Here is a 115,343-nt window from a genome sequence, read left to right on the forward strand (position 1 = left end):
GCCAGCGGAACAGCTCGCCAAAACCGGGAATTTCCTTGTCCTGCACCTGCGCCAGCGCTTCGGGGGTTACGTCCCGTCCGGTCACGCCGGTGCCGCCGGTGGTGATGATGCAGTCGACTTGCGGATCGTCGATCCATGCATGAAGGCGCGCCACGATGGTGGCGCGCTCGTCCTGCTCGATATGGCGAGCGGCGAGGATATGGCCGGCCGCCGCGATCCGTTCGACCAGAGTGTCGCCGGAACGATCCTCCGCCAACGTTCGGCTATCGGAAACAGTCAGGACAGCAATGCGGACCGGCAGGAAGGGCCGGCTTTCATCGATGGACATCAATCGCTGCCGCCCGCTGCGATCAGGCTTTTCCCGTCAACGCGCGTCAGGCGAACCAGCCGGCTTCCCTTGGTGCCGGGGAATGTGGGCCAAAGGCCCTGCGCCATGCCGGTCAGGCACTCCGCCTTGCCCTGCGCCTGGATCTGATACATCCAGTAATTACGCATGACGATGTTCACATAGGCGCGCGTTTCATAATAGGGCAGGGATTCCATGAATAGTAGCGGATCGCCATTGTCCTTCACCTGGACATTCCAGCGCTGCACGGGCAGAGGCCCGGCATTATAGGCGGCCATGACCTTGGGCAGAAGGCCGCCGGTCGCGCTCATGTCGCGCAAGGTTTCCAGATAGCGTTGGCCATATTCCATGTTGGTGGACGGCACGAACAACTGCGCGGGGGAGGATAACCCCATGTCGCTGCCCGTCCCCGGCCGGACCTGCATCAAGCCACGCGCGCCCGCGGAACTGACGGCATCCGCGCGAAAGCCGGATTCCTGAAGTGTGTGGGCAAAGACCAGCGAAGGATCGACGCGCCAGCCGCCATCGGGCTTCCAGTCGGGGGCGGGGAAGCGCGCGAAGCTTTCCGGCTGCTTTCCGGCGGGGCCATTATGGGCAAGCCACAACTGCGTCGCGGGAAGATTGAGGGCGCTAGCCAGACGGAGCAGCGCATCATATTGCGTGGTGCCACCCAGTTTGGCCTGATAGCGCAAGGCTTCATCGGCCTTGTCGGACTGGCCGATGGCCGCAAAGACGATCGCTGCGCGGACATTGGGATTGGCCTTCAACTGCTGCCATTCCGCTTCGCCGAAGCGAACGCCCATCGCCGCGCCGCCCAGCGGTAAGCCCAGCGTCTCGCGGGCAAGAAGGCCATAGAAGGTTTCGTCCGAACGAGCCGCGACCTTGAGCAAATTTTCGACTTTTTCGGGCTGCCCGCATATCATATAGGCCCGCGCGGCCCAATAGGCGCCCGCCGCGCGCATATCGGCATTGCCCGACAGGGCCGCCACATTCGCAAAAGCAGGTGCGGCGGCGATGCAGTCATTCTGACGCCATGCGGCAAGGCCCGTCGTCCAATGCGCCTGCACCGTCCAGTCGCCGCCCGACCGAACTTCCAGCGCCTTTGCGGCCATGCGCCGGGCGTTCCCGTCGTCGCTTTCGATATAATAGGCCCATGCAACGCGTTGGCGCACTTCGGTCAGCCCTTCGGGCGTCAGGCCCGCTTCGCCGGTGGTGAGCAGTCCTTCCGCTCCGGCCGGATCGTCATTATTGATGAAGGGCTGGATGCGGCTGGCGAGGCTTTGCGCCAGCAGATCGGTCTTGGTCGCGCGCACATATTCGCGGCGCGGTGCGGAGCCCAGCCAGACCAGCTTCTGGACTTGAGGCAGATCCGGTAGAATGGTCGCGCCACGTTTCTGGGCCAGGCGGGAAAGCTGATCCGCGCGCGGCAGCCATGACGCCTTGTTCAGCAGGTCGAGAAGGTCGAACAGTTCGGTGCGTGGCGAGCCCTTCGCCAGGTAGAGTTCGGCAAGCGCCATGGAACGCATCGGGTCCTGCTGGTCGAGAGTCAGGATCATTGCTTTTGCGTCGATCCATTTCTGGTCCTGAAGCGAGGCGAAAATGGCGCGGTATCGTCCCTTGTCGCCGTCGCTCAATCGAAGCGGGGTGGAATTTATCGGAAGGGCGGCAACCATGGCCGCCGTTTCGGCTTTTACGGGCAGAACCGTCGCGGCGCCCAGCATCAGAAGGGCCAGGCGGGAGAGGCAGGTGGTGGCGCGAATCACGAACGGCTTTCCTTGATAAGACTTTGCAGAGCGCGCCAACATTCCGCCTTGGCCGCTGGCTGGCCGAGCAGCAGTCGCGGATGAAATGTGGCAATTGCGGGCAGAGTGCCGCCATCATGGTTAAAGAAACGTAAACTATTTGCGCTGTCGCTTGCATCCGGCGGCAAAAGGGCACGGGCTGTCCGATCGCCCAGCAGCAACAGTCGCTCCGGGGCGGCAAGCGCGACATGCGCGCGCATCCGTCTGGCGGCGAAGTCAATGTCGCCAGCTTCCACCATGCCGCCGGGAGGGCGCGCGGCGAAGAGCGAGGCGATATAGACATCCGGGCGGCTCATGCCGATGGCTTGCAACATCGCTTCGAGCAGCGTTCCGGCGCGATCCGCAAGCAGGCTGTTCGCGTTCATGTCTGCCGGATCGGGCATATCGGTGACGATCATGAGCGGTGCGGATTGCGGTCCCGCAGGCATGATCGGCGGGGCCGCCCACCGGCGTTCGGGCTGCGTGGCTTCGCTTGCCAGCCAGTCGTGAAATGCCGCGAGCGTCGCCGGCATGGCCGGAACCGGGGCGGCGACGGTGGGCTTTGTGATGGTGACGGGCGCTGGGCGCAGCCAGTGAACGGGAGCTTCGCTCACCGCGCAATCGACCCCCGCTGCCGCCCACCATTCAAGATAGGCATCGGCCGCTGCCGACAAGTTAATCTGCAATGCACCCCGCATAGTTCTTCTAGGGCCAGAGGTTGACGGCGTGGTCAAGAATCTTCATCGCGCTTAATGTCAGAATGTTGGAGTAATGCGGCGACCGGATGAGGGAGGGAAGCCTGCCGGTGTGCCTAATGGAGGGATTATGAGCGAACGGGAATCGATGCCCTATGACATCGTCATCGTCGGTGGCGGGCCTGCCGGCCTGTCTGCCGCGATCCGGCTGAAGCAGTTGGCGAACGATGCGGGCCAGGAACTGGCGGTATGCGTGCTGGAAAAGGGATCGGAAATAGGCGCCCATATCCTGTCCGGCGCGGTCGTCGATCCCAAGGCGCTTGATGAGCTTTTGCCCGAATGGCGGGGTCAGGGTTGCCCGCTGGCCGAAGTGCCGGTGACGGATAACCAGCACTGGTTCCTCACCAAGGGCGGCAAGATGGCGATGCCGCACATCATGACCCCGGGCTGGATGCACAATAAGGGCACTTATACCGGATCGCTGGGCAATCTGTGCCGCTGGCTGGCGGAGCAGGCCGAAGGACTGGGCGTGGAAATCTTCCCCGGCTTCGCGGCGGCAGAAATCCTCTATAATGAGGATGGGTCGGTGAAAGGCGTCGCGACCGGTGACATGGGCATCGATCGTGAAGGCAATCGCAAGTCCGATTATCAGCCGGGTCTGGAACTGCACGCCAAATATACCTTCTTTGCCGAAGGCGCGCGCGGTCATTTGACCAAGATATTGAAGCGTCAGTTCGACCTCGACGCCGACAGCCAGCCGCAGGTCTATGGCCTGGGCATGAAGGAATTGTGGGACATCGACCCCGCCAAGCACAAGCCGGGCCTGGTCATTCACACACAAGGCTGGCCGCTGACGGACGCCTATGGTGGCGGTTTCCTCTACCATCAGGCCAATGGGCAGGTGGCGTTGGGTTTCGTGGTCGGCCTTGGCTACCGCAATCCCTATCTCTATCCGTTCGAGGAATTTCAGCGCTGGAAGCAGCATCCGGAAATCCGCAAATATCTGGAAGGCGGTCGCCGCGTCTCCTATGGCGCGCGCGCGATCAATGAAGGCGGCTGGCAGTCGATTCCGAAGCTGGTATTCCCTGGCGGCGCGTTGATCGGCTGCACGGCGGGCTTCGTAAACGTGCCGCGTATCAAGGGCACCCATACCGCGATGAAGTCGGGCATGCTGGCCGCCGAAGCCGCGTTCGAGGCGATCCAGAACGAACGCGCCCGCGACGTGCTGCACGATTATGAGGACCGCCTTCGGACAAGCTGGATCGCGAAGGAACTGCAACTGGTCAAGAATGCCGAGCCGCTTCTGTCTAAGTTCGGCAACACCATTGGCACGTTGCTGGCGGGCATCGACATGTGGATGCGAACGCTCAAAATCGGCTTGCCTTTCACGATGAAGCACAAGCCGGACAATGAGAAAATCTGGCCCAAGGATTCGTGCCGGAAGATCGATTATCCCAAGCCGGATGGCGTGATCAGCTTCGATCGCCTTTCTTCGGTGTTCCTGTCGAACACCAATCATGAGGAAGATCAGCCGGTTCACTTGCAGCTGAAGGATCCCTCGATCCCGATCAGCTACAACCTGCCCATTTATGACGAACCGGCACAGCGTTATTGTCCTGCTGGCGTTTATGAGGTGGTCGGGCTGGACGAAGGCAATCCTCGTTTCCAGATCAACGCGCAGAATTGCGTCCATTGCAAGACTTGCGACATCAAGGACCCGACCCAGAACATCAACTGGGTCGTGCCGGAAGGCGGCGGAGGGCCGAACTATCCCAACATGTAAGCGCATCATCGCTTTGGGACTGTTGGCGCTGCCGATGACCGCACAGGCATCGGTGGCACCGGACAGCGCATTTCATGCCTATGCGCGCGCGCGGCTTGCCGATGGGGATGGCGCGTCGCCGCTGGCGGTCGAGAATTACCGGCTGGCGCTGGACGAAGATCCGGGGAGCCCGGCCATCGCGCGGCGATCTTATCTGCAGGCGCTGGAAAGCGGCGATCTTCCTCTGGCGTTGCGGTCCGCTCGGTTGCTGGACGCAGAAGGCCTTCTGCCGCGCGATGGCACTTTGTTGCATATTGGCGATGCGCTCAATCGCAAGGATTGGGCGGCAGCCCGGACGTGGACCGACCGAATGGCGGAAGAGGGCAATTTCGCCTTCCTCGCACCCCTTGTGCGAAGCTGGATTAGGCTTGGTGAGGGGAATTACGACCCGCCCATCCTTGTTGCGAAAGACCGCGCCGACATCCTCGCGCGGCGCTATATGGATGAGCAGATTGCCTTGCAGGCGCTGGCGCGGAAGGATGTTCAGGCCGCTCTTCCCGCAATCCGGGCCGCTCTTGCCACCCGGACCAGCGATCAAGATGCGTTGCGCCTGACTTTTGCCGCCCAATTGGCAAGTCAGCGAGCTGCTACACAGGCTCTTGAGCTTCTGCCCGACGATCGAGCCAATTTCGCTCTGGCACGATCGGATATTGAGCAGGGCAGGAGCAGGAAACTACGCCGGGAAGGCGCGCCACTTACGCCCGCGCAAGGTTTTGGGCGGCTGCTGACGCGGCTCGCGGTTGACGCGGCAGCGATGGACGGCGGCGAAGTTCTGTCGATTCGACTAGCGCGTATCGCGACCTTTGCGGATCCAGGCGCGGAAAGCCGGATCGTGATGGCGCGCCTGTTGACCGAGAATGAAAATCCCGCGCTGGGCCTTGCCGAAGCGCGCAAGATTCCCGTGGACAGCTATTATGGTGCGTTGGCGGAAGCGGAACTGATCGACGCATTGGATGGGGCAGGGCAGGACGAAGGCGCCATTGCCCTGGCGCGGTCGCAGGCCGCGGCACCGAATGCCGAGGCGGAGCGTTTCGTGCGCCTGGGCAGCTTGCTGGCGGGCGCCAAGGATTTTAGCGGAGCCGCGCAAGCATTCCGCGCCGCGCAAGCCCGCTATCCGGCCGATGCCATGCCCTGGACGCTGCTTCTGTTCGAGGGCAGTGCGCTCGAGCAGGGCAAGCAATGGGATGAAGCGCGGGCGGTATTGGAACGCGCGGCGAAAATCGAACCGAATGAGCCGATGATATTGAATTATCTTGGCTACGCGCAGATCGAGCGGCGTCAGAATGTGGACGAGGCGCTGGCGTTATTGAAAAAGGCCAGCACCCTGAAACCCGACGATCCATCGATCACGGACTCGCTGGGGTGGGCCCAATTCATTGCGGGCAATGTGGAGGCGGCGGTCCCGGTGCTGGAGAAGGCAGCGGCCAGCGCGCCGGGCGATGCGACCATCAATGAGCATCTGGGGGATGCATTATGGGCGGCCGGGCGGCGTTATGAGGCGCGCTATGCATGGAAGGCCGCGGCCACATTCGCCGATGGAGTCGTGGCTGAACGGCTGAAAGCAAAGGCGAAAGAAGGTATGAAGCCCGAATATGCCGCCCCCTGAGTTTGAAATGATTCAAAATATCAATATCGATATGCAAGCTACTGAAATTGCTTATGCCAAGATCAATCTGGCGCTGCATGTCCGTAGCCGCCGGCCGGACGGCTATCATGCACTGGAAAGTCTTTTTGTCTTCGCGCAGGATGGAGATCGCTTGGACGGTAGGGTCACGGAAAGTGGAGCCGTCACGCTCCACACGGACGGGCCATTCGGAACGGAGATTACCGAAGACGCGGACAATCTTGTCGTGAAGGCAGCAGCGGCTCTTCGCAGCTATTTGGGCGAATCCCGCGGAGCGGCCCTGCGTTTGACCAAGAATCTGCCAGTGGCATCGGGCATAGGAGGAGGCTCTGCGGATACCGCGGCGACGCTGCGGCTGCTGATGCGGCTGTGGGATGCGAAGATTGAACGGGCCAAGCTGGAAGAACTGGCTTTGACAATCGGCTCCGACGTTCCCGCCTGTCTGGCCAGTACGACCCGGCTCGTCCGTGGACGTGGTGAATTGCTGGAAGATCATGATCTGCCGGAATTGGCGGGTGCGCCGCTATTGCTGGTCAATCCGGGGGTGGCGCTGTCGACAGGACGTGTATTCGCGGGCTGGGATGGAATGGATCGCGGTGCGTTGGTTGCGGATAACCTGAAGGAACTTTGCGTGGGTGGACGCAATGACCTTGAGCCAGCCGCAAGGCGTGAAGCGCCGGTGATCGCGGACGTCCTCACGCGGTTGGCGCAATGCCAAGGGCAGTTTCTTTCCCGCATGTCGGGATCGGGCGCGACCTGTTTCGCCCTGTTTGAAACGGAAGATACCATGCGCGCGGCTGCACAGGCGTTGCGTGCGGAGTATCCTATATGGTGGATCATGGAAACGCGGATCAGAACGGCATGACCGAAGCCTTTACACAGATCGACGGCGGCGATCTCAACATTCTCATCGTCGCGGATCATGCATCGGCCCATGTGCCCCGCGACATCGATCTGGGCATCGATCCGGTCTTGCTTAGGGAACATATCGCCGTCGATATCGGCGTGGCCGAAGTCAGCGCGGCAATCGCGCGGCAATTGGGCTGCACGGCTATTCTGGGGGGCGTGTCCCGCCTGGTGATAGATCTCAATCGCGAGGATGATGCGCCGGGCCTGTTGCCGGTAATGAGCGATGGTCATGCAATTCCCGGCAATCGCGATGCGGACGTGATGGAGCGGATGATCCGGTTCCATCATCCCTATCATCATCATCTGAGCCGGTTGCTGAACCGCATGACGTCGCCGTTCATTCTGTCGGTGCATAGCTTCACACCCCGTCTTGCCAGCGATCCGGAGCAACAGCGGCCATGGGAGATCGGCGTGCTCTATAACGAAGATGATCGTGCTGCACGGATCGCCATCCCACTGTTGAAGGCTGTGGGCCTGAAGGTGGGCGATCAGCAGCCCTATTCGGGTCAACTGCTCAACGCGACGATGAATCGGCATGCGGAAGCCAATGGCATTCCCTATCTCGGTGTCGAAATGCGGCAGGATCTGGTGCGTGACGAAGCCGGTCAGCGGCGCTTTGTGGAAATATTAGGTCAAATTTCACTGAATTGTCATAATATACTTGCGTGAATCACTCCTTTTTGGAAAGAGGCGCGCGCAACAAGGGTAAGTTTTATGTCTCATACATTCGATAAATCGAAGCTGCCGAGCCGTTATGTCTCCGTTGGTCCGGAACGCGCACCCCATCGCAGCTATTATTACGCGATGGGCCTGACGGAGGAGGAGATCGCTCGTCCCTTCGTCGGCATCGCGTCGGCAGGCAACGATAGCGCGCCCTGCAACACGACACTCGACGCGCAGGCCGACTGGTGCCGCAAGGGCGTGAATGAAGCGGGTGGGATGCCACGGCGTTTCAACACCATCACCGTTACCGATGGCATCGCCATGGGGCACCAGGGCATGAAAAGCTCGCTGGTGAGCCGGGAGGTGATTGCGGATTCAGTCGAGCTTTCCGTGCGTGGCCATTGCTATGACGCGCTTGTGACCTTTGCCGGTTGCGACAAGTCGCTGCCTGGCATGATGATGGCGATGCTGCGCCTCAACGTGCCGTCGATCTTCGTCTATGGTGGCTCGATCTTGCCCGGTCGTTATCAGGAGCGCGACCTGACCGTTATCGACGTGTTCGAAGCGGTCGGACGCTATGCAGCCGGGAATTGCCCGCTTTCCGAAGTGACCGCCATCGAAAAGGCCGCCTGTCCCGGCCATGGCGCATGCGGCGGTCAATATACGGCCAACACTATGGCTTGCGTGGGTGAAGCCATCGGCCTGTCATTGCCGAACAGCAACATGGCGCCTGCTCCTTATAAATCGCGTGAGGAAATCGCCGTGGCTGCCGGCCGTCAGGTGATGGAATTGCTGGCGCAGAATATCCGTCCGCGCGACATTTGCACGCGCGATGCTTTTGAAAACGCCGCGCGCATCGTGGCGGCGACCGGCGGCTCGACCAATGGCGCGCTGCATCTGCCCGCCATGGCCAGCGAATGCGGTATCGACTTCGACCTGTTCGATGTGGCGGAAATTTTCAAGACGACGCCCTATATCGCCGATCTGAAGCCCGGCGGCCGCTATGTCGCCAAGGACATGCATGAGGCAGGCGGCATCTACATGCTGATGAAGACATTGCATGCCGAAGGGTTGCTGCATGGCGACTGCCTGACCGTCACCGGTAAGACGCTGGCGGAGAATATCGATGAGGTGACGTGGAATCCTGAACAGAAGGTCATTTATGACGCCAAGACCCCGATCACGCCGACGGGTGGCGTGGTTGGCCTGAAAGGTTCGCTGGCGCCCAATGGCGCGATCGTGAAGGTGGCGGGGATGCACCGCCTGCAATTCAGTGGTCCGGCTCTGGTATTCGAGCGGGAAGAAGATGCCTTCGCTGCCGTCGAAACGGGCGCGATCAAAGAAGGCTCCGTCATCGTCATTCGTTACGAAGGCCCCAAGGGCGGTCCCGGCATGCGTGAAATGCTGGCGACGACAGCCGCGCTTTATGGCCAAGGGCTTGGCGAGAAGGTGGCGCTTATCACCGACGGGCGTTTTTCTGGCGGCACGCGGGGTTTCTGCATTGGCCATGTCGGGCCGGAAGCAGCCGAATGCGGGCCGATCGCTCTGGTCGAAAATGGCGACATCATCGCAATCGATGCGGAGGCTGGCACCATTGACCTCCAGGTGGACGAAGCCATTCTGGCCGAGCGCCGCAAGAACTGGCAGCCACGCCAGAATGATTATCAGTCCGGTGCATTGTGGCGCTATGCACAGAATGTGGGTCCGGCCTACAAGGGAGCGGTAACGCATCCCGGAGCAAAGGCCGAAACCCATGTCTATGCGGATATTTGATGGATTGATCGGGGCGGGGCTTCTGTGCCTCGCCCTTGCAGCCTGTAAGCAGGCGCCGGACGCCGGACTGTCGGCGAATGATGGCGACCGGATCGAATGTGCCTTTGGTGCGAAAGCGGAATGGGCGCGTGACTGCGTGGCGGAACGCCAGGGTGATATGCTGACGCTGCGACATGCCGATGGCGGGTTTCGCCGTTTCACCATCGTCAAGGACGGGCGCGGCCTTGTCCCCGCCGATGGTGCGGAACAGGCAAAGGTTGATATCGTGGGCGATCGCCAGATCGAATTGACGATTGGCGACGCGCGCTACCGTATCCCCGCTACCATTGCGGGAGCACCCCGCTGACCATGGCTACGCCTGTCCTGACGGCCGCCGGGATGCGGGCGGCGGAGCAGGCGGTCATCGCTTCGGGTGTGCCCGAATATGAGTTGATGGAGCGCGCGGGCGCTGCCGCTGCCGAGATCATCTGGCGGGCGGGAGGATTGCGTGACACGCTGGTGCTGTGCGGGCCCGGCAATAATGGCGGCGATGGCTTTGTCATCGCGCGGCTTCTGCGCGCGCGGGGCGTGCCGGTGCGTGTTGCGGCGCTGGGGGACAGCAGGACATCGTCCGCTATTCAGGCTCGCGCGGCGTGGGCGGGACCGGTGGAAGCGTTCAACGACGCGGAGCCCGCCGCGCAACTGGTGGATGCCCTGTTCGGCACGGGCTTGGCGCGTGAACTGGATGATGGGATTGCCGCGCAACTCCATGACCTCGTCAGCATGGCGAGCCACAGCTACGCCATCGATCTGCCTAGCGGCGTGGAAACCGATAGCGGCGCGCTGCTCTCACCCGTTCCGCATTTTGGTATGGGCATCGCGCTGGGCGCGTTGAAACCCGCTCATTTGCTTTTTCCAGCGGCGGACAGGATGACGCGGCTGGTCTGCGCGGATATCGGCATTGCGGCCAACTCTTCCATCTGTCGGCTGGCGCCGCCATCTGTTTATGCTCCCGGCACAGAAGCGCATAAATATAGCCGTGGTCTTGTGGCGGTCGTCGGGGGCGAGATGGCGGGCGCGAGCCTGCTCGCCAGCCATGCAGCGGCCCGTTCCGGCGCGGGCATGGTACGCAGGATCGCCGCCGACGCATATATCGGCGGACCTGATGCCATCGTCACTGATTTTGCGAAAACCGCGACAGAGGTGGAGCATTCTCTCCAGGACAAGCGGTTGGCGGTGGTTCTGGTCGGGCCTGGACTGGGACGAAATAAAGATGCCCAAGCACGTCTGGATGTGGTTCTGAAAAGCGGTCATCCGCTGGTTCTGGATGCGGATGCGCTCAATATATTGGGGGAAATAGGCATCGCTCATTTGCCCCAGCAAGCGATTCTGACGCCCCATGAAGCGGAGTTTACCCGGTTGTTTGGCCAATTGCCCGGTAGCAAGATTGATCGGGCATTGGATGCGGCGCGCCGATCACGCTGCGTGGTGGTGTATAAAGGTGCCGGCACTGTCATTGCCGCACCGGACGGACGCGCTGCCGTTGCAAGCCATGGTTCATCCTGGCTCTCCACGGCGGGGACGGGTGATGTTCTGGCGGGCATCGTCGCGAGCAGGCTGGCCGTCATGCGAGACGGATTCCAAGCCGCATGCGAGGCTGTCTGGCTGCATGGCGAAGCCGCTCGCCGAGCGGGCGCGGCCTTCATCGCGGACGATTTGATCGAACGGCTCCCAGAGGCTATTGCCAGCCGCCTGTGACCCAAGACAACGACCTTATCATCCGCATCGCCGCGAAGGGCGATGGCGTGACCGCCGATGGCCGCCATGTGCCGCTTGCCGCACCGGGAGATCGTATGGAGGCGGGCGGCGGTGTTCAGTTCGGCCCGCATCATGTCGACCCGCTTTGCCGTCATTTCCCTGTTTGCGGCGGATGCGAACTCCAACATATCGACGATGAAAGCTATGCGGATTTCGTCGCGGCGCGGATCATGGGGGCATTGGCGGGGCAAGGCGTTGATGCGCTCAAAGTCCTGCCTCCGCATATTTCGCCACCCCGGACTCGCCGCAGGGCTTCCTTGCGCGCCGCGTGTCAGGGCAAGAAGGTTGCGATCGGCTTTGCGGAGGCGGGAAGCCATCGCCTGATCAATCTGTCGATGTGTGAAGTGCTGGACCCGCGCCTGTTTGGACTTCTGGAGCCGCTTCGGCCGCTATTGGCGCGCATCCTGCCCGACCGGAGGTCCGCTCATGTGCGTATGTCGATGACGGATCAGGGCGTCGATCTGCTTCTGGAAGGCGTGACGATCGAAGGCCTCGCCGCAGACGAGGCTTTGCGGGATTTTGCTGCCGCGCAGGGGCTTGCACGATTGACGGTCGATGAAGGTCATGGAGCCGAAACGCGCTGGGAGCCGGAACCTGTGACCGTCAGCTTTGGCGGCGTAGCGGTCGGTTTTCCGCCTTTCGCCTTTCTTCAAGCGACTCCCGATGGAGAAGCCGCGCTGGTCGAAGCAGCACGCTCCGCCCTGCCCCCGCAAGGGGCTGTGGCTGATCTTTTCTGCGGCCTTGGCACCTTTGCTCTGGCTGTGGGGGAGGGGCGCCCGGTTTACGCGGCGGAAGCGGCCCGCGATTTGATCCTGTCGCTCAAGGCCGCTGCGGGCAGGAGCCAGAGAAGGCTGGCGGCCGACCATCGCGATCTGTTTCGGCGGCCACTGACGCCGCAGGAACTCGACCGTTTTGCCGCCGTCATCATTGATCCCCCCCGTGCAGGCGCTCGGGAACAGGTGTTGCAAATCGCTGCATCCAACGTTGTATCGGTCGCTTATATCTCCTGTAATCCCGCCAGCTTCGCGCGCGACGCCGCCCTTATGGTTGCAGGCGGCTATGTGCTGGAAAGCGTGAGACCAGTCGGTCAGTTCCGTTGGTCGACCCATGTTGAACTGGCGGGCATTTTTCGCCGTCTTTGAAATGTCCCTCGCCACCGGGGAAGCGACGAGGGACAGGCACCCTCTCCAAGGGGGGAGCGGCCCCCCGTTTAACCGAGCTTGATGACAGTTGCGCGACGGCGCGCCGGAACGGGATCGGCGTAAAGGCTGGCCATCGGCTCATCCTCCACTTCGATGACGGCTTCCGAGGTAAAGCCGTTGAAACCGGTCCGCATCGCCGCGCCATAGGCGCCCAGCATCCCGATTTCGATATAGTCGCCCGCAGCCACGTCTTCGGGCAGCAGGAACGGGCCGGCCATATGATCCATGTCGTCGCAGGTCGGGCCGTAGAAGGAGAATCCGGTCAGTTCCTCATCGCTTTCCTCGTCGCGCAGTAACGCTACGGGGAAGCGCCAGCCGATATGCGCCGCATCGAACAGCGCGCCATAGGCGCCGTCGTTGATGTACAGTTCCTTGCCGCGCCGGCGTTCCACACGCACGATGACGGAACTATATTCGGCGGACAGGGCGCGGCCCGGCTCACACCATAGTTCTGCGGAATAGCTGATCGGCAGGCTTTCGAAGCCGCGATGGATCGCATCGAAATAGGCTTCCAGCGCAGGGGGTTCCATGCCCGGATAGACCGAAGGGAAACCGCCGCCCACATCGATGATGTCGACCGTGACGGACGCCTCGACGATGGCTGCGCGCACGCGTTCGATGGCGTCGCTATACGCTTGCGGGCTCATCGCCTGGCTGCCGACATGGAAGCAGATGCCAAGCGCATCGGCCGCCTGACGGGTGGCCATCAGAAGTTCGCTCGTTTCCGAGAGTTCCGCGCCGAATTTGGATGCAAGGCTCAGCTCGGAATGTTCCGACGACACGCGCAGACGCACGCACAGTTCCAGATCGGTGGCATCGCTGGTTGCGCGCATGATTTTTTCTAGCTCGTCCATCGTATCGAGCGAGAAGGTACGCACCCCATGAACATGATAGGCTTCGGCGATTGCTTCCTCGGCCTTGACCGGGTGCATGAAGCAGAGCTTCGCCTGACCGTTCAGCGTTTCGGCGACAAGGCGCACTTCCGCGATGGAGGCCACGTCGAAATGCGTGATCCCCGAAGCAAACAGCGTACGGATCAGATCGGGAGACGGATTCGCCTTGACCGCGTAAAGCGAGCGCCCCGGAAACTTCTCTGTAAAGAAGCGGGCGGCCCGGGCTGCTGCCTGGGGACGAATAAGCGTTACCGGTGCTGCCGGTTTGAGGGCGCTTGCTACCCCCAGCGCGCTATGGTGCTTGTGCAACTCAAGGGACCTCCAGTGGTGTCGTGGCAATCAAGCTGCCTTGCGGTGGAAGTCCCATGGGGCAGCGGAAGGGCGATATATGCCGAGGCTTCCCCCCTGTAAAGCGCATGCGTGAATTTTATTGCGCGGAAGGCTGTGAAACGTGCTTCAGGAAAGACGGCTCTTGAAGTCTTCATAAGAAAATCGGCGGATTTCCTTGAGTTCGTTGGTTTCAGAGTTCCAGAGCCAGATGGCGGGCAGGGGCACGCCGTTGAAGCTGTTGGTCTTGACCATCGAATAATGCGCCTGGTCGAGAAAGGCGATGCGCCGCCCCGGAGTCGCGCCGCCGGGGACTCGATAGTCGCCGATGATGTCGCCCGCGAGGCAGGAGGGACCGCCGAGTCTGGTGGCGGGGCCGTTCATTGCCTCGTGGAGCATGGCGGGGCGATAGGGGGCTTCGATCACGTCAGGCATGTGGCAGGTCGCGGAAATGTCGGTGATGGCGACGGGCATCCCGTTGTCGATGACGTCGAGCACTTCGCCGATGAGAATGCCGGCGTCGAGGGCCACCGCCTCGCCAGGCTCTATATAAAGCTCCAGACCCGTTTTTTCACGGATGTCGCGCAGGAATGCGATCAGCGCGTCCCGCTGATAATCGGTGCGGGTGATGTGGTGGCCTCCGCCGAAATTCAGCCATTTGAGGTTGCCGATATGGGGAAGGATCCGCGATCCTATGGCTGCCCAGGTGCGTTCCAGCGGCAGGAAATCCTGTTCGCACAGGGAGTGGAAATGGAGGCCGCAGACGCCCTCCAGATGCTCCGCCCTGAGCTGGTCGATGGGGAAGCCGAGGCGGCTGTGCGGCTGGCAGGGGTCGTATTTGGCGACCTCTCCTTCCGCGTGGAGCGGGTTGACGCGCAGGCCGATGTCGAATTGCAGTCCCTCGGCCCTGGCTGCATCGATGATTGGGCGGAAGCGAGCGATCTGGCCGGGGCTGTTGAAGATCACATGATCCGAAAGGCGCAGGATTTCCGGGAGATCCTCCGCCTTGTAGGCGGCGCAATAGGTGGCGACTTCACCGCCATATTCTTCGCGGCCGAGGCGCGCTTCATAAAGGCCGGACGCGCATACGCCATCCAGATATTCCGCGACGACACTGCCCAGCGACCACATGGAGAAAGCCTTGAGCGCACCCAGAACCTTGATCCCCGCGCGCTCGCCAATGTCGGCGAGGATCGACAGGTTGCGACGGATCGCAGCCTCGTCCACCACGAAGGCGGGCGAGGGAACGCGGTTCAGGTCGAAATGCGCGAAGGCAGCGGGATCGCCGGCTTTTGTGTCCATCTTTGTCCGATTCCGTTCGCGTCGAGCCTGTGGAACGCGCTTTTTCGATAAGAAAGTAGAGGGCTTCGACAGGCTCAGCCCGAACGGCTTCGAGTTGATTTAGAAGTCCAGCGGCGCGTCCAGTTCCTTCACCTGCCAGGGCAAGCCGTGCTGGTTCAGCATGTCCATGAATGGGTCGGGATCGAACTGTTCGATGTTGAACACCCCCTCACCCTTCCAGGAGCCCGTCAGCATCATCGCCGCGCCGATCATCGCGGGCACGCCGGTAGTGTAGCTGACTGCCTGGTTGCCGGTTTCGGCATAGGCATCCTCATGATCGCAGACATTATAGACATAGACGGTCTTGGGCTTCCCGTCCTTCTCGCCGGTCGCGATGTCGCCGATGTTGGTCTTGCCCTTGGTGGTGGAGCCCAGGCTCGACGGTTCGGGCAGGACGGCTTTGAGGAACTGGAGCGGGATAATCTCCTTGCCTTCATAGATCACCGGGTCGATGCGGGTCATGCCGACATTCTGGAGCACTTCGAGATGCTTCAAATAGGCGTCACCGAAAGTCATCCAGAAGCGGATGCGCTTGATTTCCGGGTAGAATTTGGCGAGGGATTCCAGTTCCTCATGATACATGAGGTACATGTTCTTCTCACCCACCTGATCGAAGTCGAACGCCTGCTTGTGGCTGAGTGCGGGGCCTTCGACCCATTTGCCGCCCTCCCAATGGCGCGAGGGGGCGGTAACTTCGCGGATGTTGATTTCCGGGTTGAAGTTGGTCGCGAAGTGCTGGCCATGGTCGCCGCCATTGCAGTCGAGAATGTCGAGCGTGTCGATCCGGTCGAGCAGATGCTTCCTGATGTAGGAGGCAAAGACGCTGGTGACGCCGGGGTCGAAGCCCGAACCCAGCAGCGCCATGATCCCGGCTTCCTTGAAGCGGTCCTGATAGGCCCATTGCCAGCCATATTCGAATTTGGGCGTGTCGCGCGGTTCGTAATTGGCGGTGTCGAGATAATCCACCCTGGTCGCGAGGCAGGCATCCATGATGTTGAGGTCCTGATAGGGCAGGGCCAGATTGACGACCAGCTTGGGCTGGACCTTTTCGATGAGGGCGATGGTGGCGGCGACATCATCGGCGTCGACCTGCGCCACATCGATGGTGACGCCGGTGCGGGCCTTGACCGATTCGGCGACCTTCTCACAACTCACGATGCGGCGGCTGGCCAGGGTGATATGCGAGAATATCTCCGGGTTCATCGCCATCTTGTGAACCGCGACAGACCCGACGCCGCCCGCGCCAATGACCAGAACCTTGCTCAATTTCGTCTCCATGACCTGACCGCGCGTGGCACGCGAAAGCGCCCATATAGGGGCTGTGCATGACAGCGCAAAGTCAGTCTGTGGGATGGGTGCGCGGATCATGGTATGGCGGGGCAAGGAGGAGAGCGAATGGCCAACCCCATGTCTTCCGAACCGCGGCTGTTAAGCGGCGGCAATCCACAAATCCCCAAAGGGGACGGCGATGCGCCGGTGCAGGCCTATATCGCCGCCATGCCGGGCTGGAAAAGCGAAGCGGGGCGTTGGCTGGACGATCTGATCGTTCGCGCCGTGCCTAATGCGCGCAAGGCGGTGAAGTGGAACTCGCCCTTCTACGGTGTGGAGGGGAATGGGTGGTTCCTGAGCTATCATTGCATGACGCGCTACATCAAGCTGGCCTTCTTCAGCGGCGCGGGGCTCGATCCTCTGCCGCCCGTGACGTCGAAGAACGCCGATACGCGTTATGTGCATATCTTCGAGGACGAGCGGCCGGATGAGGCGCTTATGGTAAGCTGGATCAGGCAGGCGGCGGGCCTGCCGGGGTGGATGAGCTAGGGCGTACCGTCAGAAACTGGCGCCGTCGACCCTGTTGATTTTCAGCGTATCGATGTCGACCTCCGGTACGCAGCACAGGTTGATGGCGCGTATCGGGCCGTCGAGGGACTTGCCTTCAGCGAAGGACTGCGTGCCGCAGATGGCGCAGAAGCGGTGCGTGATGTTGTGCTTGTAGAATTGATAGTCGGTCAGCTTGTCCGCGCCGCTGTCGAGCGTGAACTGGTCGGCGGGCACGAAGGTGAGGACGAAACCCTTGCGGCTGCAATGGGAGCAATTGCAACTCATCGCTTCGCTGGGCGCGTCGGCGGCGATGGTGAAGGTGACAGCGCCGCAGTGGCAGCTTCCGGTGTAGGGCATGGTGGGCTCCTTAGTAGGTGGGATCGTCCGCCCCGGAACGATGAACTCGTGGAGCGTGTCGAGCAGCCGGTCGATCTCGCTGCCGCTAGCGGGATAGCGGAACATGGGGAGGGCGAAGCTCGCCTCCGTCACGAAGATGTCGCAGGGCACCGGCTCGAAGGGGAGGCAGGTCGGATCGGCGTTGAGCCCAGAACATGTCCGGCGGGGACATAACGGATCGTGACGCCGCCCAGCCGGAATGGCTCGCTATAACCGACGGCCGTGTCCCAAGCCGTGCCATGGCGAAGCGCCATGATGGCGAGCGTTTCGCGGGTGGCCCAGACATGGCCGCGCCCCCCTCCGCGCACATGATGGGCGTGACCGTGCGTGACGGACGCTCTTTCCCGAGGGACGGAAGGATCGATCTATGCACCGGCAGGGCGCACATAGATGCCGGTTGGCCAAGGTTCGATCCAGTGGGACATGAGCCAAGAAGATGGGGAATGGCCCATCGGTTCCACAGGGGTTTCACGGAACCGCAATCCCCGCGTCATTTCGCTGACATGCCGCTGTCCTAGGGCGCGCTCAGACCCCGCTTGGGAACGGAAAGGCGCAACATGACATCATCGGCGCATCAACGAGTGACAAAGGCCGCGCACCGGCACCGCCATCTTTCAAGGCAGGGATTGCTGGAGCGGGCATTTACCTTCGCCTTTCGCGGGCTGGTCTATGCCCAGATATGGGAAGATCCGATCGTGGATATGGAGGCGCTGGAGATTATGCCGGACAGCCATGTCGTCACCATCGCGTCGGGCGGCTGCAATGTGTTGAGCTATCTGACGGCCAATCCGGCGAAGATTACGGCGGTTGACCTCAATACCGCGCATATCGCCCTCAACAGGTTGAAGCTAACGGCGGCGAGAACATTGCCGGATCATGCCAGCTTCCACCGCTTCTTCGCGCAGGCCGACAGCAGGGATAATGTCACGGCCTACCGCCAGTTTGTTGCGCCGCATCTGGATGAAGCGACGCGCCGTTACTGGGAGGGGCGCGACATCATGGGGCGGCGGCGGATCGGCGGTTTTGCGCGGGGCATATATAAGCACGGCCTGCTTGGCCGGTTCATTGGCGCGGCGCATCTGCTGGCGCGCCTGCACGGCGTCGATCCACGGCGGATGCTGGACGCGCAATCGCGGGACGAGCAGCGCGCGATTTTCGAAGCCGAGCTGGCTCCGGTATTCGACAGGGCTTTCATCCGCTGGCTTACCAATCAGCCTGCCTCGCTCTTTGGCCTTGGCATTCCGCCCGCGCAGTTCGAGGCGTTGGCCGGGGAGGAGCGGATGAACGGCGTTCTCAAGGCGCGGCTGGAAAAGCTGGCCTGCGACTTCGACCTGAAGGATAATTATTTCGCGGTGCAGGCGTTCGGACGAGGATATGCCGGGGGTGAAGGGGCGCTGCCGCCTTATCTTCAGGCCGCGAACCATGGGTCGATGGTCGAGCGCGTCGACCGGGTCGATGTGCGGCATGTGAACTTCACCGACTTCCTCGCCAGCCAGCCGGCGGCATCGGTTGACCGATATGTGCTGCTGGATGCACAGGATTGGATGAACAACGACCAGTTGAACGCGCTCTGGGCGCAGATCGCCCGGACGGCGCGGCCCGGTGCGCGCGTCCTGTTCCGCACGGCGGGTGAGGCGAGTATCCTGCCGGGCCGCGTCAGCGAAGCCATCCTCTCTCATTGGTCCTATCGCACTCAATCGTCGCAAGGCTATACGGCGCGCGACCGGTCGGCCATTTACGGCGGCGTGCATCTCTATTGCCTCAAGGGAGACGATACGTGAGCGGGTCGCACGATCGGCTGATGGACAGCGTCTATCGGCGTCAACGGCATATCTATGATCTCAGCCGCAAATATTATCTGCTGGGGCGCGATAGCCTGATCGCCGATCTTGCGCCGCCGGCGGGAGGCGCGGTACTGGAAATCGGCTGCGGCACGGGGCGGAACCTGATCGCGGTTGGCAAGACCTGGCCGAAAGCCCGTCTTTATGGCGTCGATATTTCCGAAGCGATGCTGCAAACCGCGCGCGGTTCCGTGGTCAGGGCGAACATGGCAAGCCGGGTCGTGCTGGCGCAGGGCGATGCCTGCTCCTTCGATGCGGAGGCGCTGTTTGGCCGCGCGACGTTTGAGCGGGTGTTCATCAGCTACGCCCTGTCGATGATTCCCGATTGGCGTAAGGCGTTGGCCCACGCAGCGCGTCATGTCGCGCCCGGCGGACGGCTGGAGATCGTCGATTTCGGTCAGCAGGAAGGGTTGCCGAGCGTCTGGCGGCGCGGGCTGTTCGGGTGGCTGGCGCGCTTTCATGTGTCGCCCCGCGCGGAGCTGCCGACCGCGATCAGGGCATTGGCCGCGGACAGTGGCGGTTTTCCGCACAGCCGGACACTTTATCGCGGCTATGCGGTCAGGGGCGGGCTTATCCGGGTTTGAAGAGGTTCCAGGCGGTTTCCCGACTTCGCTCGAAACGAACGGCTGTCCGCTTGATCCTCAGGCGGCCTTGCGGAATTCCAGTTCCAGACGATCCCAAATTTCGACCAGCGCATTCACCAGATCGCGCATCATGCCTTCATCATGCGTCGGGCCGGGCGTGAAGCGCAGGCGCTCGGTGCCGCGCGGCACGGTCGGATAATTGATCGGCTGCACATAGGCGCCATATTCGGCGAGCAATATGTCGCTGATCCGCTTGGCCTTGACCGGATCGCCGACCATCAGCGGCACGATATGCGTGACCGACGGCATGACCGGCAGGCCCGCGTCGCGCATCATCTGCTTGAGCTTCGCCGCGGCGGCCTGCTGTCCTTCGCGCTCCTCGCTCGATTGCTTGAGGTGGCGCACGCTCGCCAGCACACCCGCGACCAGAACCGGCGACAGGGACGTGGTGAAGATGAAGCCGGGCGCATAGCTGCGGATGACGTCGACGATCATCTGGTCGGCGGCGATATAGCCGCCCATGACGCCGAACGCCTTGCCCAGCGTGCCTTCGATGATGGTCAGGCGGTTCGCGACTTCATCCCGTTCGGAAATGCCGCCGCCGCGCGCACCATACATGCCGACCGCATGAACTTCGTCCAGATAGGTGAGCGCATTGAATTCGTCCGCGAGGTCACAGATCGCCGCGATAGGCGCGATGTCGCCGTCCATCGAATAGACGCTTTCGAACGCGATCAGCTTGGGCACGTCGGGATCTTCCGCCGTCAGCAGTTCGCGTAGATGATCGACGTCGTTATGACGGAAAACGCGCTTTTCGCAGCCTGAATTGCGGATGCCTGCAATCATGGATGCGTGGTTCAATTCATCCGAGAAGATGATGCAGCCCGGCAGCAGCTTGGCGAGCGTGGACAGCGTCGCTTCATTCGACACGTAGCCGGAGGTGAAGATCAGCGCGCCTTCCTTGCCGTGCAGATCGGCCAGCTCGGCTTCAAGGTCGATATGATAATGGGTGTTGCCACCGATATTGCGGGTGCCGCCTGATCCCGCGCCGACATCGTGCAGCGCTTCTTCCATCGCGGCGACGACCTTGGGATGCTGTCCCATGGAGAGATAATCGTTGGAGCACCAGACGGTGATCGGCTTCGGACCGTTATGGCCATGGAAGCAGCGGGCATTGGGAAAGGCGCCCCTGTTACGCAGGATGTCGATGAAAACCCGGTAGCGGCCCTCTTCATGGAGCCGGTCGATTGCCTGCGCGAAAATATGCTTGTAGTTCACGAAAAGCCCTATCCCTTTGGCTCGCATCCTCTCGTTGCGCGCATTTAACCGGTCCGAGCCGTCATTACCAGCGATAACCGTTCGCAAGTATAGTCGGAAAAACCGATCATCGAAATCGGACTTTTTGTCCTAGAGGGCATCGATCCGTTCAAGACCATATTGGCGCAGCGCATCCTGCAAGGCGTGAACATCGCCGTCCACCTGCGTGAACACCGCCGTGCCGGGCGAGGGTGCGGCGGGCCAGGGCTGTTCCTGCGTCAGATAAGCGATTCGCCGGGCGATGCCCTCACCGCCGTGCACGAAAAGCAGCGGACGGGGCGCTGCGACGGCAAGCTCTGCCTCCACGAGAGGAAAATGCGTGCATGCCAGCACGACGACATCCATCCGATCGCCGCCGGGTTGGTCCAGCAAACCGGACAGCGCGTCGCGGGCGATGGTGGGATCGAGCGGCTCGCCCCGCAATTTCGCTTCGGCAAGCTGCACCAGCGCCGCAGAGCCGTGACGCAGCACCAGGCAATCACTTCCGTGTTCCGCCGCCAGTCGGTCGACATAGGGCTGCCGCACGGTCGCATCCGTGCCGAGCACGCCAAACACCCGGCTTCTCGATAACAGGGCGGCGGGTTTGATCGCGGGCACGGTGCCGACGACCTGAATATCCAGTGCGGCGCGCACGGCTGACAGGGCGATGGTGGAAGCCGTGTTGCAGGCGATCACCGCCAGACGGGGGCGGTAGCGTTCCACCAGCCGCCCAAGCAGCGCGGGGACACGCGCGGCGATTTCCGCCTCGCTCTTGGTGCCATAGGGGAAACCAGCGCTGTCGGCGGCATAGATGACCGGCGCAGTCGGAAGCAGCTCTCTGGCCGGGCCGAGGATGGACAGTCCGCCGACGCCGGAATCGAAGAACAACAAGGGGGCGGTGGATGCGACCTTCATGGATGCCCGTATCTCGCCGCCCGCTGGCTGGCTGTCAACCGGGGAGGAAGGCGGGCGGCGGCAACCTTCGTCATTGCCGGATGCGACGGGAACGCTATGGTCGCGCTCGCAACTCCTGTTCGGTGAGATCATGACAGTTCCCTGGCTCCTTCCTGCTCTCGTCCTGTTGATCGGTTATCTTCTGGGTTCGATCCCCTTTGGCCTGCTGCTGACGAAAGCGACCGGCGCGGGCGATCTGCGGCAGATCGGATCAGGGAATATCGGGGCGACCAATGTGCTGCGGACCGGGCACAAGGGACTGGCGGCGGCGACGCTGCTGCTCGACCTTGCCAAAGGCGCAGCGGCGGTGCTGATCGGCGAATCGCTGGTCGGTGGGGGCGGCGCGATAGCGGGGGCGATGGCCTTTATCGGGCATTGCTATCCGGTGTGGCTGCGCTTTGCAGGCGGTAAGGGCGTCGCGACCATGATGGGCGTGGTGACAGCGCTTTACTGGCCCGCGGGCATCGTGTTTGCGCTGGTGTGGCTGGCCGCGCTGCTGGGCACGCGATGGTCTTCGGTGGGCGGAATGACGGCGGCAGTCAGCGCGCCTATTGCGGTGGGGGCGATGGGGCGCTTCGATCTGTTGCCCGTCACGCTGGCGCTGGCGTTGATCGTGCTGTGGCGGCATCGCGCCAATATCTCGCGCCTCGCAAGCGGGACGGAACCGAAGATCGGGGCGTCCAAAGGGTGAGCGAACAGGAACGGTTTGACCGTCTGCGCCTGATCCGTTCGCCCCGGATTGGCCCGGTCAGCTTTCGCCAGCTTATGGCGCGGTTTGGAACGGCGGGTGAAGCGTTGCGCGCGGTGCCCGATCTCGCGGCGCGTGGCGGCGGCAAGGGACAGGTCGCCGATACGCGGACTGTGGAGGCGGAAATCGCCCGGAGCCGTTCTCTGGGTGCACGCTATCTGCTGATGGGCGATGCCGATTATCCCACTCTGCTGGACCAGATGGAGGGCGCGCCGCCCGCCCTGATCGTGAAGGGGGATGTAAGCTTGGCCGTGCGGCAATGTGTCGCGATAGTGGGGGCGCGTAACGCTTCGGCGGCGGCTTGCCGGTTCGCCCGGACGCTGGCCCAGGAACTGGGGCAGGCGGGCGCGGTGGTCGTTTCGGGGCTGGCGCGGGGCATCGATACGGCCGCGCATCAGGGATCGATAGCGAGCGGGACGATCGGGGTGATCGCCAGCGGCATTGACATCGGTTTCCCTCCGGAAAACGCCATGCTTCAGGAACAGGTGGCGCAGGACGGCCTGCTCGTCACCGAGCATCCGCCCGGCACCCAGCCGCTCGCCCGTCATTTTCCGGCGCGCAATCGCATCATCGCCGGGCTGGCGGCGGGAACCGTGGTGGTGGAGGCGGCGCCGAAATCGGGATCGCTCATCACCGCGCGACTGGCGGGAGAGGCGGGGAGGGAGGTCATGGCCGTGCCTGGATCGCCGCTCGATCCGCGTGCACAGGGCTGCAACCAACTGATCCGCGAGGGCGCGATCCTGATCCAGAATGCGGCTGATGTGATGGAAGCCATCGGCTCCCTCGACCCGCGCATGGTGCGGCAGGCGCGGATGGATTTTCTTGCCGAGCCGGCAAGCAGCGATGTCACGGAACAAGAGCGTGCCGCCATCGTCATCCTGTTGGGACCAGCGCCCGCGCCCGTGGATGAGATTGTGCGGCTTTGCGGTCTTGCTCCCTCTGTGGTGCAGACCGTGCTTCTGGAGCTGGAACTGGCCGATCGTCTGGACCGTCATGCAGGCGGCCGCGTCAGCCTTCGGTGATGGCGGGGGAAGAAAGACTTGCTGGCGTTTGAGCAACTTGCCACTTAATCACTCCACCGCTTGACGGCAGCCGTCGGCGCCTTCCAGACTCGCGCGTATACGTGAGGAACTCCAGAACCGGGGCCATAATGCAGCTAGTTATCGTCGAATCGCCCGCCAAGGCGAAGACCATCGAGAAATATCTGGGCGGCGATTTCCATGTGCTCGCCAGCTATGGCCATATTCGCGACCTGCCCGCGAAGGACGGGTCGGTGGACCCGGAAGCCGGCTTTGCGATGAGCTGGGAAAATTATGGCGATAAGGGCAAGCAGCTCAAGGCCATCACGGATCAAGCCAAGAAAGCCGACCGCCTGATCCTGGCCACCGACCCCGATCGCGAGGGTGAGGCGATAAGCTGGCATGTGCAGGAAGTGCTGCGCGCCAAGAAGGCGCTTCCCGCGAAGGTCGACCGCGTCACCTTCAACGCCATCACCAAGCAGGCGGTGACGGATGCCATGGCGCATCCCCGCGCCTTGGACGAGGATCTGATCGACGCCTACCGAGCGCGGCGGGCGCTGGACTATCTGGTGGGGTTCACGCTGTCGCCGGTGCTCTGGCGCAAGCTGCCCGGCGCGAAATCGGCGGGGCGGGTGCAGTCGGTGGCGCTGCGGTTGGTGGTGGAGCGTGAGCGCGAAATCGAAACCTTCACGGCTCAAGAATATTGGTCCGTCGCGGCGGAGATGGAGCAGGGCGGGCAGGGTTTCACGGCGCGACTGGTGCGCTGGCGCGGCGAAAAGATCGAGCGCCTGACCATCGGCAAGGAAGGCGACGCCATGGCCGCGAAGGCGGATGTGGAGGCGGGACGCTTCACCGTTGAGAAGGTCGAGACGAAGCCGCTCACCCGCAATCCTCCGGCGCCCTTCACCACATCGACGTTGCAGCAGGAAGCGGCGCGCAAGCTGGGCTTTTCCGCCAGCCACACGATGCGGATCGCGCAGCAGCTTTATGAGGACGGCGCGATCACCTATATGCGGACCGACGGCGTGCAGATGGACGGCAGCGCCATTTCCGCAGCGCGCAAGGCGATAGCGCAACGCTATGACGGCGGTTATCTGCCGGAGAAGCCGCGCCAGTATCAGACTAAGGCCAAGAACGCGCAGGAAGCGCATGAAGCCATCCGCCCGACCGAATTCGGCCGCGACAAGGTGGGTTCGGGCGATCATGCGCGGCTCTACGACCTGATCTTCAAGCGGGCCTTGGCGAGTCAGATGGCGTCGGCGCGGATGGAACGCACGACCGTCGATATGGTGGACGGCACGGGGCAACATGCGTTGCGCGCCACGGGGCAGGTGGTGATCTTCCCCGGCTTCCTCGCGCTCTATGAGGAAGGCCGCGACGACAGCGAAGATGAGGACGGCAAGCTGCTGCCGCGCATGGCGACGGGCGATGCCCCGGCGAAGAAAAAGGTGATGGCGGAACAGCATTTCACCCAGCCGCCGCCACGCTATTCCGAAGCGAGTCTGGTCAAGAAGCTGGAGGAGTTGGGGATTGGGCGTCCGTCCACCTATGCCTCGACGCTTCAGGTGCTCAAGGACCGCGATTATGTGCGTGTCGAGAAGAACCGCTTCTTTGCGGAGGAAAGCGGGCGGCTGGTGACGGCGTTCCTGGAGCGCTTCTTCGAACGCTATGTGTCCTATGATTTCACGGCGGGCCTTGAGGACGAACTGGACGAGATTTCCGGTGGGCGCGCCCAGTGGCAGGCGGTGCTGGAAGCCTTCTGGCGCGACTTCAAGCCCAAGACCGCTGAGGTCATGGAGCAGAAGCCGTCCGACATCACGGCGGAGCTGGACAAGTTCCTCGAACCCATGCTGTTCCCCCCGAAGGCGGACGGCAGCAATCCGCGTGCCTGCCCGATGTGCGATGACGGGCAATTGTCGCTGCGTGGTGGGCGATTCGGGGCGTTCATCGCCTGCTCCAACTATCCCGAATGCAAATATACGCGGAAATTCGGGCAACCCGGCGGCGCCAATGGCGGCGAGGACACGGGGCCGGAAGTGCTGGGTCAGCATCCCGAAACAGGGCAGGATATCGTCCGCAAATCCGGCCGCTTTGGGCCTTATATTGAAATGGGCGAGGGGAAGGAGGCCAAACGCGGCTCCATTCCCAAGGATCTGCCGGATGGCGAACTGACGCTGGAGTGGGCCGTGAAACTGCTCAGCCTGCCGCGCGAGATCGGTCTGCATCCTGAAACCGGCAAACCCATTGTCGCCAATATCGGGCGCTTTGGGCCTTATCTGCTGCATGACGGCAAATATGGCCGCCTGTCCTCCACCGCCGAGATTTTCGAGGTCGGCATGAACAGTGCGGTAGCGAAGCTGGCCGATGCCGCCAATCGCGGCGGGCGTTCGGCGGGCGGACGGGAACCGCTCAAGGTGCTGGGCAAGCATCCCCGCACCGAGGCGGAGATCAAGCTGATGGCGGGGCGCTATGGCCCCTATGTCACCGACGGCACCACCAACGCGACCCTGCCCAAGACCATCGAGCAGGATGCGCTGACGCTGGAAGAAGCGGCGCAGTTGATCGACACGCGCGCGGCGGCGGCTCCGGCGAAAAAGGGGAAGAAGGCCGCTCCCAAAAAGGCTGCGGCCAAGAAGGCACCCGCCAAGAAGGCACCTGCAAAGAAAGCTGCGACGAAAAAGGCGACTGCAGCGGAGTGATCCGCTTCAGCGCCGCTGCTGATTTCAGCCGAACGTTCGCGATTGGTTACGATCGCGAGCCAATTGTCAGGCGGCGAGGCGGACCTGATTGCGGCCAGCCGTCTTTGCCGCATACATGGCCAGGTCGGCCGCATGGAGACATTCCTCAAGGGACTGGCCTGCCCGATAGGGGGATAATCCGATACTGACGGTTGCGCGCAACATGCCACCGGATGGCGCTTCGACGCCCAGGGCCTGAATCCCCGCGCGCACCAGCTCGGCTCTGTTCGTGGCGCTCATGACATCATGCGCCGTCAGGCAGAGAGCAAATTCCTCACCGCCCAAGCGGCCTGCGAGGTTCCCGGGCCGCAGGACGCTGCGAATGACATGGCCAACGATCTGGAGAATCGCATCGCCTGTCTGATGTCCATGGGTATCGTTGAACTCCTTGAAATGATCGATGTCGATCACAAGAAGCCAGACCTGATCTTCCTTTAACATCGCTTCGGCCCGTTCCAGAAAAGCCGAGCGGGATAGCAATCCGGTAAGGTCGTCGACATCCGCCTTGCGTTGGAGATGGGCGACCATCTGCTCGAGTTCCTTGCGGAGCCGCTGATTCTTTTCCCAGCTTTCGAGCAGCAGGACATAGAAAGGATATGACATGATGCCCGCAAACATCATGCTCAGAATATAAATGGGCAGGGGGATGTCCATGCCCGACAGATGGGACGTGATTCGCATTATCACGAACATGCTCAGCATCGATCCCATGCTGAAATAAAGGGTTTTGACTCTGACGCCCATGGGCGCGCCCTACAATATGAAGGTAAATGAGTAATTTCCGTGGCTTGGAAAATTCACTCCACCCAATCGAGCCCGATGTCCCGGTAAATGCCGCGATCTTCCTCCCAATCTTCCTTGACCTTGACGTGGAGGTAGAGATGAACGCGGCATCCCAGCAGCGCGGACAATTCAGCGCGCGCCTTGGACCCTATTTCCTTGAGCCGCTGCCCGCCCTTGCCCAGAACAATGGCGCGTTGGGTGGGACGGCCGACGAGTATCTGTTGGTGGATTTCCACCGATCCATCCTCCCGCTCAGAATATTTCTCCGTATCCACGGCCGCGGCATAGGGCAGTTCGGCGTGCAACTGATGATAGAGCTGCTCACGCGTGATTTCGGCAGCCAGCATACGGTCGGTGGCGTCGGAAACCTGATCCTCCGGGAAATGCCACGGCCCTTCCGGCATCGCGGCGGCAAAGGCTGATTTGAGTTCGGGCAGGCCGTCGCCGGTCGATGCGCTGACGAAGAAAATCTCTTCGAAACCCAGAATGTCATTGAGCTTCTGCGTGTGGACCAGCAACTTGTCCTTGGCGGCGATGTCGACCTTGTTGAGGATCAGCCATTTGCGTTCCGACCGGCCCGATAGCGCTTCGATGATCGGCTCGACCTTTGGCCCGAGGCCCGCCTTGCCGTCCACGATCAGCGCGATCAGGTCCGCACCCTGCGCGCCGCCCCATGCCGCCTGCACCATGGCGCGGTCCAGCCGCCGCCTGGGCTGGAAGATGCCGGGCGTGTCGACCAGCACGATCTGTGCGTCGCCCTCTATCGCGACGCCCATGACGCGGGTCCGCGTGGTCTGCGCCTTGGGACTGGTGATCGCCACCTTCTGCCCCACCAGCGCGTTGACTAGCGTGGACTTGCCCGCATTGGGAGCGCCCACAATGGCGATCACGCCGCAGCGCTGGTTAGTGAGATCAACCGTCAATCAAAACTCCATTCCGGCGCATTGTGTCGCACCCGTTCCTGCTTAATTCAAAAAATCCGGTGGGGACAGGTTTTCAGCCTGCCAGCTTATCCAGCAGCGCTTTGGCCGCCGCCGTTTCCGCTTCCTGCTTCGATCCGCCCGTGGCGCTGGCCTCGCCCGCGCCCTTGATCGAAACCATGACGGTAAAGCGCAGGGCGTGATGCGGGCCGGAGCGATCGGTCATCACATATTCGGGCGGCTTGCGTCGGTTGGCGGCCGCCCACTCCTGAAGCGCGGATTTGGGATGGCGGGGCGCGCTGGTTTGCGTATCGACCCGGTCGGCCCACAGCCGCCGCACCAGCGCCCGCGCTTCGTCGAGCCCGCCTTCCAGATAGAGCGCGCCGATCAGCGCCTCCATCACGTCGCCCAGCACATTGTCGCTGTCGTGCGCGCCGTCGTCCCGCGCCTGCTTGCCCAGCACGAGGTGGGTGGACACGCCCGCTCCACGCGCGATTTCGGCACAGGTTTCCCCGGACACCAGCGCGTTGAACCGGCGGGACAGCTTCCCTTCCGGCTCATCTGAAAAGCGGTCATAGAGCCATTCCGAAACCAGCAGCCCCAGCACCCGGTCGCCCAGAAACTCCAGCCGCTCATAATTGGCGGCGTTGGCGCTGCCGTGGGTCAGCGCCTGCTGAAACCGCGCCACGTCGCGCGGCGCGCGCCCGATCAGGGCATTCAGCCAGGTCGCTGTATCAGGCTTGGTCAAAAACCTTCCCCGATCCGGCTCCACCGCGCGGCTGTGAACCAGGTCCATGGCAGGAACCAGTTGGCGCTGCCATCTGTCGAAAAGACAGAGATCATCGCCTTGCCCACCAGATTTTCTTCCGGAACAAGGCCGATGCCGCCACCTTCCACCGCCGGGAAGCGGCTGTCGGCGCTACGGTCACGATTGTCGCCCATCATGAAGAGATGGCCTTCCGGCACGACCACCGTGTCGCGGTCATCCGCCGCGCCGTCCGGCACGAGGTCCAGCACATTATAGCTTTTCCCGTTGGGCAGCGTTTCGCGATATTGGGGATAGCGGCACTGGCGTCCGCCGCCGGGCGCGGCTTCTTCAAACTTCGGGCGATAGCAGGGGGAGGGGCTGCCCTCCTTCGCGGCGGCATCGATCATATTCGGGGTGACGGGGATCACCAGGTCCGCCACTTTCTGCTTGGGAATGGCCTGACCATTCAGGTAAACGGTGCCCCCGCGCACGGAAATCATGTCGCCGGGCAGGCCGATGACGCGCTTGATATAGTCATTCTTCTGGCTGGGCGGCGCCTTGAACACCACCACGTCGCCCCGTTCCGGCGTCGAGGCGAAGATGCGGCCGGGGATCAGTGGCACACCGAAAGGCAGGGAATAGCGCGAATAGCCATAGGGCCATTTTGCCACCAGCAGATAGTCGCCGATCAGCAGCCGCGGCTGCATGGATTCCGACGGAATGTTGAACGGCGAAACGATGAAGCTCCGCAGGACAAAGACGAACACCGCCAGCTTTGCGAGAAACCAGAGGAAATCCCGCGTTTCCGATTTTGCGTTCATGCTCGTTCGATTTGTCCCTTAGTGACGCCGACAAAGCGGCCTGTCGCGGCTTTTGCGGGCTTGGATGAGCCGCGTCAAGCGCAGGCGCCGATGCAAATAGTCCTGTCATTGGTTAAAGAGGAAAAGAATCGACAAGTGCAGCGTCGGTATCCACCAACGTCACAAGAGGATTTCCCCATGCCGTCCCCTGCACAGGCTGCCATAGCGCGCCTTCCGCAAGCCGACCTCAAATCCATCTTCACGGCCGATCCCGACCGGCTGTCCCGTTTCGTCCTGACGCAGGGGCCGATCCGTTTCGACTGGTCGAAGACGCATCTGACGGACGATCTGATGGACGCTTATCTGACCCTGGCGCAGGAACGGGATTTTACCGGCTGGCGCGAGGCGCTGTTCGCGGGCAAGCCTGTCAACAATAGCGAAGGCCGTGCCGCCGAGCATCCCGCCGAACGAGGCGAAGGCAATGCCGACAGCGTGGCGCGAGCGCGGATGTTCCATGCCCGGATGCGTGCGCTGATTGACGCCGTCGAGGCTGAGGCTCTGGGACCGATCCGCCATATATTGCACATCGGCATTGGTGGGTCTGCATTGGGGCCGGACCTGATTGTGGATGCGCTGGGCGGTGACGGGTTGCGTTATGACGTCGCCATCGTTTCCAATGTCGACGGCACCGCGATGGAACAGGCGATCAACCGTTTCGATCCGCACACGACCTTGATCGCGATCGCATCAAAGACGTTCACTACCACAGAAACCATGTTGAATGCGGCGAGCGCGATCAATTGGATGGTGGAAGCGGGCGTGGACGACCCCTATGGCCGGGTCGTGGCGCTGACCGCTTCGCCGGATAAGGCAATGGAATGGGGCGTTGACGAAACGCGTGTATTGCCCTTTTCCGAAAGCGTGGGCGGACGCTATTCGCTCTGGTCGTCCATCGGTTTCCCGGCGGCGCTGGCGCTGGGATGGGATGCGTTCGAAAGCCTGTTGGAGGGTGCGGCCGCCATGGACCGCCACTTCCGCCTTTCCCCCCCGCGTGAGAACGCGCCGCTGATCGCGGCCTTCGCCGACCAATATTATACGCGGATAATGGGCTGCCAGACCCGCGCGCTGTTTGCCTATGACGAGCGGCTGAAGCTGCTCCCTTCCTATCTCCAGCAGCTTGAGATGGAGAGCAACGGCAAGAGCGTCACGCGCGATGGCGATCCGGTGGATGGTCCTACCGCGCCGATCACCTGGGGCGGGGTGGGCACGGACGCGCAACATGCCGTTTTCCAGCTTCTCCATCAGGGCACGGTATTGGCGCCGGTCGAATTCGTCGCCTCGATCGATCCGGGCCATGCGCTCGACCCGGCGCATCACCGGGCCCTGCTCGTCAATTGCTTCGCGCAGGGGGCGGCATTGCTGCGCGGGCGCGACAATCCCGGCGATCCCGCGCGGGCCTATCCGGGCAATCGTCCTTCCACGACGATCCTGCTCGATGATGTGACGCCGGAAGCTTTGGGCGCGCTGATCGCCTTCTATGAACATCGCACCTTCGCCAATGCCGTGCTGATGGGTATCAATCCCTTCGACCAGTTCGGCGTTGAACTGGGCAAGGAAATCGCCAGATTCATTGAGGCGGACGGCCCTAAGGGTTTCGATCCGTCCACGATGGCGTTGATCGACATTGCGCTGGGTGGGGGCTGAGTCCCGCGCAAAAACCCGTTTGTAACTCCGCCGGAGTGCCGCCATATGCGCGACATACCCAGCGGAGGCTTGCATGAGTGACTATGACTTCGACCTTTTCGTCATCGGCGCGGGATCGGGCGGTGTGCGGGCCTCGCGGGTGGCTTCCGCCCATGGCGCTAAGGTCGCGGTGGCGGAGGAATATCGGGTCGGAGGCACCTGCGTCATTCGCGGTTGCGTGCCCAAGAAGCTACTCGTCTATGGCGCGCATTTCGCCGAGGATCTGAAGGATGCCCGGCGCTTCGGCTGGAACGTGCCCGACTGCGCCTTCAAATGGCCGGTGCTGCGTGACAATGTGCTGGCTGATGTGGATCGGCTGGAGGGCCTCTACAAGAACACGCTCGACAGCCATCATGTCGAATTGATCCCCGAGCGCGCCACCATCACCGGACCGCATTCCGTGAAGCTGGCGAGCGGGCGCGAAGTCACTGCGAAATATATTCTGATCGCCACCGGCGCATGGCCTGTCGTCCCCGAAATCGAAGGTGCCGAACATGGCCTCACATCGAACGACATGTTTTATCTGGAGGAATGCCCCAAGCGTCTCGTCATTGTCGGCGGCGGCTATATCGCCAATGAGTTTGCGGGCATTTTCAATCAGTTCGGTAGTCAGGTGACGCTGGTCAACCGCTCATCCACTCTGTTGCGCGGTTATGACGAGAGCGTTCGCGACCGGCTGATGCAGATTTCCACGACCAAGGGCATCCAGTTCCGCTTCAATGCCCAGTTGGAGAAGATCGAAAAGAAGGGTGACGGCACGCTCAGCGTCCATTTCAAGGAGGGCGATGCGGTCCCTTGTGACGCCCTGTTGTTCGCGGTGGGACGACGGCCCCATACGGACGGCCTTGGGTTGGAAGCCGCCAGCGTCGCAGTCGACGACAAGGGCGCGATCAAGGTCGACGAATATAGCCGCACCAGTTGCGAGAGCATCTATGCGGTGGGCGATGTAACCGACCGGCTGCAACTCACGCCCGTGGCCATCCGTGAGGGGCATGCCTTTGCCGATACCGTCTTTGGCGATAACCCCCGCACGGTCGATTATGGCTGCGTGCCTTCAGCCGTGTTCAGTGATCCGCCGCTAGCGGGCGTGGGGTTGACCGAGGCGCAGGCGAAGAACAAGCTGGGCACGGTCAAGATCTATACGTCGGACTTCCGCCCTATGAAGAATGTGCTTGCGGGCCGGGAGGAGCGGGCGCTTTACAAGATGGTGGTGGATGCCACTACTAATCGAGTGGTCGGCCTGCATATGATCGGTCCCGATGCCCCGGAAATCCTGCAAGCTGCTGCCATCGCGGTCAAGGCGGGTCTCACCAAGCAGCAGTTTGACGACACGGTCGCGCTGCACCCCAGCATGGCCGAGGAACTGGTGCTGCTGAAATAGGGCTATTGCGCCGTGAAGGTCACGACCAGCGCATCTCGCCAAGCGGGGTGCTCCGGATCGACCGGGTGGATTTCCGTGACGCCGTGCAGGATGCGGTGATCGTCGATCAGCACGGCATCGCCCGGCAAGGTCAGCGTAAATTCGCCCAGCGCGGTCCCGTCCGGCGCGCCGATGCGGGTCACGCCTTCACGGACATTGCGGCGATCGATCAGCATCACGAAGACCCAATCCACCCCGTCCCGATGCAGGCCTTCGGGCGTCGGCCTGCCGGCCTCGTTCCTGCCCGTCTCGATCCGGAACTGGTGCGCTTCAACATGCCATGATTGCGTGGCGTGATCCGCGAAAGTCCGGGCGCACAAGGCAAAGACCGCTTGCATCACGTCATTGCTCGCGGTTGCATCCGTTACCGGTTCGAACCAGCGCTGCACGTCCCCATTCAGCGGATTGTAGTCGCGGCTCTGGAAATGCGGCTGATGCGGCTTGCGGGTGAAAATTCCGTCCTTGCAGCGGAAGGCCGCGTGACGGCGGCGGCGGTAGCGTCCTCCATCCGCCATATAGAGATCGGGGCCCAGATCGTTCCAGCTTTCCGCGAAGCTCGCCCACATATCCGACCCGACGTTCAGGAGCGCGAGCGTCCCTGCGTTATCCAGCCGCGCATAACCATGCTCGACGAGTTCATCGCGCAGCACGACAAGGGAGGGAGCGGGGATGGCCTCATATGTCACTGCATCGACCCTAGAAAAGCTGGCATCCCCCGGACAGGGCCAGTTGAATCAAACTGGCTCATCCGATCCAGTAGGGCACGATCTGCCGGTTGTCGGGGTCGACATGAATTGGCCGGTCCGCGGGCGGGAAGGCGCGCTGGTCGCAGCTTTGGCGCGGGCACAGGCGGCAGGTGATGCCGATGGGCGTCGCCGAACCCTCATCCTCAAGCTGCAAGCCGTCCGCATAGACGAAGTTTGCCGCATGGGCGACTTCGCACCCCAGCACCACGGCATAGCGGCGCGGCGTGCGGGCGTAGCTGCCCGAAGGCTTCACCAGTCCCTTCGCCATGGACACATAGCGCACTCCGTCAGGCGTTTCGCCAAGCTGCACATTGATCCGGTCGGGGATGGCGACCGCCTCATGCACGTTCCACAGGGGGCAAGCGCCACCGAAGCGCGCGAATTGCAACCGGGTGGCGCTGTGCCGCTTGGTGATATTGCCCGCCATGTCGACCCTACAGAAGAAGAAGGGGATGCCGCGCAGCCCCGGCCTCTGCAAGGTGGACAGTCGGTGACAGGCCTGTTCGAAACTCACGCCGAAACGTCGCGCCAGCCGGTCGATGTCATGCCGGCTCTCTCGCGCAGCCTCTCGAAACGGGGCGTAGGGCATCAGCAGCGCGCCTGCCGCATAATTGCCCAGGCCAATGGAAAGCAGCCGATCCGCCCCTGCGACGGACAGGGCGGCTTTCGCCACGATGTCCGCGATCAGCGTCTGTCCCTCCAGCATCATCAACTGATGTCCCAGCATGAACTTGCGGCTTTCGGTGGGCAGGGCGGCGTTGATGAACAGGCGCCGCTGACTGGCATTATAGGTGCGGAGCGCGGAATCCGGCGTATCGGCGATCAGCGTTTCGATGCCGTGCCGCCGCGCCAGCGCCTCCACCAGCATCCCTTCGTCCAGCGCCTGCCCGGCGGTGAAGCTCGCCGCCATATCCTCCGCCAGGCAATCGAGCGGATGGACGTAATTCCCCGCTTCATGGAACCAGTCGCGCGCCGCTTCCCATGGCAGGCGAGCCTGTACGGCATGATCGTTGGCGATCGCCTCCTCGATCATGTTGATCCGCTCATTGGCGCGCATATGCGCGTTGTAGAGGTCTACATAGCGGGCCGCGAATTCGGGGAATTGGAGATGGAGCTTCTCGATCCGTTCCGGTTCCAGCGACGCGCCCGGCAGTTCAGGATGCCCCAGAGCAAAAGTGAACGCGCCCAGAAGCTGTTCCTCCTCCCGGCTGTCGAAACTCGCCCAGTCGGTGGGGAAGGCGCTGGCCAGCGCGGCTTTTACCTTGGCGGTCAGGGGGCGGTCGTCATTTTCAAGCTGGCTGAGATAAGATACGGAAATCCCAAGCGCCTGCGCCATGGCCGCCTGATCCATGCGATGATCGATCCGAAGCTGGCGGAGCCTCTGACCGGCGAAAATACGATTGCCGCGTGCCATGTCGTTTTGCTTAGTTTGCAAAACCGTGATTTGCAAATTGGCAAATTTGCATTTGCGAAAAGCGCCAAAGGCTGGAAAGGGGCAGGGATACCCGTCCGTACCGACTGGAGAGATGTCTTATTATGTCCAAGCTCGCCATCATCGAACAGCTTGAAGCGAAGCGCGAAGCAGCCCGTTTGGGCGGTGGCCAGCGCCGCATCGACGCTCAGCACGCCAAGGGCAAGCTGACCGCGCGCGAAAGGCTGGAGGTCCTGCTGGACGAAGACAGTTTTGAAGAACTCGACATGTATGTCGAACATAACTGCGTAGATTTCGGCATGGATGAACAGCACATCCCCGGCGACGGCGTCGTCACCGGCTCCGGAACGATCAATGGCCGTCTGGTCTTTGTTTTCTCGCAGGATTTTACCGTTTATGGCGGTGCCCTGTCGGAGCGCCATGCAACCAAGATCTGCAAGATCATGGACATGGCGATGAAGGTCGGCGCGCCGGTCATCGGTCTCAATGATTCCGGCGGCGCCCGTATTCAGGAAGGCGTTGCCAGCCTTGCGGGCTATGCCGAGGTGTTTCAGCGCAATGTGCTGGCGTCGGGCGTCGTGCCGCAGATCAGCGTCATCATGGGGCCCTGTGCGGGTGGCGCGGTTTACTCGCCGGCGATGACCGATTTCATCTTCATGGTGAAGGATTCGAGCTTCATGTTCGTGACCGGCCCCGATGTGGTCAAGACCGTCACAAACGAAGTCGTCACACAGGAAGAACTGGGCGGCGCCGTCACCCACACCACCAAGTCTGGCGTGGCCGACGTGGCGTTCGAAAACGACATCGAGGCGCTGCTGTCCGTTCGCGATTTCGTGGACTTCCTCCCCGCCTCCAACCGCGAGCCAGTGCCGGAGCGTCCCAGCGCCGATCCATGGGACCGGATCGAAGAAAGTCTCGACACCCTAGTTCCCGCGAACGCCAATCAGCCCTACGACATGCATGAGCTGATCCGGAAGGTCGTTGACGAAGGTGATTTCTTCGAAGTGCAGCCTGCCCATGCGGGCAATATCCTTTGCGGATTCGGCCGGGTCGAAGGCAAGACTGTCGGCATCGTTGCCAATCAGCCGATGGTGCTGGCGGGCGTGCTGGACATTAACAGTTCCAAAAAGGCTGCCCGTTTCGTCCGCTTCTGCGATGCGTTCGAGATTCCGATCATCACGCTGGTCGACGTGCCGGGCTTCCTGCCGGGCACCGCGCAGGAGCATAACGGCATCATCAAGCATGGCGCGAAGCTGCTCTTCGCCTATGCCGAAGCCACCGTGCCCAAGATCACGATCATCACGCGCAAGGCCTATGGCGGCGCCTATGACGTCATGTCCTCCAAACATCTGCGTGGCGACCTCAACTATGCCTGGCCGACCGCCGAGATCGCGGTGATGGGCGCGAAGGGCGCGGTCGAGATCATCTTCCGCGGTAAGACGGCGGAGGAAATCGCTGAGCGCACCAAGGAATATGAAGACCGCTTCGCCAATCCCTTCGTGGCGGCAAGCAAGGGCTTCATCGACGAGGTGATCCAGCCTCACTCTACGCGCAAGCGCATTGCGCTGGGCCTTCGCAAGCTCCGCAACAAGAGCCTGGAGAACCCCTGGAAGAAGCACGACAATATTCCGCTCTGACATGTTGCTCAGGTGACGGCTTGCTAAGCAAATAAGGTATTGGCCATGGATGATCGGGACATTTTCATTGTCGGCGCGGCGCGCACGGCGATCGGCGATTTCGGAGGGGCGCTCAAGGATGTGCAGCCCGACGAACTGGGCCGTATCGTTGCGGTCGCCGCTATGGAACGGGCGGCCATTGAGCCTTCTGATGTTCAGCATGTCGTCATCGGGCAGGTGATCCAGAGTGGCCCGCGTGACGCCTATATTGCGCGCGTCATCGGTGTGAACGCGGGTATTCCCGTTGAAGCGCCTGCGCTGACGCTCAATCGCTTGTGCGGATCGGGATTGCAGGCGATCATTTCCGCCGCGCAAACGCTGAAGCTGGGTGAGGCCGACATCGCCCTTGCCGGCGGCACGGAGAGCATGAGCAATTCCCCGCATGTGGTGAAGGCCGCCCGCTTCGGCACCAAGATGGGCGACATCAAAATGATCGACGCCATGCTGGAGGTGCTTTCGGACCCGTTCGAGCATTTCCACATGGGCGTCACCGCCGAGAATGTGGCTGAGAAATATCAGATTTCCCGCGCCGCACAGGATGCGCTTGCGGTCGAAGGGCATAGCCGTGCCGCAAGAGCCATTGCGGAAGGCCGCTTCAAGGAGCAGATCGTGCCGGTGGAAGTGAAGAGCCGCAAGGGCGTCGTCACTTTCGATACGGACGAACATGTCCGCGCCGATGCGAGCCTGGAGCAGATGGCGAAGCTCAAGCCTGCTTTCCGGAAGGAGGGCGGCACCGTGACACCCGGCAACGCATCTGGCATCAATGATGGCGCGGGCGCCGTTGTGGTGGCAAGCGGCAAGGCGGTGGCGGAAAAGGGCTTGAAGCCGCTTGCGCGGATCCTGGGATGGGGCCATGCGGGCGTCGATCCGCGGATCATGGGCGTCGGGCCGATCAAGGCGGTTCCCATCGCTCTGGAGCGGGCGGGCGTTACGCTCGACCAGATCGACGTGATCGAAGCCAATGAGGCTTTTGCCGCGCAGGCCTGCGCCGTGGCCAGTGAACTCGGCTTCGATCCGGAAAAGGTCAATCCCAATGGCAGCGGCATTGCGCTAGGGCATCCGGTCGGCGCGACCGGCGCGATCCTGACGGTCAAGACGGCCTATGAACTGAAGCGCACGGGCGGTAGATATGGTTTGATCACCATGTGCATCGGCGGCGGTCAGGGGATCGCCATGGTTATCGAGAATGTGGCATGAAACTCGGACGGCTTAACCATATCGGCATTGCGACCCCCTCGCTGGAGGCCAGCATCGCTTATTATCGCGACGTGATGGGCGCGACGAAGATCCACGAACCTTTCGACCTGCCCGCGCAGGGCGTGAAGGTCTGCTTCGTGGATACGCCGGGCGAGGACGGCACCAACGGCACACAGATCGAATTGATCGAACCGTTGGGCGAAAACAGCCCCATTCATGGCTTCATCGCGAAGAACCCGGCGGGCGGTCAGCATCATATGTGCTACGAGGTGCCCGATATTCTTGAAGCGAAGAAGTGGTTCGAGGGTCTGGGCAAGAAGGTGCTGGGCGAACCCCGCATCGGCGCGCATGGCACGCTGATCTTCTTCGTCCATCCCAAGGATATGAACGGTGTCCTGACTGAAATCATGGAAACGCCGAAAGAAGCGCACTGAACGAATGAACGTCTCGACTGCACTCGGGACGAACGGAGATTGAAGTGACCGACAAGCCGACGCTGGATCAATGGACCGCCGCCGCGACCAAGGAAGTGAAGGGCAAGGACCTCACCTGGCACACGCCGGAGGGAATTGACGTCAAGCCGCTCTATACGGCCGAAGATATCAAGACCGATCCCGGCTTGCCCGGTTTCGCACCGTTCACGCGCGGCGTGAAGGCAAGCATGTATGCGGGCCGTCCCTGGACCATCCGCCAATATGCGGGCTTTTCCACGGCCGAGGAATCCAACGCCTTCTATCGCCGCAATCTGGCGGCCGGACAGAAGGGGCTTTCGGTCGCCTTCGATCTTGCCACCCATCGCGGCTATGACAGCGACCATCCGCGCGTCGTCGGCGACGTGGGCAAGGCAGGCGTGGCCATCGACAGCGTCGAAGACATGAAGATCCTGTTCGATGGCATTCCACTCGACCAGATGTCGGTCTCCATGACCATGAACGGCGCGGTCATTCCGATCCTCTCCTTCTTCATCGTTGCGGGCGAGGAGCAGGGCGTCGAGCGCAAGCTGCTCGATGGAACCATTCAGAACGACATTCTGAAGGAGTTCATGGTCCGCAACACCTATATCTATCCGCCCGAGCCGTCGATGCGGATCATCTCCGACATTTTCGGCTATACCAGCCGCGAAATGCCGAAATTCAACAGCATTTCCATCTCCGGCTATCATATGCAGGAAGCCGGTGCGACGCAGGTGCAGGAACTGGCCTTCACCATCGCGGACGGCATGGAATATGTGAAATATGGCGTGGCGTCGGGCCTCGACATCGATAAGTTCGCGGGACGGCTGAGCTTCTTCTTCGCCATCGGCATGAACTTCTTCATGGAAGTGGCGAAGCTGCGCGCAGCGCGTGTCCTCTGGCATCGGGCCATGACGAAGCTGGGCGCGCAGGATGAACGCTCCAAGATGCTCCGCACCCACTGCCAGACCAGCGGCGTATCGCTGACCGAGCAGGACCCCTATAACAACGTCATGCGGACGACCATCGAAGCGATGGCCGCGATGCTGGGCGGCACGCAGTCGCTCCACACCAACGCGCTGGACGAAGCCATCGCGCTTCCCACCGATTTTTCGGCGCGCATCGCCCGTAATACGCAGATCATCATCCAGGAAGAGACGGGCATGTGCAATGTCGTCGATCCGTTGGGTGGCAGCTATTATGTCGAGGCACTGACGCAGGAACTGGTCGACCGCGCGCAGGAGATCATCGACCGCGTCCAGAGCGAAGGCGGCATGGCAAAGGCGGTCGCGGCAGGCTGGCCCAAGGCGATGATCGAGGAAGCCGCAGCCGCCCGCCAGGCCCGCGTGGACCGGGGTGAGGACGTGATCGTGGGCGTCAACAAATATCGCCTTGCCAATGAAGACCTGCTTGAAACGCTGGAGGTCGACAACACCAAGGTTCGCGAAGCGCAGATCGCCCGCATCAACAAGATGAAGGCGGAGCGCGACGAAGCGAAGTGTCAGGCGGCTCTGGACGCCCTTCGTAAGGGCGCTGCCGGTCCGGCCAGCATTGAGAACAACCTGCTCGCGCTGGCGGTGGAATGCGCCCGTGCCCGCGCGACGCTGGGCGAGATCAGCTCCGCCATGGAGGAAAGTTTCGACCGCTACGGCACCGTGCCGACGCCGGTGAAGGGTGTCTATGCCGCGCCTTACCAGGACGACAGCCGCTGGAAACAGGTTCTTGACGGTGTGCAGGCCGTCGAGCGGCGCCTTGGTCGTAAGCCGAAGATCCTTATCGCCAAGATGGGGCAGGACGGTCACGACCGGGGCGCCAACGTCATCGCGTCCGCTTTTGGGGACATGGGCTTCGACGTCGTTTCGGGACCGCTGTTCCAGACGCCGGAGGAAACCGTTGTGCTGGCGCTGGACAGCAGCGTCGATGTGGTCGGCGCATCGTCGCTTGCCGCCGGGCACAAGACGCTGATCCCCGAACTCATCCGACAGCTTCGCGAAGCCGGGCGCAGCGACATCAAGGTGATCGCGGGCGGGGTCATTCCGCCGCAGGATTATGACTTCCTTCGTGACGCGGGCGTTCAGGGCATTTATGGCCCAGGCTCCAACGTCGTGGAATGCGCCGCCGATGTGCTGCGTCTTCTCGGCCACAACATGCCCCCGGCGGGGCTGGAGGAAGCTGCTTGAGCCAGATCACGCCCCGCACCGACTGGACGCGCGAGGAAATCGCCGCGCTGTTCGACCTGCCTTTCAACGACCTGATGTTCGAAGCGCAGTCGATCCATCGCGCGAATTTCCCGCGCAACGAAGTGCAGCTTTCGACCTTGCTGTCGATCAAAACCGGCGGTTGCCCCGAAGATTGCGGCTATTGCAGCCAATCGACCGAAGCGGAAAGCGGCCTCAAGGCCACCAAGCTGATGGACGTGCAGACGGTGCTTCAGGCGGCGGCGCAGGCCAAGGATCATGGTTCGGGCCGTTTCTGCATGGGCGCGGCATGGCGCAATCCCAAGGAACGGGACATGCCCAAGCTGGTCGAGATGGTACAGGGCGTCCGTGCGATGGGCATGGAAACCTGCATGACTCTCGGGATGTTGAGCGAAGGGCAGGCCAAGCAGCTCGCCGATGCGGGCCTCGATTATTACAATCATAATATCGACACCTCGCCGGAGAATTACGCCAACGTCATCACCACCCGGACCTTCGAGGATCGGATCGAGACGCTGGAAAATGTGCGTTCGGCGGGTATCAATGTCTGCTGCGGCGGCATTGTGGGCATGGGCGAGGCGCGGAGCGACCGCGTCGGCTTCCTACATGCGCTCGCCACCATGCCGCACCCGGAAAGCGTGCCGGTCAACGCGCTGGTGCCGGTTGCTGGCACGGTGCTGGGCGATATGCTCAAGGATACGCCGCTCGCCAAGATTGACGAAGTGGAATTTGTCCGCACCGTTGCAGTGGCCCGGATTGTCATGCCGCAATCCATGGTGCGTCTGAGCGCCGGCCGTGAAAGCATGAGCGAAGCGTGTCAGGCGCTGTGCTTCATGGCGGGTGCGAACAGTATTTTTACTGGCGACAAGCTTTTGACGGCGGCCAATGCGGGCGATGATCAGGATGCGGCGCTGCTGGCCAAGCTTGGCATGACCGCGATGCAGGCGCAGCCGCACGGGCATCTGGAAGCGGCGGAATAACTCTCGCAAATCGAAAATCGGCTTTCCGTAGCGGAGGGACGCAGTTCGATTTGTTTCAGCCCGCAAGGGCAACAGATATTGACTGGGGTAAGGATAAAGATGGCAATCACCAAGATCCTGATCGCGAACCGTGGCGAAATCGCATGTCGCGTGATCCGCACCGCGCAGAAGATGGGTATCAAGACCGTGGCGGTCTATTCCGATGCCGATGCGCGTTCACCCCATGTGTTGATGGCGGATGAGGCCGTTCATCTCGGCCCGCCGCCCGCCGCTCAGTCCTACCTGCTGGCGGACAAGATCATCGAGGCGTGCAAGGCGACGGGCGCTGACGCCGTCCACCCCGGTTACGGCTTCCTTTCGGAGCGAGAAAGCTTCCGCAAGGCGCTCGACGAAGCAGGCATCATCTTCGTTGGCCCCCCGGCCAACGCGATCGCCGCGATGGGCGACAAGATCGAATCCAAGAAGCTGGCCATGGAAGCGGGCGTCAATGTCGTCCCCGGCTATGTCGGCGTGATCGAGGATACCGAACATGCGGTGAAGATCTCTAATGAGATCGGCTATCCGGTGATGATGAAGGCATCGGCTGGCGGCGGCGGTAAGGGCATGCGCCTTGCCTATAGCGAACAGGATGTTCGCGAAGGCTTCGAGGCGACGAAGCGCGAAGGGCTGAACAGCTTTGGCGATGACCGCGTTTTCATCGAGAAGTTCATCGAAAGCCCGCGCCACATCGAAATTCAGGTCCTTGGCGATCAGCACGGCAACATCGTTTATCTGAACGAGCGCGAATGTTCCATCCAGCGTCGCCACCAGAAGGTGGTCGAAGAAGCGCCGTCGCCCTTCGTCAGCCCGGAAATGCGGAAGAAGATGGGTGAACAATGTGTCGCCCTGGCGCGCGCGGTCGGCTATTTCAGCGCAGGCACGGTGGAACTGATCGTGTCGGGCGCGGACAAGACGGGCGATGGCTTCTACTTCCTGGAAATGAACACCCGCCTTCAGGTCGAGCATCCCGTCACGGAAGAAATCACTGGCCTCGATCTCGTCGAACAGATGATCCGCGTCGCGAATGGCGAGAAGCTGGCTTTCACGCAGGCGGACGTGAAGATCAATGGCTGGTCGGTTGAGAATCGCGTTTATGCCGAAGATCCCTATCGTGGCTTCCTTCCCTCCACCGGCCGCCTCATCCGCTATAATCCGCCCGAAACCGGCGATGGCGTGCGCGTCGATGATGGTGTGCAGGAGGGCGGCGAAGTCAGCATGTTCTACGATCCGATGATCGCCAAGCTCATCACCTGGGCGCCGACCCGCCTTGAAGCGATCGACAAGCAGATCGCGGCGTTGGACCGCTTCGAACTCGAAGGGCCGGGCCATAATATCGACTTCCTGTCCGCCCTGATGCAGCATGAGCGGTTCCGCTCCGGCGATATCACAACGGGCTTTATCGCGCAGGAATATCCTGATGGCTTCACCGGGGCTCCGGCGTCGGAGGAACTGCTTCGCAAGCTGGCCGCCATCGGCGCTTTCGCCGCCATGGCGCAGGCCGACCGTGCGCGGCGCATCGACGGCCAACTCGGCAAGAAGCTGAAGGCGCCGACCGGATGGCAGGTGACGATCGGGGCTGGAGAAGAAGGCACGATCCACGATGTCGTCATCATGGGCGACGATGTGACGGTCGATGGCGTGTCGCTGGACATGAGCCTTGAATATACACCGGGCGATCGCCTGATCGAGGCGGAGTTCGGGGATGAGCAGCTCGCCGTGAAGATCGCGCCCGTTCGCGCCGGATTCGTGCTGACCGCGCATGGCGCGAGCCACAAGCTGCGTATCCTGCCCGTTCATGCCGCTCCCTATGCGAAGCATATGATCGAGAAGATCCCGCCGGACCTTTCGAAATATCTGATTTGCCCGATGCCGGGCCTTCTGGTTGCGCTGAATGTGCAGGAAGGCGACAAGGTTGAGATCGGCCAGCCGCTAGCAGTGATCGAGGCGATGAAGATGGAAAATATCCTGCGCGCGCAAAAGGCGGGCACAGTGAAAAGCGTGTCGGCGGCGCAGGGCGAAAGCCTGCCGGTGGATGCGATCATTCTGGAACTTGAATAACGGTTGTTCCTGCCGGGCATGGATGAAGGGTGGTCTTGTCGTCGCTCTTACCTGCCCGGCATCAATTTTATCTGATTGGGGTTCGGGACCGGAAGGTGATTGGCCTCTGGCACCCAATGATCTAATTGCAGGTCATGCATCTCTCACATGATCCTGCAGCGCCCGCTGCAGATATGATTGTCTTCGAAGATTTTCTGAAGGTGGATATTCGGATCGGCACCATTCTGTCGGCCGAACCCTTTCCCGAAGCGCGCAAGCCCGCTTATAAGCTGCTGATCGACTTTGGACCCGCCATCGGTCGCAAAAAATCCAGCGCCCAGATTACGGACAATTATGATCTGGCGGATTTGCAGGGCCGTCAGGTCGCCGCGGTGGTGAATTTTCCCCCGCGTCAAATCGGCAAATTCATGTCGGAGGTTCTGACATTGGGATTTGCTGACTCGACCGGCTCCGTAACGCTTTTCGCGCCCGACAAGAGAGTTCCCGACGGTTCTCGGCTTTTTTGACGAAAATCGATCTATTGCGGCAATGGTATCGCATGGCCTGCAATTTCGCTTGCCGTCTTGCGACGGTCGGTTATCCAATGGCCGAAAGTGGGGCAATCGGAGGGGTATATGGGCGCTGTCGGCGGCGATTATGTCATGGACGCGAAACGCGACCGGACAATCATCACGGCATCCGCACTGGGCACCATCTTCGAATGGTATGATTTCTATATTTACGGCGTTCTGGCGCCTATCATCGGCCGAACTTTTTTTCCGACTGATAACCCCACCGTCGAGTTGCTTTATTCCCTGGCCGGTTTCGCCATCGGCTTTGGCTTTCGCCCATTGGGAGCCGTCCTGTTCGGCTATTTGGGGGACCGCTTGGGCAGAAAATATACCTTTCTTGCAACGATTATCCTGATGGGCGCTGCGACGGCGGGCGTCGGATTGACGCCATCGGCCGCCACGATCGGGATTGCCGCTCCGATCATTCTCATCCTTCTCCGCATAGCGCAGGGACTGGCGCTCGGAGGAGAATATGGTGGTGCAGCCATTTATGTCGCCGAACATGCGCCTGCCGGCAAACGGGGTTTTTACACCAGCTTCATTCAGGCGGGCGTGATTGGCGGTTTCATTCTTTCGCTGGTGGTGGTGGTCGGCACGCAGTGGATCGTCGGCAAGGCGGTGTGGGACGATTGGGGATGGCGATTGCCGTTCCTGTTTTCCCTCGCCCTGCTCGGCGTTTCCATATGGATGCGGTTGAAACTGCGGGAAAGCCCGGTATTCGTCGCGATGAAGGCGGCGGGCGAACAATCCGCCAACCCGCTGAAAGAGGCGTTCACCTATCCGGGAAACCGCCGCAGGATGTTCGTGGCGATGCTCGGCATCGCGGCGGGTTTCACCGTCATCGCCTATACGGTGATGTTCCAGGTGCTCTATTTCCTCCAGAACAGTCTGCATGTCGCGCCCGGCATCGCGCAATTGCTGGTGGGGGGCAGCGCTTTTGCCGGAATGGCGGCATTTATCTTTTTCGGCTGGCTGTCCGATCGGGTGGGCCGGAAGAAACCGATCATTATCGGTTATGCGCTCACGCTCGTGCTGCTTTACCCTATCTATCAGTTCATGGGCCAGCAGGCGAACCCCGCTCTGGCGCAGGCGGCCGAACGGGCGCCGGTGGTTGTTACAGGATCGGATTGTCGCTTCGACCCCTTTGCCAAAGTCCAGCCTACCGATTGCGGCAAGCTGCTCGATCACCTTTCCAAGCGGGGCGTGCCCTATGAAAGCCGGGATGACCGGCAACTGGGTGTGACGGTGGGGGATGAACGGGCCACCGATTTGAGTCCCGCCGGATTGGACACGCTTTTCCACAACCAAGGCTACGCGTTCGACACGGTTACGCCCGGTTGGGGAAGGTCGCTGCTGATCTTCCTGCCGCTGGTCGTGCTTTGGGTCGTTAGCGGAATGACCTATGGCCCGGTGGCGGCTCTGCTGTCGGAGTATTTCCCGGCGCGCATCCGCTATAGCTCCTTTTCGATCCCCTATCATATCGGCACAGGTTATTTTGGCGGATTTCTGCCATTGGTCAGCCAATATAGCGTGGCTCGGACGGGAGACCCCTATGCGGGCTTATGGTATCCGATCGCGGTGGTCGCCGCCGCGCTGATCATCTGCCTCTTCTGGTTGCCGGAAACGCGTGGCACGAAACTCGACGCCTGAACACTCGACCCGGCAGCGCGATACGTCTATCGGCTGAGCCATGCGTTCCTTTCCCGCTCCGCTCCGCTTGCGCCTCGATAGCGATGCGCTGGTTTCGAACTGGCAATGGCTCGCAGGGCAGGGCGGCGCGGCTGCCTGCGGCGCGGCGGTCAAGGCGGATGGCTATGGGCTGGGCGCTCGGGAGGTCGTGCGCCGGCTGACGGCCGTAGGCTGCCGCGATTTCTTCGTATCGAACTGGCATGAAGCGGAGCATCTTGAGCCTCTGCTGGAACAGGGGATCAACCTGTCTGTCCTTCACGGCGTGCGCGAGGAGGATATGGCCTATGCCCTGATGTCGCGGGCCATGCCTGTATTATGCTCGCCTATCCAGATCGAACGGTGGAAAGCCGCGGGCAGGGGCGAATGTCACCTGATGGTCGATACGGGCATGAGCCGTCTGGGGGTCGATTGGCGGAGTGATGTTGCCACATTGGTGGAGGGCTTGTCGGTCGACACGCTTTTTAGCCATCTGGCTTCGGCGGATGAAGATTCGCCGCTGAACGAAAGCCAGCTTGAACGCTTCGCCGTGATCAAGAACAAGGTGGATGCCCGGCGATATAGTCTGGCCAACAGCGCCGGTATCTGCCTTGGCCGGGATTATGCTTTCGATCTGACGCGTCCGGGAATTTCCCTCTATGGCGGCATAGCGCGTGAACGGGCCGCCGGTCATATCCGTCAGGTTGCGTTCCCCCAGGCGCAGGTGCTGCAATGCCGCCGCGTTGTAGCTGGCGACACCGTTGGATATAATGCAACCTTCCGTGCGCCCGCCGATATGGACGTAGCGATATTGAACCTTGGCTATGCGGACGGATATTTGCGGGGTTTTTCCGGCTGTGGTTCCGTGACCGTCGACGGCGAAAGCCTGCCGCTCATCGGGCGGGTATCAATGGACCTGCTGGCCGTGGATGTGACCGGACAAGCGGACATCTGCGAAGGGCAATGGCTGGACATCGATTATGATCTGCCGCGTGCCGCCGCTGTGTCCGGCCTGTCGCAATATGAACTTCTGACCGGCCTCGGGAATCGCTTCGATCGAATCTGGGTATGAAAGGATGGCCGTCGATCAATGGATCAACGGCCATCCTGACAGCGGATTCAGCGTTCGATGCACATGGAAACGCCCATGCCGCCGCCGACGCACAATGTCGCCAGTCCTTTTTTGGCATCGCGCTTCTGCATTTCATAAAGCAGGGTAGTGAGCACGCGCGCGCCGGATGCTCCGATCGGATGGCCGATGGCAATGGCGCCGCCGTTGACGTTTACCTTTTCCGGATCCCAGCCCAGTTCCTGTCCCACGGCCAGGGATTGAGCGGCAAAAGCTTCATTGGCTTCGATCAGATCCAGGTCGCCCAGTGACCAGCCAGCCTTTTCCAACGCGATGCGGGTGGCGGGAGCGGGGCCTATGCCCATGATCGCCGGATCCACGCCGCAGGTGGCGAAGGAGGCGATACGTCCCAATATCGGCGCGTTGCGCTTTGCCGCTTCGGCCCCGGTCATGATGACCAGCGCGGCGGCGCCGTCATTGATGCCGCTGGCGTTGCCGGCGGTGACGGTGCCGTCCTTCTTGAAGGCGGGCCTCAACGCCTGCATGGCTGCCAGCGTGGCGCCGGTGCGGATATATTCATCGCTATCGACCACCGTATCGCCCTTGCGGCCCTTGATCGTCACAGGCACGATTTCGTCCTTGAAGCGACCAGCCGCGCGTGCAGCCTCCGCCTTGTTCTGGCTGGCAACGGCGAACTGATCCTGTGCTTCACGAGAAATCTGGAATTTTTCCGCCAGATTCTCAGCAGTCACGCCCATATGATAGTTGTGAAACGCATCGGTCAGGCCGTCCAGGATCATGGTGTCGACCAATGACAGCGCGCCCATCTTGACCCCACCGCGCAGATTTTGCGCGTGGGGCGCCATGGACATATTCTCCTGACCGCCTGCGATCATGATACGGGCGTCGCCCGCCTTGATCGCTTGTGCAGCAAGCGCCACGGAACGCAGGCCGGAACCGCAGAGCTGATTGATGCCGATAGCCGTTCGCTCAACGGGAATACCCGCATTGACGGCGGCCTGCCGGGCCGGATTTTGCCCTTGGGCCGCGGTCAGAACCTGGCCCAATATGATTTCGTCCACTTCTTCGGGCGAAAGGCCTGCCTGCGCCAAAGCGGCGACGATCGCCGTTCTGCCCAGTTCATGCGCCGGGGTGTTGGCATAAGCGCCCAGGAAGCTGCCGACGGCGGTTCGCTTGGCTGCGGTGATGACGATGTCTGACACGGTTCACATCCTCGATGCTGGAGAAATTTTCGTGCCGCCCATATCATCATCCACCATGGCCGGAAAGCCATTGGGATAAAGGATTCCAGAGGAGTTCGGGCGCTTGGCGCCCCACAATCATTCCCACATGCCCCATCTGCAGCATTTCGCTTTGGGCGAGCCGCGGCGATGCGGCTGCCGGGACGATACGGTCCGTTGCGGAACAAATGGAAAGATTGGGGCAAGTCAGGGATTCGAGCTTCACGGCCCGGTCCCGGATCATCCAGTTTCCCAATCCGCTCATATTGCCTTCATAGAATGTTTCGAAAAGGTCGCGGCCCGCGGCGAAGGTCAGGGGCGCGCCTCCGTTCGCCCAGTCTTCCACGGAGAGGAACGCGCGTTCATCGTCCGTTCCAGCGGTAATATCGGCGAACGCCGCAAATTTGCGAATGGTTCGGGCGGGATCGAGGGCCCAAAAACCAGACTGAAGAACCTCCATAGGGACATAGCCAAGGCGCTCACATGTCGTCTTCGCCCCATTCCACAGGCCGATGATCAGGTCGAGATCGGCTGCTGGAAAGCCATCGAAATGCCAGGGTGCGGCTATGGTCGCGACGGCCCGGACGGGATGCAGCATCGCAGCGCCGAGAACCAGACTGCCGCCCAGGCAATAGCCGACCAGAATGGGAGGGAGAGGAAGCGACGCCAGCATCGGTACCAGGCGTTCGGCGACATGGCTATCAAGGCCGAGCATGGAATCCCCCGCGGCGGGTGTTCCCCAATCGACCAGATAGGCGTCATGTCCTTGTGCGGCCATGTGGCGCAGCATCGATCGGCTTTCGGACAGATCGAGCACGGTCGGGGGATTGATGAGCGAAGGCACGAAAACGACTGGAGGACGCCCACTTGCCGTGCCGTAGTGCAGCAATCGGGCATTTCCTGATGCCGCAACGACGGGGGCAGCGGACGGCGGCGTGGACCTTTCTGCGGATTGATATTTTCGCAGGCCTTGAAAAGCGCGACGGCGCAATTCGGGATCATCTTCGGTTTCGCGCCATAAAATATCGAGGAAAAGTGGCAGTGGGCGGGGGCCATGTTGCGGCGCGGCATGAGCTTGTGCTAATGCGGAATGAACAGGAGTGGGAGAGATTTCCATGGCGAAGTCCAAGACGATAAACGAATCCGAACCGGTGATTATCAAGAAGTACGCGAACCGGCGGCTCTATAATACGGAAACGTCGAGCTATATCACGCTGGATCTGTTGTCGCAGATGACTCGTGAGGGGCGCGAGTTCGTAGTCGTCGATGCCAAGTCCGGCGAGGACATCACGCATAATGTCCTGACCCAGATCATCATGGAGGAGGAGCAGCGGGGCAAGAACATGCTGCCCGTCAACTTTCTGCGTCAATTGATCTCCATGTATGGCGATTCCATGCAATCCATGGTGCCGCAATATCTGGAAGCGTCCATGGAAGCGTTCCGAAAGAACCAGCAGCAATTTCAGGAAGCGATGAAAGGGGCGTTCGGCGGTGGTCCCTTTGCTGAAATCGCCAAGCGGAACATGCAGATGTTCGAAGTGGCGGCCAATGCCTTTGGAAAGGGCGGGGCGGCGCCATCGGCCAAATCTTTCCAATCCGACGAAAGCAAGGATGACGAGATCGCAGACCTCAAGGCGCAGCTTGCGGCCCTCAACGCGAAGATCGACAAGCTGAGCTAAAGTTCCGCTGCTACGCTTCGGGGGTCGACAGAAACGGCGGGCTTGCCCTATGGCGCGCCATCATTTGCACTCAGATAGCCAAGGTCGATCCCGTGAAGCACGCCCTTTCCGTTACCCGTGAACAGGATTTCGCCGCCTGGTATCAGGCGGTCGTCTCCGAAGCCGACATGGCGGAGGAAAGCGGCGTTCGCGGTTGCATGGTCATCCGTCCGTGGGGCTATGGCATCTGGGAACGCATCCAGAAGCTTCTGGATGAGCGCATCAAGGCGACGGGCCACGAAAACTGCTATTTTCCGCTCTTCATTCCGCTTTCCTATTTTGAGAAGGAAGCGGAGCATGTGGACGGTTTCGCCAAGGAAATGGCGGTCGTCACCCATCACCGTCTGATCCAGAAGGACGGTAAGATGGTGCCGGACCCCGAAGCGAAGCTGGAAGAACCGCTGGTGGTGCGTCCGACCTCCGAAACGGTGATCGGCGCGGCTTTTTCCCGCTGGGTGCAAAGCTGGCGCGATCTGCCCGTGCTCATCAACCAGTGGGCCAATGTCGTGCGCTGGGAAATGCGAACCCGCATGTTTTTGCGGACCAGCGAGTTTCTCTGGCAGGAAGGGCATACCGCCCATGCCACTGTCGAAGAAGCGATGGACGAGACGATGAAGATGCTGGAAGTCTATCGCAGCTTCGCCGAAGAGTGCGTCGCACTCCCCGTCATTGCGGGGGAAAAGCCGGAAAATGAACGTTTTCCAGGCGCGGTCGCGACCTATTCCATCGAAGCGATGATGCAGGACGGAAAAGCGCTTCAGGCCGGAACGTCGCATTTTCTGGGCACGACTTTCAGCCAGGCGCAGAACATCAAATTCCAGAATGCCGAAGGGCAGCAGGAACTGGCCCAGACGACGAGCTGGGGCATGTCCACCCGCATGATCGGCGGGCTCATCATGGTGCATGGCGATGATGACGGCCTGCGCGTGCCTCCACGGGTGGCGCCCTATCAGATCGTCGTGGTGCCGATGCTGCGCGATACGGAAGAGGATGCGGCCATTCTCGATTATTGCGCGGCTCTGGTCAGCGAACTCAACGAACAGGACGTGTTTCGTGAACCCGTCCGCGCATTGCTGGACAGGCGACCCGCCAAGGCGGCCAACAAGCGTTGGGGCTGGGTGAAGAAGGGGGCTCCGATCGTAATAGAGGTCGGTGGTCGTGACGTCGCCGGTGGAAATGTGTCGGTCTTGCGCCGCGACAGGCTTTATCGGGAAGATGGGAAGCTCGACAGCCAGATTGTTGCGAAGAACGATTTCCTCACGCAGGCGACGGCAATGCTGGAAGGCATTCAGCAGGCGCTGTTTGCCGACGCGAATGCCCGATTGCACGGCAATATCGATAAAAGCATCGCTTCGCTGGAGGATCTGAAGGCCCTTTTTGCAGTCAGTTCCAAGCCAGGATGGGCATTGGTGCAATGGAGCAAGCCGACCGGCGCAGCACTTGATAAAGTCGTCGAGTGGCTGAAGGGCGAGAAGCTGACTCTGCGTAATGTGCCGATGGATGCCGAAGCGGCCGATGGCGTCTGTATCTTTACCGGCCAGCCTGCGGTGCAGCGGGTTCTGGTCGGGCGTTCCTATTAACCGGTTTTAGCTCGGCCGGTGGCGAGGAATGTGTCGCCGATTGCAAAACTGCGCGATTTCAGAAACGCCATTGGATGATGGCGGCCAAAACCCAGAGTATCGCGCAGGCCCGCAGATAAACCTTCAGGGCATGATCGATGTCGAGAGGGGCGGCTCGCTCGTCGCCGTCGCCGATCCATGGCTTGTCATGCGAAATGCCATCATAGCTTAGCGGTCCGGCCAGTCTCAGCCCCAGTGCCCCCGCCATGGCGGCTTCGGTCCAGCCTGCATTGGGGGATGCATGTTTGCCTGCATCACGCAGCATGATCCGCCACCCGCCACCGCCAGCCATGCAAATCAGCGCGCCTGCTATTCGGGCGGGGACGAAATTCACAAGATCGTCGGTTCGCGCGGCGGCCCCGCCAAAGGCGTGCCATTTTTCTTCCTTATGACCGATCAGGCTGTCGGCGGTGTTGATCGCCTTATATGCCCAGATGCCCGGCAGGCCCCCGACAAGCAGCCAGAATAGCGGCGCCGCTATCCCGTCGCAGAAACTTTCCGACAGGCTTTCTATCGCGGCGCGGGCGATGGCCGGTTCATCCAGCGCCTGCGTGTCCCTTCCCACGATCATCGAAACCGCGCGCCGCGCCTTTTCGGCATCGCCTTTTTCAAGATAGCGGGCGACCGGGTGAACATGTTCGAACAGGCTTCGTTGCGCCAGAGCGGGCCATGCCAGAAGTGCAATGGCGAGCCAGCCGTAAGAACCAAGCCAGTGAGATGCGAGATACTCCAGCAGCAGACCGCCGCCGATCACAATGACCAGCAATATGGCCAAAGTCCCGATGCCAGCTAGGCGGCGTGCTCCATTGCTCCATTGGGGGCGGTTCCATCGGCGTTCGCACGCGCTTATGATCCGGGCGAAGATGCCGATGGGATGACCGATCCGGACATAAAGGGCGCGTGGCCAACCGAGCGCCGCATCAAGGGCAAGGGCGGCGATGGCGACCGGATCAGTCAAGGAGAAGCGCCCTTTGCAGGCGGCTCAGCGCCTCGTTCGATTCCGGCAGCCCGATCCTGAGCCAGCGCGGATTATGATCGAAGGGCCGCGTCAGGATCGCCCGCTGTGCAAGGCGCTCAAATAATGCCATCGCATCGTCCGTCGCGATCAGCGTGAAAAGAGGACATGCGCCCATCGGCCGATAGCCGCAGCCGATCAATATTTCGTCCAGCCGCAGCCTTTCGCGGCGCAGGCGATTCCGCGTTGCGGCAATCCACTCATGATCGGCATAAGCGGCCGCGCCAATGGCGATGGCTGCCGCGGAAATGGGCCACGCACCAAGCTTTCGTCGCATCTGATCGACGATGGCTTCGGGCCCTAGCAGGAACCCCAGCCGTAGGCCTGCCAGCCCAAAGAATTTGCCGAAGGATCGAAAGATCAGCAATCGACGATGGTCGGCAATGTCGGGGGCCAGACTGTGCGTCGGATCGCTGTCGGCGAAGGCTTCGTCGACGATCAGCCATCCCTCTTCTGCGCGATTGTCTGCAAGGGCGAGCAGCGCATCGCGCGTCCAGTGGCGCCCATCAGGATTGTTGGGATTGGCAAGGATGAGGACGCCGCTTTCGGGATTGGACGGTGAGGCCGACGAAACGGCGGACGATACTGGAAACATCTCTTCATGCGTGCGGTAGGTGGGGGCGAGATATTGCGCTTCCGGGCCGAGCAGGCTGCTCACGATACGCAGGCCCGTTTCGGTTCCGGGAAGCGCGCAAAGATGCCTGGGGTCCACGCCGAAATAGAGTGCGGCGGTTCTTTCCATCTCCCGCAGGTTGGCTTCGCAAGGAAGGCGGCGCCAATCGATCTCCATATCGTCCGGAACTGGCCATGCATGGGGATTGATGCCGGTCGACAGATCGATCCATGGCTGGCGACCTTCGCCGAACCGCGCTCGCGCCGCGGCCAGGCCGCCGCCATGCCATGTCCATCGATTCTTCATGACAGTTTCGATCCCACGATCAGGGTCATCAGAAGCGCGGTTTCAATCAATTCGATGCCGGCGCCATGGCCATCGCCGGAAATACCTCCGATCTGGCGCTTGATCCAGCAACCCCAGAGCGGGATGAAGACGGCGCCGGCGAGCAGGACGGGGAAGCGAAGGGATGCCAACAGCGCCACGCTTGACCATGCGAATATATCGAACGGGCGAATGGCTCCGCGAAATCGGGATGCCAGGCCCTCGTGAAGGGGAGGCAACCAAGTCGTCCAGATCAGGGGCCCGATGCGGGCGATGAAGGGAATGCAGATAAGTGTCATCAAGTTAATGACGCTAGCTTGCTGCAAAAGAGCGTGGATCAGCACCAGTTTGCTCAGCAGCAAAAGGCCTATGGCGATGACGCCGAAACTGCCGATATGAGGATCGCCCAGGACCGCCAGCATCCTGTCGCGATCTCCATGCGCCGCGCCACGCGCATCGACGATGTCGGCCAGTCCATCCAGATGGAGCCCGCCCGTCACCATGGTCCACAGAAGCAATCCGGAAAGCGCCCCGATCCATGGATCGATCAGGCTGCCTGCCCAAGCGCCCAGCGCGAGGATCGAACCCAATAGCAGGCCAACTGCGGGGAACCACCGCATGGCCGATGCGAATTCATTCGGCGTGACAGCGATGTGGGGTGCGGGCAGCCTCGTCAGGAATTGCACCGCGATGATGAGGCTTTTCAAGACTGCAATCCTGCAAGTCGGGGGAGGCAGCGGCCCTGTTTCCCCATATGTTGTGACGGGATGATGATCGGGCTTCTGGATTTCATCGTGAACCTTCCGCAGCAGAAGACGTCCCTGCGGCGGACAGGGCGGGCTTTTCGGCCACGACATGTCCGCCACCTGGCGGTCTGGACTGTCGCTACGCGGGGGTGATCCCGTTCGCCCGGCACACCCTGTCCGCACGAAGAACGACAGCGGCGGGCCGGTCTCCTGGCTTGCGGGTCAGGGCCGGATGCGCCGCCTTCTCAGAATCCTGTGATCCCAATGGCTAGTGGCGCGCGGCTATCCGCTCACAGTTGCAGGGGCAGCTGAGGTTCCTCACCTCATTCCCGTATATCCCTTTTGGGGAACCTGTCGCGCGGCGCGAAATAGGAAAGTTAGGCTCCCGCGTCAATCGAGGCTCTCGCTCGAGAACCGACCCCTTGTTATCCAGCCGGGGCGGCGCGCTTGAGATCGACCGTGCGGAAGCCCAGATGCGACGCGGCGGAAAGCTCGTCCTGCGCGTGGCGGGCAGCGGGGCGGTAGCGGGCGCAATAATTGGGCGCACACAGAAAGGAACCGCCCTTTATGACCCGAACGCGGGCGTCGGGCTGGTCGGAGTCGAAGCTGGGATTTCCCGGCGCGCCTTCACCAATCAGCACGGGTTGATGGCTCGGCAGATACCAGCTTTGCGTCCATTCCCATGCATTGCCGATCATATCCCGCAGGCCGAAACCGTTGGCCCGGTAGCATCCGACCGGCGCGAGGCCGCGATGCCCGTCGAGGCCGGTGTTGGAGGCCGGAAATTCGCCCTGCCAGCTATTGGCGGCTTCGGGGCCGGGCTGTTCCCATCCGCTTGACTGTCCGCCATTGGCCGCGCGTTCGAACTGCTCTTCGGTGGGAAGCGAGCGTCCCGCCCAGCGGGCATAGGCGATTGCATCGGCATAGGCGACCTGCACCACCGGATAGTCGTTCCGTCCGGCAAGGTCACTTCCCGGTCCTTCGGGATGCCTCCAGTCGGCGCCTTTGACAATCCGCCACCATTGCTGGGGCGCGACCGGCCGTTCGCCCGGGCCGGGCGGTTGGAAGACAATAGAATCCCCCAACCCCTCGGCGACGGTTCGATAGCCCGTTTCCAGAACGAAGCGGGCGAATTGGGCGTTGGTGACTTCGTGCCGGTCGATCCAGAAACCGGGCACGTTCGCTTCATAGGCGGGGCGTTCCTCTGGGTAGCCCCGGTCATCCCCGATCTGCGCCTTGCCCGCTGGCACCCACGCCATGTCGTCGCTCTGGGTAGCGCACTGCGTGCCATAGGCTGGCTGGTCGATGGCCGCTGTCGAAAGGGGCAGCAGCGCCAATAAGGCGGCCGGGCCAAGTCTATGCGCGATACTCATGGTTGATAGATCCGTTGATCGGGCAGGATAACGCCGACATCCTTCGCATAGGCATCCCAGGCCGCGATCAGTTGCCGTTTGCGGTCGGGATGTTCCAGCGACAGGTCATGCGTTTCACCGGGATCTTCGGCCAGATTGAACAGCCGCCACTCTCCATCGCCGATGTCGGTGATTTTCCAGTCGCCCTGCCGCAGCGCGCGCGAGCCGAACAGTTCGGTCCCGATGCTGTCGCCCGGCGCATAGACCCGGTCGGCCGTTTCGCTCAGATAGGGCACCCAGCTCTTGCCGCGTATCGGCTCCACCTGCCGTCCGGCGAAGCTGCCCTGTGGATCGGGAACATGGGCAAGGTTCAGAAAGGTGGGCACCACATCCGCGACAGAGAGGAAAGCGTTGGCGATGCCCTGGCGCTTGAACCCCTTGTAGTTGATGAACGAAACCGTGCGCGTGCCGCCTTCCGCGGCATAGGCTTTCACCAGCCAGGAGGGCGCTGTTCCCGCCTGCGCCCAGCCGGGACCGTAGCCGACATAGCTGGTCGCCGCGCCGCGATTGTCGAAGCTGTTATCGGCTCCGGCCGCCAGCTTGCCGATCCCCGCCATTTCCGTCGCGGTCAGGTCCATCCCTTCCGCGCCATTGTCCGCCAGGAACAGGATGACGGTATTGTCATACTGGCCGGTGCGTTTCAGCTCCGCGATGACCCGTCCGACATTCTGGTCCAGCCGGTCGACCATCGCCGCATAGATTTCCATATCGCGCGATGCCACGCGCTTCTGCTCGGCCGTCAGGGAATCCCATCCGCCTTTACGCAGCACAGGCTCATGCGCGGCCACTGCCGGATCTAGCAGACCCAACTCTGCTTGCCGCTTCAACCGTTGCGCGCGCAGCACTTCGAAGCCTGCATCATAACGGCCGCGATATTTGGCGATGTCTTCCTTGGGCGCCTGCAATGGCCAGTGCGGTGCGGTGAACGCAAGATAGGCGAAGAACGGCTTTTTCCCTTCCGTGCCCTTACCGCTGGTCTTCAGTTCCTCAATGAGCTTGGTCGCGAAATAGTCGGATGAATAGAAGCCGTCGGGCAGAGCGCTCAGCACCTTGCCGTCCTGGGTATAGGTATATCCCTTGGCGGGATCGGTTGATATTCCCCGGCCGAAATGATTATGGCCGCCCTGCAACAGTGCGAAGCTGTGCTGGAAACCGCGGGCGTGCGGGTCTTGTCCCGGCGTCACGCCCAGATGCCACTTGCCTGACAACAAGGTGCGGTAGCCGTTCGCCGACAGAAGCTCGGCGAGGGAGGCCACCTGCGGCCGCAAATAGCCCTCATGGCCCGGCTGGCCCTTCTGGTTGGGTGCCAGCAACTCGGCCATCGATCCGAGACCGGCGCGATGGTTGTCGGTGCCCGACAGCAGCATGGAACGCGTCGGCGAACAGGTCGGCGCGGTATGGAAACCGGTCAGCCGCAGCCCGGACGTCGCGATCGCATCCAGGTTCGGCGTCGCTATCTCACCCCCGAATGCTCCGATGTCGGAATAGCCGAGGTCATCGGCGACTATGACGAGGAAATTGGGCCGGCTGGAATTTTCCGCGGCGGCGGGTTGCGTCGCGACGATGGCGGCCAGCGCGGCGAGCAAGAGGCGAACGGACATGCGCTCTCCATTACAAAGGGTGGACCATTACAACGGGTGGACCATTGGAAAAAAGGCGGGCCGCGCCAGATGATGGGAGCGCGGCCCAGTGTATGGCCGGAGGGAGATACTATCCGGCGATGAGGAGGATCTTATTCGGCCGGCACCAGTTCGGGCTGCTGCTCCTTTTTCGTGGTGCGGCTGCGGTTGCCGTCGATCGCCACCGGCACGTCGCCGTTCACGGTAGCGCGGCGCAGGTGCCGGCGCTGGACGCCGAAGTCGGCGATGGCGCGGTGCTGGGTGGCGCGATTGTCCCAGATGGCGACGTCGCCCGCGCGCCAGCGCCAGCGTACCGTGTTCTCCGGCTTGGTGATGTGGTCTTGAAGGATGGAGAATAGCCGCTGCGAATCCGCGCTGTTGAGGCCGGCGAACTGCTTGACGAAATGGCCGAGCAGCAAGGTGCGCTCGCCCGATACCGGATGGACGCGAACAACCGGGTGTTGGGTTTCATAAACGGTCGAAGCGAAAACCTTGCTATATTCCTCCTGCCGCTGCTGGTCCTTGGCGCTCAGCGCATGGGCATAGTCATATTTGTTCGAATGAACCGCCCACAGACCGTCCACCAGCGTCTTGAGCGCTTCGGGCAAATCTTCATAAGCGGTGGCGGTGTTGGCCCACAGCGTATCGCCGCCAGCTTCGGGCACATGAAGCGCGCGGAGGATCGACGCCTTGGGATAGGCATCGACGAAGGTCACGTCCGTATGCCAGCTCGAGGCGGCATAGCCTTCCTTGGAATCCAGTTCGAGCAGATAGCGTGAACCTTCGGCCACCGGCACGGTGGGATGTGCGACCGGATCACCCAGCAGCGCGGCGAATTCTTCATGTCGTTGATCGGTGAGCGCGTCCTGATCGCGGAAGAAGATGACTTTGTGGCGAACCAGCGCGGCTTCGACGGCGGCGACGGTGGCCGGATCGAGGTCACCGGACAGGGCGATGCCCCTGACTTCAGCGCCGATCCGGCCCGCCACGGGCACGATGTCAAGCGGGCTTGCCGCATCGGCGGCGTTGATGAAATTGTTGATATGGGCAGTCATGTCACAATCCTCCTTCGGTCTTGGTCTCTTGGCATTCGGGGGTCATTCGGCGGGCGCCATGGCTTTGTCGCGTTCATCGAGCGCGCGTCGAATTCGGCTGTGCTCGGCCTCGTCCAGAGAAAAGCCCCGGATGAGCCAGGCGGAAATCAGGTGGGCGGCAGCGGGGCCGAGCGCGAACACGTAGAGCAGGCCCCGCAGCGCGCTGGCGCTGTTGTCCGCGCCTGTCGGGTCGAAGCCCAGCCAACCGACGAGCGGCAGGGCGATGCCGATGGCGGCGGCGGTGCCCGCTTTTTCGGACAGGCTGAAGGCCGAGAAGAACAGCGCGGCGCGATCGACGCCCGTTTTCAGGCGGTGCTGATCGGCCACGTCGGCAACCATCGACCGCAGCATCAGATTGCCCGATCCCTGGGCCAGACCCTGCACGATGGTGAGCGTTAGCAGGAGCGGAAGGTCGCCCGGCTGCACCAGCAGCAGGCCGATATTGACCGCCGCCTGCACCAGTTCTCCGGCGATGGCCGCGCGATGCTTGCCGATGCGGAAGCCGATCTTCATCCAGATCGGACCGGCTGCGATGCCGAACACGAACTGGAGAAGGAACAGGCCGCTCGCCCAATGGGGCAGGCCCATGTAGATCGCGACGAAGAACACGAAGAGGGCGCCGCGCACACTCTGGCCCGCGCGCACCGCGAAATCGGAGGCAAGTACGCGCAGCAGCAGCTTCTCGCTCGCCAATACTTCCAGCGTGCGGAGCAGGGACTGGCGGGGTGTCCGCTGCGTTTCGTCGGGAATTTGCCTCTCGCCAAAGGCGCGGAAGGTGAGGGGGAGCGCCAGCAGCAGGCTGATCAGGATGACCGTGCCCATGGCCGCTAGCTTCAGGCCACCGTCCAAGGGCCGGAACTGATCGACGATGGTCGGCAGGACGAGCACCAGGAGCAGGGCCGCGGAGCCGTTGACGGCCTGAAATGTCACGACGCGGGTTCGTTCGTGATAGGCGCGGGAAATCTCGCCCGACCAGGCGAGATAGGGAATCTGAATCATCGACGCGCCGAGGTAGAAGGCGAACAGGGCGGCCGCGAGATAGGCCGGAGCGATCGGGCTGGCGGGGAAGAACAGCGCAACCGCCGCAATCGCATAGATAGCGGCGCCCGCGGCGATCCAGGGCCGTCGCCGGCCGAACCGGCTGCGGGTGCGATCGCTCAGTGTTCCGATCAGGGGATCGGCAACCGCGCCCCAGACCCGCTCCGCCAGGAAGATCGCGCCTATGACGCCCAGCGAAAGCCCGAAATTCTGTGCATAGATCGCTGGCAGATAGACGGCGAGCGGCATCTGCGCGGCATAGATCGGCACCGCGAGCGACGCGAAACCGGCCAGCCGCCAACTGTCGAGCCCGCCCCCGGCCTTTTGCCGGGGGCTGTCGGATAAAGAGGAACGGGGCAGGACGGTCGCCATGGTTCACCTCATAATTTCGTGCGGACGGTGACGCCGATCGTGCGCGGATCGCCGATCGTGCCGGTGACAAGACCAAAGGCGCCGGGGGACAGGGCTTGGAAATAATCCTTGTCGGTAAGGTTTCGCGCCCAGAGCGATATGTCCCAGAGGCCATCATCGACGCGCAGGCCGATGCGCGCGTTCAACAGGCCATAGCCGGGGACGTCGGCATAGCGGCTGTCGGTCGACGATGTGTTGAAGCCCGACCGATGAGAGAAGTCGGCATGGCCGTAAATCTCGACGCGCCTGCCTTCCCATTCGGTGAGCGGCCGGGAGAGGTCGAGGCCCAGCGTATAAGTGAATTTGGGAACGCCGCCGAGTTGCACCCCGGTCAGATCCTGGGTCGGCCCCGACGTGGGATCTCCGGGGGTCACGACGGGGTTGTTCTCCTGCTTGTTGGGCGCATTGGCGTAGCCGCGATAGGTGGCCTCCACATAGGAACCTGCGGCCGAAAAGGTGATCCACTTGGCGGGCGCGTAGCTGAGGTCGGCTTCGACGCCCCGCGAGCGCACCTTGGGGATGTTGGAGATATATTGAATGACAGGCCCGGACGCCGGGATCACGGTGATGGCGGTCTGATAATCACTGACCTCAGTCCAGAAACCCGCCGCGTTGATGGTCAGGCTGCGGTCGAGGAATTGGCTTTTTAGGCCGATCTCGAAATTGTCGACCTTTTCCGGCTTCACCTCAGCCGTGGCGCCCGGTGGCAGGGTTGTAAGGTTCAGGCCGCCCGACTTGTTGCCCCGCGAGTAGGAGCCATAGAGCATCACATCGTCCGTAATCTTCCAGCTCAGCGTTGCGAGGCCCGAAACACTGTTGTCAGTCAGGTTGACGGAATAGTTGGTGACGGGGTTGAATCGGGTGCGTAGGGCGCGGGCAGCTGCCGCCTGAGCATCGGTCAGCCCGGAAAGATCGTCTCCGGCATACCAATATTGATCATATTCTCCGTCCTTCTTTTCGTAGGTATAGCGCAGACCGCCGGTAAGGCTCAGCCGGTCGCTGATATTCCAGTTCGCCTGCCCGAACAGCGCATAGCTTTTGGTTCGCGGCGTGGAGGTCGAGCGCGCCTCGAACCCGTTCAGGGCCGCTTCGGCGATAACCGGATCGGTGGCGCCAGCCACCCCGGGCGGCGGGAAGTTCCAGTTGGCGGCCGCCGATCCGTAGGCCGACGCGCCATAGCCGCGGACGATCTGCCAGAAATAATAGGCGCCCACGACCCAGTCGATCGTGTTCTTGCCTGTCGAGGCGAGGCGGATTTCCTGGCTGAACTGGCGCTGGCGGTTCGCCTGCTGCGCCTTGGTTATAACCGGCAGGCTGGTGGAATCGCCGTCATTGGCCGGGTCCCAGTCCCACCAGCGATAGGCGGTGATGGATGTCAGCGCGACCGGGCCCAGGTCCCAATCGATCTGGCCCGACACGCCATAACCCTTCATGAAGGCCTGATAATGCCCATCGGAATCGCCGCGTCGGGCAAAGGGATCGGCAGGCAGCGGCGTATAGCCAGCCCGGGCCGCGCGTTGCAGGAAATTGTTGGGAACGGCCACGCCGCTGTCGTAGGATGAGAAATAGGCGACCGGGATGTTGAGCGCGAAATGCTGCTTCTGGTGCGAATAGTCTCCGATGATCTTGATGGAGAGGTCTTCGGACGGTGTGACAAGCAATTGGCCCCGGACCGAGAAATTATCGTAGTCCTGCGCTTTGGACCCATCATAAATATTGGTGAGGAAGCCGTCGCGATGCGTGTCGGCGACACTGAGGCGGAAAGCGACCTTGTCCGCTATGATCGGCGCGGAAACTGACCCCTTGACCTGATGATAGCCATAGGTGCCCAGCGTTGCCTCGCCGAAAAATTCGGGATCGAAGGTCGGAGCCTTTGTCGTGATATTGATCGCGCCGGCGGTGGTGTTCTTGCCGAACAGTGTGCCCTGCGGTCCCCGCAGCACTTCGATCTGCGCCAGATCGACCAGATCGAACTGCGATTGGCCGGGCCGCCCGTAATAGACATTGTCGACATAGAAGCCGACGCCATTTTCGAGGCCGTCATTGGTAAGCGCGACGTTCGAACCAAGGCCTCGTATGTTCACATTGGTATTGCGCGGGTTGAAGCTGAACACCTGAAGGCTGGGCACGAGCTGCTGGACTTGACCGAGCGTGAAATTACCCGTGTTCGCCAGGGTTTCGCTGCTGACGACACTCAGCGCGATAGGCACATCCTGTGCGTCTTCGTCACGATGGCGGGCGGTCACGACGATCTCTCCAGCGGCATCGGCGGCAAGCGCATCGACGAGGGCCGGGGCGTTATCGGCGGCCGATTCAGCCCATGCGGGCGCTGCGGCGAGCAAGCCCGCAAAGGCCGCGCCCGTTAGCAGTACTTGCCGGACCGCGACGGAATTTCCCTTTGTTTTAGTATGTTGGATCACTGTTTTTCCCTGAGATTTTGTCATGTTATGGGCACGCCGAAAACCGCCGCCGCAGCTCGCTCAAAAAGCGCGGAGCAAGGACAAGCCGTCCGGTGATCGGCCGGGTGCCGTTGGGCATGAGAAAGACTTCGCTCAGCGCCGCGGCGCCTTGCGATTGTTCATGCGGACATGGTGCGCCCTGCGTCGCGGTCAGGCCGTGACGTGGAATGGCTTGTTTTGAGGAACAGGCGGCGGCCTTTCGGGGCCGTGCGCCATGCTTCCGTTAACCGCTACGCCCGCCTGTCGGCGTGGCTGCGTTTCCCATTTGATTTAAGAGTTTGTGCATCGTCATTTCCCCAACTGGAACGGGGGGAACACGATCCCTGGCGTGGTCGCCTTAGCATCGTGCGCTTTAGCCGTTGTTGACGCGGAGCAAGCTGCATCCCTTCAAAAGCCGCGGGCCGATGCTCGGCGAACCGGATCGCGGCGGCCAACCGCGTCCTCATGAGCTATCTCTACTTATGACATAGAGATTAAACGGGTCAATCCAACTTTTGCTATGTCGTGTCCAATTTGCGCTTGTCCGTGAAGAAGCGCCGCATTCCGGTGGGAGAGACGGTTACCGATCCTCATCAAGGCCAAGGAACGCCCCGACGATCTCGGCTCCTCTCACGCAAGCGCCCTGCCAGTCGCCGAACGCCTCCCTAACGGCAGCCTTCTGGCTCTCGATCTGCTCCGCCTGCCCGGCAACCGCCCGATCCACCGCAGAAATGACATCTGCCACATGGTTCGTCACCGCGCCAAGTCGCCATCCCGCATAGCGGGGATCGTCGGCCCAATCGACCTGATGGCTGTTGAGGAAGGTGGCGGGCCGCGGCTTGTAAAGGAACTCGTATAGCTGGCTGGATACATCGCCCAGATAGATGTCGGAGGCTTGCACATAGCTCATATCGACCATGTTACGGGAATGGAGGTCGACGATGATCCGGCCGGGAACGGCCAGCGCTTTCCAATCCGCGATTTCCCGCGCGGACAGTTGTTCGCTAATGCGGATATGAGGCGCCACGATCAGATTATATCTGTCCTGTCGGGCAAATATCTCGATCACTTCGCGGGCATCATGCCAGGAGGAAATCCGCGGATCGAAATGCGGGTTGTAAAGCACGATTGGGCGTTGATCGGAGAACAGGCGAGGCCGTTCCCTTCCACGCAACTGCGCGAGGTAATCGAGCTTCACATAGCCGCATTGCCGCAGGCGCTCCGGCTCTATGTTTTGCTGCCTGATCGCGCGATCGATATCCTTCTCGCCGGGCACGACGATAAGGTCGAAGCTCTTCAGTCGATGCTCGGAACGGGGCGCCCGGTCCCCTGCGCCATGCCGGAAATGAATGAGGGGGGTGTCGGCCATTCCCATTTTGCGAAGGTGGGTGGAGGTCCGTTCGGGAACGACAATGGCGCGAACATCGCGATGGCGCCGTGCAATCCCGAACAGCAACGGCAATTTCTCGATGGAGGGCCGGTGCAGCCAGCGGCCTATCGCTCCGCTCCATCGGGGCGGCGACGATGCTGCAATCGCCATCGACCAGGCTCGCATCGAACGGCGTACCTCTGCCAGCATCTCACCTGTTTCCTGATCGCGATAGAGGCAAGTGACCTGTACGTCGGGATAGAGTCGCGCCATGGCCGCCGCGACTGGCGCGAGATGGAGAGGCTGATGCATTCCCCCGATGAAGAGGAAGAGAATTTCCCCATGGCGGGCGGGGGCCGGCTCAAAGCGATCATCGCCGGAATCATATGAAAAGACATGCTTCATGTTCACGTATCGCACCGCCGCCCAGTGCTATGGCAGCATGGTCACCTCCTGTTTCTGAGGTGCTTACGGATGCGCGGACGCAAAAATTCCGGGGCCTGGAAAAAATTCCACCTGCCCGGCGAGCGCTGCCGCCGAAAAGAGGTTTTGAAGGCTGCATCCACCAAACGGACTTCGAGTCAGGCTGCCGCTGCGCGCCTGCCGATCATTTCAGCTATCGTGTTTGAAAAGCCCGAAAATGGTGAGCCCTGCTGGGTTCGAACCAGCGACCTACTGATTAAAAGTCAGTTGCTCTACCGACTGAGCTAAGGGCCCCCGAATGAGGTTGGCCCGCACTAGTGAGGCTGATGCGGATGGTCAACCTCTTGCCGCATCTTTTGTCTTTGCTTTCAGGAGGCGGGCGCGAAGCTGCCGGATGGTAAAGCCCGACAGAGGATCACGCCATTTTGGAACGACGCTCAAGAGAGGCTTCAGAACGAAGTCCCGGTCCCGGAAGGCGGGATGGGGAATGGAGAGGGACGGGCTCTCCCAGCGGCCCCCTGACCATAGGATGATGTCGATGTCCATGGACCGCGCGCCCCATCGGCGGAATCGGCGGCGGCCCAATGCGCGTTCGATCTTCTGCAATTCCCGCAGCAGTTCTTCGGGTGACAAAGCGGTTTCCAGCAGCAGGGCGGCATTGGTGAAAACACGGCGCGACGGCCCGAGCGGGGGTGTCGTGAAAAAGGGGGAGACAAGCTGCGTTCGCCCGATGTCCGCGAGCCGCTCCATCGCGTTAGAGAGAAGCTGCGCGGGAGGGCGATTCCCCGACAATGGCCGATTGGACCCTAGGGAAAGCGCATAGGAATGAAGATGGCTTGTGCCCGGCATCTCTAAACGCCTATCTGCTTCCCAAGATGCTGGAAAGCCCTCTCCCCCAAAGCGAACCGCTTCATGATTGTCCACGCTGTCCCCGGCTCGTGGAGTTGCGGGAGGCTTGCCGCGCGGAACATCCGGATTGGTGGAATGCGCCGGTGCCTGCCTTTGGCGATCCCGATGCGCGAATCGCGATCATTGGCCTTGCGCCCGGAAAGCATGGAGCCAACCGCACGGGGCGCCCCTTTACAGGCGATTATGCAGGGGATCTTCTGTTCGCCACGCTGGCGAAATTTGGCCTGGCTGAGGGCCATTATATGGCGCGGCCGGATGACGGGCTGGTTCTGCGTGACATCATCATCATCAATTCGGTCAAATGCCTTCCTCCCCAGAACAAACCGCTCCCGGTTGAAATCCACAATTGCCGTCCCTTTTTGGCGGAGGGCGTGGCAGCCTTGCCAAAGGCGCGCACCTTCATCGCGCTGGGCCAGATCGCCCATCAGTCGGCGGTGAAAATCTTGGGAGGCAAATTGCCAAAGGCGCGTTTTGGGCATCTGGCCGAACATAGAATGCCCGATGGCCGTATTCTGATCGATAGCTATCATTGCTCCCGATATAATCAGAATACGGGGCGGCTCACCGCCGAGATGTTCGAAGCGGTGTTCGCGCGGGCGGTGGAATTGGCCCGTAACTGACGTTCAGATATCCTGGGCTATGCGGGCGTAAAGTTCCGGGCGGCGGTCCCGGAAAAACCCCATGCCCGCCCGATGCTTGCGTGCTCGCTCCAGATCGAGCGTGGCGACCAGCGCGCCACTATCCCGCGCCCCGGCTTCCGCGGCGAAATCGCCCCATTCATCCGTGATGAAACTATGACCGTAAAATGTCTGCCCATCTTCCTCGCCGATCCGGTTGGCGGCGATGACGGGCATGCAATTGCTGACGGCGTGGCCGATCATCGCGCGCCGCCACATGCGGCTGGTGTCGAGATCGGCATCATAGGGCTCCGAGCCGATAGCGGTGGGATAGAACAGCATCTCCGCGCCCATCAGCGCCATCACCCGCGCCGTTTCGGGATACCATTGGTCCCAGCATATCCCGATGCCGATGGTGCCATAGCGCGTCTCCCACACCTTGAATCCGCTATTGCCGGGGCGGAAATAATATTTCTCCTCATATCCCGGCCCGTCGGGAATATGGCTCTTGCGATAGACGCCCATGACCTCTCCCTGATCGTCGATCATGGCAAGGCTGTTGTAATAATGCTGCCCATCCCGTTCAAAGAAACTGGTTGGGATATAGACACCGCATGCCTTCGCCACCTTCCGCATTTCCTGCACGGCGGGATGGCTATTGAGCGGCTGTGCATTCGCGAAGAGGGCTTCGTCCTCGACCTTGCAGAAATAGGGGCCTTCGAACAATTCGGGCGGCAGGACGATCTTCGCGCCGCGCGCCGCAGCCTTGCCCACATGCGCGGCGACCATGTCGATATTGTTCGCCATGTCGTCGGAAAAGGCGAGCTGAAGCGCGGCAACGGTAAGCTGTGTCAATGTCTTGCTCCGTCAGAAATGCGGATATGCGGCTTCGATCAGGCCGACGGCATCTGTTGGCTGGTGCAGTGAAAACTGCCGCCGCCTGACAATATGGCGTCGCTGGGCAGGCCGACAATATCCCGGCCCGGAAAGAAGGGGCGCAGCGCATCCAGCGCCGCCTGATCGTTTGCGCTGGCATAGATGGGCACGATGACGGCGGCGTTGCCGATGTAGAAATTCATATAGCTCGCCGGAATGGCCTCCCCATCCACTGTGATCCGGCCGGGGGAGGGGATGGGGGCGATTTCCACGCCATGCGCCTGGGCCCGCGCTTTGGCATCGGCATATATGGCGGCGTTGGGATCGTCCTGGCCATAGGGCTCCGGCAGTGCCAGCACGCCCGACGCGACGAAGCGCGCCAGATTGTCCACATGTCCGTCCGTGTGATCGTTTTTCAGGCCATCGCCCAGCCACAACATATCCGACAGGCCCAGCGAGCCGGCCAGCAGCGTTTCGATCTTACCCCGGTCAAGGTCCGGGTTGCGATTGGGGTTGAGCAGGCATTGCTCGGTGGTTACGAAAAGGCCGCTGCCGTCGGTGTCGATCGCGCCGCCCTCTAACACCCAATGTTGCGTGTCGGTGGGCCAATCGGTCGTGGCGGCCAGCCGCGCACCGATATCCTCGTCGCCGTCCATCTGATATTTGCCGCCCCAGCCGTTGAAGCCGAAATCGACCAGCGCGCGGACGTGTCCGTTGGACACGGCAATCGGCGCCGTGTCGCGCAGCCACACATCGCCCAGCTTCTGCACGATGATGGTGACGCCCGGATGGACCAGCTTCCGGGCGAAGTCAGCATCGGCCTCATCGGCGACGACCAGCCGGACTTCCTCGCCGCGTCCGTCCGCGTGAACGGCATTGGCGAAGTCGGCGATCTGCCGCCGCGCTCCGTCGAAAGCGCCGGGCCATTCGGCGGGATTGGTCGGAAAGCCGATCCATACCCAGTCATGTGGCGCCCATTCGGCAGGCATTCGGAAGCTCATCACTGTCCTTTCGGGGGAATTGTCGGCGGCCCCTTAGCAGCAGCAGCGGAAAAGGGGGAGCGTCATTTCACGGGACGCTCCCCCTGATGCTTATTGCCCGGCGCGGCTTTTGTCGCGGATGGCGCGGAACTCGTCACCTGCCACCCAATTGGGCCAGTCCGCTGTATTGGCGAGCGCCCGGCCGACATCGAAGTAGAGCTGAAGGTCGGCTTCCACGCCGCTCCAGTCCCAATGGGGATCATATTCATCCTTGGGACCGTGATAGCGATGTTCGGTATAATCCTCCGCCGCGGCCATGCCCGCAGCCGTCCCGCCCTTCACCAGATCCTCGCCGCCTTCAAAATAGAGCATCGGGACGCCATGCTTGGCAAAGCTGAAATGGTCGGAACGATAATAGAAGCCCTTTTCCGGCGTCGGCTCGACGGTGGCAACCCGGCCTTGTGTCGCCAATGCTCGGTTCAGATAGGCGTCGAGGTCCGACTTGCCCTTGCCGATCACGACCACATTCTTCGCCGGTCCCGCCATGCTGAGCGCGTCCATGTTGACGCCGCCAACCGTCTTCCCAAGCGGAAAGACGGGGTGATCGCCATAATAGGCCGACCCCAGCAGCCCCGATTCCTCCCCCGTCACGGCCAGGAATACCTGACTGCGATCGGTCGGCCCTGCTTTCACATTCGCCTCCGCCAACGCTACAAGCGCCGCCGTGCCGGTCGCATTGTCGACCGCGCCATTGCAGATGTCGTCACCGTCCGGCGCGGCCTGACAGCGGCCCAGATGGTCCCAATGCGCGCTGTAGAGCACATATTCATCGGGCCGCGTCTTGCCGGGCAGCAGGGCGACGACATTCTTCGACATATGCTTGCGAAGGTCATTGTCGAAGGAGAGGGACGCCTTGACGCCCTTCAGGGGAACTGCCTTGAAGCCCGGTTTCTTCGCCTGCGCCATCAGCGTATCGAGATCAAGGCCAGCACTGGTCATCAAAGCAACCGCCTTGTCCTTCTGTATCCAGCCGATCGCGGCGGACTGGTCGGCGTTGCCGTTCGCGTTGTCGGCGACTTGCTGCGCGCCGGTCCAGCTCGACTGCACGACATTCCAGCCGTAGGCCGCGGGCACTGTATCATGGACGATGATCGCCGCTGTGGCGCCCTGTCGCGCGGCCTCCTCGAACTTGTAGGTCCAGCGGCCATAATAGGTCATGGCTCGGCCGTTGAACGGTCCATCCAGCCCTGTCATCTCATAGTCGGGATCATTGACCAGAATGATGACGGTCTTTCCCTTCACATCCAGCCCGGCATAATCGTTCCAGCCCTTCTCCGGGGCGTTGATGCCATAACCGACGAACACGACCGGACTATCCTTCACCTCGACATGCGGCTGGGTCGTGCGATAGGTGGCGACCACCATTTCGGGGCCATAGGCGGCCGAAACGGCGCTGTTGCCGCCAGTGAAGGACAGCGCCGACACATTCTTCGCCGAAATCTCGACCAGCGGCACATCCTGGAACCAACTGCCCTTGTTGCCGGGTTGGAGACCAAGCTTCCCGAATGCGTCTGACAGCAGAGCCAGCGTTTTTTCCTCGCCCACCGTGCCGGGGGCGCGGCCCTCGAACGCATCGGAGGATAATTCCTTCACCAGCCGCTTCATGGTGTCGAGGGACGGCTGCGCCGCCGCCTTCCCGGTTTTTGCGGGTGTCGCGGCGTGGCCGGGTGGGCTGATCGAAAGGGAGGGAAGGGCAAGGACTGCGACCAAAGCCGCCAGAGAGCAACGCATGACAAAACCCTCGCAAGATTGTGATAGGTGCGTGATGCCAGCCGTTGCCATGACGCGCAAGATTGTTGCGCGAAAAAGAAAGGGCGACCCAAAGGCCGCCCTTCCATGAATTTGAACTGTCGGGAAACCGATCAGCGCGAATAGAATTCGACGACCAGATTGGGTTCCATCTTCACCGGATAGGGCACCTCGTCCAGCGTTGGAACGCGGACATAGCTGACCTTGGCGGCGCCGTCAGGGGCGACATAGTCGGGAATGTCGCGCTCGGGCAGGCTCTGCGCTTCCAGAACCAGCGCCATTTCCTGCGCCTTCTTGCCCAGAGTGATTTCGTCGCCCGGCTTCACCAGACGCGACGCGATGTTGCACTTCACGCCGTTCACATAGATGTGGCCGTGCGAAACGATCTGGCGGGCCGAGAAGATGGTCGGCGCGAACTTGGCGCGATAGACGACCGCGTCCAGGCGGCGCTCCAGCAGGCCGATCAGGTTCTGGCCGGTGTCGCCCTTCATGCGGGCGGCTTCGATATAGTTCTTCTTGAACTGCTTTTCGGTGATGTCGCCGTAATAGCCCTTCAGCTTCTGCTTGGCGCGCAGCTGAATGCCATAGTCGGACATCTTGCCTTTGCGACGCTGGCCGTGCTGGCCGGGGCCATATTCACGCTTGTTGACCGGGCTCTTCGGGCGACCCCAGATGTTCTCGCCCATGCGGCGGTCGAGCTTGTACTTGGCGCTGGTGCGCTTCGTCATAGATAATTCCTTACAATCGCTAACAACGTTATTCCCGGTCGTCGCCTGCTTGCCTCAAAAAAGGGGCAGGGCCACCGCTTCACCGGGATGCGGGACCAATCGCGAAGGCGCGCCTATGAAGAAGGGGGCGGATGATGTCAACCCTCGACAGGGCGCCGCTCTGGGCTTAGGCAGCCTGCCCATGAACCCCGAAAGCTATACGACCATGGCGCAGGTCCGCGCCGGCGTGGATGAAATCGACCGGCAGATCGTGGCGCTGCTTGCCCAGCGCTTCGCCCATATGCGCGCCGCCGCCCGGATCAAGCCGGAACGCGGGCACGTCCGCGACGAAGAACGCAAGGCGCTGGTCATCGCCAACGCCCGCGACGAAGCGGAAAGACTGGGCGCGCCCGGCGATGCGGTTGCGGCGCTGTGGGATCAGCTTGTCGAAGCTTCCATCGCTTATGAGATGGACGAGTTCGACCGCCTGAAAGGCTAACGCTCCCGTGGATTGCCGAGCGCGGACAGTACGCCGCGCAGGGTCCGCACCTCCAGATGGTTCCAGCCTGGCTTGGTGAGCAGGTTCCGCAGCGTCCGCTTGGTCGCGGGCGCACGGTCGGGCGGGAAGAAATAGCCCGCCTTGTCGAGCAGTGCTTCAAACTGCGCGATCATCCCTTCAAGCTCCATCTGCGGAGCCGGTTCGCCCAGATCGACCACGGTCGGCTGCTCCAGCGCAGCCTGCTTCGACCATTCATAGGCGCATAATATCACGGCCTGCGCCAGATTGAGCGACCCGAACTCCGGATTGATCGGCACGGTCAGGATCTTGCGGGCCAACGCCACGTCCTCCGTTTCCAGCCCCGAACGCTCCGGTCCGAAGACATAGGCGCAGCGCCCCTGCGCGGCATGAATTTCCCGCGCCGCTTCCTCTGGCGTCACGACCGGCTTGGTCACGCCGCGCTTGCGGACCGTCGTCGCATAGACATGCGCGCAATCGGATACGGCGTCGGCCAGATTTTCGAAAACCATGGCCTTGTCGAGCACGATGTCCGCGCCCGCCGCCGAAGGCCCCGCATCGGGATTGGGCCAGCCGTCACGCGGAGATACCAGCCGCATCTCCGTCAAACCAAAGTTCAGCATGGCCCGCGCCGCCTTGCCGATATTCTCGCCTAGCTGCGGACGGACAAGGACGATGACGGGGGAGGCCGCAGGGCTATTTTCAGTGTGCTTGTCATTGCTTTCCTCCGTTCGCCCTGAGCGAAGTCGAAGGGCGCTGCTGAGCGCTGGCGAAGTATGTGAAACGGCCGCCTTCTTCAATTTTTCCCAGTTCCCTGCAATCAACGCCTCCTTCTTCTTGCGCGACCAGCTCTTGATCTGGAGTTCGCTGGCAAGCGCTTCGGCGCGAGTTTCAAATTGTGCGGACCACAAAATTTCTACGGGACGGCGGTCCAACGTATAACCCTTGATCTCGCCGGATTGGTGCTGACCCAGACGCTTTTCGAGATCATCGGTGTGGCCCGTATAATAGGAACCGTCCGAACATCGCAGGATATAGGCGTAAAATCCCATTGCGGTTCAACAGTCTCGCTTCGCTCGACCTTGCCCTTCGACTCCGCTCAGGGTGAACGGAAAGAGTGTAGATGTCGTCACCTCACTCACTCCCGACTTCCTTCACGGTACTGGCAAAATCCTCGAAATCCCGCGCGTCGGTGAAGTCCTTATAGACGCTGGCGAAACGGATATAGGCCACGCTGTCGAGCCGTTTCAGCCCCTGCATGACCATCTCGCCGATGGAGCGGGCGGGGATTTCGCTGTCGCCGCTGGTTTCCAACTGGCGCTGAATGCCGGAAATCAGCTTTTCCAGACGGCTTGGGTCAATCGGCCTTTTGCGGCAGGCGATGTCGATGGATCGCGCCAGCTTGTCGCGGTCGAACGCTTCCTTGCGCCCCTCGCTCTTCATCACCCAGATGTCGCGCAACTGTATCCGCTCGAAGGTTGTGAAGCGCGCGCCGCAAGCTTCGCACTGCCGCCGACGGCGAATGGCGTTGCCATCCTCCGTGGGGCGGCTGTCCTTTACCTGACTGTCTTCATGCGAGCAGAAAGGGCAACGCATTCACAAACTCCGTTCGTTTCGCGCTTGTCGAAAAACGCTTGGCGCTTGCCGCGTCTCGGCCTGTCCTGACCGCCTGCCTTTGCAGGCAGTCGAAGGGTTTGACACGAATGCTCCTGGGTTAATCCGCATAGATCGGGAAGCGGGCGGTGAGCGCCGAAACGCGCTCGCGCACATTGGCCTCGACTGCCGCATCGCCAGCCTCTCCCTTGTCGCGCAGCCCTTCGAGCACATCGGCGATCATGTCGCCGATCGCCTCGAACTCCGCCACGCCGAACCCGCGCGTCGTGCCCGCGGGCGAACCCACGCGGATGCCGCTCGTCTTGGTCGGGGGCAGGGGATCACCCGGCACGCCATTCTTGTTGCAGGTGATGAAGCTGCGCTCCAGCGCTTCGTCCGCGTCCTTGCCTGAAATGCCGTAGGGCCGCAGGTCGATCAGCGCCAGATGTGTATCCGTGCCGCCCGAAACCACGGCCAGCCCACGCTGTTCCAGCTTACCGGCCAGCGCCTTGGCGTTGGTGACGATGGCCTGGGCGTATGTCTTGAACTCAGGCCGCAACGCTTCGCCGAAAGCCACAGCCTTCGCCGCGATGACATGCATCAGCGGACCGCCCTGCAAGCCGGGGAATACCGCCGAATTGATCTTCTTCGCGATGGCTTCGTCATCGGTCAGGATCATGCCGCCGCGCGGCCCGCGCAGCGTCTTGTGCGTAGTGGTGGTGACGACATGGGCATGGCCGAAGGGCGTTGGATGCGCGCCGCCCGCCACCAGACCGGCGAAGTGCGCCATGTCCACCATGAACAGCGCGCCTACCTTGTCCGCGATGGCCCGGAACCGGGCGAAGTCGATATGGCGCGGATAGGCGCTGCCTCCCGCGATGATGATTGTCGGCTTGCTTTCCACCGCCATCGCTTCGACCACGTCATAGTCGATCAGGTGTGTGTCCTCACGCACGCCATATTGCACGGCATTATACCATTTGCCTGACATGGCGGGCTTTGCGCCGTGGGTCAGATGGCCGCCCGCGTCCAGCGACAGCCCCATGATCGTGTCGCCCGGCTTGGTCAGCGCCAGCATCACCGCGCCATTGGCCTGCGCGCCCGAATGGGGCTGCACATTGACGAAACCGCAGTTGAAAAGCTGCTTCGCGCGGTCGATTGCAAGCTGCTCCACCTCATCCGAAGGGGCGCAACCCTGATAGTAGCGCTTGCCCGGATAGCCTTCCGCATACTTGTTGGTGAATACCGATCCTTGCGCTTCCAGCACCGCCTTGCTGACGATATTTTCCGATGCGATCAGCTCTATCTGGTTCTGTTCGCGCTTCAGTTCGTGGGTGACGCCCGCGAATACCGCCGGATCGGCATTGGCCAGGCTGCGCGTGAAATAGCCTTCCGAACGGATGTCGGACAGGTCAGGCTGGGTGAGGGTTGCTGTGCTCATCTCAAGTCCTTTCAGAGCGCGGGCTGGGACAGTTTATCGACGCGGCCGGCATGGCGCCCGCCGCCGAAATCGGTAGTCAGAAAAGCGGTGACGCAGGCCTTTGCCATGTCGACGCCGGTCAGGCGCGCGCCCATGGCGAGGACATTGGCGTCATTATGCTCGCGCGCCAGGGCTGCGGAAAGCGGTTCCCCGACCAGCGCGCAGCGACAGGCGGGATTGCGGTTGACCGCGATGGAAATGCCGATGCCGGAGCCGCAAAGCGCGATGCCCCGCTCGGCAGAGCCGGATGCCACGGCCGACGCCAGCTTGTAGCCATAGTCGGGATAGTCGACCCGGTCGGCGGTCGCAGGGCCAAGGTCGTCCACCTGATGCCCCTCGGCGCGCAGCCATTCCGCGAGTTCCGCCTTCAGATCGACAGCGGCATGATCGGAAGCAATGGCGATTTTCATCGGATATATCCCTTCACCGCTCGGGTGATTCGTTTCACGCGCCTCTTAGGCGGAGCGGCGGCGGATTGCCACAGTCCACCGCCATGCTTATGGCCCTTTCCATGGCAGGCACGATTTTATCCATTTTGATGCTGGCGGGGGTTCTCCTGACCAGCGGAGGCATCTACGCCATCGTGAAGAAGCGCGACCGGAAGCGGGGCGTGCTGATGATTGTCGCGGGCATCGTCATGTTCGCCAATGTCGCGATCTCCGCCATTCCGGGACCGGATCTGCCCGGTCTGGAAAATGCCAGCCGCTGATCCGGCTGGCGCGGCCAATAGAAAAAGGGGCCACCCGACGGCAGCCCCTTCACATTCTGGCCAGTGCGGGTCTCAGCGAATGGGCGAATCCGGCGACAAGCGCATGTCCAGATAATTGTCGACCGACTTCATGAGCTGATCCAGTTCATGCTCGAAAAAATGGTTCGCGCCACGGATTTCGTCATGATGAATGGTGATGCCCTTCTGGGTCCGCAGCTTGTCGACCAGCTTCTGCACGGCGCTGGCGGTCACTACTTCGTCCGCCGTTCCCTGCACGATGATGCCGGAAGCGGGGCAGGGGGCCAGGAACGAGAAGTCATACATATTGGCCGGCGGCGCGACCGAGATGAAGCCGCGAATCTCCGGCCGCCGCATCAGCAACTGCATCCCGATCCACGCGCCGAAGGAAAAGCCCGCGATCCAGGTCGTCTGCGCCTCGGGATGGAAGCTCTGCACCCAATCGAGCGCCGCGGCGGCGTCGGACAGTTCGCCGATGCCATTGTCGAACGTGCCCTGGCTGCGGCCCACGCCACGGAAATTGAAGCGCAGGACGGCAAAGCCCCGCTTCACGAACGTCTTGTAGAGCGCCTGCGTGATGCGGTCGTTCATCGTGCCGCCGCCCTGCGGGTGGGGATGCAGGATCATCGCGACAGGCGCGCGGGGGCGGGGCGGAGGGCTGAAACGACCCTCAAGGCGACCTTCGGGTCCGGGGAAAATTACGTCGGGCATGGCACCTGTTATCGTTATGGCCGCCGGGCGGCTGATGGATGCGTGGGACGCGGACAAGCCTTTGCTGGCGCTGCGCCGCAGACAGCCTATATAGAGGGCGCGACCATTTCCGCAATCAATGAGTATCCCCCTTGGCCGCCGACCGTCTCTATCTGGATCATGCCGCAACCACGCCAATGCTGGCGGAGGCGAAAGCCGCGATGATCGAAGGGCTGGAGCGATGGGCCAATCCGTCCAGTCCCCATGGCGACGGCCGCGCCGCCCGCGCCGCACTGGAGGATGCGCGGCGGCGGATCGCGGGCGCGCTCGGCTGGGATGGCCACGTCATCTTCACCTCCGGCGCCAGCGAAGCGATCGCCATCGGCCTGACCCGGGCAAAGGCAAAGTGCGTTCTCACGTCCCCCGTCGAACATGATGCCGTGCTGCGCGTGACGCCGCTGGCGGAACGGATGGCGGTGGATGCCAATGGCATCGTTGACACGGCCTCCCTGCCTCCTGGGCTTGTCGAAGGGCGATCCAGCCCGATCCTCGCCATCCAGCACGTCAATAATGAAACCGGCGTGATCCAGCCGCTCGACCGGATCGGGCGCGATACCGGTCTGCTCTTCGTCGATTGCGCGCAAAGCGCGGGCAAGCTGCCCCTGCCAGATGCTGACATGATCGCGATCAGCGCGCATAAATTCGGTGGGCCTCCGGGCATGGGCGCATTGCTGATCCGCGATCTGGCGTTGCTGGAGCCAAGCGGCGGGCAGGAACAGGGCTACAGGGCGGGAACGGAAAACCTCCCCGGCATCCTCGCCATGGCTGCCGCGCTGGAGGCGCGCGGCGACTGGCTCCCTGCCGCGAGGCAATTGCGCGCCCGGCTGGATGCCGGGATCGAGGGGGCGGGAGGGCAAGTCATCGCCCGCAACGCCTCGCGCATCGCCTCCATCGCCAGCTACCGGATGCCCGGTCTGTCGGCCCGCGCTCAGCTTATCCAGTTCGACCTTGCAGGCATTTCGGTGTCTGCGGGCAGCGCCTGCTCCTCCGGTTCGCTCAAGACCAGCCACGTCTTGCGCGCCATGGACTATGACGAAACGGCGGCGGGTGAGGTGGTCCGCGTCAGCTTCGGCCCCACCACCGGGGAGGCAGACATAGACCGCTTCCTCATGCAATGGACCGCCATGGCGGAGCGTGCGCGGTCATGACCATCTATCTCGATTATCAGGCCACAACCCCACCCGCGCCCGAAGTCTTTGACGTCATGGCGCCGTTATTGCGCGACCAGTTCGCAAACCCCCACAGCGCTCATCGCCTCGGCCGCGCCGCTGCCGCGCAGATAGATGTCGCTCGCGAGGAGGTGATGCGATTACTCCCACCCGATGGCCGCCTGCTCTTCACCTCCGGCGCGACTGAAGCGCTGAACATGGCCATTCAGGGCATAGGGGCCGGCCGCATTGTCACCATCGCGACGGAACATGCCGCGGTGCTGGATACGGTCGATGCTCTGGCGCGGGACGGGCGTGAGGTCACGGTCCTGCCGGTGGGACCGGGCGGTCTGGTCGATATGGACGCCGCGAGGCAGGCGATCGCGCCCGGCGTCGCGCTGGTCGCGGCGATGCTGGTCAATAATGAGATTGGCGTCGTTCAGCCCGTCGAGGTCCTCGCGGAACTTGCCCACGCCGCCGGAGCCCTGTTCCTGTGCGACGCCGTGCAAGGCTATGGCCGCGTCCCCATCCCTCCATCCTGCGACATGATCGCTATCAGCGGCCACAAGATCCACGGCCCCAAGGGGATCGGCGCGCTCTGGATCAGGGACGGCATGACCCTCCGCCCGCTCATCCACGGGGGTAGGCAGGAAGGGGGATTGCGATCCGGGACACTCTCTCCCGCGCTTTGCGCTGGCCTCGGCATGGCGGCCCGGTTGATGCGGGAACGTGCCGACACGGATCGCGCCCATGTCGAATCGCTTTGGCAACGGGCGCGGACGCTGTTCAGCAACTGGGCGCTCAACGGCGACGCCGACCGGCGCTATCATGGCAATCTCAACCTGCGGCGTGATGGAATCGATGGCTCGCGCCTGTTGTCCGATTGCCGCAATGTCGCTTTTTCGCTCGGCAGCGCTTGCGCGAGCGGGTCGGGTCGGCCTAGCCATGTGCTGCGCTCGCTCGGTCTTTCGGACAGGCAGGCGCGGGGATCGGTGCGGATCGGCTTTGGCCGTTATACGACACAGGCCGAATTGGAGGATGCTGCACAGGTGATCAATAAGGCGGCGGGCATGCAAGGCGCGCCGCGATAAGGGAGCGTCGCACCTATGACCAGGGTAACCTTCATCAGCGCCGATGGCGAAAGCAGGCAGGAGGTTGACGCGCCCGCCGGCTCGGTCCTTCTGAACGTCGCGCAGGCGGCCGGGCAGCCGCTTGAAGGCACTTGCGAAGGGCAAATGGCCTGCTCCACCTGTCATGTGATCGTCGACGCCGCCGATTTTTCCAGACTCCCCCGGGCGACGGAGGAGGAGGAGGACATGCTTGACCTTGCCGCTTCCGCGACGCGCACCAGCCGGCTTTCCTGCCAGATCGTGCTGGATGCGGCGCTGGAAAGCCTGACTGTCCGTATTCCGCCCGAAACCTACAACATGCAGGGTATGTGAGAATTGCCATGAAACATCCGATGCGCCTTGCGTTGCTGACGGCTTGCGCGTTGCTCGCCGCCGCTCCCTCTCTTGCACAGGACAGCGAACGACCTTCGCTGATGCCGCCTGCGCCGCGTTATGTGATTCCCGAATCCGCGCTGAAAACCGTCCGCAATCCCAAGATGATCGAGGAGGAAACGGGCGGCCGCCTGGGCGTTGCGTTGGTCGACAGTTCGGGCGCGCTCATCCTTGGCTTCAACCGTGACGATCGCTTCGCCATGTGCTCGACCTTCAAGGCGCCCTTGGCAGCCGCCATCCTGTTGGGCGCGGAAGGCGGCAAGTTCGGACTGGAAGGACAGGTGTCCCTCACGAAGGACGACCTTCTTTCCCATGCTCCGGTCGTGAAGCAGAATCTGAAACGCGGCCGCCTGTCGATGGAGGAACTGGCGGCGGCGGCCGTGGAAGTCAGCGACAACAGCGCCGCCAATCTGCTGCTGCCCATGATCGGTGGGCCAGAGGGGCTGACGGCCTTCTTCCGCGCCCATGGCGACAGCCTTTCGCGTCTCGACCGCAAGGAACCGGACCTCAATGAGAATGAAGCGGGCGATCCTCGCGACACGACCAGCCCGGCGGCGATGGCGGGACTGATGGCGCGCCTGCTGTTCAAGGACATGAAACCGGAAAGCGCCGAGAAACTGCGGAGCTGGCTCGACCAGAGCAAGACCGGCGATCATCGGATAAAGGCGGGCCTGCCGGAAGGATGGACATCGGGCAGCAAGACCGGAAGCTGCGGCACGGCCTATAATGACGTGGCGCTCGTCAAATCGCCCACGGGCGCGGAATATCTGCTGGCGATATACCTCGACCGTCCGACCGTGGATGAAGCGAAGGCCGAAGCCGCGATTGCCGAAACGGCTGCGTCCGCGCTGGATTTCGTCGCGCAGGCCAAGCGCAGCGGGCCGGAATGACCGCGCCGCCTTCTTTCCACCCCTTGCCATACCCGGCGCACTTCGCCATATGCCGCGCCGGGAGTCGGGCGGACGTGATCGTCGCCAACCTGGTCAGGTCCTGACGGAAGCAGCCACAACGATTTCGTCACGGGTCGTTCCGGCTCCCACCCTCCTCCATGGTCGTGCGATCATAATCCCAAGAGGCTTTTGCGGCTTCGACAGTATCGTTCCAAGCCGCTAGATTGCGCCCCATGTCCGATTCCCCCCAGCCCTATCGCGTTCTTGCGCGCAAATACCGCCCGCGCAGTTTCCATGAGCTGATCGGGCAGGACGCCATGGTTCAGACGCTAGGCAACGCCATCAAGCGTGGGCGACTGGCTCATGCCTTCCTGATGACGGGCGTGCGCGGGGTGGGCAAGACGTCGACCGCGCGCCTCATCGCCAAGGCGCTGAACTGCATCGGCCCGGACGGGCAGGGCGGTCCCACCATCGATCCCTGCGGCGTCTGCGAACCCTGCAAGGCGATTGCCGAAGGGCGCCACATCGACGTCATCGAAATGGACGCCGCCAGCCATACCGGCGTCGACGACGTGCGCGAGATCATCGAGGCCGTGCGTTATTCCGCCGTCTCCGCGCGCTACAAGGTCTACATCATCGACGAAGTCCACATGCTCTCGAAGAACGCGTTCAACGCGCTCCTCAAGACGCTGGAGGAACCGCCGGCCCATGTGAAATTCCTCTTCGCCACGACCGAAGTGAACAAGGTGCCGGTGACGGTCCTCTCGCGCTGCCAGCGGTTCGACCTGCGCCGCATTCCGGCCGATCTGCTCGCCAGCCACTTCACCCATGTGGTGGAGGCGGAAGAAGTCGCGGCCGAACCCGATGCGCTGGCTCTGATCGCGCAGGCGGCGGAAGGCTCCGCCCGCGATGGCCTGTCGATCCTGGATCAAGCCATAGCCCACGCCGAAATGGGTGATGGCGCACCGCTCGTCACCGCCGCGCAGGTGCGCGAGATGTTGGGCCTTTCCGATCGCGGCTCCGTGCGCCGCCTTCTGGGCCTTTTGCTGGAGGGGGAAACCGCGCCGCTGCTCGCTGCCGCCCGCGATCAATATGCTCTGGGTGTCGAGCCGCTCTCGCTCATGCGCGGACTGCTGGAACTGGTCCACGCCGTCACGTTGGTCAAGGCGGGGCGCGACATCGCCAGCCCCGGCCAGTCTGTCGAGGAACGGGAAGCCATTGCCGAATGGGCCTCGCAACTCGGTTTCGCGCCGCTCCATCGCCTGTGGCAGCTTCTGCTCAAAGGGCATGACGAGGTGGCAAGCGCCATCCTCCCCATCGAAAGCTGCGAAATGGCATTGCTGCGCGTGATGCACGCCGCCACGATGCCGGACCCCGGCGAAATCGCGCGGATGTTGCGCGAGGGTGGGCCGGTGGCGACCAACGGGCCCGCCGCATCCCTGGAATCCTCATCCGGTTCTTCGACAAAGCTACCCGCCAGCTTCGACGATCTGATCGAAGCCTTCTGGCAGCACGGCAAAGGTCAGTTGGCGCAAGAGCTTCACGATTGCGTCGGCCTTGTCCGTTATGCCGCGCCCGAACTCGACTACAAGGCCACGCCAGCCCTCTCATCCGACTTCACCGCCCGCCTGACGCCCGCCTTGCGCGAAGTCACGGGCGTCGCATGGCGTGTCGCGCAAAGCGATGGACCGGCTGCACCCACCTTGCTGGAGCAGGAACAACGCAAGGCGGCGGAAGAACGCGCCGTCATTCTGGAAACCCCGGTGGTAAAGGCCGCAATGGCGGCCTTCCCCGATGCCGAGCTGGATGAAAAGCTCGAACAATGGAGTGCATGAGGCATGAAGGATCTCAACGAAATATTGGGCATGGCCAATCGCGTGCAGGAAGAATTGCAGCGCGCGCAGGAAAATCTCGACAAGATTGAGGTAGAAGGCGCGGCGGGCGGCGGCCTGGTCAAGGTGCGCGCATCCGCCAAAGGCCGCATTGTCGGCGTGTCGATCGACGAAAGCCTGCTTTCCCCCTCCGAAAAGCAGATGCTTGAGGATCTCGTCACGGCCGCCTTCAACGACGCGCGCAAGAAGGCGGACGAGGTCAGCTCTTCTGAAATGGCGAAGATGACCAGCGGCCTTTCGCTTCCTCCGGGTTTCAAACTACCGTTTTGAAACGAAAACGATGGTCCCTGTTCGACGTTAACTATGTTGTCCCCATCAGGGGCGATTGATTGGTGCGATAGTCGTCCCCATAAAGACGATGAATCGCATATGGATCTGGAAAGCAGATCCCGGAGAATGAATGACTACGAACTATCCGCTTCTGCCCCTGCGTGACATCGTCGTTTTTCCGCAGATGATCGTTCCGCTGTTTGTTGGACGCGACAAGAGCGTGGCCGCGCTCGAAGCGGCGATGGAAGGCGACAAGGAGATATTCCTCGTTTCCCAGCTTGACCCGGCGGAGGATGATCCGGGCAGGGATTCCCTTTATGACACGGGCGTCGTGGCCGTGGTGCTGCAGCTTCTCAAGCTGCCCGATGGCACCGTTCGCGTGCTGGTGGAAGGCAAGCATCGCGCCCAGCTTCAATCCATGGATTCGGTTGACGGTTATCTGACCGCTACCATCCTTCCTGTGGAGGAAGCGGCGGCGGAAGGGCCGGAAGCGGCAGCCCTGATGCGTTCGGTCGCCGAACAATTCGAAAATTATGCGAAGCTCAACAAGAAGCTTCCCGCTGAAACCCCGGTCCAGCTTCGCGAGATCGAGGATGCGGGCCGTCTGGCCGATGCGGTCGCTGCCAATATCAACGTCAAGGTGTCTGACAAGCAATCGCTGCTGGTCGAGGCTGATCCGGTCAAGCGTCTCGAAATGGTGTTCGCCTTCATGGAAGGCGAGCTTGGCGTGCTTCAGGTTGAAAAGAAAATTCGCGGCCGCGTGAAGCGGCAGATGGAGAAGACCCAGCGCGAATATTATCTCAATGAGCAATTGAAAGCGATTCAGCGCGAACTGGGCAACGGCGAAGGTGAGGAAGGCGACGAACTTGCCGAACTCGCGGAAAAGATCGCCAAGACCAAGCTGAGCAAGGAAGCGCGGACCAAGGCCAGTGCCGAGTTGAAGAAGCTCAAGGCGATGCAGCCCATGTCGGCGGAGGCCACGGTCGTCCGTAATTATCTGGATGTGCTGCTGGGCCTGCCTTGGGGCAAGAAGGGCAAGGTCAAGACCGACCTCAAGCGCGCGCAGGCGATCCTGGATGAAGATCATTTCGCGCTGGAGAAGGTCAAGGACCGGATCATCGAATATCTCGCGGTGCAGGCGCGCACCAACAAGCTCAAAGGCCCGATCCTGTGCCTCGTCGGCCCGCCGGGCGTGGGCAAGACGTCGCTCGGCCGTTCCATCGCCAAGGCGACGGGCCGCGAGTTCGTGCGCCAGTCGCTGGGCGGCGTACGGGACGAGGCCGAAATTCGCGGCCACCGCCGCACCTACATCGGCTCGCTGCCGGGCAAGGTGGTGACGAATCTTAAGAAGGCGGGCACGATGAACCCGCTGTTCCTGCTCGACGAGATCGACAAGCTGGGGCAGGATTTCCGGGGCGATCCCGCGTCCGCCCTGCTGGAAGTGCTTGACCCGGAACAGAACAGCAAGTTCCAGGATCACTATCTGGAGATCGACGTCGATCTTTCAGACGTGATGTTCGTGACGACCGCCAACTCCTTGAATTTGCCTCAACCTTTGCTCGACCGCATGGAGATCATCCGGCTGGAAGGCTATACCGAGGATGAGAAGGTGGAGATCGCCCAGCGTCACCTGCTGTCCAAGCAGATCGACGCGCACGGTCTCAAGGAAGGTGAGTTCGAAGTCACCGAAGATGCGGTTCGCGATCTGATCCGCTACTATACCCGCGAGGCGGGTGTCCGCACGCTGGAGCGTGAAATTGCCCGTCTCGCCCGCAAGGCGCTGCGGAAGATATTGGAGGGCGCTTATGGCAAGATCGTCATAACGCCTGAAAATCTTGCCGATTATGCGGGTGTTCGCAAATTCCGTCATGGCGTGGGTGAGGAAGAGCATCAGATCGGGGCTGTCACCGGCCTTGCCTGGACTGAAGTGGGCGGCGAACTGCTGACGATTGAGGCGGTGACTGTATCCGGCAAGGGCTTGATCAGAACCACGGGCAAGCTTGGCGATGTCATGAACGAATCGGTTCAGGCGGCTTTTTCTTATGTGAAGGCGCGCGCGCCCGGCTATGGGATCAAGCCCAGCATCTTCAATCGCAAGGACATTCACATCCATCTGCCCGAAGGGGCGGTGCCGAAGGACGGTCCGTCCGCGGGCATTGGCATGGTTACCTGCATCGTCAGCACATTGACGGGCATCCCGGTGCACAAGGACGTGGCGATGACCGGCGAAGTCACGCTGCGCGGCCGGGTGCTGCCGATCGGCGGACTGAAGGAAAAGCTGCTGGCCGCATTGCGCGGGGGCATCAAGACCGTGCTGATTCCGCAGGAAAATGAGAAGGACCTGGCGGAAATCCCGGCCAATATCCGTGAAGGACTCGAAATCGTGCCGGTAAGCCATGTGGATGAGGTGTTGGCCCGCGCGCTGGTGTCGCTTCCCGAAGCGATTACATGGACCGAAGAGGATGACCTTGCCGCTCAACCGCCCGCGACTTCGGGCCGGGATGGAGATGCTGGGCTTCGGCACTGACAGGGGCATTCAAGGGGAATTGGCGGCAATGGGCACTGATTTTTATGCTTTTTTGTCCTGAAATGGGCAAAAATGCGGCGAACCAGAGTAGTTTGTCGCTTTCCCTTTGACAGGCGCTGAAAGCTGGGCCTTATTGCCGCGCCATACGCCGCGATTCCTAAGTCACCAAACAGCTATAAGGGGGTTCCCAAGGCATGAACAAGCAGGATCTTATCAGTGCGGTTGCCGAAAGCAGCGGTCTTAGCAAGAACGACGCCAGCAAGGCTGTCGAAGGCGTATTTGATGCTATCACAGGTGCACTGAAGAAGGGCGACGAAGTGCGCCTGGTCGGCTTTGGCACTTTTTCCGTTTCGCAACGCAAGGCTTCGACCGGCCGTAATCCGCGCACTGGCGAGACCATGACCATCAAGGCATCTGCTCAGCCCAAGTTCAAGGCGGGCAAGGGCCTGAAGGACGCGGTCAACTGACGATCGGGGCGTTTCCCTTGGGAAGCGTCCAAGTCTTATATATTGCCGGCGTCGCGGTCGGAAGCATTTCAGGAGAGTGAGTTCGCGCCCGAATTTCCGGATGCGAACATATGCCGAAAGTGGAAAGGGGAGGGGCATGATGCCGGCCTCCCTTTTCTTTCATCCAGGCGGATTTGTTCGCTTGACGAGGGGGAATGGGCCGCATATGTGCCGCTCTCTCGACGCCGTAAGGCGCTGTGGCGATCGTAGCTCAGTTGGTTAGAGCGCCGGTTTGTGGTACCGGAGGTCGCGGGTTCGGATCCCGTCGATCGCCCCATTTTCTCCCGGACTCCTGTGATAAGGGACTTCGCATCCGGCGCTCCGCCTCTTATAGCGCAACGCATGGACGATGCGCGCGACAAGGGCCTGACCCTCAATCCCAAATATGACGATAACGGCCTCATCACGGCGGTGGTGACGGATGTGGCCACAGGCGATGTGCTCATGGTCGCGCACATGAACGCGCAGGCTCTGGCGCTCACCATCGAAACGGGCCTGGCCCATTTCTGGTCCCGCAGCCGCCAGTCGCTATGGAAGAAGGGGGAAACGTCCGGCAACATGTTGCAGGTCTGCGATCTCCGCATCGACTGCGATCAGGACGCGGTATGGATCAAGGCCACGCCCGCCGGTCCCACCTGCCATACAGGCGCGCGCACCTGCTTTTTCCGCCGCATAAGCGCGGAGGGGCTCAGCAGGGTCGATGCGGCGGACTAGCCTGATCCTGCTACTCTTGCTGGCGGCCTGCCAGCAGGCGGCTGGACCGGATCAGGCGGGGGGCGGAGCGGACACTCCTTCCGCCTCTGGTCTGGAACGGGCTGCCATCGAATCCGGGGTCGTCGCCGATGTCGGCAAGATATCCCCCGTCGGCCTGTTTCAACAGCGGCATGAAGCGGGGCGCGACATGCTCTGCATTGTGCCAGGCCGCAACGGAACCCTGCATTTCGGGCTGGAGGCCATTTTCGGCGCCGAACAGAGCTGCCACGGACAGGGCGCGGCCCGCAGGGCGGGCGACAAGCTGGTCCTCAGCTTCGGCGGGCGCGACCAATGCATCATCGTGGCGCAATATGATGGCGATCAGATCGCCTTGCCGGGCGTCGTCGACATGAAATGCGCCGACCTTTGCGAGGGTCGCGGCTCGCTGGAAGGCGTGAGCTTTCCCCGGATAGCAGGACAGGCTGGGCCCGCCTTTGCTGCCCGGGACCGCGCGGGCGAATCGCTCTGCGCGCCGGACTGAGCGAAGCCTGTTCCGAAAGCGTCAGGCCGGGTCGGCGTGGCTGGTGTCCAGCATCCGTCCGTTGGTGATGATCGCCATGTCGCCTAATTTAGTCGCTCCGAACAGCTTCTTCGCAAAGGGCGTGGGGACGCCGATGCAGCCATGGGTCGCATTGCCCCACTGCACGTCGCTGCCGTGGATCGCCACTCCGTCATTGGTGAGCCGCAGCATATAGGGCATCGGCGCGTCATAGAGGTTCGACACATGGTCCGCGTCTTTTTCCGTGATTGGAAAGGCGCCGAGCGGGCTGGGCTTGTCATCCGCGCCGTAAAGAATGACCGCCGCCCCGATTTCATAGCCGCCGCGGAACACGGACAGGGTCTGCGCCTTGAGGTCGATAGTGATGATGACCGGGCCGGTGGTCGGCGCGCCGCTTTCGTCCCAGACATAATCGCCATGTCGGAAAGGCCCGTCGATCTTGAGCACGCGCTTCACGACAAGTGCATGGGGATCGACGGTCATCGGCTGGGATCGTGAGCGTTCGGCGGGTTTCGTTCCGGCAAGGGCGACGGCAGCCGTCTTCTTTTCTTCGGGCGAGACTTCCGCCGTCTTTCCCTCAGTCGCCGCCGGACGGTCGATTTTGCTCGCGACCAGCAGGCCCGCAGCGCCCAATCCGGCCCCGATCGCCAGCTTCGGCCCGAAGCCCTTCACCAGTCCCGTCAGGAAACCTGCCATGATCCGCTAACCCGTTCCATTCCGTTGCCGCGCTGTAATGTGACGGGAAAAGGTTAAGGTCAGCCTTCCCGCGCTACTTCCGCCGCCGCAATGGCGGTCAGGTTCAATATCCCGCGTGAGGTGACGCCCGGCGTCAACACATGGATCGGCTGGGAAAGGCCCATCAGCATCGGTCCCACCGTGGGCGAACTGGAAGAGGCCGACAGCGCCGTCAGCGCGATGTTCGCCGAATCCAGGTTGGGCATGACCAGCAGGTTCGCTGGCCCTTCGAACCGCGAATCGGGGACCAGCCGGTCGCGCAACGCCTGACTGAGCGCCGCATCCGCATGCATTTCGCCATCCACGGCCAGATCGGGCGCGGCTTCACGCACCAGCTTCAGTGCCGCCCGCATCTTGCGCGCACTGGGGCTGTGCGAAGCCCCAAAATTGGAATGAGAGAGCAACGCCACCCGCGGTTTCAATCCGAAATAGCGCAGCTCCGTCGCCGCCAGCAACGTCATCTCTGCGATCTGCTCCGGCGTCGGATCGGGCACCATATGGCTGTCCGTGATGAACAGCGCGCCCGCGTCCAGGATAAGCCCTGACAGCGCATAGGCGCGCCCATAGCCCGGCTCCCGGTCGATGATCCGCAGCACATGCTCGACCTGTCCCCAATATTCCGAATTGCCGCCGACCAATGCCGCGTCGACCTTGCCCAGTCGCAGCAGCATGGCCGCGGTCACGGTTGGCCGACGATAGACATGGCGTAAAATCTCGGCGGCTGGCACTCCCTTACGCGCCGCTATCGTGCGATAGCCATCGACCAGTTCCTGCATGACGCCATGGTCGGTTTCCGGGTCGATCACTTCGACATCCCGGTCCAGTTCGAAACGCAGGCCCAGGTCGGGCAGCTTCTGTTCCAATATCCGCCGGCGCGCAACGATGACGGGGCGCACGATCCCTTCGTCCAGTGCGTCCTGAATGGCGCGCAGCACGCGCGCATCCTCGCCTTCGCCATAGACAATGCGCCGATGCGTGCCCCGTGCCGCCTCGAACACCGGCAGCATGAGCTGGCCCGAGCGCGTATTCTGGCGGGCCAGCGCGCGCCGATATTCGTCGATATCCAGCGTCCGCTTCGCCACGCCGCTATCCATCGCCGCCCTGGCGACGGCCGGCGCAATTTCCGCGATCAGGCGCGGGTCGAATGGGGTGGGAATGATATATTCCGGCCCGAACACCAGTTTACGCCCGCCATAGGCCTGCGCCACGTCGTCATGCGCGGGTAGGCGAGCAAGGGCTGCGATGGCTTCGGCAGCCGCCGCCTTCATCGCCTCGTTAATCTGCGTCGCGCCAGCGTCCAGCGCCCCCCGGAAGATATAGGGGAAGCACAGGACATTATTGACCTGATTGGGAAAGTCCGACCGCCCCGTCGCGACGATGGCGTCGGGCCGGGCCGCCCGCGCCACGTCCGGCAGGATTTCCGGCTCCGGATTGGCGAGCGCGAAGATCAACGGGCTATCCGCCAGCAAAGGCAGCCATTCCGGCTTCAACACGCCCGGCGCCGACAGGCCCAGAAAGATGTTCGCCCCCGGCAGCACTTCCGGCAGGGTCCGCGCATTGGTGACGCGGGCATAGCGCGCCATATTGGGCAACATGCCTTCGCGCCCGGAATGGATCACGCCGTCCTTGTCGGTCATCGTCACATGCTCGACCGGCAGGCCCATGGACACCAGCAGGTCGACGCAGGCCAGCGCCGCCGCGCCCGCGCCCGACGTTACCAGCCGCGCTTCGGCCAGCGTCTTGCCCTGCAGGACCAGCGCATTGCGGACCGCCGCCGCCACGACGATGGCCGTGCCGTGCTGATCGTCGTGAAAGACCGGGATGTTCATCCGTTCCTTCAACCGCGCTTCGATGGCGAAGCATTCCGGGGCCTTTATGTCCTCCAGATTGATGCCGCCGAAGGTCGGTTCCAGCAGCGCCACCGCTTCGACGAACTTGTCCGGGTCGGTCGTGTCCACCTCTATGTCGAACACGTCGATATCGGCGAACTTCTTGAAGAGGACGGCCTTGCCTTCCATCACCGGCTTGGACGCCAGCGCGCCTATGGCGCCCAGCCCCAGCACCGCCGTCCCGTTGGAGATCACCGCGACCAGATTGCCGCGCGCCGTATAGTCCAGCGCCTTGTCCGGGTCCGCCGCGATCTCCATGCAGGGCGCGGCCACGCCCGGCGAATAGGCCAGCGCCAGATCGCGCTGGTTGACCATGCGCTTGGTCGGTTCGATGCGAAGCTTGCCCGGTTGGGGAAAGCGGTGGTAGTCGAGCGCGGCGCGGCGTGTATTGTCGTCCATGGGGGGAGCCTTAGAAGTCCTGCGCCGCCGGGGCAATGGCCGTCCCCTCCCACGGCGGCGTCGGCTGATATAATCCCGCCAGAAAATCAATGAAGGCGCTCAAGGCCAGCGGTGGATTGGGCTGCGGCAGGTGAACCGCGAACAGGCCGACGTCCGCCGATCCTTCCCATGCGGGCAAGATTTGCCGCACCTGTCCCAGCGCCAGCGCCTCGCTGATGTCCCAGAGCGAACGCAGCGCGATCCCCGTGCCCGCGATCGCCAGTTCACGCACGACCTCGCTGCTGTTGGTGGGGACATGGCTCACTCCGCCCACGCTGATGGCGCCGTCTGGGCCGGTCAGCCGCCATGGCAACTGCCCCTCCGCTGCCAGCAGCCTGTGTTTTTTGAGGTCCGCTATGTCCTGCGGAGCGCCGAACCGCTCCAGATAGGCGGGCGCGGCGCACAATATCCGCCTGTTGGTCGCGAGCCGCCTTGCCACGAGGCCCTGTCCCGGATCGACGGTGATGCGTATGGCAAGATCGGCCCGCGTGGCAAGCAGGTCGGCATAGTCATCCGACAGGTCGATATGCAGCGTAACGCGGGGATGTGCATCCATGAACCGCCCCAGATGCGGCGCGATATGCATCCGCCCGAAGGATGTGGGCGCGGTGATCCGTATCGTCCCCGAAGCTTCCTCACAGGCGCCCGACACGCGCCTTTCCGCTGCGTCCAGCGCCGTCATTATCTCCCGCAGGTCGTCATGCAGTCGCTCGCCCGCGGGCGTCAGCGCCAGCCTTCGCGTCGTGCGATGGATCAGCCGCGCGCCCAGCCTTTCCTCCAGCCGCACCAGCCGCTTCGACACCATGGCGGGCGAAATGCGGAGCCGCCGCCCCGCCGCCGCCAGCCCGCCTTCGTCCATGATCGCGGCGAAGAGGTCGTAATCCGGGTCCATCATAATTTCACCACAGGAAATTCTGAATTTATATAATATCCTCTACTGCGTATAATGCCGACCGTCTATGCTCCGCCGCAAAGGAGCATCGCATGGGCAATATGATCGACAAGGCGGGCCTCAAGGTCGCGCAGCCACTCGCGACCTTCATCGAAGAGCGCGCGCTTCCCGGCACCGGCATCGACGCGCCGGCCTTCTGGTCCGGCGCGGCGGCGATCTTCGCCCAATTCGCCCCGAAAAACGCGGCCCTGCTCGCCAAGCGCGATAATCTCCAGAGTCGGATCGACGCCTTCTACAGCGACCGCGCGGGCCAACCCGGCAACGCGGCGGACTTGCGCGCTTTCCTCCAGGAAATCGGCTATCTCGTCCCCGAACCCGCGCCCTTCACCGTCACCAGCGACAATGTCGACGATGAAGTTGCCCGCCTTGCCGGACCGCAGCTTGTCGTGCCGATCCTCAACGCCCGTTTCCTCCTCAACGCCGCCAATGCGCGCTGGGGCAGCCTTTATGACGCGCTCTATGGCACGGATGCCATCCCTGGCGCTCCGGCGGGGAAGGGCTATGACGCCGGGCGCGGCGCGCAGGTCATCGCCTGGGCAAAGGCGTTTCTCGATCAGGCTATCCCGCTCGCCGGCGGCAGTTGGGCGGGTCTCACCGATGCGGAAGGCATTTCCCTTGCCGATCCGACCCAGTATCGCGGCAAGAACGGGAAGGGGCGCCTGTTCCGCCACAACGGACTTCACATCGAAGTCGTGTTCGACCGCGATCATCCCATCGGCAAAGACGATCCGGCAGGCATTGCCGACGTGATCCTGGAATCCGCGCTGACCACCATCTGCGACCTTGAGGACTCCGTCGCCGCCGTCGATGCGGAGGACAAGGTCGCCGCCTATGCCAACTGGCTGGGCCTGATGCAGGGCGACCTCACCGACACCTTCGAAAAGAATGGCGCGATAATGACCCGCGCCCTCAACGCCGACCGCAGCTATACGGCGCCCGACGGCGGCAGCTTCACCTTGCCCGGCCGTAGCCTGCTTCTGGTCCGCAATGTCGGCCATCTGATGACGACGCCCGCCATCCTCCTGCCCGATGGTAGCGAAGCGCCCGAAGGCATCCTTGACGGTATCGTCACCAGCCTGATCGCGATGCACGACCTCCAGCGCAAGGGCGGCTTCGCCAACAGCCGCTCAGGCAGCGTCTATATCGTCAAGCCCAAGATGCACGGGCCGGAGGAAGTGGGTTTCACCAACCGCCTCTTCGACGCCATTGAGGATATGCTGGGCCTCGCCCGCCATACCATCAAGGTCGGCGTCATGGACGAGGAACGCCGCACTTCCGCCAATCTCGCCGCCTGCATCGAGGCGGTGAAGGGCCGGATCATCTTCATCAACACCGGCTTCCTCGACCGCACGGGGGATGAGATGCACACGGCGATGCGCGCCGGTCCCATGATCCGCAAGGGTGAGATGAAGGCGAGCGACTGGATCGCGGCCTATGAGGACCGCAATGTCCAGATCGGCCTCGCCTGCGGCCTTTCGGGGCGCGCGCAGATCGGCAAGGGCATGTGGGCCGCGCCCGACCGCATGGCCGATATGCTGGAACAGAAGATCGGCCATCCCAGGAGCGGCGCGAACACCGCCTGGGTGCCGTCGCCGACCGCCGCGACGCTCCACGCGACGCACTATCATCAGGTCGATGTCTTCGCCCGCCAGGCCGAACGGCGCGCCGAACCCATAGCGCCGCTCGAAAAGCTGCTGACCGTTCCCGTCGCCTCCGGCCGCAACTGGTCGGCGGAGGAAATTGTGGAGGAACTGGACAACAATGCTCAGGGCATATTGGGCTATGTCGTCCGTTGGGTGGATCAGGGCGTAGGCTGTTCGAAGGTGCCGGACATTCACGATGTCGGCCTCATGGAGGATCGCGCGACCCTTCGGATTTCCTCCCAGCATATAGCGAATTGGCTGCTACACGGTGTCTGCACGGCGGAGCAGGTGGATGCCGCCTTCAAACGCATGGCAGTCAAGGTCGACACGCAGAATGCGGGCGATCCCCTCTATCAGCCCATTAGCGGTCGCGAGGAGGAAAGCCTTGCCTATCAGGCTGCCCACGCGCTGGTCTTCGAAGGGGTGACGCAGCCCAATGGCTATACAGAACCGCTGCTGCACCGATATCGCGCCCTTGCCAAGGCGGCGAGCTGAGGGAAATGGACGGGCGGCGCATCAACGCCACCCGTCCCGCCAGATGATCCAATCGACCGATGCGATGAAAAGCCCCGCTTGTGCGCCGGGGCGCTTCCCACTAAATCGCCCCCATGACCTCGACCAACGACATTCGCCGATCCTTCCTCGAATATTTCGGAGCGAACGGCCACACCATCGTCCCGTCCGCACCTCTGGTGCCACATAACGACCCGACGCTCATGTTCGTCAATGCGGGCATGGTGCCGTTCAAGAATGTCTTCACGGGCCTTGAAACCCGGCCTTATACGACGGCGACCTCCAGCCAGAAGTCGGTGCGTGCCGGCGGCAAGCATAACGACCTCGACAATGTCGGCTACACCGCGCGGCACCATACTTTTTTCGAGATGCTGGGGAATTTCAGTTTCGGCGACTATTTCAAGGAACAGGCGATTCTTCACGCCTGGACGTTGCTGACGAAGGAATGGGGACTTGCGGCGGAGAAGCTGACGGCGACGGTTTATCACACCGACGACGAAGCCTTTGATCTGTGGAAGAAAATCGCAGGCCTTCCCGATCACAGGATCATCCGCATCCCGACCAAGGATAATTTCTGGGCCATGGGCGACAGCGGCCCGTGCGGTCCCTGCTCGGAGATTTTCTACGACCATGGCGAGCATATCTGGGGCGGCCCTCCCGGATCGCCGGAAGAGGATGGCGACCGTTTCGTCGAGATATGGAACCTCGTCTTCATGCAGTTCGAGCAGGAAGCGAACGAGATCGTCGGCAACCTGCCCAGGCCCAGCATCGACACCGGCATGGGGTTGGAGCGCATCGCCGCCGTCATGCAGGGGGTGCACGACAATTACGACACCGACACCTTCAAGGCGCTGATCGCGGAATCGGGCGCGCTGACCCGCACAGCGACCGACGGCGAATACAAGGCGAGCCATCGCGTCATCGCGGACCACCTCCGCTCGACCAGCTTCCTGATCGCGGACGGGGTGCTGCCCGCCAATGAGGGCCGGGGCTATGTCCTTCGCCGGATCATGCGCCGCGCGATGCGCCACGCCCATATCATCGGCGCGAAGGAGCCGCTGATGTATCGCCTCGTCGGCGGCCTCGTGTCCGAAATGGGCGGGGCCTATCCCGAACTGGTGCGCGCGCAGCCGCTGATCGAGGAAACGCTGCTGCGGGAGGAAACGCGTTTCCGCAAGACGCTGGAAAACGGCCTGAAACTGCTCGACGAAGCCACCGCCGGTCTTGGCGAGAGCGGGACGTTGCCGGGCGAGACGGCGTTCAAGCTCTACGACACCTATGGCTTCCCTTATGACCTCACCGAGGACGCGCTGCGTTCGCGCGGGTTGGGCGTGGACCGGGACGGCTTCGACAAGGCGATGGCCGAGCAGAAAGCCGCCGCCCGCGCCGCGTGGAAGGGTTCGGGCGAAAAGGCGTCGGACGAAATCTGGTTCGATATCGCGGAAAGCGCGGGCAGCACCGAGTTTATCGGCTACAACTCGACAGAGGGCGAAGGCGAAGTGCTGGCGCTGGTCAAGGATGGCGCGCGCGTCGATGGCGCTGGGCCCGGCGATGAAGTGACAATCATTACAAACCAGACGCCTTTCTATGGCGAAAGCGGTGGCCAGATGGGCGATGCGGGTAGCATAACGTCGCAGACCGGGCTGGTCGCGGACGTGTCAGATACCGCGAAGCCGCTCGGCCGCCTGAACGCACACCGGGCGAAGGTTGGCGCGGGCAGCATCAAAATCGGCGATACCGTGCATTTGAGCGTCGATAGGGACCGCCGCGACCGGCTGCGCGCCAATCATAGCGCGACCCATTTACTTCATGCGGCGCTTCGCAATCGACTCGGCGCGCATGTGACGCAGAAGGGGAGCCTGGTGGCGCCGGATCGTCTGCGTTTCGATTTCTCGCACCCCGAAGCGTTGACGCATAGCCAGATTGCAGCGGTCGAGGCCGATGTGAACGAGCAGGTTCGTCATAATGAAGCGGTCACGACCCGTCTGATGACGCCAGACGATGCGGTGTCGGCCGGAGCGCTGGCGCTGTTCGGTGAGAAATATGGCGATGAGGTCCGCGTTCTTTCCATGGGGCGTGGCGACGAACACAGCTATTCGGTGGAATTGTGCGGCGGCACCCACGTCCGGGCGACGGGTGATATCGCGCTCTTCAAGATCATTTCGGAAAGCGCGGTTTCCTCAGGCGTTCGCCGCATTGAGGCGCTGACAGGCGAGGCTGCCCGTCTATGGCTGTCCGATCGCGAGGATCGCTTGCGTCAGTCGGCGGCGGCGCTCAAGACGACGCCGGAGGAAGTGCCTGTCCGTATCGCGGCGCTGGTGGAACAGAGCCGGAAACTGGAGCGGGAGTTGGCTGAAGCGAAGAAGGCGCTGGCTCTTGGCGGCGGCAGCGGTCCGGCTCAACCGGCGGGGCCGGAACAGGTGGGGAATGTCAACTTTATTGGTCAGGTAATCGAAGGCCTGGACCCCAAGGAACTGCGCGGCATTGTTGATCAGAACAAGACGACGCTGGGCAGCGGTGTTTCGGCGGTTTTGGCTGTCACCGATGGCCGGGCCAGCATTGCCGTGGGCGTGACCGATGATCTGATGGGCAGCATCAGCGCGGTCGACCTGGTCCGCGCGGGCGTGGAAACTCTTGGGGGGAAGGGCGGCGGCGGCCGGCCGGACATGGCGCAGGGCGGCGGCCCAGACGGCGACAAGGCCGCTGCGGCCATAGAAGCCGTAAAGGCAGCGTTGACGCAAGTTCCCGCCTGAGGGAAGGCGCGCGTCAGGCCAGAGCGATAGGACTCTCCGGCCTGACGCCACGCTGGCCTTGTTTGGATTGAAGCGTCTTCACAGGACCGCGCTCGGGACCGAATTTAAGGCACTTCGTCGGCGCGCAGGCGGCGCAGCTTCGGGGCGTTTTCAAGCTGCGCGGCATCCTTGATCCCGATACGGAGGTCTTCGCGCATCTGGTGGACGGAGGCTATCACCGGTCCCATGGCGATGCCGAGATCGACGAGCGCGGTCTCCGCCAGTTGCAACGAGCTTTCCAGCGTTTCGGGTACGGCGTCACTCGCCCCCGCCCGATAAAGCTGCGCGGCATGTTCGGTATCGCGTGCGCGGGCGATGATGGGAAGATCAGACACCCAGCCGCGCACCCGCTTGGTCACGCGGACAGACAGCACCGGATCATCCATGGTCAGGATCAACGCGCGGGCATGCCCCAATCGCAGCCGATCGAGCATTTCCGCTCGCGATACATCGCCAAAGAGGATCGGATAGCCGCTCCGGCGGGCTTCGGCGACCACATCCGGGTCGGATTCCACAACGATGAACCGCTGCTTATGCATTTTGAGCAGATCGCACACCATGCGGCCAACACGTCCAAAGCCGATGACAACGGCGGCGGCCTCTATCAGTTCTTCCTTCACCTCCACCGCTTCCTCGCCCAGCGCCATTTCAAGGCGGCGGGCGATGTCGTGGCCGATGCGGGCGAGAAGCGGCGTGATGGTAAGGCCGATTGCGGTCACGATCTGCCAGAAAGCTGCGGTGGAAGGGAGGATCAGTTTGGCCGCCGCTGCCGCCGACAGCACGATCAGCGTGGTTTCAGACGGGCTGGACATCAGTACGCCAACCTCCAGCGCCACGCCCTTACGTGCGCCGGAGAAATAAAGGAGCGCCGCCGTCACCAGCGTTTTGGCGAGGATGACCCCCATGACGGCCAGCACCAGACTTGGCCAGTTGGCGAGGATGACGCGTATGTCGAGGCTCATGCCCACGGTGATGAGGAAAACGCCCAGCGCCAGTCCCTTGAACGGCGCGGTCATCACTTCGACCTCGCCATGATATTCGGTTTCGGCGATCAGCAGACCCGCCAGCAGCGCGCCGACGATGGGGGACAGGCCCGCGATGGACGTGGCAAGGCTGGAGACGATCACCACCAGCAGACTGGCGGCAAGGAAAACCTCGGGGCTCTTGGTGCGTGCGGCCTGGCTGAAGATATGAGGCAGAATGATGCGACCGAGCACCAGCATGATAGCAATGGTGATGCCGCCCCTAAGCAGCGTGCTCGCCAATTCGCCCCATGCACCATCGGGGCTTGCTGCAACGGAAGGGGCGAGCGCGCCCAGCATGAAAATGATGGGGACGAGCGCCAGATCCTCAAACAGCAGCATCGAAAAGGCGGCGCGTCCCACCGCGCTCTGGGTGCCGACCATGGGAAGCACCACGGCGGTTGAGGACAATGCGAGCGCGAGGCCAAGGCCGATCGCGCCCGCCGTGGGCTGACCCAATATATAAAGACCTGCGGCGATCAGCAGGCCGCTGCCGAGCAGCTCGGCGGCACCAACGCCGAACACCTGCGTCCGCATGGTCCATAAGCGACGAAAACTCAGTTCCAACCCTATGGAAAACAGCAATAGTATGACGCCAAGTTCCGCGAAGGGCTCTATCGCCTCCTGATTGGATATGGTGATATGATAAAGCCAGGGATATTGGCCCACCAGCGATCCCAGCCCCGCCGGGCCGACCGCGAGGCCTACCAAGATGAAACCGATGACCGGGCTGATGCGGAAACGAGCAAATCCGGGAATGACCAGACCGGCTGCGCCGAGGATGACAAGGGAATCACTGAAGCTTTGAGGATTGATTGCGCCGGCCATGCTCTATCATCGCGGCGTGGCATGCGAATATCCAGAGTTTTTCAGTAGAAATATCCAGATGCCATCATCAGCCATCGCGACTGACGTTGAAGACGGTGGTCGTTCCGGCGGGCGAAATCGGTCTGCGCGCATCATATGCGGGATTGCTTTGCGATTCAGTGTTGCGGAGGGCTTGACCTCCGTGCTGATCGCCCTCAATCGTCGATACAAGATGCCCGGTTCCGGCATTCGCATCACGGGGGTTCGACCGTTTCATCATGACTTCTGCCGCATCGGCCACCGCCACCCTGCTTGCCCTGGGCGGCATGCCTATGATCGGGCAGGGCGACGATCTTTCCGGAATGATCCTTGATGCGCTGGAGCGGTCGGGAGAAATTTTGCTGGATGGCGACATCATCGTTCTCGCGCAGAAGATTGTGTCGAAGGCGGAAGGGCGGGCCGTTTCTCTGGCGCAGGTCGTGCCTTCCACCGAGGCGAGGGAACTGGCGTTGCGATGCGATAAGGACCCACGTCTTGTGGAACTGGTCCTTTCCGAAACGGATAAGGTGATGCGTGTCCGTAAAGGCGTGCTCGTCGTCCGTCATCGGCTGGGCTTGGTGTTGGCCAACGCAGGCATCGACCAGTCGAACATCGCGCAGGATGAAGACGGTGTCGCGCTCCTGCTGCCGCTTGATCCAGACGCCAGCTGCGCGGTCATCCGGGAAGAGATCGTACGGCGGACGGAAAAGGATATCGCTGTGTTGATCATTGACAGTTTGGGTAGGGCCTGGCGCAAGGGCACCTGTGGCATCGCCATCGGTGTGAGCGGAATGGCCGGACTGTTGGATCTGCGCGGCACACCGGATTTGCACGGACGACAGCTTCAGACAAGTGAGTTAGGCCTTGCCGACGAAGTGGCAGCGGCGGCATCGCTGGTCATGGGACAGGGCGACGAAGGGCGGCCGGTCGTTCTTGTCCGGGGTGTCGGCCGCGGACGTTCCAAAGGCAGCGCTGCCGAATTGATCCGCGAGCCTGAGCTGGACCTTTTTCCATGAGCGTGCTGGCATTGGCAGGTGGCGTGGGCGGAGCGAAACTCGCCAATGGACTTGCCGCGATATTACCGCTGGGGACACTTACCATAGCGGTCAACACGGGCGATGATTTCGAGCATCTCGGATTGCTTATCTGTCCCGATCTCGACAGCGTGACCTATGCGCTGGCGGATATGAACAATGTGGAACTGGGCTGGGGCGTTGCGGATGAAAGCTGGGCCTTCATGGATGCCATTGCCCGGCTGGGTGGCGAAACATGGTTCCGGCTGGGTGATCGCGATCTGGCGACGCATATCCTGCGACGGCAGCTCATGCAGCAGGGGGATTTGTCCGCAGCAACGGATGAAATCGGGCGGCGCCTTGGTATAGCGCAGAGGATTGTGCCGATGAGCGATGATCCCGTCCGGTCCATCGTGTCGACGGATCGTGGGGATCTGCCTTTTCAAGATTATTTCGTCCGCTATCAATGCGCGCCGCGATTTGAATCGATCCGCTTTGACGGAGTCGAGAAGGCGCGGCCCAGTGCTGGATTTCTCGCGGCGCTCGGTGATCCGGCGCTGGAAGCCATCATTCTCTGCCCGTCCAATCCACTGCTGTCGATTGCGCCGATATTGGCGGTGCCGGGCGTGCGCGAACATATTGTCAACCGGAACGTGCCCTGCATCGCCCTGTCGCCTTTCATCGCGGGGCAGGCGGTTAAGGGACCGGCAGCCAAGATTATGACCGAGTTGGGCATTGCCACCACGCCGGCAGCCGTGGCCGCCCATTATGGCGAACTGATCGACGGATTGGTGATCGATACCGCTGACGTGGGCGCATTGTCAGACAAGCGGCCGGCCCTTTTCGCCACGGATATATTGATGCGCGATCCGGCGGATCAACGGCGTCTGGCGAGCGAAGTGCTGGACTTTGCGCGTGCCCTGAGCGCGACCGCGCGCTAAGCCGCATGGCAGGCACCATCATCATTCCAGTCAAGCCTTTCCATGAAGGTAAAACCCGGCTTGCGTCCATCCTGACCCCGGAACAGCGCAAACGGCTGAGCTGCGATTTCTTCCAGCATGTCCTTACGTTGGCCAAGGACCGGGCATTGAATGCAGAGGTGCTGGTCGTCAGCCGGTGCCAGGAAGCCTTGGAGATGGCGCGTAAAGCTGGTGCCCGAAGCATGATTGAGCGGGGACAGGGCCAGAACAGCGCGCTGGAGCAGGCGATGGGCCGGGTAAATGGATCGGTTTTGTTGTTGAGTTCTGACCTTCCCTTCCTGATCACGGAAGATCTCGCAGCCATGCTCGCGTTGAGAGAAACCGTGGATGTCGGAATCGCCACGGACAAAGCAAGGGCCGGCACTAACGCGCTTTTTCTGGCCCAGCCACGCCTGATCCGTCCTTGTTTCGGGCCGGATAGCCGTGCGCTGCATGAAGCAGAGGCGGACAGGGCGGGGTTGCGCTGGACAGTGGTAGAACGGATCGGCTTGGCTCATGACGTGGATCGACCCGAAGACCTGCTGTTTCTGAACAATCGCTCCTGTTGACTTAGCGGGGAAGTTGCTGGCCGCGCTGGGCGACCCGAGGCGGCACAGGATGGCATCATATGTCTGCCCGGGCGGCGAGCAAGATACTGGTGGAGCGTTTGGGGTTTTTCCTCTGCATCGACGGCGATTCGCATGCTAGGAATTATCGGTATCTACTCGAAAGGATCCTCCTAATGTCGCTGCGCCGGGCCGCAATTGTTTCGCCCATTCGCACTCCCGTGGGAAAATTTCTTGGCAGTCTGTCCCCGGTTTCAGCGGGAGAACTGGCGGCAGTGATCATGCGAGCACTGATCGGCCGCTCCGGGGTGGATCCTGACAGGATCGATGATATCGTATTTGCCCAGGCCTATGGGAATGGCGAAGCGCCGTGTGTCGCGCGCTGGTCCGCACTCGCCGCCGGTCTGCCTATCTCGATCCCCGGCTATCAACTCGACCGGCGTTGCGGCTCTGGTTTGCAAGCAGTGATCGATGCCGCGATGATGGTGCAAACAGGAGCAGCCGACGTTGTGGTGGCGGGTGGCGTGGAAAGCATGTCAAATGTCGAATATTATTCGACTGACTTGCGGAAGGGCGCCCGTGCTGGCTCCGTAACCATGCACGACCGGTTGATTCGTGGCCGGATCATGTCGCAACCTGCCGCACGGTGCGGCGTCATCAGTGGAATGATCGAAACAGCCGAAAACCTGGCACGGGACTATGACATCACGCGCGCCCAATGCGATGCCTATGCGGCGGCCAGCCATCAGCGTGCCACTGCGGCATGGGCAAATGGCGTTTTTGCCGATGAGATCGTTCCCGTACCTGTCCCGCAAAAGCCAGGCGATCCGCTGATGTTTAGCCATGACGAGGGATATCGCCCGGATGCGACGGCGGAATCGCTCGCAACATTGCGTCCCCTAGAGGGCGGCGTCGTCACTGCGGGGAATGCCAGCCAGCAAAATGATGCCGCTGCAGCTTGCCTGGTGGTCGCGGAGGATAAATTGGCCGAACTGCGGTTGGAGCCGATTGCATGGTTTCACAGTTGGGCGGCAGCGGGCTGTGAACCCTCGCGCATGGGGATAGGGCCAGTTCCTGCCGTGGAACGGCTATTCGCTCGATCCGGGCTTGGCTGGAGTGATATTGACCTTATCGAACTGAACGAAGCCTTTGCGTCTCAGGTGTTGGCTGTGCTCAAGGGGTGGGGGTGGAGCGCGACGGACGAACGCCACGCCCTCCTCAATGTCAATGGGTCGGGCATTTCCCTTGGTCACCCGATTGGTGCGACGGGAGGACGGATTCTCGCCAATCTGACCCGTGAACTCAAACGGCGCGGTGGACGCTTTGGATTGGAGACGATGTGCATTGGAGGGGGGCAGGGCATCGCGGCGATATTCGAAGCAGCCTGATCGCACAAAACCAACGCGGCGCGGACGGACTTCTCCGGCACACTGAACATTGATTCCGTGCTCAGCTTCTCTGCCGATAGGGATGCCCTTGCTACCAGTCGGTTTGTTGTACTGACGCCGAACTCATCGGCACGGGATCAAAGATTAGGCACAATATTCGATTCTAACTATCTGAAATGCAGTTCTGAGCGGGCGACCCACCAATTTCGGAGCTGTGAAATGTGGGGAACTCTCCCAACTAAGAGGGATGTATCAATCTTACTGAGTGAGCCGCCCCGAGTTTACCGGAGGCTTATGGTCTTAACGCTCCAGTAAGCCGACCGTCAGCTTGTCGGGATTAAAAATCGGCGGCTAAACAGCCGGGAAGGGGCGTTCATGTCTTCAAGGCATTCTCGGCGGCGGCGCGTTGAACCGCACATTCTCTGACAAAGAAATCTAGAAGCGCCCGAACCGACGGCAGCAACCCCCTGCGCGAAGGAAATACGGCATGGACGATCGCCGCCGGAGGACGCCAATCCGGCAGGAGATGAACCAGCCGGCCTGCCATAACATCTGGCCATATCAGCAGGGTAGGCAATTGCACGACGCCCAGTCCCTCCAGCGCCCCCGCGCGCAAGGTTGCCATGTCATCAGTGACGATCCGTGGGCGATGGCGGACGGCCGCCCGCTGGCCATCGCTGCTTTCCAGATGCCATTGATAATCGTTGTGTGCCGGCCCCAGATCGAGGCTTGGTAGTCCATTGAGGTCGGCGGGGTAGATGACGGGGCGTGTGATCAGTTCAGGGCTGGCCATCAAGCATTGCCGGCTGTCATCCAGCTTGCGCATCACCAGCCCCGTATCATCGAGCGGCGGAAAACGCGCCCGAATGGCAAGGTCATATCCCTCAGCAATCAGATCGACCGGACGATTGAAGCTTTTGAGGTGAATATCGACCGCCGGATGCTCCTTCACAAAATGAGCGACAAGGCCGCTGAACTGGAATTGCAGCAGCCCGACCGGGCAGGCCATTCGGATGACACCTCTGGGTTCCGCGCGCAGTTCGGCGATCGCCTGCTCGGCGGCTTCGGCCTCGACCAGCATGGCGAGGCAGTGCCGATAATATTCCTGCCCCACCTCCGTGACGGAGAAGCGCCGCGAGGAACGATTGAGCAGGCGCACGCCCAATCGGTCTTCCAGCAATAATATGCGCCGGCTAAGTTTGGATTTGGGCTGATGGATGGTTCGTGCGGCGGGCGCAAAGCCGCCATGCTCGACCACCTGTGCGAAATAATAAAGATCATTGAGGTCGTGCATCGTCCCATCAGTAGGACGCTGCGTCCCCGATCGCAATCTTTCGCTATCATCATTGCAGGATCATCTTCGCTGCAAGTTCAGGGCCGCAAAATGGAGTCGCCCTGCCAGGAGGTGCAAGATGACCAAGGAAATTCTGGGCCGTTATGGCAATGATCATGGCCATTGGGTGGGCGATGGCTTCCCCGTTCGCTCGCTTTTTTCCTACCATGGCCTGGGTCAGCATATCAGCCCGTTCCTGCTGCTGGACTATGCTGGTCCCCATTATTGAACGTCGTGGCGTTGGCCAGCATCCCCATCGTGGCTTCGAGACGGTTACCATCGTTTATGATGGCGAGGTCGAGCACAAGGATTCCGCCGGCAACGGCGGCGTGATCGGTCCGGGCGATGTGCAGTGGATGACGGCCGGCGGCGGCATATTGCACGAGGAATATCATTCGCCCAGCTTTGCGCGGACCGGCGGTCCATTTCGCATGGTGCAGTTGTGGGTCAATCTGCCGGCCAAGGACAAGATGACCCCCGGCGGCTATCAGGCGATCGTCAATGCCGACATCCCTGTCGTCGAACTGGCAAGCGGTGCCGGCGTGGTGCGGGTGATTGCTGGGGCGTTCGACGGCATTGATGGTCCAGCCCGGACCTTCACCCCCGTCAATGTCTGGGACATGCGCCTGACCCGCGATGCGGAGATGCGCCTGCCGTTGCCCGAAGGCCATGTCGCGATGCTGGTCGTTCTGAGTGGTCGGCTGACCGTGGCGGGCGAGCATGAGATTGGCGAAGCGGAAATGCTGCTGCTCGGTCGCGATGGACAGGATGTTCAACTCCGTGCCGATGGCGACACGACATTGCTGGTGCTGACCGGCGAACCGATCGACGAGCCGATCGTCGGTCATGGCCCCTTCGTTATGAACAGCGAGGCGGAAATCCGGGCGGCCGTCGATGACTTCAACAATGGTCGTTTCGCGCAGGCGATCGGCTGACGACCTCAACCCCGGCGGTCATCCTGATCGCCGGGGCCATGGTTACGGGGCGGTCGGGCGTCCAGCCGACCTTCGTTTCATTACGGAAGCTGCACAGGAAAGGAACCATCATGACGAGCGAATCCATCCGCGATCCCAAGGCGGATCATCTGCTGACACCGCAAAATTCGGCCTTTATCATCATCGACTATCAACCGGTCCAGGTGAATTCGATCGCCTCGATGGATCGGCAACTGCTGCTCAACAACATCGTCGGCTGCGCCAAGGCGGCGGTCGCCTATGATCTGCCGATCGTGCATTCGACCGTGAACGTCGAAACCGGCCTCAACCACCCGCCGGTCCCGCAAGTACGCAAAGCGCTGGCCAATTATCCGACCTATGACCGCACGAGCATCAACAGCTGGGAAGATATCGAATTTCGCCAGGCAGTGGAGGCGACGGGGCGCAAGAAGCTGATCATGACCGCGCTCTGGACCGAAGCCTGCCTGACCTTCCCGGCGCTCGATGCACTGAAGGAAGGATATGAAGTTTATGTTCCGGTCGATGCGGTTGGGGGGACATCGCTGGCCGCACATGAGGCAGCCCTCCGCCGGATCGAGCAAGCCGGTGGCAAGATGATCTCGGTGCCCCAGCTTTTCTGTGAACTGCAGCGTGACTGGAAACGCAGCGAGACCGTGCCCGCCTTCATGAACCTGTTCATCGAAACCGGTGGCACCGCTGGCATCCAGTTTTCCTACGACAAGGCCGACTGATTTTTTCGATCACGGCCAGACGGCATCACGCCTTGGCCGTGATCGACCTCCACTCCGCAGGAGAAATTCCATGTCTTCCCCCGCCAATTTCAACGGCAGCCGACCGATCATCGATCCTGACGATTCCGTGATGCTGCTGATCGACCATCAGAGCGGCCTGTTCCAGACCGTTGGCGACATGCCGATGCCTGAATTGCGATCTCGAGCCGGCGCGCTCGCCTCGATCGCGACGCTGGCCAAAATCCCTGTCATCACGACCGCGTCAGTACCCCAGGGGCCGAATGGTCCGCTGATCCCGGAAATCCATGCCAATGCGCCACATGCCCAATATGTGGCCCGCCGGGGCGAGATCAACGCATGGGATAATCCCGATTTCATTGCAGCGGTCAAAGCGACTGGACGCGGGACGCTAATTATTGCGGGTACGATCACCAGTGTCTGTATGGCCTTCCCCTCTATTGCCGCCGTGCAGGATGGCTATCGCGTGTTCGCGGTGGTTGATGCGTCGGGAACCTATTCGAAGATGGCGCAAGAAATCACGCTGGCGCGTGTTGTCCAGGCGGGCGTGGTGCCAATGGATACGGCCGCCGTCGCATCGGAAATCCAGAAGACATGGCATCGCGATGATGCGGAAAAATGGGCCGAGATTTATACCCGCATATTCCCGCCCTATCAGTTACTGATCGAAAGCTATGCCAAGGCGCAACAGGTTGCGATCGAACATGAAATGCCCGATTCACAGCGGAGATGGAAACCAAATATGGCCGGCGCCCTGCCGGCCACGTCGAAAGGCGGACATATGACGAATAAGGTGATCGATAATCCCGCTGAACATCGGTTTGAGCTGGATCTGGGCGGCGACGCATTGGCGGCGGCCTATTATCGGATCGAGGAGGGACGGGTGGTTCTGATCCATACCGAAGTCCCCTATGCCTTTTCCGGTCAGGGCGTGGGCACAAGATTGGCCACAGGCGTGTTCGACCTCATATGTGCCAGCGGTCGCAAGGCCGTGCTGAAATGCAGCTTCATGGCACGCTTCTTCGCGAGCCATCCCGAATATGCCGATATTGTTGACGGCTGATCCGACTGAGGCAGGAATGTTAGGATGATCGAGATGGTAATCGAGCAGCGCCGGCGCAGCCTGAGCGGCGAGCTGGAGGTCGGACGGGTGCTTCCTTAAGCCAAGCGGCGGATGATTGGCCCTTTCATTTTCTTCGATCATATGGGACCGCTCGACGTTGCGGCGGGGGCGGGACAGGATCTCGATGTACGCCCGCACCCCCATATCGGGCTTTCCACCGTTACCTATCTTTTTTCGGGTGAGATCATGCACCGCGACAGCGTGGGATCGGTCCAGACCATCCGCCCGCAGGAGGTGAACTGGATGACCGCCGGCAGCGGTATCACGCATAGCGAGCGATTCGAGAAGGCCCGCGCGGTGGGCAATCATCTACATGGGATCCAGGCCTGGGTTGCCTTGCCCAGGGAGGATGAGGAGAGCGATCCGAGCTTTTCCCATCATGGCGGGGCTGACCTGCGGCACTGGGAGGAGGGTGGCGTGAGCTGTCATCTGATTGCCGGTGCAGCCTATGGACTCAAGGCCGCTGCGCGCACCCATTCTCCGCTTTTCTATGCCCATCTCGACATGGTGCCCGATGCGGTTGCGGGCATCCCGACAGATCAACCCGAGCGCGCGGTCTATGTTGCACGTGGCGCGATCGAACTGGATGGTGAAACCTATGGGGCCGGCAAAATGATGATCTTGGACGGGCAGGCGTCGTAACTGCGGGCGTTGGAAGATAGCAGTGTCATGCTGATCGGCGGCGAACCGATTGGCGAGCGTTTCCTCTACTGGACTTTCGTGTCGTCATCCCAGAATCGGCTGGCGCAGGCTGCAGCCGACTGGAAGGCGGGGCGCATGAAGCTGCCCGATTGCCGATCATGGGGAGTTCATTCCCCTCCCGGAAGGCCCCCCACCTTCTGCAGCGCGACAGTAAGCGGAACATCAGCACCTGGAATTTGAGAATCAGTCTCGGAACGGCAAGGAAGGCAGCGACTGCGGAGAGGGTCGATAGCGTCCTATGTCGCTCGTTCATGCGGCTCTGTAACGGTACCCTTCATGCTAATTACCTGCAGCAAGGCGTCGGCTGCCTTGGTGCGATAGCGTTCCTTGTGGCGCATTCCAAAGAAGGGGCGAGGATCAAGGGCGATCGGGGCGGCGTGCAACATGCCTGCCTCAATAGCCGGTGCGACGACCAACGCCGATAAAACGGCAACGCCAGCACCAGCTTCCACGGCGGTACGAACGCTCTCGTTGGACGGCATCACCAGCGCGACATCAAGCGTGGCGGGATCGATGCCACGGGCACGCAAATAGCTGTCGAGCGTGGAGCGGGTGCCCGACCCTGGCTCGCGCTGTACCCATCGGGCCTGGCGCAACCAGGCTTCATCGACACGCGCTTCTGAGAAAGGCTCTGCGCCGACCAGTAACAGTCGATCCTCACCTATCGGCCAATGCGCTAACGATGGATCGTCGATCTCGCCCTCAACGATGCCTAGATCAGCCTCGCCGTCATGGACTCGGGCCGCTGCCTGTTCGGTATTGCCGATTGCCAGTTCGATCCCGATCGTCGGGTAGCAGTCGTGGAAATTAGCAAGGATCGGCGGTAGCCAATAAGCCGCAATGGTCTGGCTGGCGACAATGCGAAGCGTGCCTCGCTTCAACCCGCTCAGTTCTTCGAGCACATGCTCTGCCGCGCCGGCGCGAGCAAGCACGCCCCGGGCTTCGGTCAGGAACAGCTGTCCCGCCTCGGTCAGAGTGATGCCACGCCCCACGCGGTGAAACAGCTTGATCGTATGCCTTTCCTCCAGTGCGGCAATTGCAGCCGATGCAGCGGATTGCGTGACATTGAGGGCGCGCGCTGCGGCCGTCATGTGTTCGCGTTCGGCCACGCCGACAAAGATCCGAAGTTGTTCCAACGTCATGCCATATCAGTATCAGCATCAATCACATTTGGCGATTAGAATCACAAACAACCTTCGTTGGAGCGATCGATCGGGGAAACATAGATCGAGCGGCGAAGGGAAAATATGTTGACCAGTCTTGCTCATCAGCCAACATCGTCGAACAGTTCAAGCGGCAGGGTCGTTGCCGTTCTGCCGGGTATCAGCCTCTGCCTCGCCTTGACCGGAGCAGCTTATGCCTTGGAAGCTGGCGAACGCGCACTTGCCGGCAAGGCGTGGGCGGAAGCGCTGGTCCTCGCCATCTTGATAGGCACCGTCGTGCGTAGCCTTTGGGTCCCCGGCAATCGCTGGCAGGATGGCATTGCATGGAGTGCAAAATATCTGCTGGAAGCGGCCGTCGTCCTGCTCGGCGCTTCGGTTAGTGGCGCAACCATCCTGGCTGCAGGGCTACCCTTGCTCGCTGGGATCGCCGGTGTGGTGGCGAGTGCCATCCTACTTAGCTTCGGCATCGGTCGGCTGCTGAGATTGCCGACCCGCATGGCGCTTCTGGTTGCGTGCGGCAATTCGATTTGCGGCAACTCGGCCATCGCGGCCGTCGCACCGGTCATCGGTGCAGACAGTGAAGACGTGGCGGCCTCGATTGCCTTCACAGCGGTGCTAGGGGTGATCGTTGTGCTTGCTCTGCCACTGCTTGGCATTGCGCTGGGTATGAGCGGGCTTGCGTTCGGCACGCTCGCCGGGCTTACAGTCTATGCTGTTCCGCAGGTCATTGCGGCGACCTCGCCGCTGGGCGCCACTGCCGTGCAAATGGGCACGTTAGTCAAATTGGTGCGCGTGCTGATGCTCGGGCCGGTGTGCCTCGTCCTTTCGCTGGTGGCACCACTTCTCGCAGCGCAGGCTGCGCGCATTGATGGGTTCAACCCAGGTCCGTCGGCGGTCAAGCGGCTCGATTTGGCGAATTTGGTGCCGTGGTTCATCATCGGCTTTTTGGCGTTGGTGGCCTGCCGCTCGTTAGGGCTGGTAGCAACGGCCGTCATTGCACCGATCGGTTACGTCGCCACGTTGCTGACCGTCATGTCTATGGCCGCGCTCGGTCTCGGCGTGGACCTTGGCACCGTCGCCAAGGGCGGCGGAAGAGTCGCAGCGGCGGCAGTCTTCTCGCTGTTGGGCCTTGGGGCAATTAGTCTGGTCCTGCTGGACGGGCTGCACATGGTCTGAGTGGGTACCGATGGCCGCATGCTGTGGTCAGATTGTCGGCCAATCCCAAACCGTCGATTGTAAGCTGCCGGTCTGCATCTAGAGGACGGAAATTGCCTCCCGAACGGCCGCAAAGGGTCGTTTCAGGGCTTGAATGACTTCGCCGTGCATCCTGATAAGGCAGGATGCACGGCGAAGAGCAAAATTTATGCACCTAGATCGCGCAAAGCGACACTTTGCGCTATTGGCCCATGATCTTCGACATTGCCTTTTGATCGACGCCGATCTGTGCCTCGGCAGCGCGAGTGTCGAAAATCTCGCGCCATGCGGTGATTAGGCCGTCAGTGAAGTCAAAAACTGCCATGACCGGAACGCTAACGCGCTTGTTCCCCAAGTCGGCAAAAGTGGCATGATCCGTGCGCTCTGTGAAAACATGGGCGTCATCCGCCATTATGATGTGAATCTCGGCGTGCAGATCCTTGTACACTGTCAATTGCCGCGCGATCTCCGCGACGATCTCACCTGGCCCGACAATTGGCGCGACTGCGGGAACAAGGGGTTGGTAATAGGCATCTGGGGTAAAATAGTCCTCGAGACCCTTGCCTGAAACACGCCCCGAGTGGACGATGTTGAGAATTTCCCGGACTCGGCGTTCATTGGGATGCATGACAGACTCCTTCATTCATATTATTTGGCGAGTGATCCGAAATGATAGGCAATTGACACCCCATACACTCGGGGTGCGCCAGGAAAGGCCACCGCGGTTGCCAGCGGACCTGAATAGAGATCACTGAACGTGCGCGTGTTGTATTTCTTATCGAAGAGATTCCGTACAAAAGCGCCGATCTCCAGGCGCGGCTCGTCAAGATCGGCGCTCAATCGCAGGTTGAAGATGCCGTAACCTGGAATACGGCTGAGCGCATTCTGCTGGTCAATAATCGCGCGATCGGCGGACGAGATGCCTGGAGCCGCTGTAACGGGACTGAAGGACTGCGAACTGATATAGGCAAAATCCCCATGCGCCTCGATTGCGCCCCATGGCATTTCGAATGTCTGTGTGGCGGCCACTGTCGCATTGAATTTGGCAAGCTGGGGCAGCGGTTCCCCGCTGCGATCCACGACAACAGGCGCACCATTGACGATCTGTGTGTCGAGGAAGCTCCCTTTGTCGTATCGACCGTGAAGGAGGCCGATCGAACCGGAAAGCTCCATTCCGTGCCAAGGTTTTGCCGCGAGTTCGAACTCTGCTCCGCGCACTTGGGCGTTGCCCGCGTTCACGACATATTGAGTGACGGACGTGGGCGTAACAACGATGTTGAGGTTGCGCTGAACATCGCGCTGCCAGGCGTTGAACAACGCAACATTGAACCGAACCCGACGGTCAAACAATTCCGCCTTGAAGCCGATTTCGATGTCTCTCACCTTCTCCGGGGAGAAGGCTGGTATCGACCCGAAGCGCAAGTTCCATCCGCCTGCCATCGCCGCACCGCTCGTTTTGGCATAGGCGAAGAGATCTGAGGTCACTTGATAGTCCAGACCGAAGGTCCAGGCTGGATAATTGAAGTTGGTAGTCTCGGTCTGATCGCATGGCGGCACATTACCGCCATCCGGCGAAGCCACATTGCAGGTCGCAATATCGTTATAGACTGACCGGTTATGGAGCACGACCTTGCGCTTATCCCAGGTCCAACGCAGGCCAGACGCCAGTCTTAGACCGGGCGCCAGTTCATAATATCCTTGAGCATAAATACCGCGTGATATGTTCAGAACGTCTCCGTCATTGAGAAGTGGCGGCAGCCCAAGCACGCCCAGCGACTGAAAAAGCGATTGCTCGTCGCCGGTCTCGCGCGAAAAATAGAGACCGCTTATCCAGCTCAAGGAACCGGCATCGCCCGAAAGCTGTAGCTCCTGGGAAATCTGCTTGGATCCAAAGCCGGTATGGTTCTGTGCAAGCTCGAGCGGCGTTCCATCCAGGTCAATCACCGCATCGGTCCGGCTGTAACGATAGCCTGTAATCGATTGCAGCTTCACAGCGCCAAGGTCACCATTGATCGTTAACGAGCCGCCTCCAGCCTTGAGGACATCCATCGGCGTCTCTCCGAGCGGACCGGTCGTACCATAGCTCCTATAAAAATTATTCTTGCGCTGCAGATATGGGGTCAGGATCGGAGTGAGGTCGGCAAGCGGCGCAAGACTGGGCACGATACCAACTAGCGGCGTCACGATCGCGGTTAGCGCCGTGGCGTTGAATCCAGCAAGTGCAACATCTTGGCCGCTGTCACGGCGATAATTATAGTCCCCGGACAAGGTGACATCCCAATTGCTTCCCTCGGGCGCCCATCGCAGTTTGGCTCGGACGAAATGATTAGCTGCCTGATCAAAGGTCCTGCGGTTCAGGGTTTCATTGTGGCCATAGCCGTCATCTCTGTTGAAGCTGTAAGTGATGCGGGCCGAAAGCGCGGAGCCGGTAACCGGCAGATTGAGCGTTCCGCTCGCGTCGAGCGTATTATAGTTTCCATAAGAGACGCGCGCTTCCGCCCCGAATTCTCCGTTGGGCTGTTTGGTGATGATGTTGAGCGCTCCACCGGTGGTGTTGCGACCAAATAATGTACCCTGCGGACCGCGCAGTACCTCTACTCGATCTAAGTCAGCGAAGTCGAAGAGGCCCTGCGAAGGGCGGGGGATATAAACACCGTCAATATAGATGCCGACGGCCGGGTCGGAGGCGCTCCCCGGGTTTACTTGGGACTGACCGCGAATCGAGACGAAGGCATAGCCCGAAACCGAGGGCGATCCTGTCGCCACGTTCAAGTTGGGTGCAAGGCGCTGCAGATCTTTCGCATTTTGGACCTGCGCCTGGACGAGTTTGGTATCATCAATCGCAGTCACGGAAACCGGCGTTGTCTGAAGAGATTCAGCCGTTCTTCGCGCTGTCACGACAATATCGGCTAACCCCTGGTCCACCGATGCACCAACCGTGTCTTGTGCATGGGCCGGCACCGCCAAAGCGCACGCTGATGTGGTAGCAAACCAAATAGCGACGCGTGCTCTCGTGCTATCAACCATAGCCCAACTCCCAAATAGCACTTTTTAAAAGGTTTGCCGTCAGGCCTTGATCGGCTGCAGCGTCGTCTTGGTGAGATAGGATTGCGACCCGCAACCCATGAGCAAAAAGTTCTGACGTGACAGCCATCTGTTGAAAAATGCCACCAGAGTCCTGTCTTCTTCCGGCCCAGCTGCCCGCACAAAAGCATCGACTGCGGCGTCCGCTTCGCGCCGTGTTTTAACCTGCTGACCAGTGAGCGCTGCAGCATCGGCAAGATCGGCGGCTAAAATGCCCCCCCCATAGAGCGCGCAGCGCTGGAGGTAGCGCCCCAGGACGGCCGCGGTATCGAGGTGAAACCGCAATTCGGTGTCGTCGGTCTCCCACGACGTCATCATATTGATTAATTGCTCAGGCGCTGCATCGTAGGGAACCGCCGAATTCGCTTCGGGATCGGGCACATTGTCCAGCCGAACACCCAGACTTTCGGCAATGCCCTGCAAGCCCCAGCGGCTGGTGGCGACGCAGAATTGCAGATACGCCACGTAATCATTCTGAACCTCTGGCTTGAACATCATTGGCCACATCAACATGCTGTTGGTGCCCGCAAATCCAGCTGAGTGATACGCGATCGCACGCAGCGGAATTTTATCGCCAGTCAATGCTTCATAATATTTTCGCAGCTCAGTGATGTCGCCCAGCGGTTCTGTCGTATCACGTAGGCGCATTCCCGCGAACTCGGCGGCTGGATCACCAATATAGGAGACCTCGAAATCGATGAGGCCCGTGAACCGATCATCATCATAGAGGAACTGGCCGGCGTCAGCCGTCACAAATCCAGGACGATCGCGATCTTCCGGCGCGTTGCGCTCGAGCCAAAGCGCATAGAATTCAGTAAGCGGAAACGGACGATCGACGAAGGCAGCACGGACAATGTCGATGCAAGGCTTGTAAAGATTTAATGCAAGGTCGCGCGCGCTTTTGGGAACAGTTAGTCCGATGGCGCCGAACTCCCCGACCGGGATCGCGTGCAGCTTGGCCAAGGCCTCTATGAATTCACGCCTGACCTTGGCGCGGTCTGCTGAATCCTCGATGAGTTCGGTGTTTATGGTTCCCGGCAACCGCTCCATCACGATTGCAACGGGATCTTCAATCATGCCGTACACTTTGGGGGCCAATACGCCATGGCGTTCCATCACATGGTGGATTTGGCCTTCTTGATGAAGCGTTATCGGATAGCGGGTCGCCTTGCCCCGTGCCCCGCGGACCAACACGCCCTGCAGGCGACCGTCAATCTCAACATCGGCTTCCCAACTGATCCTCCACCGAAGCTGTCGGCGAAAATTCTGCGGCTCAGTTCCAAAATGGTCGCGTAGCCATTCATAGACAGGGCGATCGACCTCGCTGAGTGCGGAGGTATCCAACACCATTCGTGCAATTGTATCGGTCGCCATCAATTTCCCTCCCATGTTCCGCCGCCGTTGGGACCGTCAGATCCAAGAAGAAGATGGCCTAAACCTTGCTGTGGCGGCCAGTCCCGTCACTTCAGGTGAATTGCGATCACCTTCGTTGAATTGCGTATCGCTTTGACAGGCCGCCTTCTTAGACCGCATCGTCGAAGTACAAAATGAGAGGGAGGTGGAGATGGGAAGGTTGCAGGGAAAGGTGGCGATAGTGACTGGCGCCGGCTCTGGCATCGGCGAGGCCGCCGCGATGCGCTTTGGACAAGAGGGCGCCACAGTGGTTGCTGTGGGCCGGCGCCAAGAAGCAGTGGAGCGCGTTGCCGAGGCGATTGGTAGAGCGGGCGGGGAAGCCATTGGCCTTGTCGCAGACATCGCAGACGAGAAAATGATCACCACGATGGTGTCCACTGTCTGTGCCCGATATGAACGGATTGATGTCCTTTACAACAACGCAGCTCTTACTGATGCAGGGACAATGAACAGCGATCGCGACCTCGTGACGGTTACGTCCGAGCTGTGGGACAGGGTTCTAGCAGTGAACCTTCGCGGCCCGGCGATCGTAGCCAAGCACGTCATCCCGGTGATGATCGCCAATGGCGGCGGATCAATCATATTCAGTGGATCCGCGCGGGGGTCGCAGGGGGATATGCTTTATACCGCCTATGCGGCCTCGAAAGCGGCATTGGTCAGTCTGTCTCAAAACATCGCCGCGCAATATGGGAAGCAGGGGGTTCGCTCCAACATCCTGGTCATCGGTATGATCATGACCCAGGCCGCGAAGGAGGGATATCCGCCGGAGGTCAAAACTCTTATGGAGCGGCATCACCTGACGCCTTTTATCGGTGAGCCAGAAGATGTCGCGGACGCCGCGCTCTATCTGGCCTCGGATGAATCGCGCTTCGTGACCGCCCAACAATTGTTTGTTGATGGCGGGATCGCGTCGCACTCCGCGGCCTTTGCCGACGCACGCCTGGCGTTGGACGCCTGACCCTCCATCGCGACGCTTGAACTTTCCCTCTCGCAGCCTATCCTTGACCAAAAAAGGAGGGGAAAATGCTCAGTGACAACGCGCTCGATGTCGCAATTTCAAGCGACATTGATTTCGAAGTGCGATCGAAGCCTAGCCTTTGCGCCAATGCCTATCAGTTGCGGGTACACACGTCGGTTTGCCCCCGCGAGGGCAATGGTATTTATCACTCACCTTGGTCCTTGCTCGAGGCGACGCTCAGTCCGGGGCAGCCAATCTGGAACCGTTTTCTAAACCGGCCTCACAACGAAGAAATTCGCGTTGGTTCAGTGATGTTCGTGCCGCGTGACGAGCCCGTGCACTGCAGGTTCACTCGAGGAGCAAGACACACTGTTTCATGTTTATTCGATCTTGAAGCCCTGGGCTTTGAACAAGCGACAGGATGGAACTGGACGAGTATTGACCCTTCGCTAGCATTCGACGTTCGCGATCCATTCGTGCAGATTGCGGTTCAGCGCCTCCGTCAGGAGGCGCTCGCGCCTAGCTTCGCCAGCGAATTACAGGTCGAGTGCACGCTGATATTTCTGGCGGCGCAGCTGAAACGCAAAATGGATAACCACCAAAGCTTCGAGCCTTCCGACCAAGGGTCGCTAAGCGGAGCGGGTCTGCAAAGCATTATTGAGCGTATTCACGATGAGGACGGACCTACGCCGTCCGTAAAGGAATTCGCCACCATGGTCACAATGAGCGCGCCTGTATTTTCACTGAAGTTCCGCGAAGCCACGGGACAAACCCTCCGCCATTATGTTACCACTGCAAAGCTCGAGAAAGCCAAAAGGTTGCTTTTGGAAGAGGCAGATATGGTGAAACAGATCGCCTATCGCTGCGGCTTTACTAGCGCCGCTGCATTTTCCACGTCCTTCCGACAGGAAACGGGAATGACGCCAACGGAATTCCGTGAAGCCGTTCGAATTCGGTGACTAATCTATAAAGCGGGGCTTTTAGCTGCAGTTATCAGTCGCCCTGCTGCATTGAAGCGGATGCGGCGGATGGCTCCCGCTCACGGCATCTAAGTGCCAAGATGGGTTGCTGTCATGCAAACCCGAGAAGGAGCCACCCGCCATGGAGATTAGCACATGGGGTAATCGCGGGAGCGATTCGCCGTAGAGGCTCCGGATGTGGGGTTTGTGGCTGTTCCCCGATAGGATGGAAGTATGGGCTCACGACTTGCGGCCGGGCCCAAGCATCTAACCGAGAACAGCCATGGGTGAGTATATCGGTTTGGACGTGTCGATGAAAGAAACCGCCATTTTTATTCGACACGACGGCAAAAGGATCTGGCGCGGCAAATGCCCGTCAGATCCAAAGCTCCTGGTGGCGGCGATACGCAAACATTCACCAGCGCCACAGCGCGTCGTGTTTGAGATGGAGCCATTGTCAGTTTGGTTTTTTCACGCTCTGACAAGCGAAGAGCTACCAGCGATATGTATCGATGCGCGCCATGCAAAAGCTGCTCTCGACATGGCACCGAACAAGATCGATGCGAATGACGCTGACGGTCTTGCCCATTTGGCTGAGGTCGGCTTCTTCCGCGAAGTACGGGTCAAAGGATATGACAGCATGTTGGTGCGGACGCTCATCGGCGTACGAATCAAGCTCACCCGGATGACAACCGATCTTTACAGTCAAATTCGTGGGTTGATGAAGACTTTCGGTTGTTGGCGCCACCAGGCAAGGGCGGCAAGTTCGAAGACAATGTTCGGCGGCTTCTCATTGGCGAGAAAGAGCTGGCATGCATAATTTTGTCTCTCCTCGAGGTCTGGCGTAGCCTTCGCGTTCGCGCAGCCGACCTCAGCCTTCAACGCATCACTAGCGCCAGACAGAGCAAGGCGTGTCAGTTACTTATGTCGATTGCTGGTGTCGGGATGGTTACGGCAACGTCGTTCGAAGCAGCAATCGAAGATCCTGCAAACTTCACCAAGTCGCGTTCCGCGGGCGCTTGGCTAGGCCTGACGACGCGGCGTTACCAGTCTGGCGAAGTTGACTATGACGGTCACATCTCGAGGCGCGGGGCTCCTCACGTGTGCACCCTCATCTACGAAGCGGCGACCGTGATACTGACGCGGGTATCTGCGGCAGCTCCTGGTTGTCGGCGCAACCGCGCTCGTCCGCTACCCCAAGCAGAAACCCAGCACGGTCGATCCGCGCTTTGTCGTTCTGCTCGCCAGAAAGCCTGCGCGCGTCGCCTCCGTCGCCATAGCCAACAAGATGGCGCGGATCGCATGGGCGGTCATGGCGCGTGGCGGTGTCTTCGAACGTGGGCATGCGCCTATGCTAGCGGCAGTATAGTTCAAGAGCTTGGCTGAGGAGATCAGCTTCGAGACGTTGTAAGAGCGAAGCATGTGATGGCAAAACCGGTCGGACCGGGAGCAAGGACAACCCAAGGAACGTCTTAGGCGTCATAGCCTGCAAAGCCGATCGGACCTTGTTCGCGGACCACATCAGGGCCAGCAGTCTACACCGACTGCATCAATAGGCCGGACAGACGACTGCACCCGACCAAATGCCAGATCATCACTTTATGCTTGCAACGCGGGAGCCATCCACAGATGTCGTTCCGCACATGGGAACTGAGAGTTGGCGGCTGAACGTCGCCAAAGGGTCGACAGCGGCTTGAATAGAACACTGCCTGCTCCTGGAGAGCGGAAAGTGGCCGATGAGTGCCCGATAAAGAGCAAGAATAAAACGCCAGTTGACATAGGCCGCGTGTCGACCATGAGGTGAATGTTGGCGTATCCTCATCTTCGATGGATCGTATTTAACCGACCGTCAATGACTATTCTTGCCGATATCAAGC

98 protein-coding genes, 2 tRNA genes, 1 other RNA gene, 3 pseudogenes and 1 riboswitch (1 of these 105 running past the window's edge) are annotated in these 115,343 nt (G+C 61.5%); of the genes and pseudogenes, 57 read left to right on the forward strand and 47 right to left on the reverse strand.

All coding sequences use genetic code 11. From position 1 onward, the window contains the following. The 3 genes in view from moaB to ATN00_RS13035 are tightly spaced (each overlapping or abutting the next) and all read right to left on the reverse strand, a layout consistent with a single transcriptional unit that may run on beyond the window. Window positions 1–328, reverse strand: partial view of a molybdenum cofactor biosynthesis protein B gene (gene moaB, locus ATN00_RS13025; protein WP_062065296.1) — the 5' portion only. 200 nt of this gene lie to the left of the window's left edge; only the first 328 of its 528 coding nucleotides appear in the window; the start codon lies at window positions 326–328; the stop codon falls past the left edge of the window. Beyond that, window positions 328–2,109 (reverse strand): lytic transglycosylase domain-containing protein, encoded by a 1,782-nt coding sequence (locus ATN00_RS13030; RefSeq protein WP_062065299.1) that lies wholly within the window; start codon window positions 2,107–2,109, stop codon window positions 328–330. Before ATN00_RS13030 ends, moaB begins: the two co-directional genes overlap by 1 nt. Continuing rightward, a complete protein-coding gene (locus ATN00_RS13035; protein ID WP_062065302.1) occupies window positions 2,106–2,825 on the reverse strand; it encodes a uracil-DNA glycosylase family protein in 720 nt (239 codons plus the stop codon). The genes ATN00_RS13030 and ATN00_RS13035 overlap by 4 nt, the downstream gene beginning before the upstream one ends. Before the next feature lie 127 nt (window positions 2,826–2,952). On the opposite strand from ATN00_RS13035, the gene ATN00_RS13040 reads away from it, so the two are divergent. From ATN00_RS13040 to ATN00_RS13075, 8 genes are read left to right on the forward strand one after another with little or no spacing between them, the layout of a single operon-like run. Beyond that, window positions 2,953–4,605, forward strand: a complete 1,653-nt coding sequence (locus tag ATN00_RS13040) for an electron transfer flavoprotein-ubiquinone oxidoreductase (protein ID WP_062065305.1) — start codon at window positions 2,953–2,955, stop codon at window positions 4,603–4,605. Between the two features lie 34 nt (window positions 4,606–4,639). Continuing rightward, entirely contained in the window at window positions 4,640–6,250 is a 1,611-nt protein-coding gene (locus ATN00_RS13045) for a tetratricopeptide repeat protein (protein ID WP_231746273.1), read from the forward strand. A gap of 7 nt (window positions 6,251–6,257) precedes the next feature. Continuing rightward, window positions 6,258–7,133 (forward strand): 4-(cytidine 5'-diphospho)-2-C-methyl-D-erythritol kinase, encoded by an 876-nt coding sequence (locus tag ATN00_RS13050; protein WP_231746274.1) that lies wholly within the window; start codon window positions 6,258–6,260, stop codon window positions 7,131–7,133. Continuing rightward, window positions 7,130–7,846, forward strand: a complete 717-nt coding sequence (locus ATN00_RS13055) for an N-formylglutamate amidohydrolase (protein ID WP_062068780.1) — start codon at window positions 7,130–7,132, stop codon at window positions 7,844–7,846. Before ATN00_RS13050 ends, ATN00_RS13055 begins: the two co-directional genes overlap by 4 nt. 45 nt (window positions 7,847–7,891) lie before the next feature. Beyond that, window positions 7,892–9,613, forward strand: coding sequence for a dihydroxy-acid dehydratase (gene ilvD / locus ATN00_RS13060; protein WP_062065312.1), 1,722 nt, complete (start codon window positions 7,892–7,894; stop codon window positions 9,611–9,613). Continuing rightward, entirely contained in the window at window positions 9,594–9,959 is a 366-nt protein-coding gene (locus ATN00_RS13065; RefSeq protein ID WP_062065315.1) for a hypothetical protein, read from the forward strand. Before ilvD ends, ATN00_RS13065 begins: the two co-directional genes overlap by 20 nt. Before the next feature lie 2 nt (window positions 9,960–9,961). Beyond that, on the forward strand, window positions 9,962–11,350 hold the full coding sequence (locus ATN00_RS13070) for a bifunctional ADP-dependent NAD(P)H-hydrate dehydratase/NAD(P)H-hydrate epimerase (protein ID WP_062065318.1): 1,389 nt from the start codon (window positions 9,962–9,964) through the stop codon (window positions 11,348–11,350). After that, complete coding sequence (locus ATN00_RS13075) at window positions 11,347–12,552, forward strand: class I SAM-dependent RNA methyltransferase (protein ID WP_062065321.1); 1,206 nt, start codon at window positions 11,347–11,349, stop codon at window positions 12,550–12,552. The genes ATN00_RS13070 and ATN00_RS13075 overlap by 4 nt, the downstream gene beginning before the upstream one ends. A 68-nt stretch (window positions 12,553–12,620) precedes the next feature. Here ATN00_RS13075 and ATN00_RS13080 read toward each other — a convergent pair whose 3' ends face one another. The 3 genes from ATN00_RS13080 to ATN00_RS13090 form a co-directional block, all read right to left on the reverse strand. Then, on the reverse strand, window positions 12,621–13,814 hold the full coding sequence (locus ATN00_RS13080; RefSeq protein WP_062065323.1) for a type III PLP-dependent enzyme: 1,194 nt from the start codon (window positions 13,812–13,814) through the stop codon (window positions 12,621–12,623). A 147-nt stretch (window positions 13,815–13,961) separates the two neighbouring features. Further along, window positions 13,962–15,134 carry a carboxynorspermidine decarboxylase gene (locus ATN00_RS13085; RefSeq protein WP_062065326.1) on the reverse strand — a complete coding sequence of 391 codons (1,173 nt, stop codon included), beginning with the start codon at window positions 15,132–15,134 and terminating at the stop codon, window positions 13,962–13,964. Between the two features lie 99 nt (window positions 15,135–15,233). Further along, the gene (locus ATN00_RS13090; RefSeq protein WP_062065328.1) at window positions 15,234–16,439 is read right to left on the reverse strand and encodes a saccharopine dehydrogenase family protein; all 1,206 of its coding nucleotides are present in this window, start codon (window positions 16,437–16,439) and stop codon (window positions 15,234–15,236) included. 129 nt (window positions 16,440–16,568) lie between these two features. On the opposite strand from ATN00_RS13090, the gene ATN00_RS13095 reads away from it, so the two are divergent. Further along, window positions 16,569–16,991 (forward strand): DUF1801 domain-containing protein, encoded by a 423-nt coding sequence (locus ATN00_RS13095; RefSeq protein WP_062065332.1) that lies wholly within the window; start codon window positions 16,569–16,571, stop codon window positions 16,989–16,991. 9 nt (window positions 16,992–17,000) lie between these two features. On the opposite strand, the gene ATN00_RS13100 is transcribed toward ATN00_RS13095, so the two are convergent. Together ATN00_RS13100 and ATN00_RS22940 are read right to left on the reverse strand one after the other, a co-directional pair. Beyond that, window positions 17,001–17,348 carry a GFA family protein gene (locus tag ATN00_RS13100; RefSeq protein WP_062068784.1) on the reverse strand — a complete coding sequence of 116 codons (348 nt, stop codon included), beginning with the start codon at window positions 17,346–17,348 and terminating at the stop codon, window positions 17,001–17,003. A gap of 48 nt (window positions 17,349–17,396) precedes the next feature. Next, window positions 17,397–17,752, reverse strand: a pseudogene (locus ATN00_RS22940) (ligase-associated DNA damage response exonuclease); the annotation flags it as partial. Window positions 17,753–17,944: 192 nt separating this feature from the next. Between ATN00_RS22940 and ATN00_RS13110 the strand changes: the two are divergent. Beyond that, window positions 17,945–19,168: a BtaA family protein gene (locus ATN00_RS13110; RefSeq protein WP_062065337.1), complete on the forward strand. Its 1,224-nt coding sequence runs from the start codon at window positions 17,945–17,947 to the stop codon at window positions 19,166–19,168. A 20-nt stretch (window positions 19,169–19,188) separates the two neighbouring features. Further along, entirely contained in the window at window positions 19,189–19,812 is a 624-nt protein-coding gene (locus tag ATN00_RS13115; protein WP_420496699.1) for a class I SAM-dependent methyltransferase, read from the forward strand. Window positions 19,813–19,869: 57 nt separating this feature from the next. On the opposite strand, the gene hemA is transcribed toward ATN00_RS13115, so the two are convergent. Together hemA and murI are read right to left on the reverse strand one after the other, a co-directional pair. Further along, entirely contained in the window at window positions 19,870–21,090 is a 1,221-nt protein-coding gene (gene hemA, locus ATN00_RS13120) for a 5-aminolevulinate synthase (protein ID WP_062068786.1), read from the reverse strand. Between the two features lie 129 nt (window positions 21,091–21,219). Next, window positions 21,220–22,023: a glutamate racemase gene (gene murI / locus ATN00_RS13125; RefSeq protein WP_062065342.1), complete on the reverse strand. Its 804-nt coding sequence runs from the start codon at window positions 22,021–22,023 to the stop codon at window positions 21,220–21,222. A gap of 130 nt (window positions 22,024–22,153) precedes the next feature. Between murI and plsY the strand changes: the two genes are divergently transcribed. The 3 genes from plsY to topA all read left to right on the forward strand — a co-directional run bounded on the left by plsY (window position 22,154) and on the right by topA (window position 26,528). Further along, window positions 22,154–22,753, forward strand: coding sequence for a glycerol-3-phosphate 1-O-acyltransferase PlsY (gene plsY / locus ATN00_RS13130; protein WP_062068788.1), 600 nt, complete (start codon window positions 22,154–22,156; stop codon window positions 22,751–22,753). Next, window positions 22,750–23,832: a DNA-processing protein DprA gene (gene dprA, locus ATN00_RS13135; protein ID WP_062065344.1), complete on the forward strand. Its 1,083-nt coding sequence runs from the start codon at window positions 22,750–22,752 to the stop codon at window positions 23,830–23,832. Before plsY ends, dprA begins: the two co-directional genes overlap by 4 nt. Window positions 23,833–23,960: 128 nt before the next feature. Further along, entirely contained in the window at window positions 23,961–26,528 is a 2,568-nt protein-coding gene (gene topA / locus ATN00_RS13140) for a type I DNA topoisomerase (protein WP_062065347.1), read from the forward strand. Window positions 26,529–26,594: 66 nt separating this feature from the next. Here the strand turns inward: topA and ATN00_RS13145 are convergent, their stop codons facing one another. The 4 genes from ATN00_RS13145 to lepB all read right to left on the reverse strand — a co-directional run bounded on the left by ATN00_RS13145 (window position 26,595) and on the right by lepB (window position 29,839). Then, window positions 26,595–27,311, reverse strand: a complete 717-nt coding sequence (locus ATN00_RS13145) for a GGDEF domain-containing protein (RefSeq protein WP_062065350.1) — start codon at window positions 27,309–27,311, stop codon at window positions 26,595–26,597. 53 nt (window positions 27,312–27,364) lie between these two features. Then, a complete protein-coding gene (gene era / locus ATN00_RS13150) occupies window positions 27,365–28,273 on the reverse strand; it encodes a GTPase Era (RefSeq protein WP_062065354.1) in 909 nt (302 codons plus the stop codon). Between the two features lie 73 nt (window positions 28,274–28,346). After that, window positions 28,347–29,066 (reverse strand): ribonuclease III, encoded by a 720-nt coding sequence (gene rnc, locus ATN00_RS13155; RefSeq protein WP_062065357.1) that lies wholly within the window; start codon window positions 29,064–29,066, stop codon window positions 28,347–28,349. After that, entirely contained in the window at window positions 29,015–29,839 is an 825-nt protein-coding gene (gene lepB, locus ATN00_RS13160; protein ID WP_062065359.1) for a signal peptidase I, read from the reverse strand. Before lepB ends, rnc begins: the two co-directional genes overlap by 52 nt. A gap of 177 nt (window positions 29,840–30,016) precedes the next feature. Between lepB and pgi the strand changes: the two genes are divergently transcribed. Both pgi and gorA read left to right on the forward strand, forming a co-directional pair. Then, window positions 30,017–31,522: a glucose-6-phosphate isomerase gene (pgi, locus tag ATN00_RS13165; RefSeq protein ID WP_062065361.1), complete on the forward strand. Its 1,506-nt coding sequence runs from the start codon at window positions 30,017–30,019 to the stop codon at window positions 31,520–31,522. Window positions 31,523–31,595: 73 nt separating this feature from the next. After that, complete coding sequence (gene gorA, locus ATN00_RS13170; RefSeq protein ID WP_062065363.1) at window positions 31,596–32,942, forward strand: glutathione-disulfide reductase; 1,347 nt, start codon at window positions 31,596–31,598, stop codon at window positions 32,940–32,942. A 2-nt stretch (window positions 32,943–32,944) separates the two neighbouring features. On the opposite strand, the gene ATN00_RS13175 is transcribed toward gorA, so the two are convergent. After that, on the reverse strand, window positions 32,945–33,667 hold the full coding sequence (locus ATN00_RS13175) for a 2OG-Fe dioxygenase family protein (RefSeq protein ID WP_373886172.1): 723 nt from the start codon (window positions 33,665–33,667) through the stop codon (window positions 32,945–32,947). 58 nt (window positions 33,668–33,725) lie between these two features. After that, window positions 33,726–35,141, reverse strand: a complete 1,416-nt coding sequence (locus tag ATN00_RS13180) for a helix-turn-helix domain-containing protein (protein ID WP_062065365.1) — start codon at window positions 35,139–35,141, stop codon at window positions 33,726–33,728. Window positions 35,142–35,263: 122 nt separating this feature from the next. Between ATN00_RS13180 and ATN00_RS13185 the strand changes: the two genes are divergently transcribed. The 9 genes from ATN00_RS13185 to alr all read left to right on the forward strand — a co-directional run bounded on the left by ATN00_RS13185 (window position 35,264) and on the right by alr (window position 47,047). After that, the gene (locus tag ATN00_RS13185; protein WP_062065367.1) at window positions 35,264–36,796 is read left to right on the forward strand and encodes an acyl-CoA carboxylase subunit beta; all 1,533 of its coding nucleotides are present in this window, start codon (window positions 35,264–35,266) and stop codon (window positions 36,794–36,796) included. Between the two features lie 45 nt (window positions 36,797–36,841). Next, window positions 36,842–38,032, forward strand: a complete 1,191-nt coding sequence (bktB, locus tag ATN00_RS13190) for a beta-ketothiolase BktB (protein WP_062065369.1) — start codon at window positions 36,842–36,844, stop codon at window positions 38,030–38,032. Continuing rightward, complete coding sequence (mce, locus tag ATN00_RS13195; protein WP_062065370.1) at window positions 38,029–38,466, forward strand: methylmalonyl-CoA epimerase; 438 nt, start codon at window positions 38,029–38,031, stop codon at window positions 38,464–38,466. The genes bktB and mce overlap by 4 nt, the downstream gene beginning before the upstream one ends. 44 nt (window positions 38,467–38,510) lie before the next feature. Beyond that, window positions 38,511–40,664: a methylmalonyl-CoA mutase gene (gene scpA / locus ATN00_RS13200; RefSeq protein WP_062065373.1), complete on the forward strand. Its 2,154-nt coding sequence runs from the start codon at window positions 38,511–38,513 to the stop codon at window positions 40,662–40,664. Next, window positions 40,661–41,662, forward strand: coding sequence for a biotin synthase BioB (gene bioB / locus ATN00_RS13205; protein WP_062065376.1), 1,002 nt, complete (start codon window positions 40,661–40,663; stop codon window positions 41,660–41,662). Before scpA ends, bioB begins: the two co-directional genes overlap by 4 nt. Before the next feature lie 99 nt (window positions 41,663–41,761). Next, entirely contained in the window at window positions 41,762–43,759 is a 1,998-nt protein-coding gene (locus tag ATN00_RS13210; protein ID WP_062065379.1) for an acetyl-CoA carboxylase biotin carboxylase subunit, read from the forward strand. 134 nt (window positions 43,760–43,893) lie between these two features. Beyond that, a complete protein-coding gene (locus ATN00_RS13215) occupies window positions 43,894–44,265 on the forward strand; it encodes a tRNA-binding protein (RefSeq protein WP_062065383.1) in 372 nt (123 codons plus the stop codon). A 108-nt stretch (window positions 44,266–44,373) separates the two neighbouring features. Further along, entirely contained in the window at window positions 44,374–45,960 is a 1,587-nt protein-coding gene (locus ATN00_RS13220; RefSeq protein WP_062065386.1) for an MFS transporter, read from the forward strand. Between the two features lie 40 nt (window positions 45,961–46,000). Beyond that, a complete protein-coding gene (gene alr, locus ATN00_RS13225; RefSeq protein ID WP_062065389.1) occupies window positions 46,001–47,047 on the forward strand; it encodes an alanine racemase in 1,047 nt (348 codons plus the stop codon). A 47-nt stretch (window positions 47,048–47,094) separates the two neighbouring features. On the opposite strand, the gene ATN00_RS13230 is transcribed toward alr, so the two are convergent. Next, entirely contained in the window at window positions 47,095–48,267 is a 1,173-nt protein-coding gene (locus ATN00_RS13230; protein WP_062065392.1) for an acetyl-CoA C-acetyltransferase, read from the reverse strand. A gap of 46 nt (window positions 48,268–48,313) precedes the next feature. Continuing rightward, a complete protein-coding gene (locus tag ATN00_RS13235) occupies window positions 48,314–49,402 on the reverse strand; it encodes an alpha/beta hydrolase (RefSeq protein ID WP_231746275.1) in 1,089 nt (362 codons plus the stop codon). Here ATN00_RS13235 and phaR point away from each other — a divergent pair. Both phaR and proS read left to right on the forward strand, forming a co-directional pair. Next, entirely contained in the window at window positions 49,401–49,964 is a 564-nt protein-coding gene (gene phaR / locus ATN00_RS13240; RefSeq protein WP_062065395.1) for a polyhydroxyalkanoate synthesis repressor PhaR, read from the forward strand. The genes ATN00_RS13235 and phaR overlap by 2 nt on opposite strands. 92 nt (window positions 49,965–50,056) lie before the next feature. Then, complete coding sequence (proS, locus tag ATN00_RS13245) at window positions 50,057–51,583, forward strand: proline--tRNA ligase (RefSeq protein WP_062065398.1); 1,527 nt, start codon at window positions 50,057–50,059, stop codon at window positions 51,581–51,583. Between the two features lie 58 nt (window positions 51,584–51,641). Here proS and cbiB read toward each other — a convergent pair whose 3' ends face one another. The 11 genes from cbiB to folK form a co-directional block, all read right to left on the reverse strand. Next, complete coding sequence (gene cbiB, locus ATN00_RS13250) at window positions 51,642–52,580, reverse strand: adenosylcobinamide-phosphate synthase CbiB (protein ID WP_062065401.1); 939 nt, start codon at window positions 52,578–52,580, stop codon at window positions 51,642–51,644. Continuing rightward, window positions 52,573–53,556: a threonine-phosphate decarboxylase CobD gene (gene cobD / locus ATN00_RS13255; protein ID WP_062065404.1), complete on the reverse strand. Its 984-nt coding sequence runs from the start codon at window positions 53,554–53,556 to the stop codon at window positions 52,573–52,575. Before cobD ends, cbiB begins: the two co-directional genes overlap by 8 nt. Next, window positions 53,553–54,281, reverse strand: a complete 729-nt coding sequence (locus ATN00_RS13260; RefSeq protein ID WP_062065407.1) for an adenosylcobinamide-GDP ribazoletransferase — start codon at window positions 54,279–54,281, stop codon at window positions 53,553–53,555. The genes cobD and ATN00_RS13260 overlap by 4 nt, the downstream gene beginning before the upstream one ends. A gap of 222 nt (window positions 54,282–54,503) precedes the next feature. After that, a riboswitch (cobalamin riboswitch) is annotated at window positions 54,504–54,690 on the reverse strand. A 55-nt stretch (window positions 54,691–54,745) separates the two neighbouring features. Next, window positions 54,746–55,693 (reverse strand): formylglycine-generating enzyme family protein, encoded by a 948-nt coding sequence (locus ATN00_RS13265; protein ID WP_062065410.1) that lies wholly within the window; start codon window positions 55,691–55,693, stop codon window positions 54,746–54,748. Next, the gene (locus ATN00_RS13270) at window positions 55,690–57,333 is read right to left on the reverse strand and encodes an arylsulfatase (RefSeq protein WP_062065413.1); all 1,644 of its coding nucleotides are present in this window, start codon (window positions 57,331–57,333) and stop codon (window positions 55,690–55,692) included. The genes ATN00_RS13265 and ATN00_RS13270 overlap by 4 nt, the downstream gene beginning before the upstream one ends. 131 nt (window positions 57,334–57,464) lie before the next feature. Beyond that, window positions 57,465–58,406 (reverse strand): TauD/TfdA dioxygenase family protein, encoded by a 942-nt coding sequence (locus ATN00_RS13275; RefSeq protein ID WP_062065416.1) that lies wholly within the window; start codon window positions 58,404–58,406, stop codon window positions 57,465–57,467. Window positions 58,407–58,448: 42 nt separating this feature from the next. After that, the gene (locus ATN00_RS13280) at window positions 58,449–59,855 is read right to left on the reverse strand and encodes an MFS transporter (RefSeq protein WP_062065420.1); all 1,407 of its coding nucleotides are present in this window, start codon (window positions 59,853–59,855) and stop codon (window positions 58,449–58,451) included. An 8-nt stretch (window positions 59,856–59,863) separates the two neighbouring features. Then, window positions 59,864–62,314 (reverse strand): TonB-dependent receptor, encoded by a 2,451-nt coding sequence (locus ATN00_RS13285; RefSeq protein WP_231746276.1) that lies wholly within the window; start codon window positions 62,312–62,314, stop codon window positions 59,864–59,866. A gap of 598 nt (window positions 62,315–62,912) precedes the next feature. After that, a complete protein-coding gene (locus ATN00_RS13290; protein ID WP_475630837.1) occupies window positions 62,913–64,112 on the reverse strand; it encodes a hypothetical protein in 1,200 nt (399 codons plus the stop codon). A gap of 230 nt (window positions 64,113–64,342) precedes the next feature. Beyond that, window positions 64,343–64,418 (reverse strand) — tRNA-Lys (locus tag ATN00_RS13295). A gap of 42 nt (window positions 64,419–64,460) precedes the next feature. Then, window positions 64,461–64,973, reverse strand: coding sequence for a 2-amino-4-hydroxy-6-hydroxymethyldihydropteridine diphosphokinase (gene folK, locus ATN00_RS13300; RefSeq protein WP_062065426.1), 513 nt, complete (start codon window positions 64,971–64,973; stop codon window positions 64,461–64,463). Window positions 64,974–64,999: 26 nt separating this feature from the next. Between folK and ATN00_RS13305 the strand changes: the two genes are divergently transcribed. Continuing rightward, window positions 65,000–65,653 carry a uracil-DNA glycosylase gene (locus ATN00_RS13305; RefSeq protein WP_062068796.1) on the forward strand — a complete coding sequence of 218 codons (654 nt, stop codon included), beginning with the start codon at window positions 65,000–65,002 and terminating at the stop codon, window positions 65,651–65,653. A gap of 3 nt (window positions 65,654–65,656) precedes the next feature. Here the strand turns inward: ATN00_RS13305 and aguB are convergent, their stop codons facing one another. The 4 genes from aguB to rpsD form a co-directional block, all read right to left on the reverse strand. Continuing rightward, on the reverse strand, window positions 65,657–66,505 hold the full coding sequence (aguB, locus tag ATN00_RS13310) for an N-carbamoylputrescine amidase (RefSeq protein ID WP_062065429.1): 849 nt from the start codon (window positions 66,503–66,505) through the stop codon (window positions 65,657–65,659). Between the two features lie 38 nt (window positions 66,506–66,543). Next, entirely contained in the window at window positions 66,544–67,527 is a 984-nt protein-coding gene (locus ATN00_RS13315) for an agmatine deiminase family protein (protein WP_062065432.1), read from the reverse strand. A gap of 90 nt (window positions 67,528–67,617) precedes the next feature. Next, window positions 67,618–69,297 (reverse strand): M28 family metallopeptidase, encoded by a 1,680-nt coding sequence (locus ATN00_RS13320; RefSeq protein ID WP_062065435.1) that lies wholly within the window; start codon window positions 69,295–69,297, stop codon window positions 67,618–67,620. A 131-nt stretch (window positions 69,298–69,428) separates the two neighbouring features. Next, a complete protein-coding gene (gene rpsD, locus ATN00_RS13325; protein WP_021246646.1) occupies window positions 69,429–70,043 on the reverse strand; it encodes a 30S ribosomal protein S4 in 615 nt (204 codons plus the stop codon). A 181-nt stretch (window positions 70,044–70,224) separates the two neighbouring features. Here rpsD and ATN00_RS13330 point away from each other — a divergent pair, with 181 nt between their 5' ends. After that, window positions 70,225–70,521 (forward strand): chorismate mutase, encoded by a 297-nt coding sequence (locus ATN00_RS13330; protein ID WP_062068798.1) that lies wholly within the window; start codon window positions 70,225–70,227, stop codon window positions 70,519–70,521. On the opposite strand, the gene ATN00_RS13335 is transcribed toward ATN00_RS13330, so the two are convergent. The 4 genes from ATN00_RS13335 to rpiB all read right to left on the reverse strand — a co-directional run bounded on the left by ATN00_RS13335 (window position 70,518) and on the right by rpiB (window position 74,022). Continuing rightward, on the reverse strand, window positions 70,518–71,591 hold the full coding sequence (locus ATN00_RS13335) for a TrmH family RNA methyltransferase (RefSeq protein WP_082635210.1): 1,074 nt from the start codon (window positions 71,589–71,591) through the stop codon (window positions 70,518–70,520). The genes ATN00_RS13330 and ATN00_RS13335 overlap by 4 nt on opposite strands. 82 nt (window positions 71,592–71,673) lie before the next feature. Next, window positions 71,674–72,135, reverse strand: a complete 462-nt coding sequence (gene nrdR / locus ATN00_RS13340; protein ID WP_062065437.1) for a transcriptional regulator NrdR — start codon at window positions 72,133–72,135, stop codon at window positions 71,674–71,676. A 118-nt stretch (window positions 72,136–72,253) separates the two neighbouring features. Further along, entirely contained in the window at window positions 72,254–73,573 is a 1,320-nt protein-coding gene (gene glyA, locus ATN00_RS13345; RefSeq protein WP_062065440.1) for a serine hydroxymethyltransferase, read from the reverse strand. Window positions 73,574–73,584: 11 nt separating this feature from the next. Then, complete coding sequence (rpiB, locus tag ATN00_RS13350) at window positions 73,585–74,022, reverse strand: ribose 5-phosphate isomerase B (RefSeq protein WP_062065443.1); 438 nt, start codon at window positions 74,020–74,022, stop codon at window positions 73,585–73,587. 101 nt (window positions 74,023–74,123) lie between these two features. Here rpiB and ATN00_RS13355 point away from each other — a divergent pair, with 101 nt between their 5' ends. After that, window positions 74,124–74,321: a hypothetical protein gene (locus ATN00_RS13355; protein WP_062068802.1), complete on the forward strand. Its 198-nt coding sequence runs from the start codon at window positions 74,124–74,126 to the stop codon at window positions 74,319–74,321. Between the two features lie 72 nt (window positions 74,322–74,393). Here the strand turns inward: ATN00_RS13355 and ATN00_RS13360 are convergent, their stop codons facing one another. Further along, window positions 74,394–75,050, reverse strand: a complete 657-nt coding sequence (locus ATN00_RS13360; protein ID WP_062065446.1) for an alpha/beta hydrolase — start codon at window positions 75,048–75,050, stop codon at window positions 74,394–74,396. Window positions 75,051–75,181: 131 nt separating this feature from the next. Between ATN00_RS13360 and ATN00_RS13365 the strand changes: the two genes are divergently transcribed. The 12 genes from ATN00_RS13365 to ATN00_RS13420 all read left to right on the forward strand — a co-directional run bounded on the left by ATN00_RS13365 (window position 75,182) and on the right by ATN00_RS13420 (window position 85,058). Beyond that, the gene (locus ATN00_RS13365) at window positions 75,182–76,237 is read left to right on the forward strand and encodes a cysteine desulfurase family protein (RefSeq protein ID WP_062065449.1); all 1,056 of its coding nucleotides are present in this window, start codon (window positions 75,182–75,184) and stop codon (window positions 76,235–76,237) included. After that, window positions 76,204–77,328 carry a cysteine desulfurase family protein gene (locus ATN00_RS13370; RefSeq protein WP_062065452.1) on the forward strand — a complete coding sequence of 375 codons (1,125 nt, stop codon included), beginning with the start codon at window positions 76,204–76,206 and terminating at the stop codon, window positions 77,326–77,328. Before ATN00_RS13365 ends, ATN00_RS13370 begins: the two co-directional genes overlap by 34 nt. 15 nt (window positions 77,329–77,343) lie before the next feature. After that, window positions 77,344–77,679 (forward strand): 2Fe-2S iron-sulfur cluster-binding protein, encoded by a 336-nt coding sequence (locus ATN00_RS13375; protein ID WP_062065455.1) that lies wholly within the window; start codon window positions 77,344–77,346, stop codon window positions 77,677–77,679. Between the two features lie 20 nt (window positions 77,680–77,699). Then, window positions 77,700–78,629 (forward strand): SGM family class A beta-lactamase, encoded by a 930-nt coding sequence (gene blaSGM / locus ATN00_RS13380; protein ID WP_062065457.1) that lies wholly within the window; start codon window positions 77,700–77,702, stop codon window positions 78,627–78,629. 56 nt (window positions 78,630–78,685) lie between these two features. Continuing rightward, window positions 78,686–78,783, forward strand: an RNA gene (ffs, locus tag ATN00_RS13385) — signal recognition particle sRNA small type. A 79-nt stretch (window positions 78,784–78,862) separates the two neighbouring features. Next, window positions 78,863–80,464, forward strand: a complete 1,602-nt coding sequence (locus ATN00_RS13390) for a DNA polymerase III subunit gamma/tau (protein WP_062065460.1) — start codon at window positions 78,863–78,865, stop codon at window positions 80,462–80,464. Window positions 80,465–80,467: 3 nt separating this feature from the next. Beyond that, window positions 80,468–80,791, forward strand: a complete 324-nt coding sequence (locus ATN00_RS13395; RefSeq protein WP_062065463.1) for a YbaB/EbfC family nucleoid-associated protein — start codon at window positions 80,468–80,470, stop codon at window positions 80,789–80,791. A 130-nt stretch (window positions 80,792–80,921) separates the two neighbouring features. Beyond that, a complete protein-coding gene (gene lon, locus ATN00_RS13400) occupies window positions 80,922–83,318 on the forward strand; it encodes an endopeptidase La (protein ID WP_062065466.1) in 2,397 nt (798 codons plus the stop codon). 194 nt (window positions 83,319–83,512) lie between these two features. Next, window positions 83,513–83,785, forward strand: coding sequence for an HU family DNA-binding protein (locus ATN00_RS13405; protein ID WP_062065469.1), 273 nt, complete (start codon window positions 83,513–83,515; stop codon window positions 83,783–83,785). 239 nt (window positions 83,786–84,024) lie between these two features. After that, window positions 84,025–84,101: transfer RNA gene (locus tag ATN00_RS13410), tRNA-His, on the forward strand. Between the two features lie 65 nt (window positions 84,102–84,166). Then, a complete protein-coding gene (gene hisI / locus ATN00_RS13415) occupies window positions 84,167–84,538 on the forward strand; it encodes a phosphoribosyl-AMP cyclohydrolase (protein ID WP_062065472.1) in 372 nt (123 codons plus the stop codon). Next, on the forward strand, window positions 84,525–85,058 hold the full coding sequence (locus ATN00_RS13420) for a hypothetical protein (protein WP_062065475.1): 534 nt from the start codon (window positions 84,525–84,527) through the stop codon (window positions 85,056–85,058). The genes hisI and ATN00_RS13420 overlap by 14 nt, the downstream gene beginning before the upstream one ends. A gap of 21 nt (window positions 85,059–85,079) precedes the next feature. Here the strand turns inward: ATN00_RS13420 and ATN00_RS13425 are convergent, their stop codons facing one another. Genes ATN00_RS13425 through ATN00_RS13435 form a run of 3 tightly spaced genes read right to left on the reverse strand, consistent with a single transcriptional unit; the run spans window position 85,080 to window position 89,033 of the window. After that, window positions 85,080–85,772 carry a L,D-transpeptidase family protein gene (locus ATN00_RS13425; protein ID WP_062065478.1) on the reverse strand — a complete coding sequence of 231 codons (693 nt, stop codon included), beginning with the start codon at window positions 85,770–85,772 and terminating at the stop codon, window positions 85,080–85,082. A gap of 59 nt (window positions 85,773–85,831) precedes the next feature. Next, window positions 85,832–88,099: an NADP-dependent malic enzyme gene (locus ATN00_RS13430; protein ID WP_062065481.1), complete on the reverse strand. Its 2,268-nt coding sequence runs from the start codon at window positions 88,097–88,099 to the stop codon at window positions 85,832–85,834. 10 nt (window positions 88,100–88,109) lie between these two features. Next, on the reverse strand, window positions 88,110–89,033 hold the full coding sequence (locus ATN00_RS13435) for a LysR family transcriptional regulator (RefSeq protein ID WP_062065484.1): 924 nt from the start codon (window positions 89,031–89,033) through the stop codon (window positions 88,110–88,112). An 89-nt stretch (window positions 89,034–89,122) separates the two neighbouring features. Here ATN00_RS13435 and ATN00_RS13440 point away from each other — a divergent pair, with 89 nt between their 5' ends. Together ATN00_RS13440 and alaS are read left to right on the forward strand one after the other, a co-directional pair. Further along, on the forward strand, window positions 89,123–91,228 hold the full coding sequence (locus tag ATN00_RS13440) for a malate synthase G (protein ID WP_062065487.1): 2,106 nt from the start codon (window positions 89,123–89,125) through the stop codon (window positions 91,226–91,228). 113 nt (window positions 91,229–91,341) lie between these two features. After that, window positions 91,342–93,999 carry an alanine--tRNA ligase gene (alaS, locus tag ATN00_RS13445; protein ID WP_062065490.1) on the forward strand — a complete coding sequence of 886 codons (2,658 nt, stop codon included), beginning with the start codon at window positions 91,342–91,344 and terminating at the stop codon, window positions 93,997–93,999. A 104-nt stretch (window positions 94,000–94,103) separates the two neighbouring features. Here alaS and ATN00_RS13450 read toward each other — a convergent pair whose 3' ends face one another. Then, window positions 94,104–95,888: a cation:proton antiporter domain-containing protein gene (locus ATN00_RS13450; protein ID WP_062065493.1), complete on the reverse strand. Its 1,785-nt coding sequence runs from the start codon at window positions 95,886–95,888 to the stop codon at window positions 94,104–94,106. A gap of 257 nt (window positions 95,889–96,145) precedes the next feature. Between ATN00_RS13450 and cofE the strand changes: the two genes are divergently transcribed. The 4 genes from cofE (at window position 96,146) to ATN00_RS13475 (ending at window position 99,832) form a co-directional block, all read left to right on the forward strand. Continuing rightward, on the forward strand, window positions 96,146–96,922 hold the full coding sequence (gene cofE, locus ATN00_RS13460; protein ID WP_062065500.1) for a coenzyme F420-0:L-glutamate ligase: 777 nt from the start codon (window positions 96,146–96,148) through the stop codon (window positions 96,920–96,922). Next, a complete protein-coding gene (gene cofD / locus ATN00_RS13465; protein ID WP_062065503.1) occupies window positions 96,919–97,860 on the forward strand; it encodes a 2-phospho-L-lactate transferase in 942 nt (313 codons plus the stop codon). The genes cofE and cofD overlap by 4 nt, the downstream gene beginning before the upstream one ends. A 5-nt stretch (window positions 97,861–97,865) precedes the next feature. Next, complete coding sequence (cofC, locus tag ATN00_RS13470; protein WP_062065506.1) at window positions 97,866–98,447, forward strand: 2-phospho-L-lactate guanylyltransferase; 582 nt, start codon at window positions 97,866–97,868, stop codon at window positions 98,445–98,447. 173 nt (window positions 98,448–98,620) lie between these two features. Then, a complete protein-coding gene (locus ATN00_RS13475) occupies window positions 98,621–99,832 on the forward strand; it encodes an acetyl-CoA C-acetyltransferase (RefSeq protein ID WP_062065509.1) in 1,212 nt (403 codons plus the stop codon). Window positions 99,833–100,205: 373 nt separating this feature from the next. Here the strand turns inward: ATN00_RS13475 and ATN00_RS13480 are convergent, their stop codons facing one another. After that, a complete protein-coding gene (locus ATN00_RS13480; RefSeq protein WP_062065512.1) occupies window positions 100,206–101,126 on the reverse strand; it encodes a LysR substrate-binding domain-containing protein in 921 nt (306 codons plus the stop codon). A 118-nt stretch (window positions 101,127–101,244) separates the two neighbouring features. Here ATN00_RS13480 and ATN00_RS24010 point away from each other — a divergent pair, with 118 nt between their 5' ends. The 5 genes and pseudogenes from ATN00_RS24010 to ATN00_RS13500 all read left to right on the forward strand — a co-directional run bounded on the left by ATN00_RS24010 (window position 101,245) and on the right by ATN00_RS13500 (window position 104,849). Beyond that, a complete protein-coding gene (locus ATN00_RS24010) occupies window positions 101,245–101,394 on the forward strand; it encodes a hypothetical protein (RefSeq protein ID WP_231746277.1) in 150 nt (49 codons plus the stop codon). After that, a complete protein-coding gene (locus ATN00_RS13485) occupies window positions 101,375–102,100 on the forward strand; it encodes a pirin family protein (protein ID WP_231746278.1) in 726 nt (241 codons plus the stop codon). Before ATN00_RS24010 ends, ATN00_RS13485 begins: the two co-directional genes overlap by 20 nt. Window positions 102,101–102,210: 110 nt before the next feature. Next, on the forward strand, window positions 102,211–102,852 hold the full coding sequence (locus tag ATN00_RS13490) for a hydrolase (RefSeq protein WP_062065514.1): 642 nt from the start codon (window positions 102,211–102,213) through the stop codon (window positions 102,850–102,852). Window positions 102,853–102,922: 70 nt separating this feature from the next. Beyond that, window positions 102,923–103,933: an isochorismatase family protein gene (locus ATN00_RS24015; protein WP_156415280.1), complete on the forward strand. Its 1,011-nt coding sequence runs from the start codon at window positions 102,923–102,925 to the stop codon at window positions 103,931–103,933. Window positions 103,934–103,957: 24 nt separating this feature from the next. Continuing rightward, window positions 103,958–104,849, forward strand: a pseudogene (locus ATN00_RS13500) (pirin family protein). Window positions 104,850–104,931: 82 nt separating this feature from the next. On the opposite strand, the gene ATN00_RS13505 reads toward ATN00_RS13500, so the two are convergent. After that, window positions 104,932–105,837 carry a LysR family transcriptional regulator gene (locus ATN00_RS13505; protein ID WP_062065517.1) on the reverse strand — a complete coding sequence of 302 codons (906 nt, stop codon included), beginning with the start codon at window positions 105,835–105,837 and terminating at the stop codon, window positions 104,932–104,934. A gap of 105 nt (window positions 105,838–105,942) precedes the next feature. Here ATN00_RS13505 and ATN00_RS13510 point away from each other — a divergent pair, with 105 nt between their 5' ends. Continuing rightward, window positions 105,943–107,034 (forward strand): YeiH family protein, encoded by a 1,092-nt coding sequence (locus ATN00_RS13510; protein ID WP_082635211.1) that lies wholly within the window; start codon window positions 105,943–105,945, stop codon window positions 107,032–107,034. Window positions 107,035–107,254: 220 nt separating this feature from the next. Here the strand turns inward: ATN00_RS13510 and ATN00_RS13515 are convergent, their stop codons facing one another. From ATN00_RS13515 to ATN00_RS13525, 3 genes are read right to left on the reverse strand one after another with little or no spacing between them, the layout of a single operon-like run. Continuing rightward, a complete protein-coding gene (locus ATN00_RS13515; RefSeq protein ID WP_062065520.1) occupies window positions 107,255–107,680 on the reverse strand; it encodes a nuclear transport factor 2 family protein in 426 nt (141 codons plus the stop codon). 20 nt (window positions 107,681–107,700) lie between these two features. Beyond that, a complete protein-coding gene (locus tag ATN00_RS13520; protein ID WP_082635213.1) occupies window positions 107,701–110,079 on the reverse strand; it encodes a TonB-dependent receptor in 2,379 nt (792 codons plus the stop codon). A gap of 39 nt (window positions 110,080–110,118) precedes the next feature. Next, window positions 110,119–111,510, reverse strand: a complete 1,392-nt coding sequence (locus ATN00_RS13525; protein ID WP_197413601.1) for a phosphotransferase — start codon at window positions 111,508–111,510, stop codon at window positions 110,119–110,121. Window positions 111,511–111,700: 190 nt separating this feature from the next. On the opposite strand from ATN00_RS13525, the gene ATN00_RS13530 reads away from it, so the two are divergent. From ATN00_RS13530 to ATN00_RS13540, 3 genes and pseudogenes are all read left to right on the forward strand, one after another. Continuing rightward, complete coding sequence (locus ATN00_RS13530; RefSeq protein ID WP_156415281.1) at window positions 111,701–112,507, forward strand: SDR family NAD(P)-dependent oxidoreductase; 807 nt, start codon at window positions 111,701–111,703, stop codon at window positions 112,505–112,507. A 65-nt stretch (window positions 112,508–112,572) separates the two neighbouring features. Continuing rightward, on the forward strand, window positions 112,573–113,466 hold the full coding sequence (locus ATN00_RS13535; protein ID WP_062065529.1) for a helix-turn-helix domain-containing protein: 894 nt from the start codon (window positions 112,573–112,575) through the stop codon (window positions 113,464–113,466). Between the two features lie 283 nt (window positions 113,467–113,749). Then, window positions 113,750–114,612: pseudogene (locus ATN00_RS13540) on the forward strand (IS110 family RNA-guided transposase); the annotation flags it as partial. Between the last annotated feature and the right edge of the window lie 731 nt (window positions 114,613–115,343).

The organism is Sphingobium baderi, assembly GCF_001456115.1.
GTDB lineage: Bacteria > Pseudomonadota > Alphaproteobacteria > Sphingomonadales > Sphingomonadaceae > Sphingobium > Sphingobium baderi_A.

Excerpts from the sequence above, each read along its gene's own strand:
- ATN00_RS13035 (WP_062065302.1), bottom strand. The coding sequence starts at position 2,825 with ATGCGGGGTGCATTGCAGATTAACTTGTCGGCAGCGGCCGATGCCTAT.
- ATN00_RS13040 (WP_062065305.1), top strand. The coding sequence starts at position 2,953 with ATGAGCGAACGGGAATCGATGCCCTATGACATCGTCATCGTCGGTGGC.
- ATN00_RS13045 (WP_231746273.1), top strand. The coding sequence starts at position 4,640 with ATGACCGCACAGGCATCGGTGGCACCGGACAGCGCATTTCATGCCTAT.
- ATN00_RS13050 (WP_231746274.1), top strand. The coding sequence starts at position 6,258 with ATGATTCAAAATATCAATATCGATATGCAAGCTACTGAAATTGCTTAT.
- ATN00_RS13055 (WP_062068780.1), top strand. The coding sequence starts at position 7,130 with ATGACCGAAGCCTTTACACAGATCGACGGCGGCGATCTCAACATTCTC.
- ilvD (WP_062065312.1), top strand. The coding sequence starts at position 7,892 with ATGTCTCATACATTCGATAAATCGAAGCTGCCGAGCCGTTATGTCTCC.
- ATN00_RS13065 (WP_062065315.1), top strand. The coding sequence starts at position 9,594 with ATGTCTATGCGGATATTTGATGGATTGATCGGGGCGGGGCTTCTGTGC.
- ATN00_RS13070 (WP_062065318.1), top strand. The coding sequence starts at position 9,962 with ATGGCTACGCCTGTCCTGACGGCCGCCGGGATGCGGGCGGCGGAGCAG.
- ATN00_RS13085 (WP_062065326.1), bottom strand. The coding sequence starts at position 15,134 with ATGGACACAAAAGCCGGCGATCCCGCTGCCTTCGCGCATTTCGACCTG.
- ATN00_RS13095 (WP_062065332.1), top strand. The coding sequence starts at position 16,569 with ATGGCCAACCCCATGTCTTCCGAACCGCGGCTGTTAAGCGGCGGCAAT.
- ATN00_RS13100 (WP_062068784.1), bottom strand. The coding sequence starts at position 17,348 with ATGCCCTACACCGGAAGCTGCCACTGCGGCGCTGTCACCTTCACCATC.
- ATN00_RS13110 (WP_062065337.1), top strand. The coding sequence starts at position 17,945 with ATGACATCATCGGCGCATCAACGAGTGACAAAGGCCGCGCACCGGCAC.
- ATN00_RS13115 (WP_420496699.1), top strand. The coding sequence starts at position 19,189 with ATGGACAGCGTCTATCGGCGTCAACGGCATATCTATGATCTCAGCCGC.
- murI (WP_062065342.1), bottom strand. The coding sequence starts at position 22,023 with ATGAAGGTCGCATCCACCGCCCCCTTGTTGTTCTTCGATTCCGGCGTC.
- plsY (WP_062068788.1), top strand. The coding sequence starts at position 22,154 with ATGACAGTTCCCTGGCTCCTTCCTGCTCTCGTCCTGTTGATCGGTTAT.
- topA (WP_062065347.1), top strand. The coding sequence starts at position 23,961 with ATGCAGCTAGTTATCGTCGAATCGCCCGCCAAGGCGAAGACCATCGAG.
- ATN00_RS13145 (WP_062065350.1), bottom strand. The coding sequence starts at position 27,311 with ATGGGCGTCAGAGTCAAAACCCTTTATTTCAGCATGGGATCGATGCTG.
- rnc (WP_062065357.1), bottom strand. The coding sequence starts at position 29,066 with ATGGACCTGGTTCACAGCCGCGCGGTGGAGCCGGATCGGGGAAGGTTT.
- lepB (WP_062065359.1), bottom strand. The coding sequence starts at position 29,839 with ATGAACGCAAAATCGGAAACGCGGGATTTCCTCTGGTTTCTCGCAAAG.
- pgi (WP_062065361.1), top strand. The coding sequence starts at position 30,017 with ATGCCGTCCCCTGCACAGGCTGCCATAGCGCGCCTTCCGCAAGCCGAC.
- gorA (WP_062065363.1), top strand. The coding sequence starts at position 31,596 with ATGAGTGACTATGACTTCGACCTTTTCGTCATCGGCGCGGGATCGGGC.
- ATN00_RS13180 (WP_062065365.1), bottom strand. The coding sequence starts at position 35,141 with ATGGCACGCGGCAATCGTATTTTCGCCGGTCAGAGGCTCCGCCAGCTT.
- ATN00_RS13185 (WP_062065367.1), top strand. The coding sequence starts at position 35,264 with ATGTCCAAGCTCGCCATCATCGAACAGCTTGAAGCGAAGCGCGAAGCA.
- bktB (WP_062065369.1), top strand. The coding sequence starts at position 36,842 with ATGGATGATCGGGACATTTTCATTGTCGGCGCGGCGCGCACGGCGATC.
- mce (WP_062065370.1), top strand. The coding sequence starts at position 38,029 with ATGAAACTCGGACGGCTTAACCATATCGGCATTGCGACCCCCTCGCTG.
- ATN00_RS13210 (WP_062065379.1), top strand. The coding sequence starts at position 41,762 with ATGGCAATCACCAAGATCCTGATCGCGAACCGTGGCGAAATCGCATGT.
- ATN00_RS13215 (WP_062065383.1), top strand. The coding sequence starts at position 43,894 with ATGCATCTCTCACATGATCCTGCAGCGCCCGCTGCAGATATGATTGTC.
- ATN00_RS13220 (WP_062065386.1), top strand. The coding sequence starts at position 44,374 with ATGGGCGCTGTCGGCGGCGATTATGTCATGGACGCGAAACGCGACCGG.
- alr (WP_062065389.1), top strand. The coding sequence starts at position 46,001 with ATGCGTTCCTTTCCCGCTCCGCTCCGCTTGCGCCTCGATAGCGATGCG.
- phaR (WP_062065395.1), top strand. The coding sequence starts at position 49,401 with ATGGCGAAGTCCAAGACGATAAACGAATCCGAACCGGTGATTATCAAG.
- ATN00_RS13235 (WP_231746275.1), bottom strand. The coding sequence starts at position 49,402 with ATGGAAATCTCTCCCACTCCTGTTCATTCCGCATTAGCACAAGCTCAT.
- cobD (WP_062065404.1), bottom strand. The coding sequence starts at position 53,556 with ATGAAGAATCGATGGACATGGCATGGCGGCGGCCTGGCCGCGGCGCGA.
- ATN00_RS13265 (WP_062065410.1), bottom strand. The coding sequence starts at position 55,693 with ATGAGTATCGCGCATAGACTTGGCCCGGCCGCCTTATTGGCGCTGCTG.
- ATN00_RS13270 (WP_062065413.1), bottom strand. The coding sequence starts at position 57,333 with ATGTCCGTTCGCCTCTTGCTCGCCGCGCTGGCCGCCATCGTCGCGACG.
- ATN00_RS13275 (WP_062065416.1), bottom strand. The coding sequence starts at position 58,406 with ATGACTGCCCATATCAACAATTTCATCAACGCCGCCGATGCGGCAAGC.
- ATN00_RS13280 (WP_062065420.1), bottom strand. The coding sequence starts at position 59,855 with ATGGCGACCGTCCTGCCCCGTTCCTCTTTATCCGACAGCCCCCGGCAA.
- folK (WP_062065426.1), bottom strand. The coding sequence starts at position 64,973 with ATGCCGGGCACAAGCCATCTTCATTCCTATGCGCTTTCCCTAGGGTCC.
- ATN00_RS13305 (WP_062068796.1), top strand. The coding sequence starts at position 65,000 with ATGCTGGAAAGCCCTCTCCCCCAAAGCGAACCGCTTCATGATTGTCCA.
- ATN00_RS13315 (WP_062065432.1), bottom strand. The coding sequence starts at position 67,527 with ATGAGCTTCCGAATGCCTGCCGAATGGGCGCCACATGACTGGGTATGG.
- ATN00_RS13320 (WP_062065435.1), bottom strand. The coding sequence starts at position 69,297 with ATGCGTTGCTCTCTGGCGGCTTTGGTCGCAGTCCTTGCCCTTCCCTCC.
- rpsD (WP_021246646.1), bottom strand. The coding sequence starts at position 70,043 with ATGACGAAGCGCACCAGCGCCAAGTACAAGCTCGACCGCCGCATGGGC.
- ATN00_RS13330 (WP_062068798.1), top strand. The coding sequence starts at position 70,225 with ATGAACCCCGAAAGCTATACGACCATGGCGCAGGTCCGCGCCGGCGTG.
- ATN00_RS13335 (WP_082635210.1), bottom strand. The coding sequence starts at position 71,591 with ATGGGATTTTACGCCTATATCCTGCGATGTTCGGACGGTTCCTATTAT.
- nrdR (WP_062065437.1), bottom strand. The coding sequence starts at position 72,135 with ATGCGTTGCCCTTTCTGCTCGCATGAAGACAGTCAGGTAAAGGACAGC.
- glyA (WP_062065440.1), bottom strand. The coding sequence starts at position 73,573 with ATGAGCACAGCAACCCTCACCCAGCCTGACCTGTCCGACATCCGTTCG.
- rpiB (WP_062065443.1), bottom strand. The coding sequence starts at position 74,022 with ATGAAAATCGCCATTGCTTCCGATCATGCCGCTGTCGATCTGAAGGCG.
- ATN00_RS13355 (WP_062068802.1), top strand. The coding sequence starts at position 74,124 with ATGGCAGGCACGATTTTATCCATTTTGATGCTGGCGGGGGTTCTCCTG.
- ATN00_RS13360 (WP_062065446.1), bottom strand. The coding sequence starts at position 75,050 with ATGCCCGACGTAATTTTCCCCGGACCCGAAGGTCGCCTTGAGGGTCGT.
- ATN00_RS13370 (WP_062065452.1), top strand. The coding sequence starts at position 76,204 with ATGGACCGCCATGGCGGAGCGTGCGCGGTCATGACCATCTATCTCGAT.
- ATN00_RS13375 (WP_062065455.1), top strand. The coding sequence starts at position 77,344 with ATGACCAGGGTAACCTTCATCAGCGCCGATGGCGAAAGCAGGCAGGAG.
- blaSGM (WP_062065457.1), top strand. The coding sequence starts at position 77,700 with ATGCGCCTTGCGTTGCTGACGGCTTGCGCGTTGCTCGCCGCCGCTCCC.
- ATN00_RS13390 (WP_062065460.1), top strand. The coding sequence starts at position 78,863 with ATGTCCGATTCCCCCCAGCCCTATCGCGTTCTTGCGCGCAAATACCGC.
- ATN00_RS13395 (WP_062065463.1), top strand. The coding sequence starts at position 80,468 with ATGAAGGATCTCAACGAAATATTGGGCATGGCCAATCGCGTGCAGGAA.
- lon (WP_062065466.1), top strand. The coding sequence starts at position 80,922 with ATGACTACGAACTATCCGCTTCTGCCCCTGCGTGACATCGTCGTTTTT.
- ATN00_RS13405 (WP_062065469.1), top strand. The coding sequence starts at position 83,513 with ATGAACAAGCAGGATCTTATCAGTGCGGTTGCCGAAAGCAGCGGTCTT.
- hisI (WP_062065472.1), top strand. The coding sequence starts at position 84,167 with ATGGACGATGCGCGCGACAAGGGCCTGACCCTCAATCCCAAATATGAC.
- ATN00_RS13420 (WP_062065475.1), top strand. The coding sequence starts at position 84,525 with ATGCGGCGGACTAGCCTGATCCTGCTACTCTTGCTGGCGGCCTGCCAG.
- ATN00_RS13425 (WP_062065478.1), bottom strand. The coding sequence starts at position 85,772 with ATGGCAGGTTTCCTGACGGGACTGGTGAAGGGCTTCGGGCCGAAGCTG.
- ATN00_RS13430 (WP_062065481.1), bottom strand. The coding sequence starts at position 88,099 with ATGGACGACAATACACGCCGCGCCGCGCTCGACTACCACCGCTTTCCC.
- ATN00_RS13435 (WP_062065484.1), bottom strand. The coding sequence starts at position 89,033 with ATGATGGACCCGGATTACGACCTCTTCGCCGCGATCATGGACGAAGGC.
- ATN00_RS13440 (WP_062065487.1), top strand. The coding sequence starts at position 89,123 with ATGGGCAATATGATCGACAAGGCGGGCCTCAAGGTCGCGCAGCCACTC.
- alaS (WP_062065490.1), top strand. The coding sequence starts at position 91,342 with ATGACCTCGACCAACGACATTCGCCGATCCTTCCTCGAATATTTCGGA.
- ATN00_RS13450 (WP_062065493.1), bottom strand. The coding sequence starts at position 95,888 with ATGGCCGGCGCAATCAATCCTCAAAGCTTCAGTGATTCCCTTGTCATC.
- cofE (WP_062065500.1), top strand. The coding sequence starts at position 96,146 with ATGACTTCTGCCGCATCGGCCACCGCCACCCTGCTTGCCCTGGGCGGC.
- cofD (WP_062065503.1), top strand. The coding sequence starts at position 96,919 with ATGAGCGTGCTGGCATTGGCAGGTGGCGTGGGCGGAGCGAAACTCGCC.
- cofC (WP_062065506.1), top strand. The coding sequence starts at position 97,866 with ATGGCAGGCACCATCATCATTCCAGTCAAGCCTTTCCATGAAGGTAAA.
- ATN00_RS13475 (WP_062065509.1), top strand. The coding sequence starts at position 98,621 with ATGTCGCTGCGCCGGGCCGCAATTGTTTCGCCCATTCGCACTCCCGTG.
- ATN00_RS13480 (WP_062065512.1), bottom strand. The coding sequence starts at position 101,126 with ATGCACGACCTCAATGATCTTTATTATTTCGCACAGGTGGTCGAGCAT.
- ATN00_RS24010 (WP_231746277.1), top strand. The coding sequence starts at position 101,245 with ATGACCAAGGAAATTCTGGGCCGTTATGGCAATGATCATGGCCATTGG.
- ATN00_RS13485 (WP_231746278.1), top strand. The coding sequence starts at position 101,375 with ATGCTGGTCCCCATTATTGAACGTCGTGGCGTTGGCCAGCATCCCCAT.
- ATN00_RS13490 (WP_062065514.1), top strand. The coding sequence starts at position 102,211 with ATGACGAGCGAATCCATCCGCGATCCCAAGGCGGATCATCTGCTGACA.
- ATN00_RS24015 (WP_156415280.1), top strand. The coding sequence starts at position 102,923 with ATGTCTTCCCCCGCCAATTTCAACGGCAGCCGACCGATCATCGATCCT.
- ATN00_RS13505 (WP_062065517.1), bottom strand. The coding sequence starts at position 105,837 with ATGACGTTGGAACAACTTCGGATCTTTGTCGGCGTGGCCGAACGCGAA.
- ATN00_RS13510 (WP_082635211.1), top strand. The coding sequence starts at position 105,943 with ATGTTGACCAGTCTTGCTCATCAGCCAACATCGTCGAACAGTTCAAGC.
- ATN00_RS13515 (WP_062065520.1), bottom strand. The coding sequence starts at position 107,680 with ATGCATCCCAATGAACGCCGAGTCCGGGAAATTCTCAACATCGTCCAC.
- ATN00_RS13520 (WP_082635213.1), bottom strand. The coding sequence starts at position 110,079 with ATGGTTGATAGCACGAGAGCACGCGTCGCTATTTGGTTTGCTACCACA.
- ATN00_RS13525 (WP_197413601.1), bottom strand. The coding sequence starts at position 111,510 with ATGGCGACCGATACAATTGCACGAATGGTGTTGGATACCTCCGCACTC.
- ATN00_RS13530 (WP_156415281.1), top strand. The coding sequence starts at position 111,701 with ATGGGAAGGTTGCAGGGAAAGGTGGCGATAGTGACTGGCGCCGGCTCT.
- ATN00_RS13535 (WP_062065529.1), top strand. The coding sequence starts at position 112,573 with ATGCTCAGTGACAACGCGCTCGATGTCGCAATTTCAAGCGACATTGAT.